At 57.4% G+C, this 115,343-nt stretch carries 99 protein-coding genes, 2 tRNA genes and 1 other RNA gene (1 of these 102 running past the window's edge); 42 read left to right on the top strand and 60 right to left on the bottom strand.

All coding sequences use genetic code 11. From position 1 onward, the window contains the following. Positions 1-120 precede the first annotated feature (120 nt). From msrQ to mrcB, 9 genes are all read right to left on the bottom strand, one after another. Positions 121-741 carry a protein-methionine-sulfoxide reductase heme-binding subunit MsrQ gene (gene msrQ, locus BFQ01_RS10870; RefSeq protein WP_065925288.1) on the bottom strand — a complete coding sequence of 207 codons (621 nt, stop codon included), beginning with the start codon at positions 739-741 and terminating at the stop codon, positions 121-123. Further along, positions 741-1,754: a protein-methionine-sulfoxide reductase catalytic subunit MsrP gene (gene msrP, locus BFQ01_RS10875; protein WP_065925289.1), complete on the bottom strand. Its 1,014-nt coding sequence runs from the start codon at positions 1,752-1,754 to the stop codon at positions 741-743. The genes msrQ and msrP overlap by 1 nt, the downstream gene beginning before the upstream one ends. A gap of 63 nt (positions 1,755-1,817) precedes the next feature. After that, entirely contained in the window at positions 1,818-2,675 is an 858-nt protein-coding gene (gene pssA / locus BFQ01_RS10880; RefSeq protein ID WP_027605398.1) for a CDP-diacylglycerol--serine O-phosphatidyltransferase, read from the bottom strand. A gap of 145 nt (positions 2,676-2,820) precedes the next feature. Beyond that, positions 2,821-3,837, bottom strand: coding sequence for a ketol-acid reductoisomerase (gene ilvC / locus BFQ01_RS10885; protein WP_003176099.1), 1,017 nt, complete (start codon positions 3,835-3,837; stop codon positions 2,821-2,823). Positions 3,838-3,884: 47 nt separating this feature from the next. Then, positions 3,885-4,376, bottom strand: coding sequence for an acetolactate synthase small subunit (gene ilvN, locus BFQ01_RS10890; RefSeq protein WP_003176102.1), 492 nt, complete (start codon positions 4,374-4,376; stop codon positions 3,885-3,887). Positions 4,377-4,378: 2 nt separating this feature from the next. Next, entirely contained in the window at positions 4,379-6,103 is a 1,725-nt protein-coding gene (locus BFQ01_RS10895) for an acetolactate synthase 3 large subunit (protein WP_065925350.1), read from the bottom strand. Between the two features lie 431 nt (positions 6,104-6,534). Then, positions 6,535-6,864, bottom strand: a complete 330-nt coding sequence (locus BFQ01_RS10900) for a YqcC family protein (RefSeq protein WP_065925290.1) — start codon at positions 6,862-6,864, stop codon at positions 6,535-6,537. After that, entirely contained in the window at positions 6,864-7,598 is a 735-nt protein-coding gene (locus tag BFQ01_RS10905; RefSeq protein ID WP_065925291.1) for a tetratricopeptide repeat protein, read from the bottom strand. The genes BFQ01_RS10900 and BFQ01_RS10905 overlap by 1 nt, the downstream gene beginning before the upstream one ends. Positions 7,599-7,614: 16 nt before the next feature. Next, positions 7,615-9,939 carry a penicillin-binding protein 1B gene (mrcB, locus tag BFQ01_RS10910; protein WP_065925292.1) on the bottom strand — a complete coding sequence of 775 codons (2,325 nt, stop codon included), beginning with the start codon at positions 9,937-9,939 and terminating at the stop codon, positions 7,615-7,617. 118 nt (positions 9,940-10,057) lie between these two features. On the opposite strand from mrcB, the gene BFQ01_RS10915 reads away from it, so the two are divergent. From BFQ01_RS10915 to BFQ01_RS10925, 3 genes are all read left to right on the top strand, one after another. Beyond that, positions 10,058-11,614 (top strand): bifunctional aminoglycoside phosphotransferase/ATP-binding protein, encoded by a 1,557-nt coding sequence (locus BFQ01_RS10915; RefSeq protein ID WP_065925293.1) that lies wholly within the window; start codon positions 10,058-10,060, stop codon positions 11,612-11,614. A gap of 92 nt (positions 11,615-11,706) precedes the next feature. Beyond that, a complete protein-coding gene (locus BFQ01_RS10920; protein ID WP_065925294.1) occupies positions 11,707-12,051 on the top strand; it encodes a pentapeptide repeat-containing protein in 345 nt (114 codons plus the stop codon). 202 nt (positions 12,052-12,253) lie between these two features. Further along, positions 12,254-12,526 carry a TfoX/Sxy family protein gene (locus BFQ01_RS10925; RefSeq protein ID WP_027605391.1) on the top strand — a complete coding sequence of 91 codons (273 nt, stop codon included), beginning with the start codon at positions 12,254-12,256 and terminating at the stop codon, positions 12,524-12,526. Positions 12,527-12,770: 244 nt separating this feature from the next. Here the strand turns inward: BFQ01_RS10925 and BFQ01_RS10930 are convergent, their stop codons facing one another. Genes BFQ01_RS10930 through BFQ01_RS10940 form a run of 3 tightly spaced genes read right to left on the bottom strand, consistent with a single transcriptional unit; the run spans position 12,771 to position 15,450 of the window. Then, a complete protein-coding gene (locus BFQ01_RS10930) occupies positions 12,771-13,538 on the bottom strand; it encodes a heme ABC transporter ATP-binding protein (protein ID WP_065925295.1) in 768 nt (255 codons plus the stop codon). Beyond that, positions 13,538-14,521, bottom strand: a complete 984-nt coding sequence (locus BFQ01_RS10935) for a FecCD family ABC transporter permease (protein WP_162844277.1) — start codon at positions 14,519-14,521, stop codon at positions 13,538-13,540. The genes BFQ01_RS10930 and BFQ01_RS10935 overlap by 1 nt, the downstream gene beginning before the upstream one ends. Before the next feature lie 50 nt (positions 14,522-14,571). Then, positions 14,572-15,450, bottom strand: coding sequence for a heme/hemin ABC transporter substrate-binding protein (locus BFQ01_RS10940; protein ID WP_065925297.1), 879 nt, complete (start codon positions 15,448-15,450; stop codon positions 14,572-14,574). A 157-nt stretch (positions 15,451-15,607) separates the two neighbouring features. On the opposite strand from BFQ01_RS10940, the gene BFQ01_RS10945 reads away from it, so the two are divergent. Continuing rightward, on the top strand, positions 15,608-15,925 hold the full coding sequence (locus BFQ01_RS10945) for a Rieske (2Fe-2S) protein (protein WP_065925298.1): 318 nt from the start codon (positions 15,608-15,610) through the stop codon (positions 15,923-15,925). On the opposite strand, the gene sfsA is transcribed toward BFQ01_RS10945, so the two are convergent. Beyond that, positions 15,922-16,632 carry a DNA/RNA nuclease SfsA gene (gene sfsA, locus BFQ01_RS10950; RefSeq protein WP_065925299.1) on the bottom strand — a complete coding sequence of 237 codons (711 nt, stop codon included), beginning with the start codon at positions 16,630-16,632 and terminating at the stop codon, positions 15,922-15,924. The two genes, BFQ01_RS10945 and sfsA, sit on opposite strands and share 4 nt — an antisense overlap. Next, a complete protein-coding gene (locus BFQ01_RS10955) occupies positions 16,632-17,804 on the bottom strand; it encodes a pyridoxal phosphate-dependent aminotransferase (protein ID WP_065925300.1) in 1,173 nt (390 codons plus the stop codon). The genes sfsA and BFQ01_RS10955 overlap by 1 nt, the downstream gene beginning before the upstream one ends. A 320-nt stretch (positions 17,805-18,124) precedes the next feature. Between BFQ01_RS10955 and dksA the strand changes: the two genes are divergently transcribed. The 14 genes from dksA to BFQ01_RS11020 all read left to right on the top strand — a co-directional run bounded on the left by dksA (position 18,125) and on the right by BFQ01_RS11020 (position 37,667). Beyond that, positions 18,125-18,559 (top strand): RNA polymerase-binding protein DksA, encoded by a 435-nt coding sequence (dksA, locus tag BFQ01_RS10960; RefSeq protein ID WP_005791430.1) that lies wholly within the window; start codon positions 18,125-18,127, stop codon positions 18,557-18,559. A gap of 83 nt (positions 18,560-18,642) precedes the next feature. After that, entirely contained in the window at positions 18,643-19,530 is an 888-nt protein-coding gene (gene gluQRS, locus BFQ01_RS10965; RefSeq protein WP_065925301.1) for a tRNA glutamyl-Q(34) synthetase GluQRS, read from the top strand. 176 nt (positions 19,531-19,706) lie between these two features. Further along, positions 19,707-19,883 carry a hypothetical protein gene (locus BFQ01_RS32240; protein ID WP_003176118.1) on the top strand — a complete coding sequence of 59 codons (177 nt, stop codon included), beginning with the start codon at positions 19,707-19,709 and terminating at the stop codon, positions 19,881-19,883. After that, positions 19,867-22,821, top strand: coding sequence for a sensor histidine kinase (locus tag BFQ01_RS10970; RefSeq protein WP_027605383.1), 2,955 nt, complete (start codon positions 19,867-19,869; stop codon positions 22,819-22,821). The genes BFQ01_RS32240 and BFQ01_RS10970 overlap by 17 nt, the downstream gene beginning before the upstream one ends. Positions 22,822-22,843: 22 nt before the next feature. Then, positions 22,844-24,283, top strand: coding sequence for a sigma-54-dependent transcriptional regulator (locus tag BFQ01_RS10975; protein ID WP_065925302.1), 1,440 nt, complete (start codon positions 22,844-22,846; stop codon positions 24,281-24,283). 696 nt (positions 24,284-24,979) lie between these two features. Further along, the gene (locus BFQ01_RS10980) at positions 24,980-26,383 is read left to right on the top strand and encodes a polynucleotide adenylyltransferase PcnB (protein ID WP_027605381.1); all 1,404 of its coding nucleotides are present in this window, start codon (positions 24,980-24,982) and stop codon (positions 26,381-26,383) included. Between the two features lie 2 nt (positions 26,384-26,385). Continuing rightward, positions 26,386-26,883 carry a 2-amino-4-hydroxy-6-hydroxymethyldihydropteridine diphosphokinase gene (gene folK, locus BFQ01_RS10985; protein WP_065925303.1) on the top strand — a complete coding sequence of 166 codons (498 nt, stop codon included), beginning with the start codon at positions 26,386-26,388 and terminating at the stop codon, positions 26,881-26,883. Between the two features lie 214 nt (positions 26,884-27,097). Further along, the gene (gene panB / locus BFQ01_RS10990) at positions 27,098-27,898 is read left to right on the top strand and encodes a 3-methyl-2-oxobutanoate hydroxymethyltransferase (RefSeq protein WP_065925304.1); all 801 of its coding nucleotides are present in this window, start codon (positions 27,098-27,100) and stop codon (positions 27,896-27,898) included. Then, positions 27,895-28,746, top strand: a complete 852-nt coding sequence (gene panC, locus BFQ01_RS10995; protein WP_065925305.1) for a pantoate--beta-alanine ligase — start codon at positions 27,895-27,897, stop codon at positions 28,744-28,746. Before panB ends, panC begins: the two co-directional genes overlap by 4 nt. Before the next feature lie 223 nt (positions 28,747-28,969). After that, entirely contained in the window at positions 28,970-30,634 is a 1,665-nt protein-coding gene (gene pgi / locus BFQ01_RS11000) for a glucose-6-phosphate isomerase (RefSeq protein WP_027605377.1), read from the top strand. A 105-nt stretch (positions 30,635-30,739) separates the two neighbouring features. Next, positions 30,740-32,677: an acetate--CoA ligase gene (gene acs / locus BFQ01_RS11005; RefSeq protein WP_065925306.1), complete on the top strand. Its 1,938-nt coding sequence runs from the start codon at positions 30,740-30,742 to the stop codon at positions 32,675-32,677. 15 nt (positions 32,678-32,692) lie between these two features. Further along, entirely contained in the window at positions 32,693-33,562 is an 870-nt protein-coding gene (locus BFQ01_RS11010) for an oxygenase MpaB family protein (RefSeq protein WP_065925307.1), read from the top strand. Positions 33,563-33,629: 67 nt separating this feature from the next. Continuing rightward, entirely contained in the window at positions 33,630-34,646 is a 1,017-nt protein-coding gene (locus BFQ01_RS11015; protein ID WP_065925308.1) for a class I SAM-dependent rRNA methyltransferase, read from the top strand. Positions 34,647-34,733: 87 nt separating this feature from the next. Continuing rightward, complete coding sequence (locus BFQ01_RS11020) at positions 34,734-37,667, top strand: DUF748 domain-containing protein (protein WP_065925309.1); 2,934 nt, start codon at positions 34,734-34,736, stop codon at positions 37,665-37,667. A 180-nt stretch (positions 37,668-37,847) separates the two neighbouring features. Here the strand turns inward: BFQ01_RS11020 and BFQ01_RS11025 are convergent, their stop codons facing one another. The 16 genes from BFQ01_RS11025 to rlmE form a co-directional block, all read right to left on the bottom strand. Continuing rightward, positions 37,848-38,468 (bottom strand): BON domain-containing protein, encoded by a 621-nt coding sequence (locus BFQ01_RS11025; protein WP_027605372.1) that lies wholly within the window; start codon positions 38,466-38,468, stop codon positions 37,848-37,850. Between the two features lie 293 nt (positions 38,469-38,761). Then, a complete protein-coding gene (gene pnp, locus BFQ01_RS11030) occupies positions 38,762-40,867 on the bottom strand; it encodes a polyribonucleotide nucleotidyltransferase (RefSeq protein ID WP_027605371.1) in 2,106 nt (701 codons plus the stop codon). A gap of 195 nt (positions 40,868-41,062) precedes the next feature. Further along, positions 41,063-41,332, bottom strand: a complete 270-nt coding sequence (gene rpsO, locus BFQ01_RS11035) for a 30S ribosomal protein S15 (protein WP_003176135.1) — start codon at positions 41,330-41,332, stop codon at positions 41,063-41,065. A gap of 115 nt (positions 41,333-41,447) precedes the next feature. Next, positions 41,448-42,365 carry a tRNA pseudouridine(55) synthase TruB gene (gene truB / locus BFQ01_RS11040; protein ID WP_027605370.1) on the bottom strand — a complete coding sequence of 306 codons (918 nt, stop codon included), beginning with the start codon at positions 42,363-42,365 and terminating at the stop codon, positions 41,448-41,450. A gap of 3 nt (positions 42,366-42,368) precedes the next feature. Continuing rightward, positions 42,369-42,764, bottom strand: a complete 396-nt coding sequence (gene rbfA, locus BFQ01_RS11045) for a 30S ribosome-binding factor RbfA (RefSeq protein WP_029298974.1) — start codon at positions 42,762-42,764, stop codon at positions 42,369-42,371. Between the two features lie 159 nt (positions 42,765-42,923). Next, the gene (gene infB / locus BFQ01_RS11050) at positions 42,924-45,446 is read right to left on the bottom strand and encodes a translation initiation factor IF-2 (protein ID WP_065925310.1); all 2,523 of its coding nucleotides are present in this window, start codon (positions 45,444-45,446) and stop codon (positions 42,924-42,926) included. A 27-nt stretch (positions 45,447-45,473) separates the two neighbouring features. Continuing rightward, positions 45,474-46,955 (bottom strand): transcription termination factor NusA, encoded by a 1,482-nt coding sequence (nusA, locus tag BFQ01_RS11055; RefSeq protein WP_003212187.1) that lies wholly within the window; start codon positions 46,953-46,955, stop codon positions 45,474-45,476. A 47-nt stretch (positions 46,956-47,002) separates the two neighbouring features. After that, the gene (gene rimP / locus BFQ01_RS11060; protein ID WP_003235029.1) at positions 47,003-47,461 is read right to left on the bottom strand and encodes a ribosome maturation factor RimP; all 459 of its coding nucleotides are present in this window, start codon (positions 47,459-47,461) and stop codon (positions 47,003-47,005) included. A gap of 140 nt (positions 47,462-47,601) precedes the next feature. Then, positions 47,602-47,678, bottom strand: a tRNA-Met gene (locus BFQ01_RS11065). Positions 47,679-47,774: 96 nt separating this feature from the next. After that, positions 47,775-47,860: transfer RNA gene (locus tag BFQ01_RS11070), tRNA-Leu, on the bottom strand. Between the two features lie 22 nt (positions 47,861-47,882). Beyond that, positions 47,883-48,266: a preprotein translocase subunit SecG gene (gene secG, locus BFQ01_RS31365; protein WP_010206600.1), complete on the bottom strand. Its 384-nt coding sequence runs from the start codon at positions 48,264-48,266 to the stop codon at positions 47,883-47,885. 4 nt (positions 48,267-48,270) lie between these two features. Then, a complete protein-coding gene (tpiA, locus tag BFQ01_RS11075; protein WP_015885920.1) occupies positions 48,271-49,026 on the bottom strand; it encodes a triose-phosphate isomerase in 756 nt (251 codons plus the stop codon). Between the two features lie 66 nt (positions 49,027-49,092). Continuing rightward, entirely contained in the window at positions 49,093-50,430 is a 1,338-nt protein-coding gene (glmM, locus tag BFQ01_RS11080) for a phosphoglucosamine mutase (protein ID WP_065925311.1), read from the bottom strand. A 16-nt stretch (positions 50,431-50,446) separates the two neighbouring features. Then, the gene (gene folP / locus BFQ01_RS11085; protein WP_027605366.1) at positions 50,447-51,298 is read right to left on the bottom strand and encodes a dihydropteroate synthase; all 852 of its coding nucleotides are present in this window, start codon (positions 51,296-51,298) and stop codon (positions 50,447-50,449) included. 8 nt (positions 51,299-51,306) lie between these two features. Continuing rightward, entirely contained in the window at positions 51,307-53,217 is a 1,911-nt protein-coding gene (gene ftsH, locus BFQ01_RS11090) for an ATP-dependent zinc metalloprotease FtsH (RefSeq protein WP_065925312.1), read from the bottom strand. A gap of 200 nt (positions 53,218-53,417) precedes the next feature. Beyond that, positions 53,418-54,068 carry a 23S rRNA (uridine(2552)-2'-O)-methyltransferase RlmE gene (gene rlmE / locus BFQ01_RS11095; RefSeq protein WP_065925313.1) on the bottom strand — a complete coding sequence of 217 codons (651 nt, stop codon included), beginning with the start codon at positions 54,066-54,068 and terminating at the stop codon, positions 53,418-53,420. 105 nt (positions 54,069-54,173) lie between these two features. Between rlmE and BFQ01_RS11100 the strand changes: the two genes are divergently transcribed. Continuing rightward, positions 54,174-54,482, top strand: a complete 309-nt coding sequence (locus tag BFQ01_RS11100) for a YhbY family RNA-binding protein (RefSeq protein ID WP_017139256.1) — start codon at positions 54,174-54,176, stop codon at positions 54,480-54,482. A gap of 9 nt (positions 54,483-54,491) precedes the next feature. On the opposite strand, the gene BFQ01_RS11105 is transcribed toward BFQ01_RS11100, so the two are convergent. The 8 genes from BFQ01_RS11105 to grpE all read right to left on the bottom strand — a co-directional run bounded on the left by BFQ01_RS11105 (position 54,492) and on the right by grpE (position 64,956). Further along, positions 54,492-54,896 carry a hypothetical protein gene (locus BFQ01_RS11105; RefSeq protein ID WP_027605364.1) on the bottom strand — a complete coding sequence of 135 codons (405 nt, stop codon included), beginning with the start codon at positions 54,894-54,896 and terminating at the stop codon, positions 54,492-54,494. A gap of 28 nt (positions 54,897-54,924) precedes the next feature. Continuing rightward, positions 54,925-55,401 (bottom strand): transcription elongation factor GreA, encoded by a 477-nt coding sequence (greA, locus tag BFQ01_RS11110; protein WP_053137809.1) that lies wholly within the window; start codon positions 55,399-55,401, stop codon positions 54,925-54,927. Next, on the bottom strand, positions 55,398-58,619 hold the full coding sequence (carB, locus tag BFQ01_RS11115; RefSeq protein WP_027605362.1) for a carbamoyl-phosphate synthase large subunit: 3,222 nt from the start codon (positions 58,617-58,619) through the stop codon (positions 55,398-55,400). Before carB ends, greA begins: the two co-directional genes overlap by 4 nt. Positions 58,620-58,723: 104 nt before the next feature. Next, positions 58,724-59,860: a glutamine-hydrolyzing carbamoyl-phosphate synthase small subunit gene (gene carA / locus BFQ01_RS11120; RefSeq protein ID WP_027605361.1), complete on the bottom strand. Its 1,137-nt coding sequence runs from the start codon at positions 59,858-59,860 to the stop codon at positions 58,724-58,726. Positions 59,861-60,119: 259 nt separating this feature from the next. Beyond that, a complete protein-coding gene (gene dapB / locus BFQ01_RS11125; protein WP_027605360.1) occupies positions 60,120-60,926 on the bottom strand; it encodes a 4-hydroxy-tetrahydrodipicolinate reductase in 807 nt (268 codons plus the stop codon). A gap of 10 nt (positions 60,927-60,936) precedes the next feature. Beyond that, entirely contained in the window at positions 60,937-62,061 is a 1,125-nt protein-coding gene (gene dnaJ, locus BFQ01_RS11130; protein ID WP_065925314.1) for a molecular chaperone DnaJ, read from the bottom strand. Between the two features lie 318 nt (positions 62,062-62,379). After that, a complete protein-coding gene (gene dnaK / locus BFQ01_RS11135; RefSeq protein ID WP_053137821.1) occupies positions 62,380-64,293 on the bottom strand; it encodes a molecular chaperone DnaK in 1,914 nt (637 codons plus the stop codon). 102 nt (positions 64,294-64,395) lie between these two features. Then, positions 64,396-64,956, bottom strand: coding sequence for a nucleotide exchange factor GrpE (gene grpE, locus BFQ01_RS11140; RefSeq protein ID WP_027605357.1), 561 nt, complete (start codon positions 64,954-64,956; stop codon positions 64,396-64,398). 254 nt (positions 64,957-65,210) lie between these two features. Here grpE and recN point away from each other — a divergent pair, with 254 nt between their 5' ends. After that, entirely contained in the window at positions 65,211-66,884 is a 1,674-nt protein-coding gene (gene recN, locus BFQ01_RS11145) for a DNA repair protein RecN (RefSeq protein WP_065925315.1), read from the top strand. Between the two features lie 85 nt (positions 66,885-66,969). Here recN and fur read toward each other — a convergent pair whose 3' ends face one another. Next, entirely contained in the window at positions 66,970-67,374 is a 405-nt protein-coding gene (gene fur, locus BFQ01_RS11150) for a ferric iron uptake transcriptional regulator (RefSeq protein ID WP_010562662.1), read from the bottom strand. Positions 67,375-67,472: 98 nt separating this feature from the next. Between fur and BFQ01_RS11155 the strand changes: the two genes are divergently transcribed. Beyond that, positions 67,473-68,000, top strand: coding sequence for an outer membrane protein assembly factor BamE (locus BFQ01_RS11155; RefSeq protein WP_065925316.1), 528 nt, complete (start codon positions 67,473-67,475; stop codon positions 67,998-68,000). Positions 68,001-68,062: 62 nt separating this feature from the next. Here BFQ01_RS11155 and BFQ01_RS11160 read toward each other — a convergent pair whose 3' ends face one another. Together BFQ01_RS11160 and BFQ01_RS11165 are read right to left on the bottom strand one after the other, a co-directional pair. Beyond that, positions 68,063-68,365, bottom strand: coding sequence for an RnfH family protein (locus BFQ01_RS11160; protein ID WP_065925317.1), 303 nt, complete (start codon positions 68,363-68,365; stop codon positions 68,063-68,065). After that, on the bottom strand, positions 68,358-68,792 hold the full coding sequence (locus BFQ01_RS11165) for a type II toxin-antitoxin system RatA family toxin (protein WP_027605353.1): 435 nt from the start codon (positions 68,790-68,792) through the stop codon (positions 68,358-68,360). The genes BFQ01_RS11160 and BFQ01_RS11165 overlap by 8 nt, the downstream gene beginning before the upstream one ends. A 168-nt stretch (positions 68,793-68,960) precedes the next feature. Here BFQ01_RS11165 and smpB point away from each other — a divergent pair, with 168 nt between their 5' ends. Next, entirely contained in the window at positions 68,961-69,443 is a 483-nt protein-coding gene (smpB, locus tag BFQ01_RS11170; RefSeq protein WP_014719962.1) for an SsrA-binding protein SmpB, read from the top strand. 35 nt (positions 69,444-69,478) lie between these two features. On the opposite strand, the gene BFQ01_RS11175 is transcribed toward smpB, so the two are convergent. Then, positions 69,479-70,246 carry an FCD domain-containing protein gene (locus tag BFQ01_RS11175; protein ID WP_027605352.1) on the bottom strand — a complete coding sequence of 256 codons (768 nt, stop codon included), beginning with the start codon at positions 70,244-70,246 and terminating at the stop codon, positions 69,479-69,481. A 261-nt stretch (positions 70,247-70,507) separates the two neighbouring features. Here BFQ01_RS11175 and BFQ01_RS11180 point away from each other — a divergent pair, with 261 nt between their 5' ends. From BFQ01_RS11180 to BFQ01_RS11200, 5 genes are all read left to right on the top strand, one after another. Next, positions 70,508-72,202, top strand: a complete 1,695-nt coding sequence (locus BFQ01_RS11180; protein WP_065925318.1) for a lactate permease LctP family transporter — start codon at positions 70,508-70,510, stop codon at positions 72,200-72,202. Between the two features lie 105 nt (positions 72,203-72,307). After that, positions 72,308-75,118, top strand: coding sequence for an FAD-binding and (Fe-S)-binding domain-containing protein (locus BFQ01_RS11185; RefSeq protein WP_065925319.1), 2,811 nt, complete (start codon positions 72,308-72,310; stop codon positions 75,116-75,118). A 137-nt stretch (positions 75,119-75,255) separates the two neighbouring features. Next, positions 75,256-75,534 carry a hypothetical protein gene (locus BFQ01_RS11190; protein ID WP_027605349.1) on the top strand — a complete coding sequence of 93 codons (279 nt, stop codon included), beginning with the start codon at positions 75,256-75,258 and terminating at the stop codon, positions 75,532-75,534. 93 nt (positions 75,535-75,627) lie between these two features. Beyond that, positions 75,628-76,024, top strand: a transfer-messenger RNA (tmRNA) gene (gene ssrA, locus BFQ01_RS11195). A gap of 187 nt (positions 76,025-76,211) precedes the next feature. After that, positions 76,212-77,477 carry an integrase domain-containing protein gene (locus BFQ01_RS11200; protein WP_065925320.1) on the top strand — a complete coding sequence of 422 codons (1,266 nt, stop codon included), beginning with the start codon at positions 76,212-76,214 and terminating at the stop codon, positions 77,475-77,477. Positions 77,478-77,641: 164 nt separating this feature from the next. Here BFQ01_RS11200 and BFQ01_RS11205 read toward each other — a convergent pair whose 3' ends face one another. The 5 genes from BFQ01_RS11205 to BFQ01_RS11225 form a co-directional block, all read right to left on the bottom strand. Then, the gene (locus BFQ01_RS11205) at positions 77,642-77,911 is read right to left on the bottom strand and encodes a hypothetical protein (RefSeq protein ID WP_065925321.1); all 270 of its coding nucleotides are present in this window, start codon (positions 77,909-77,911) and stop codon (positions 77,642-77,644) included. After that, positions 77,908-78,888 (bottom strand): integrase domain-containing protein, encoded by a 981-nt coding sequence (locus BFQ01_RS11210; protein ID WP_065925322.1) that lies wholly within the window; start codon positions 78,886-78,888, stop codon positions 77,908-77,910. The genes BFQ01_RS11205 and BFQ01_RS11210 overlap by 4 nt, the downstream gene beginning before the upstream one ends. After that, positions 78,872-79,225 carry a hypothetical protein gene (locus tag BFQ01_RS11215; protein WP_065925323.1) on the bottom strand — a complete coding sequence of 118 codons (354 nt, stop codon included), beginning with the start codon at positions 79,223-79,225 and terminating at the stop codon, positions 78,872-78,874. Before BFQ01_RS11215 ends, BFQ01_RS11210 begins: the two co-directional genes overlap by 17 nt. Further along, entirely contained in the window at positions 79,212-80,618 is a 1,407-nt protein-coding gene (locus BFQ01_RS11220) for a YfjI family protein (protein ID WP_065925351.1), read from the bottom strand. Before BFQ01_RS11220 ends, BFQ01_RS11215 begins: the two co-directional genes overlap by 14 nt. 1,065 nt (positions 80,619-81,683) lie before the next feature. Continuing rightward, positions 81,684-82,220: a LasR-specific antiactivator QslA gene (locus BFQ01_RS11225; RefSeq protein WP_065925324.1), complete on the bottom strand. Its 537-nt coding sequence runs from the start codon at positions 82,218-82,220 to the stop codon at positions 81,684-81,686. Between the two features lie 528 nt (positions 82,221-82,748). Here BFQ01_RS11225 and BFQ01_RS11230 point away from each other — a divergent pair. Then, complete coding sequence (locus BFQ01_RS11230) at positions 82,749-83,081, top strand: hypothetical protein (protein WP_065925352.1); 333 nt, start codon at positions 82,749-82,751, stop codon at positions 83,079-83,081. Positions 83,082-83,329: 248 nt separating this feature from the next. Here BFQ01_RS11230 and BFQ01_RS11235 read toward each other — a convergent pair whose 3' ends face one another. Further along, positions 83,330-85,120: a reverse transcriptase domain-containing protein gene (locus tag BFQ01_RS11235; RefSeq protein WP_083244870.1), complete on the bottom strand. Its 1,791-nt coding sequence runs from the start codon at positions 85,118-85,120 to the stop codon at positions 83,330-83,332. A 460-nt stretch (positions 85,121-85,580) separates the two neighbouring features. On the opposite strand from BFQ01_RS11235, the gene BFQ01_RS11240 reads away from it, so the two are divergent. Next, entirely contained in the window at positions 85,581-86,609 is a 1,029-nt protein-coding gene (locus BFQ01_RS11240; protein WP_065925325.1) for a DUF4238 domain-containing protein, read from the top strand. Between the two features lie 970 nt (positions 86,610-87,579). Here the strand turns inward: BFQ01_RS11240 and BFQ01_RS31380 are convergent. The 7 genes from BFQ01_RS31380 to BFQ01_RS11275 all read right to left on the bottom strand — a co-directional run bounded on the left by BFQ01_RS31380 (position 87,580) and on the right by BFQ01_RS11275 (position 93,273). Then, positions 87,580-88,914: an AAA family ATPase gene (locus tag BFQ01_RS31380; protein ID WP_256097727.1), complete on the bottom strand. Its 1,335-nt coding sequence runs from the start codon at positions 88,912-88,914 to the stop codon at positions 87,580-87,582. 353 nt (positions 88,915-89,267) lie between these two features. After that, positions 89,268-89,981: an arsenical resistance protein ArsH gene (arsH, locus tag BFQ01_RS11250; protein ID WP_065925327.1), complete on the bottom strand. Its 714-nt coding sequence runs from the start codon at positions 89,979-89,981 to the stop codon at positions 89,268-89,270. Between the two features lie 29 nt (positions 89,982-90,010). After that, complete coding sequence (locus BFQ01_RS11255; RefSeq protein ID WP_065925328.1) at positions 90,011-90,481, bottom strand: arsenate reductase ArsC; 471 nt, start codon at positions 90,479-90,481, stop codon at positions 90,011-90,013. Between the two features lie 15 nt (positions 90,482-90,496). Further along, positions 90,497-91,780 carry an arsenic transporter gene (locus BFQ01_RS11260; protein ID WP_065925329.1) on the bottom strand — a complete coding sequence of 428 codons (1,284 nt, stop codon included), beginning with the start codon at positions 91,778-91,780 and terminating at the stop codon, positions 90,497-90,499. Between the two features lie 27 nt (positions 91,781-91,807). Continuing rightward, positions 91,808-92,164: a metalloregulator ArsR/SmtB family transcription factor gene (locus BFQ01_RS11265; protein ID WP_047598137.1), complete on the bottom strand. Its 357-nt coding sequence runs from the start codon at positions 92,162-92,164 to the stop codon at positions 91,808-91,810. Continuing rightward, positions 92,161-92,583, bottom strand: a complete 423-nt coding sequence (locus BFQ01_RS11270) for an arsenate reductase ArsC (RefSeq protein ID WP_065925330.1) — start codon at positions 92,581-92,583, stop codon at positions 92,161-92,163. The genes BFQ01_RS11265 and BFQ01_RS11270 overlap by 4 nt, the downstream gene beginning before the upstream one ends. Before the next feature lie 192 nt (positions 92,584-92,775). Further along, positions 92,776-93,273 carry a MarR family winged helix-turn-helix transcriptional regulator gene (locus BFQ01_RS11275; RefSeq protein WP_054617134.1) on the bottom strand — a complete coding sequence of 166 codons (498 nt, stop codon included), beginning with the start codon at positions 93,271-93,273 and terminating at the stop codon, positions 92,776-92,778. Positions 93,274-93,469: 196 nt separating this feature from the next. Between BFQ01_RS11275 and arsQ the strand changes: the two genes are divergently transcribed. From arsQ to BFQ01_RS31390, 8 genes are all read left to right on the top strand, one after another. Then, positions 93,470-94,675 (top strand): arsinothricin export permease ArsQ, encoded by a 1,206-nt coding sequence (gene arsQ / locus BFQ01_RS11280; protein WP_065925331.1) that lies wholly within the window; start codon positions 93,470-93,472, stop codon positions 94,673-94,675. Positions 94,676-94,747: 72 nt separating this feature from the next. After that, positions 94,748-96,022, top strand: coding sequence for an arsinothricin biosynthesis radical SAM protein ArsL (gene arsL, locus BFQ01_RS11285; RefSeq protein WP_065925332.1), 1,275 nt, complete (start codon positions 94,748-94,750; stop codon positions 96,020-96,022). 11 nt (positions 96,023-96,033) lie between these two features. Further along, a complete protein-coding gene (locus tag BFQ01_RS11290) occupies positions 96,034-96,915 on the top strand; it encodes a methyltransferase type 11 (RefSeq protein ID WP_065925333.1) in 882 nt (293 codons plus the stop codon). A gap of 16 nt (positions 96,916-96,931) precedes the next feature. Further along, positions 96,932-97,981 (top strand): arsinothricin biosynthesis methyltransferase ArsM, encoded by a 1,050-nt coding sequence (gene arsM, locus BFQ01_RS11295; protein ID WP_065925334.1) that lies wholly within the window; start codon positions 96,932-96,934, stop codon positions 97,979-97,981. A 67-nt stretch (positions 97,982-98,048) separates the two neighbouring features. Then, complete coding sequence (locus tag BFQ01_RS11300) at positions 98,049-98,759, top strand: aquaporin (protein ID WP_065925335.1); 711 nt, start codon at positions 98,049-98,051, stop codon at positions 98,757-98,759. A gap of 138 nt (positions 98,760-98,897) precedes the next feature. Beyond that, positions 98,898-99,443 carry an arsinothricin resistance N-acetyltransferase ArsN1 family B gene (locus tag BFQ01_RS11305; RefSeq protein ID WP_065925336.1) on the top strand — a complete coding sequence of 182 codons (546 nt, stop codon included), beginning with the start codon at positions 98,898-98,900 and terminating at the stop codon, positions 99,441-99,443. Positions 99,444-99,686: 243 nt separating this feature from the next. Further along, on the top strand, positions 99,687-99,911 hold the full coding sequence (locus BFQ01_RS31385) for a DUF2188 domain-containing protein (protein WP_083244872.1): 225 nt from the start codon (positions 99,687-99,689) through the stop codon (positions 99,909-99,911). Between the two features lie 60 nt (positions 99,912-99,971). Continuing rightward, on the top strand, positions 99,972-100,313 hold the full coding sequence (locus tag BFQ01_RS31390; protein WP_003364707.1) for a hypothetical protein: 342 nt from the start codon (positions 99,972-99,974) through the stop codon (positions 100,311-100,313). Positions 100,314-100,380: 67 nt separating this feature from the next. Here BFQ01_RS31390 and BFQ01_RS11310 read toward each other — a convergent pair whose 3' ends face one another. Together BFQ01_RS11310 and BFQ01_RS11315 are read right to left on the bottom strand one after the other, a co-directional pair. Then, entirely contained in the window at positions 100,381-101,424 is a 1,044-nt protein-coding gene (locus BFQ01_RS11310; RefSeq protein ID WP_083244876.1) for a DUF4062 domain-containing protein, read from the bottom strand. 600 nt (positions 101,425-102,024) lie between these two features. After that, a complete protein-coding gene (locus tag BFQ01_RS11315) occupies positions 102,025-103,194 on the bottom strand; it encodes an MFS transporter (RefSeq protein ID WP_065925337.1) in 1,170 nt (389 codons plus the stop codon). A 688-nt stretch (positions 103,195-103,882) separates the two neighbouring features. Here BFQ01_RS11315 and BFQ01_RS11320 point away from each other — a divergent pair. The 4 genes from BFQ01_RS11320 (at position 103,883) to BFQ01_RS11335 (ending at position 109,889) form a co-directional block, all read left to right on the top strand. Then, positions 103,883-104,815, top strand: coding sequence for a chemotaxis protein CheV (locus BFQ01_RS11320; protein ID WP_065925338.1), 933 nt, complete (start codon positions 103,883-103,885; stop codon positions 104,813-104,815). A gap of 75 nt (positions 104,816-104,890) precedes the next feature. Further along, the gene (locus tag BFQ01_RS11325; protein ID WP_083244873.1) at positions 104,891-106,006 is read left to right on the top strand and encodes an HD-GYP domain-containing protein; all 1,116 of its coding nucleotides are present in this window, start codon (positions 104,891-104,893) and stop codon (positions 106,004-106,006) included. A 131-nt stretch (positions 106,007-106,137) separates the two neighbouring features. Beyond that, positions 106,138-108,300, top strand: coding sequence for a methyl-accepting chemotaxis protein (locus BFQ01_RS11330; protein ID WP_065925340.1), 2,163 nt, complete (start codon positions 106,138-106,140; stop codon positions 108,298-108,300). A 149-nt stretch (positions 108,301-108,449) separates the two neighbouring features. Next, complete coding sequence (locus BFQ01_RS11335) at positions 108,450-109,889, top strand: ArnT family glycosyltransferase (protein WP_065925341.1); 1,440 nt, start codon at positions 108,450-108,452, stop codon at positions 109,887-109,889. Positions 109,890-109,904: 15 nt separating this feature from the next. On the opposite strand, the gene BFQ01_RS11340 is transcribed toward BFQ01_RS11335, so the two are convergent. Next, positions 109,905-110,393, bottom strand: a complete 489-nt coding sequence (locus tag BFQ01_RS11340; protein ID WP_017253710.1) for a TIGR00645 family protein — start codon at positions 110,391-110,393, stop codon at positions 109,905-109,907. A 164-nt stretch (positions 110,394-110,557) separates the two neighbouring features. Here BFQ01_RS11340 and BFQ01_RS11345 point away from each other — a divergent pair, with 164 nt between their 5' ends. Beyond that, complete coding sequence (locus tag BFQ01_RS11345; RefSeq protein WP_083244874.1) at positions 110,558-112,381, top strand: hypothetical protein; 1,824 nt, start codon at positions 110,558-110,560, stop codon at positions 112,379-112,381. A gap of 6 nt (positions 112,382-112,387) precedes the next feature. On the opposite strand, the gene BFQ01_RS11350 is transcribed toward BFQ01_RS11345, so the two are convergent. After that, positions 112,388-112,705, bottom strand: coding sequence for a PA4575 family protein (locus tag BFQ01_RS11350; protein ID WP_027605329.1), 318 nt, complete (start codon positions 112,703-112,705; stop codon positions 112,388-112,390). A 298-nt stretch (positions 112,706-113,003) separates the two neighbouring features. Then, positions 113,004-115,343 carry the 3' portion of a Lon protease family protein gene (locus tag BFQ01_RS11355; protein ID WP_065925342.1) on the bottom strand. 99 nt of this gene lie beyond the right edge of the window, so 2,340 of the gene's 2,439 nt are visible here — the last part of the coding sequence; the start codon falls outside the window, past its right edge; its stop codon occupies positions 113,004-113,006.

Consider the following 115,343-nt stretch of genomic DNA (forward strand, 5'->3'; position numbering starts at 1 on the left):
AACTGAAGCAATCCGCTGCCTTATTCTGCATAACTCTTTGTTTACCAAGGAGTTTTACGTTTCGACTGCGCCGGAAGTGGGGCGAATTATAGACGTCTACAATCTGCGGTCAAGCGTTAATTACGCTTTTGTTGCAGTGGGTGCTTTTTTAGTAATAAGTCGGGGGATTCGGCGCGCCACTGGCGGTACACGCAGTACCAGAAGCAACGCACCTATAGAAGCATAGATAGCCCATTCCTTCAGATCAGCTCGCACGATCCACAGCATGTGCAACAGACCAAGCCCAAGAATCACATACACCAGCCGATGCAGCTTCTTCCAGCGACTACCCAGTCGGCGTTGGCTATAGCGATTAGAAGTCACCGCCAACACAAACAAAGACAAGAACCCCAGCGCCCCCACAATAATGTAGGGCCGCTTACGCAGCTCCACACCCAATTGCGACCAATCCAGCCCCAGGACAAACACACAGTAAGCCGCTAAATGCGCCACTACATAAGCAAAGCACCACAATCCAAGCTGCCGGCGCACCGCGATCCACCCCGCCCAACCGCTCAGTTTCTGCAGCGGCGTCATTCCAAGGGTAATCAGCAAGAGGATCAGGGTACCCAGGCCAAGCCGATCAACCAGCACCTTGCCCGGATCCGGCCCCAAGGCAAAACTCCATGCCTCATACAGCCATAATAACGGCCACACTGCCGCAGCTATAAAAACGCCAATGCGCCAGATGGGGTAACGCATCAGTAGTTCTTCCGCAGATCGAGGCCTGTATATAAAGAGGCGACCTCATCCGAGTAGCCATTGAACATCTGCGTCTCACGCACATTGGGACTGAACAGCCCACTTGGCAGACGACGCTCCCGCGCCTGGGTCCAGCGGGGATGATCCACCGTAGGGTTCACATTCGCATAGAAGCCATATTCATCCGCAGCGATACTCTGCCAAGTGGTTTTGGGCTGCTCGCTTACAAGACTGATACGCACGATGGATTTCACGCTCTTGAAACCGTACTTCCAAGGTACGACCAGACGTAACGGTGCACCGTTCTGATTGGGCAACTCGCGCCCATACATGCCAACGGCCAGAATCGCCAAAGGGTTCATCGCTTCATCCAGACGCAGCCCTTCTACATAAGGCCAGTCGATCAAGCCAAAACTCGAACGCTGCCCAGGCATGCTCTTGGCATCCTGGAGGGTTTCAAAGCGGATGTATTTGGCCTTGGAGGTCGGCTCAACCTGCTTGAGTAAGGCAGAGATCGGAAAACCCATCCACGGGATGACCATCGACCACGCCTCGACACAGCGTAAACGGTAGATCCGCTCTTCTAATTGATAGGGCTTCATGAAGTCTTCAAGGGCGTAACGCCCCGGCTTTGCGACCTCACCATCGATCACCACACTCCAGGGCTCGGTCTTGAGCGAGCCCGCATTTTTCGCAGGATCGCCCTTGTCTGTACCGAACTCGTAGAAGTTGTTGTAGTGGGTTGCGTCCTTGAACGGGGTGATGGGCTCATCCTTGACCGTCACCGCCTGCCATTTCGTTGCCGGCAATTTTTCGGCAAACCAATTGGGCGCCTTGCCAGGCTCAACATCGGGATAACGCGCGGCCTCGTCAGCACTGGCCCAACGCGGCAGGCTGCTGGCAGCAATGCTGGCAAGCGCACCACCGAGCAAGCTACGGCGAGAAAGGTAGAAGGATTCAGGCGTGACATCCGATTCTTGGCAATCGGACGCTTTGGGCAATTTGATTAACATGGCAACTCCGCAGCATTGGAGAACTGATGCACCAATAGACTGCGGAGTATGGGGGAAATTACATTAAGGCAACGTTTTGTCCCGACGCATATGCAGCAAGTACTGAATCGGCCCCGAAGCGGCGTAGACCAGGAAGGCCAATAGCAGGATCCGAGGAGGATCACTGAAGACCACCGCGAACACCAATACCACTGCCAGGATCGCCACGAAAGGCACACGCCCTTTGAGATCAAGCTCCTTGAAGCTGTTGTACTTGATGTTGCTGACCATCAGCATACCGGCCGCAGCAACCATCAACGCCACCAGGAACGACATTTTTGAACCCTGGATGCCGTAGTCACTGAACGCCCAGACGATACCCGCGACCACGCCCGCTGCCGCCGGACTGGCCAGACCAATGAAGTAACGCTTGTCAGCAGTACCCACCTGGGTATTGAAGCGCGCCAGACGCAACGCCGCACCCGCGACATAGATGAAGGCGACCATCCAACCAACCTTGCCCATGTCCCCCAGCGCCCAGGCGAAGGCCAGCAGTGCAGGCGCAACACCAAAGGCAACCATGTCCGATAGCGAGTCATACTCGGCACCGAAGGCGCTTTGGGTGTTGGTCATGCGCGCCACGCGACCATCAAGGCCGTCCAGCACCATGGCCACAAAGATTGCGATGGCAGCAAAGCCGAAATACTTGCTGGCGCTCGCCGCATCACCCGCCGCCAGGGCACTTTGGGCACTCATTGAGTTGATGATGGAATAGAACCCGGCAAACAGATTTGCCGTAGTGAACAGATTGGGCAGCAAATAGATGCCACGATGCCGGACCTTACGGCCTTCAGCGTCATGCCCTTCTTCGACATGTTCATCGATCGGTAGCAGGCTTTCGGCGTCAGAAGCCTGGCTTGGCTCTTCGGGACGTTCGCTCATGGACTTTACCTTGCAACGGTGTGAAAAAAATTCGACCAATACTTGCGGCGAGTGTTCGCCCGCAAACGATGCAGCTTTATACCAGAACCCGCCCCTCAAACGAAAAAACGCGGCCTAAGCCGCGTTTTCTGTTGATACGTACGACTTAGTTTTTGGCTTTGTCGACGATCTTGTTGGCACCGATCCACGGCATCATGGAGCGCAGTTGCTCGCCGATGACTTCGATACCGTGAGCAGCGTTGTTACGACGCTTGGCGGTCATCGAAGGGTAGCCGGTAGCACCTTCGCTGATGAACATTTTGGCGTACTCGCCGTCCTGAATACGTTTCAGGGCGTTGCGCATAGCTTGGCGGGACTCGGCGTTGATCACTTCCGGGCCAGTCACGTACTCGCCGTATTCGGCGTTGTTGGAGATCGAGTAGTTCATGTTGGCGATACCGCCTTCGTACATGAGGTCAACGATCAGCTTCAGTTCGTGCAGGCATTCGAAGTAGGCCATTTCCGGCGCGTAGCCAGCTTCAACCAGGGTTTCGAAACCGGCTTTAACCAGCTCAACGGTACCGCCGCACAGAACGGCCTGCTCGCCGAACAGGTCGGTTTCGGTCTCGTCCTTGAAGGTGGTTTCGATGATGCCGGTACGACCGCCACCTACGCCGGCAGCGTAAGACAGCGCAACGTTCTTGGCATTGCCCGAAGCATCCTGGTAGATCGCGATCAGGTCAGGGATACCACCGCCTTTGACGAACTCGGAGCGTACGGTGTGACCCGGCGCTTTTGGCGCGATCATGATCACGTCCAGGTCAGCGCGTGGCACAACCTGGTTGTAGTGAATCGCGAAGCCGTGGGAGAAGGCCAGGGTGGCGCCCTTCTTGATGTTCGGCTCGATTTCGTTCTTGTACAGGGCGGACTGGAACTCGTCCGGGGTCAGGATCATGACCAGGTCGGCAGCAGCAACAGCGGAAGCAACGTCAGTCACTTTCAGGCCGTGGGCTTCTGCCTTGGCAACAGTGGCAGAGCCTTTACGCAGGCCAACGGTCACGTCAACGCCGGAGTCTTTCAGGTTGCAAGCTTGCGCGTGACCCTGGGAGCCGTAGCCGATGATGGCGACTTTCTTGCCCTGGATGATCGACAGGTCACAATCTTTATCGTAATAAACTTTCATGAGGTTCCTCTATATATCCAGGCCGTAAGGCCATTCGCTAATTTGGGTTAGATGCTGAGTACTTTGTCGCCACGGGCAATCCCGGTGACACCACTGCGTACCGTTTCCAGAATCGAGGCCGTCCCGATCGACTGGATGAAGCTGTCCAGCTTGTCGCTCGTACCGGTCAGTTGAACGGTATAAACACTGGCGCTCACATCGACGATCTGCCCGCGATAAATATCGGTAGTGCGCTTGATCTCGGCACGTTGAGCACCCGTGGCCTTAACCTTAACCAGCATCAGCTCGCGCTCGATGTGGGCGCTTTCCGACAGGTCGACCAACTTGACCACTTCGATCAGCTTGTTGAGGTTCTTGGTGATCTGCTCGATCACCTCATCGTGGCCCACGGTGGTCAACGTCAGGCGCGACAGGGTCGGGTCTTCGGTCGGTGCCACGGTCAGGCTTTCGATGTTGTAGTTGCGTTGCGAAAACAGGCCGACAACACGAGACAGAGCGCCGGGTTCGTTCTCCAGAAGCAGGGAGATAATGTGCCGCATGATTAAGTACGCTCCGTCTTATTCAGCCACATATCGCGCATGGAGCCGTCTTTGATCTGCATCGGGTAGACGTGCTCGCTGGTATCCACTTGAATATCGAGGAACACCAGGCGGTCCTTCATGGCGAACGCCTCTTCCATCTTCGGCTTCAGATCTTTCAGATCAGTGATGCGAATGCCGACGTGGCCATAGGCTTCAACCAACTTGATGAAATCCGGAAGCGATTCCATGTAGGAATGGGAGTGACGGCTACCGTAGCTCATGTCCTGCCACTGACGAACCATACCCAGCACACCGTTGTTCAAGCACACGATTTTCACCGGAAGACCGTACTGCAGGCACGTCGACAGTTCCTGGATGTTCATCTGAATGCTGCCTTCACCGGTGACGCACGCGACGTCAGAGTCCGGGAAACTCAGTTTCACACCCATAGCTGCTGGGAAACCAAAGCCCATCGTGCCCAGGCCACCGGAGTTGATCCAGCGGTTAGGCTTGTCGAACTTGTAATACTGCGCGGCGAACATCTGGTGCTGGCCCACATCGGAGGTCACAAAGGCGTCGCCCTTGGTCACTTCGCAGAGGGTCTCGATCACGGTTTGTGGCTTGATGATGCTGCCGTCACCCTTGTCGTAAGGAAACAGGCCGCGGTCACCGCGCCATTCGTCGATCTGCTTCCACCAACTGGCAACGGATTCCTTGTTCGGCGTCTCACCGATGTCCTTGAGCGCAGCAACCATTTCGGTCAATACACTTTCAACAGGACCTACGATCGGCACGTCGGCCTTGATGGTCTTGGAGATGGACGCCGGGTCGATGTCGATATGGATGATCTTGGCATTCGGGCAGAACTTGCTCGCGCCATTGATCACGCGGTCATCGAAACGTGCGCCCACTGCCAGGATCACGTCGGCATGGTGCATGGTCAGGTTGGCGGTGTAGCTGCCGTGCATGCCCAGCATGCCCACGAACTGACGGTCCGTACCCGGGAATGCGCCGAGGCCCATCAGGGTGTTGGTGACCGGCAGGTTGAGCAGCTTGGCCAGTTCGGTCAGCGGTGCAGAACCGCCGCCCAGGATCACGCCACCACCCGAGTACAACACGGGACGCTTGGCCGCCAGGAGCATTTCTGCCGCCTTGCGGATTTGGCCCGAGTGCCCACGAACGGCCGGGCTATAGGAACGCAGCTTGGCTTTCTTCGGGAAAACGTATTCGAATTTTTCAGCCGGGTTGGTCATGTCTTTCGGGATATCGACCACGACAGGACCCGGGCGACCGGACTGCGCGAGGTAGAAGGCCTTTTTCATGACGTCCGGAATTTCCGAGGCATGCTTGATCATGAAGCTGTGTTTCACGATCGGCCGGGAGATACCGATCATGTCGGTTTCCTGGAACGCATCGGTCCCCACCATGGTGCTTGGCACCTGGCCGGAAATGATCACCATCGGGATGGAGTCCATATAAGCAGTCGCGATGCCAGTAATGGCATTGGTTGCGCCTGGACCGGACGTTACCAGTACCACACCGGCTTTACCGGTGGCACGGGCATAACCGTCAGCCATATGGGTCGCGGCCTGTTCGTGGCGAACCAGGATGTGGGTAACAGCCGGTTCCTTGAACAGTGCGTCGTAAACATGCAGCAGAGCACCACCTGGGTACCCGTAGATATAGTCGACGCCTTCGTCACGCAAAAAGCGGACGAGCATCTCACCGCCAGATAAAAGCTCCACGTTGTTCACCTCTAAAACGCCAGAATACCGTCCGTTTAAAACCGACGGGTCTTAATAGGTTTACTTCTCAACAGAGCATGAGCGACGGTGGTCGCCGACTACGTCAGCACTGACTGAGCAAGTATTGGGATCGTCCCAAGTGTTGCGGGCTTTTCCCACCCAGCGCGAGGTAACGCGTTGCGGGTGTAACAGGTCGGCGCGGATGTGCGCCTCATGATCTGCTGAGCGGGCCTGCTTCTGGCAGTCCCGATACAGCGGACTTTGGATTCTTCTGTTTCAGGCCTCTCAAGTCAAGCAATAATTGCGCTTTTTTCCAACTAAGCGCATGAGAACGTAGAAGAAAGGGCTTTGAGGAGGGATAAAACTCGCCTGAATGTCGTCAAGCGGTAGAAATGTGCGCAAGACTGCCGGAAAAACCGGCAGCCAGGCAATTAACGAGCGTCGACGATCAGTTGATCGAACTTTTTCAGCGCGTTACGTAAACCAAGACTCTCCTGAGGCCGATCGGCATAGACCATCTCGGCCATTTCGAGAATGCCTGACGCATTGGGCAACGGCAGGTCCTCTTCGAGAATCTGTTTCATGCGCACCAGAAAAATCCATTGCAACCACTGGTGGAAGTCCAGTGAGTCGACCGCAAACGGCTCGACGCTGCTGAGCGCCTCGGTGCTGGGGGACACTTCGTCCCACCAGCCCTGCACGCGCAATTCGCGCTCGATCAGCAATAACTGTTCGGCAATCGCTGGAAACCGAGCATCCATCAGAGGCTGACCTTGGCTTTTTGCCGAGCCTGGGCAGCGCCGGCGGCGTCACCTTGTGCCGCACGCGCATCGCCGATCAACGCCCACAGGCTGGCTTGCAGGTCGGGACGACCGTTGGCCAGCGTGAGACCACGACGAGCAAATTGTTCGGCCTGGGGCGCATCACCCTGGGCCATGCGTACCTGGGCAAGGCGATACAGCACTTGCGGCTCGCGCGGAGCAACACGTTGCGCACGCTCAAGGCTGGATGACGCACCATTCAAGTCACCACCCGCCTGCTGTTGCTGCGCGGTGGTCAGCAACGCCAGCACCGGGCCGTCCAATTGCTCGTCGGCTGACAAGCCGCCAGCGCTGGAGGACGATGGAATGCCGCTCGGCGTCGACGGCATGGTGTAGGTACCCTGGTTGATCGGCGCGGTCTGCATCGGCGCGGAATCGATCGGCCCGGAGGTGCTTGGCCCAGGCGTCCAAGGCTCGGCACTGATTGGCGCCGAGGTAGCTGCACCGCCGCCCGGCACCATCACGACCACACCCGAATCCTGCGGCACGGCCTGAGGCCTGGCCTGGGCCGGACGGTTGGTCACGGTTTGGCGGAAACCGCCATTGGCCGATATCCGGTCATTATTGGAGACAGCTGTACTCGAATCCACCACAGGAATAGAGCCGCGCTGCACGCTGGAGCAACCGCCGAGCAAAGCCAGAGCTGTAATAGCTGGAATCCACCACTTGTTCACTTGAAACCCTCTTTGCTTAATTCATCCAGCCCTTGACCCAATCCATCACCGATTCCGCATCTGCAGGGGCTCCGCCACCGCACGCAGCACCGGCTGGTGGTTCGCTGCCGCGAATATACGGCATCTGCACCGCGCCCGGACAGTTGGCATCGGAGCCCTGGCCGGTATGCGGATCAATCCAGGCCTGTACGATGTTATCCGGCTGCGGCATGTTCAGCGGCAGCGGGTCGGCCTTGCGCATGAAACTGGTCCAGACCTGCAATGCGCCAGTGGCGCCGGTGAATGGTGTCTTGCCATTGTCGTCACGGCCCAGCCACACCACGGCGAGCACATCCTGGCCGAAACCGGCGAACCAGCTGTCACGGGAGTCGTTACTGGTACCGGTCTTGCCCGCCAGTGTCAGGTTGGAAGGCAAGACTTTATAGACCGAGCTGCCGGTACCTTCACGCATCACACGCTGCATGGCGTTCTGGATCAGATAGATGGAGCCCGCATCGAAACGCTGCTGAATCTGGAAAGGATAGCGCTTGAGCGGCTCCCCCTCCGCCGTCAGTACACTGCGGATCCCGCGCATCGGGGTGTTGAAGCCACCGTTGGCGAGGGTCTGGTACATGGTCGCCACTTCAATCGGCGTCATGGCACCGGCACCCAGCAGAATCGACGGGAAAGCCGGGAATTCGCGGGTGATGCCCAGGCGCGCGAGTGTCTTGAGGACATTCGGCACGCCAACCTCCAAGCCGAGCCGGGACGTGGAAATGTTGTAGGAATGGGCCAAGCCCTGGTACAGGAACACCGTGCCGTGGGAGCGGCGATCAAAGTTCTGCGGCGTCCAGACCTGGCCGTCCCCTCCTTTGACCGACAGTGGATCATCCGACAGCCAGCTGGTGAGGGTGTATTTGCTCGGCTTTTCCAGCGCCGTCAGGTAGACCGCCGGCTTGACCAGCGAGCCGATCGGCCGCACGGCATCCAGTGCGCGGTTGAAACCGGCAAAGCTGGCCTGGCGGCTGCCGATCATGGCCTGGACTTCACCGGTTTCCGGGTTGGTCACCACCATGGCGGCTTCTACTTCGTCGGCGCCCTTACGGCCCGTCAGGCGCTTGAAGGTGTCGTTGACCGACGCTTCTGCCTTCATCTGCAGGATCGGGTCGAAACTGGTGAAGATCCGCAGGCCTTCTTCGGTCAAGTCTTCGTCGCGGTAGTCTTCACGCAACTGGCGCTTTACCAGATCGATAAAGCCTGGGAATGAACTGTCCGCCAACTTCCCGCGGGTTGTCACACCCAGTGGCATTTTCTTCGCCGCGGCCACTTGTTCCGCCGTGGCAACGCCTTGCTGTTCAAGCACATCGAGCACCAGGTTACGGCGCTCAAGCGCACGCTCCGGATTGCGACGCGGGTTGTAGTAGGAAGGCCCCTTGACCATGCCCACCAACAAGGCCACTTGATGCAGCTTCAACTCCGACAGCGGCTGACCGAAAAAGAACTGGCTGGCCAAACCGAAGCCGTGCACCGCGCGCTGACCATCCTGGCCGACGAATACCTCGTTGAGGTACGCCTCAAGGATCTCCTGCTTGCTGTAGTGCAGCTCGAGCAGCAACGCCATCATGGCTTCGGTGAGCTTACGGGTCAGGCTGCGCTCGTTGGTCAGGTAGAAGTTCTTCACCAACTGCTGGGTCAGCGTACTGCCGCCCTGGGTCATCCTACCTCCGGATGTATTCACCCAGACAGCACGGGCAATCGACTTCGGCGAAACGCCCCAGTGACTATAAAAGTCGCGGTCCTCTACAGCCACCAACGTTTCCAGTAGATACGGCGGCACCTGATCAAGCTTGATCAGGATGCGATCTTCAAGGTTCTTCGGGTAAATCCCGCCGATCATCAGCGGTTCCAGGCGTACCACCGGCAACTTCGAACCGTTAAGGGAGGACAGTTCGGCCACGTAGTCGCCGGAGAAGCGCACGCGCACAGGCTGGGCTTTCTCCAGGCCTTCATAGAACTGAAAGCCGCGGGTATTGAGGTCGACGGTGTTGCCGCTGACCGCAGCCGCCCCCGGACCATTGCTCACGGGTTCGCGTCGATAGCCCAGGGCGTCGAGTTCGGTGAGGAAGTCATCCTTGCTCAGCTTCTGGCCGGTGAACAGTTCCAGCGGGCGGGCGTACACCTTGGCCGGGATAGTCCAGCGCTTGCCGGAGAACTTCTCCTGGACCACAGCGTCGAGGTAGACCGCAAAGCCAGCGAGCACCACAAGGCCTACCAGGCCGAGCTTGAGCGCCCAGCCAAGCCATGGGCGCAGGCCGCGGGAAGGAGGTTTTTTACGGGAACGGGGAGATCGGGTTCGAGTCATGGCGGCGGATTATACGCACTTTATTGATGATCAACATGAGCCGGACAGCGGTTTGCACGACCGCCCGTAGCAGCCATAATGCGCGCCATGATTTCCCCCCGACTCTGAAGGATCGCCCGTGAGCCAGTCACTGATCGCAGCCCTGCAAAACCCGGCTTTGTACCCTCATCCGGTTGAAGCGTTCCAAGTCATCGAAACGCATATTTCATGGGTCATCTTGACCGGCCCCTACGCTTATAAATTGAAAAAACCGATGAACTTCGGGTTCCTGGACTTCACCGACCTGGAGAAACGCGGGCACTTCTGCAACGAAGAGCTGCGCCTCAACCAACGCCTGACAACGGATCTGTATCTGGAAGTGTTGCCGATTACCGGCACTGCCGAAGCCCCACAATTGGGCGGCGAAGGCCCGGTGATCGAATATGCCCTGAAGATGCGTCAGTTCCCGCAAAGCCAACTGCTCAGCACCCTGCAAGCCAATGGCGAATTGACCGCCACGCACATCGATGAAATGGCCAGGCAGATCGCACGCTTTCACCTCGCCGCACCAAAAGTGCCGCAGGACCACGCGGCCGGCACCCCCGATGAAGTGATGGCGCCGGTGCGGCAGAACTTCGACCAGATCCGCCCATTCCTCAGCGACAAGGCCGACCTGATTCAACTGGAAGCCCTGCAAGCCTGGGCCGAAAGCAGCTTCGAGCGCCTGAAACCGCTGCTGGCACAGCGCAAGCTCGACGGTTTCACCCGCGAGTGCCACGGTGACATCCACCTCGGCAACGCCACCTTGATTGACGGCAACGTGGTGATCTTCGACTGCATCGAGTTCAACGAGCCGTTTCGCTTCACCGATGTGTACGCCGACACCGCTTTCCTGGCCATGGACCTGGAAGACCGCGGCCTCAAGTCCCTGGCGCGACGCTTTATCAGCCAGTACCTGGAACTGACCGGTGACTATCAGGGCCTTGAAGTGCTGAACTTCTACAAAGCCTACCGCGCCCTGGTACGTGCCAAGGTGGCGCTGTTCAGCATGCCGAGCGAGGCAAGCCCGGTGCAGCGCGCCACGACCCTGCGCCAATACCGCAACTACGCCAACCTGGCAGAAAGCTACAGCACCATTCCATCGCGCTTCCTGGCAATTACCCATGGCGTCTCGGCAGTGGGCAAAAGCCACGTGGCCATGCGCCTGGTGGAAGCATTGGGCGCTGTACGCCTGCGCTCGGACGTGGAGCGCAAGCGCATGTTCGGCGAGCAGCAGGTGGAAAACACGCCCCAGGCCGGCATCTATGCATCCGACGCCAGCGCCAGGACCTACGCTCGCTTGAATGACATCGCGGATACCGTGCTGCGCGCCGGCTTCCCGGTAGTAGTGGATGCCACCTTCCTCAAACGCGAACAACGCGACGCCGCAGCCAAGGTGGCCGAAGCCACGGGGGCGCCGTTCCTGATCCTGGACTGCAACGCGCCACAGGCGGTTATCACCAGTTGGTTGGCGCAACGTCAGGCCGACAAAAACGATCCATCCGACGCGACCCTGAGCGTTATCGAAGAACAACAGGCCAACCGTGACCCACTGACCGCCGAAGAACTGTTGCTGAGTAAACGCGTCGAGACCAACCAAAGTGGAACCCTCGATGCGTTGGTCGCACAAATTCGCCAGCGCCTGCCAGGCCTGTAAGAAAAATTTCTTGGGCGTGTCGTCTACTTGGACGCACGCCCAAGAAATAGTGGCACTATAATGGCGTCATAAATCCAACAGGAGTCGTTTTCATGAGTCAGCCCAAGCTTCTAGATACACCGCTCTACGCACTCCTGCATAAAGACGATATTCGTGGCTTCAATCAGGCACGCCCGGCAGGCGGCATTATCGACATGCGCGGCGGCGACTTCCGTGGGCTGGACTTGCGCGACCTGAACGCCACCGGCGTGGACTTCACCGACGCGTATTTCCGCTCCGCCGACTTGCGCGGCCTGGATTTGCGCGACTGCTCAATGGAAGGCGCCAGCCTGGCCCATGCGCAGATTTCGGGCACCTACTTCCCGCCTGAATTGACTGCCGATGAGATCCTCATGTCGGTCAATTTCGGCACTCGCCTGCGCTACCGCACCAAGTAACATTCGATCCAAGCCCGACTACGCGCAACGCGTAGCGGGTGCTTCACGCCTGCCCAGCGTCAAAATCCCCGCGCCATTCTTATAAGCTTTTTGGCCGTTTCGGACCAAAGAACTACGCTTTTCCTACTGAGCGCTACACTGCTGTTCAGGCCTGCCTGGTCACGATACCCACCGCACCATTCGGCCGTCGCAAGGAGGCTTGATGAACGATGAGCTGCAACACCTGAAAAACCTTGGCAAGACGTCAGCGCAGTGGCTGCATGCGGTGGGCATCCACAGTGCATCCGACTTGCGTCGCCTGGGAGCGGTCGATGCGTATCGAGCCGTCAGGACTCGCGGGTTTCGCGCATCAAAAGTGTTGCTCTATGCGATCGAAGGGGCCCTGATGGACGTGCACTGGAATGACATTCCGGTCGAGCGTAAGGAGGCGTTGAACCGCCAGCTGGATGCCATTTCAGCGCGTCAGAAGAGCTAGGTCGTCGGCAAGGCCCAATGTTTACGCGCACTTCGAACGGACGTTTGAGGAAAACCGTAGATCCTTCAAAAACAACTGTTGACTCTCAAATGAGAATCGTTATGATTATCACAACTGGTCGCGAGATCAGCCGATAACTGAAAGACCATTGGTTCGGACTCTCAGATTATCTCCTCATCAGGCTAATCACGGTTATTTGACCCGGCTTTTGCCGGGTCTTTTTTTGCCTGTGAAAAAGCACGCCTCAGCGAGCAATGATTAACGGATGCCCACGCTCCGGGTGCGGCTGAACCAATACTTCCAAACCAAACACGGCCTTAAGCGGCTCGGGCCGCAGCACCTGCGCCGGTGTATCCAAGGCGTGGGGACGGCCCTGCTCCAGCAGCAAAATGCGATCACAGTAGCGCGCAGCCAGGTTCAGGTCATGGAGGATCACCAGCACCGCTGCACCACGATCGGCAAAGCGGCGGATCGCTTGCAGGGTCGTGTGCTGATGCAGGGGGTCCAGCATCGATGTCGGCTCATCCAGCAGCAATGTCTGCCCCGACTCACCTGGCCATAGTTGCGCCAGCACCCGCGCGAAGTGCACACGTTGACGCTCGCCGCCAGACAGCGCCAAGTAACTGCGACCTTTCAAGTGTGCGACGTCTGCCGCCAGCAAGGCTGCGTGGATAATTTCATCATCGCGCACACGCCCCGCCTGGTGGGGCAAACGGCCCATGCCGACCACCTCTTCGACACGGAACGCGAAGTCCAGGGTCGAGGTTTGTGGCAACACCGCCAGCCGCTGCGCGCGCTGCGGTCCGCTCCAGTCTTTCAACGCCTGCTGCCCCAACCACACCTCGCCCTGATCCGGATGCAACTCACCGCACAACGCCCCCAGCAACGTACTCTTACCCGCGCCATTGGGACCCAGCACACCGATCACTTCACCCGGCAGCAACTCCAGAGTGACGTCCGCCAGCACGACCTTGTGGCCACGCCGGATCTGCAGGTCTTCAACACGCAGCATCAGGCACGCCCCCGTAACAACAGGTAAAGAAAAAACGGCGCGCCAATAAACGCAGTCACGATACCAATCGGCAATTCAGCCGGTGCCAAGGCCAGTCGCGCAACCAAGTCGGCAAACAGCAACAAACTCGCGCCCGCCAATATCGACGCCGGCAGCAGCACGCGGTGATCAGGCCCGGCCAGCAACCTGACCAGATGCGGCACCACCAGCCCGACAAAACCAATCATGCCCGCCGCAGCCACCGCAGCACCTACACCTAATGCGGTACAGAACACCAACTCGCGCTTGAGCCCTTCAACATCAATTCCCAGGTGATTGGCTTCGGATTCACCGAGCAACAGCGCATTCAATGCCTTGGCCCGGCGCGGCAACCAGAGCGCCACACCGGCACTGACCAGCAATAAGGGCCATAACCGCGAATAGCTCGCGCCGTTGAGGCTGCCAAGGTTCCAGAACGTCAGGGTACGCAGGGTGGCGTCGTCCGCCAGGTAGGTGAACAGGCCCACCGCCGAGCTTGCCAGTGCAGTGAGGGCAATGCCGGCAAGCAGCATCGTCGCCACATTGGTCTGACCGTTACGACGCCCCAGTCGATAAACCAGCGCGGTCACGCCCAGCCCGCCTAGAAACGCGCACAGCGACAGCACATAAGGCCCGAATGCCTCCGGTAACCCACCAAAAAATGCACCGCCGACAATGGCGATTGCCGCCCCCAGTGCCGCCCCGCTGGAAACCCCGACCAACCCCGGATCGGCCAGCGGGTTACGAAACAACCCTTGCATGGCCACGCCGGACAATGCCAATACGCCGCCAACCGCCAAACCGAGCAACGTACGCGGCAAACGAATCTGCCCCAGGATCAACTCAGCCTGCTCCAGGCCGTGCGCCTCTATCGGCACGCCCATCAAGCGCAATGCCGCCTTGAGCGTATCCAGCAACGGTAAGCTTACCGGGCCCAACGCCAACGAGAGCCAGGTCGCCAACAGGCATAACAGCGCCAGGCCGATGAACAGCGTTTTCGGCTTAACCAGCATGGTCATGGGGCAGGTTTAGCCTGTGATGGGTAAAAACCGGCCGAGAGTTTCACCAGACTTTGCGGCAGGCGCGGTCCAAGCCCACCCACCAGCAAGGTCGGGTCAAGCTCGAACACGCGGCCACGCTTGGCCGCCGGCGTCGAAGCCAGGATCGGATTCTCCTTGAACAACGCCGCGCGCGCCGCGTCCCCCGTGAGGGCGCGGTCGGCAAATACCAGCATATCCGGGCTCAACCCCGCCAACGACTCCACCGAAAACGGCTTGTAACCGCTGTGCGTGGCCAGGTTACGCCCGCCGGCCTGCTGCAACACCCAATCGCCCGCCGTGTCCCTACCGGCAATCAGCGGCTTGCCGCCAGCATGACCGATCAGCAGCAACACGCCAGGTGCCTTCTGCGAGGCCCGTGCCTTGGCGACCCAGCTTTTCTGCTGATCAAGCGCCTGTTCATATGCGGTAAACAATTCACTGGCCTTGGCCTCATCTCCCAGCAACTTACCCAAGTGCTGAAGATTACCCTTCAAAGTCGGCAAATCCGGCTGCGCCGAGAACATTTCCACTTGGACGCCCGCACTGCGAATCTGCGCCAGCACCGGCGGCGGCCCCATCTCTTCAGTCCCCACCAGCACCTGTGGGCGCAGGCTGAGAATGCCTTCGGCCGACAATTGCCGCTGATAGCCGATACTTGGCAACGCCTTGAGCGATTCAGGATGCTGGCTGGTGGTGTCCACGCCAACCAACTTCGGCTCACCGCCCAACGCCGAGACCCATTCCGACAGCGCCCCACCGGCACTCACCCAGCGTTGTGGCAGTTCAGAGGCTTGCGCCCCATGGTTGACCAGCAGTCCGACAACAAGCGCAATAGCGCTGGCACTCAGGCGCATAACAGGGTTTCCTTCCAAAGGGCAGGGCCTTTCGAGCACTCATCGATGTGACAGATAACCCCTGCCGGACATCGAACTGAGCACCCAGTCAGCTAACGGGCGAAGCCGGCATTTGATAATTGTTTGCATTTGAACGTCAAGGCACTTAAGGATTGAAATGAAGTTTCTCTGCCCCTCGGACATGCTCGCGCCCAACAGCAGCCTCGGTTTTACGATGGATGGCACCCCGCTGCTGGCGGTACGCCGGGACGGCATCGCCTACTTCTATATCAACCGCTGCCCACATCGCGGCATTCCACTGGAGTGGCAACCCGACCGGTTCCTAGACGACAGCGCCAGCCTGATCCAGTGCGCCACCCATGGCGCGCTGTTCCTGATCGAAAGCGGCGAGTGCATTGCCGGCCCATGCGCAGGTAAAAGCCTCAAGGCCCTGCGCGGTCGCGAAGACGCGCAGGGCCTGTGGGTGGATCTCTAGTCGAGCAGCACGTCTAAACGACGGTCCACGCAAATCTCCTCGGACGTCACGCGCACCCCATACGCCAATACTTCCACCCCGGCGGCTTTAGCCTCTCGCAAGGCCGCACCATAGGCGGCATCGATTTCCAGCGCCGGGCGCACCGCGTCAATCCCCGAGAGGTTGACGCAATACAACTGCACCGCCCGTACCCCTTCACGCGCCAGATGCGCCAGTTCCCGCAGGTGCTTGGCGCCACGCTGGGTCACCGCATCGGGGAAAGCGGCAACCCGGGTGCCATCAAACCCCAGCGTGACACTTTTGACTTCCACATACGCCGCGCCGTCGGGATATTCGAGACGAAAGTCGATGCGGCTTTTCTCCTGGCCGTAAGGCACTTCCCGCTTCAACGCGGTGAAACCGTTGAGTTCAGTGATCACGCCAGCGCGCAACGCCTCCTCGACCAACGGATTGGCGCGTGCCGTGTTAACGCACGCCAAGCGGCCCTGGGGCGTTTCGGCAATTTCCCAGGTGCCGGGCAACTTGCGCTTGGGGTCATTGGAGCGACTGAACCAGACCTGCCCGCCTTCCACCATGCAATTGAGCATCGAACCGGTATTTGGGCAGTGAATAGTCAACAACTCGCCGGTAACGGTTTCGATATCGGTGAGAAAGCGCTTATAGCGGCGAATCAGCCGGCCTTCTTCGAGGGGAGGATAAAAACGCATCAGCCTTGCCAGCTCCGCAGGCCACGCTGGATTCGTTCCACCGCCTCCTGTAGTCGATCAAGGTTTTGCGTGTAGGCAAAGCGCACATGATGGCCCGCTTGATAGCGGCCAAAATCCAGACCGGGGGTAAAGGCGACATGCTCGGTTTCTAGGAAATGACGACAAAATGCGAAGGCATCTGTGCCGAACGCACTGATATCGGCATACAAATAGAACGCACCTTCCGGCTCTACGGCAATCCCGAAGCCCAACTCGCGCAAGGCGGGCAGCAGGAAATCGCGACGCCGGCCAAATTCGGCACGGCGCTCCTCCAAAATGCTCAGGGTCTGCGGGGTAAAACAGGCGAGCGCCGCATGTTGGGCCATGCTGGGCGCGCTGATATAAAGATTTTGCGCCAGTTTTTCCAGGTCGCCGACCGCAGCCGGCGGCGCCACCAGCCAGCCCAGGCGCCAACCGGTCATGCCGAAATACTTCGAAAAACTATTCAGGACGAAGGCCTCATCGTCGACCTCCAGCACGCTGGCGGCGTCAGTGCCGTAGGTCAGGCCGTGATAGATCTCATCCACCACCAGATGGCCGTTACGCGCCCTGATTGCGTCGGAAAGCCCGGCTAATTCATCACGCGTGAGGATCGTGCCGGTGGGATTCGCCGGGGAGGCAACCAACGCGCCCACGCTGTCCTGATCCCAGTGTTTGGCCACCAGGTCAGCGGTCAGTTGATAACGCACGTCAGGGCCTACCGGCACCAGTTGCGCGGCACATTCCACCAGGCGCAGGAAGTGCCGGTTACACGGGTAACCCGGGTCTGCCAGCAGCCAATGCTTGCCGGGGTCCACCAACAGACTGCTGGCCAGCAACAGTGCGCCGGAGCCCCCCGGGGTGATCAGGATGCGCTCGGGATCGACGTTCAATCCGTAGCGCTGCTGGTAGAAACCGCTAATGGCTTCACGCAATTCCGGCAGGCCACGGGCCGCGGTATAGCGGGTCTTGCCATTGGCCAACGCCGCCTGACCCGCCTTGATGATCGGCTCGGCCGTGGTGAAATCCGGCTCGCCGATCTCCAAGTGGATCACATCATGACCGGCCGCTTGCAGCTCATTGGCTCGCGCCAGCAACGCCATGACATGAAAAGGTTCGATGGCGCGACTGCGCGCACTGTAGGGCTGAGCCATTAGCCTTCCTTAACGGTGAGGACAAAATCAGGATTCTACCGAACCCTCGCGGTAAAACATGCTCTATTGCCTGCCTGGCCGTCCAAGATGAACCCGGCAAGCGCTTGCAAAACGACTAAAATCAACATTCGAGACGATGCATACCCAGCCACAGCGGGCTGCTGCAGTTGGCAAACCCTGCGTGACGGGCGTCGACAACCGGGAGTGGCGCACCCTGAATCTATCTGGTAAGTTCGCCCGCTTGCAGCCGCAGGGCCGGCAGGTGTCGGTGACGTTGCAATCCTGCGCAATGGATTAGAAGAGTGAGAGGCGGTCTATTCATGTCCACCCAAGCAAAGCAACAGAGCATCAGCGGCTTCCAACCCTACGTTGAATCGAAGGGTGAGGAATACATGGGCAAGCCCATGCGCGAGCACTTCTCCAAAATCCTGAAGCAGTGGAAGCAGGACTTGATGCAGGAAGTCGACCGCACGGTTGACCATATGAAGGATGAAGCGGCCAACTTCCCGGACCCGGCAGACCGTGCCAGCCAGGAAGAAGAGTTCGCCCTAGAACTGCGCGCCCGTGATCGCGAGCGCAAGCTGATCAAGAAAATCGACAAGACGTTGCAACTGATCGAAGACGAAGAATACGGCTGGTGCGAATCCTGCGGTGTCGAGATCGGTATCCGTCGCCTGGAAGCCCGTCCTACTGCGGACCTCTGCGTAGATTGCAAGACCTTGGCTGAAATCAAGGAAAAACAGGTCGGCAAGTGATCCAGCCGAGCTGAACGAATGGGGCGTGCGAACGCCCCATTTTTGTTTCTGGGATTTACCGATTTTCCAGTAGTATCCGACCCATGACTGCCTCTACCTATATCGGGCGTTTCGCCCCCACGCCCAGCGGCCATTTGCACTTCGGTTCCCTGGTCGCCGCCCTCGCCTCCTACCTCGATGCCCGCGCCAATCACGGCCGCTGGCTGATGCGCATGGAAGACCTCGACCCTCCCCGCGAAGAGCCCGGCGCCCAGGCGGCAATCCTGCATGCCCTGGAGAGCTACGGTTTTGAGTGGGATGGCGAACTGGTCCGACAAAGCGAGCGGCATGACGCCTACGCCAAGGTACTGAACGATATGTTCAACCACGGCCTGGCCTACGCCTGTACCTGTTCACGTAAACAATTGGAGCCCTACGACGGGATTTACCCAGGCCTGTGCCGAAATGCCGGTCACGACCAGCAGGACGCCGCCATCCGCCTGCGTGTTCCCGAGCTGGAGTACCACTTTACTGACCGCGCACAAGGAGAATTCCGACAACACCTGGGCCGTGACGTCGGCGACTTCGTCATCCGTCGCCGCGATGGCCTCTACGCCTATCAACTGGCCGTGGTGCTCGACGATGCCTGGCAAGGGGTTACCGATATCGTGCGCGGCGCCGATCTGCTCGACTCCACGCCACGCCAACTGTACCTGCAGGAGTTGCTGGGCCTGCGCCAGCCGCGCTATCTGCACGTACCGTTGATCGTCCAGCCGGACGGTAACAAGCTGGGCAAATCCTATCGTTCCCCGCCGCTGAATCCCGACCAGGCCACGCCGCTGCTATTGAGAGCCCTGCGCGCCCTTGGCCAGCAGCCTGGCGACGAACTGCTTCATGCCAGCCCACGGGAGTTGCTGGATTGGGGCATTGTGCACTGGGATGCCAGCAGGATCCCACGCACACTGACCCTGGCCGAAGCGCAATTACGCTGAAGGCGCTTGCAGCCTGCCAGCCATCCGTTACCATCGCGTAGGAGCGAGCTTGCTCGCGAAAAACTCCCAGGCAACACGTTTATCCAGGATGTACGCGTTTAGGTTAGCGCCCTTCGCGAGCAAGCTCGCTCCTACAGAAAACCGTTGCATTACCGCACTCTCAATCAAAGGCCAACATGTACATCTATCGATTGGTCCTGCTGCTGGTCGTCGGGATCTACCTGTTTTCCCCCGCCATCATGGATTGGTGGATCGACGCCACGGGCGCCTGGTATCGCCCCTATCTGCTGTGGCTGATCCTGATCGTCGTGACCTTCATCCTGCAGAGCCAAAAAGATGCCGATGAGCTTTAGCCTCACTCAGATGCTGCTGATCAGCGCCGCTTACCTGGCCGCGTTGTTCGGCGTCGCCTGGATCAGTGAGCGCGGAATGATTCCGCGGGCGATCATTCGCCATCCGTTGACCTACACCTTGTCCCTCGGCGTGTACGCCAGCGCCTGGGCGTTCTATGGCACCGTCGGCCTGGCCTATCAATACGGCTACGGCTTTCTCTCCAGCTACCTGGGGGTGTCAGGTGCATTCCTACTGGCACCGGTGCTGCTGTACCCGATCCTGAAAATTACTCGCACCTATCAGCTGTCGTCCCTGGCCGACCTGTTCGCCTTCCGCTTCCGCAGCACGTGGGCCGGGGCATTGACCACGGTATTCATGCTGATCGGCGTGCTGCCCTTGCTGGCCCTGCAGATCCAGGCGGTGGCCGACTCCATCAGCATCCTGACCCGCGAGCCGGTGCAACACCGGGTCGCCCTGGCGTTCTGTGCGCTGATCAGCCTGTTTACGATTTTCTTCGGCTCACGCCACATCGCCACCCGCGAGAAACACGAAGGGCTGGTATTTGCGATTGCGTTCGAATCGGTGATCAAGCTGATCGCCATCGGCGGCGTCGGCCTCTACGCGCTCTATGGCGTGTTCGACGGCCCGCAACAGCTGGAGCTGTGGCTGCTGCAAAACCAGACCGCCCTCGCCGCCCTGCACACGCCGCTGCAGGAAGGCCCATGGCGCACGCTGTTGCTGGTGTTCTTCGCCTCGGCGATCGTAATGCCGCACATGTACCACATGACCTTCACCGAGAACCTCAACCCGCGCTCGCTGGTCAGCGCCAGCTGGGGCTTGCCGCTGTTCCTGCTGTTGATGAGCCTTGCGGTGCCGCTGATCCTCTGGGCCGGCCTGAAACTGGGGGCTACCACCAACCCCGAGTATTTCACCCTGGGTATCGGTATCGCCGCCAATAGCCCGGCGTTGGCGCTGCTGGCGTATGTCGGCGGTTTGTCTGCTGCCAGCGGGCTGATTATCGTCACGACGCTGGCCCTTTCGGGCATGGCCCTCAATCACCTGGTGCTGCCGCTGTACCAGCCGCCCGCCGAAGGCAATATCTACCGCTGGCTGAAATGGACGCGCCGCGCACTCATCGTCGCGATCATCATGGCCGGCTACGGGTTCTACCTGTTGCTCGGCGCCGGGCAAGACCTGGCCAACCTGGGTATTGTCGCGTTTGTCGCCACCTTGCAGTTCCTGCCGGGAGTGCTATCGGTGCTGTACTGGCCGACCGCCAATCGCCGTGGGTTTATCGCCGGGCTGCTGGCCGGGATCCTGGTATGGATCGTCACCATGCTGCTGCCGTTGGTCGGCAACCTGCAGGGTTTCTACATTCCGCTGCTGAACATGATCTACGTGCTGGACGACACCAGTTGGCATATGGCGGCGATTGCCTCGCTGGCCGCCAACGTACTGATGTTCACCCTGATCTCGCTGTTCACCAATGCCAGCCCGGAAGAGACCAGCGCCGCCGAGGCGTGCGCGGTGGATAACGTGCGTCGCCCGCAGCGCCGCGAACTGCACGCGGCCTCGCCCCAGGAATTCGCCACGCAACTGGCCAAGCCCCTCGGTGCCAAGGCGGCTCAGAAGGAAGTCGAGCAGGCGCTGCGCGATCTGTACCTGCCCTTTGACGAGCGCCGCCCGTATGCGCTGCGTCGCCTGCGCGACCGCATCGAAGCCAACCTGTCCGGCCTGATGGGCCCCAGCGTGTCCCAGGACATGGTGGAAACCTTCCTGCCCTACAAGGCCGGCGGCGAAAACTACGTCACCGAAGACATCCATTTCATCGAAAGCCGGCTGGAGGATTACCACTCACGCCTCACCGGCCTGGCGGCCGAACTCGACGCCTTGCGCCGTTACCATCGCCAGACCCTGCAGGAACTGCCGATGGGCGTGTGTTCCCTAGCCAAGGATCAAGAGATCCTGATGTGGAACAAGGCCATGGAAGAACTCACCGGCATCGCCGCGCAACGGGTGGTGGGCTCGCGCCTGAATACCCTGGGCGATCCGTGGAAAGAACTGCTCCAGGGCTTTATCAACCTGCCCGACGAGCATTTGCACAAACAGCACCTGGCCCTCGACGGCCAGACCCGCTGGCTCAACCTGCACAAAGCCGCGATCGATGAACCGTTGGCCCCCGGTAACAGCGGCCTGGTTCTGCTGGTCGAAGACCTGACTGAAACCCAGATGCTCGAGGACAAGCTGGTGCACTCCGAGCGCCTGGCCAGCATTGGTCGCTTGGCGGCGGGTGTGGCCCACGAAATCGGCAACCCGATCACCGGTATCGCCTGCCTCGCGCAAAACCTGCGGGAAGAGCGTGAAGAAGACGGCGAAATCATCGAAATCAGCGGGCAAATCCTCGAACAGACCAAGCGCGTCTCGCGCATCGTGCAGTCGCTGATGAGCTTTGCCCATGCCGGCGGCCATCAGAATCTGGATGAGGCCGTATGCCTGGCCGAAGTGGCCCAGGATGCCATTGGGCTGCTCGCCTTGAACCGGCGCAATTTCGAAGTACAGTTCTTCAACTTGTGCGACCCCGACCATTGGGTCGACGGCGACTCACAACGCCTGGCCCAAGTGCTGATCAACCTGCTGTCCAACGCCCGTGACGCAACCCCGGCCGGTGGTGCGGTACGCGTCAAGACCGAGGCTTTCGAACATACCGTCGATCTGATCGTCGAAGATGAAGGCAGCGGTATTCCACAGAACATCATGGACCGATTGTTCGAACCCTTCTTCACCACCAAGGACCCGGGTGAAGGTACCGGTCTGGGCCTTGCACTGGTCTATTCCATCGTTGAAGAGCATTATGGACAAATCACCATCGACAGCCCGGCTGACACCGAAAGCCAACGCGGCACCCGTATTCGGGTGACCTTGCCGCGTCATGTCGAAGCGACGTCCGCTGTGAACTGAGACCGTCGAGAGAATTGAATCAATGCCGCACATTTTGATCGTCGAAGACGAAACCATTATCCGCTCTGCCTTGCGTCGCCTGCTTGAACGTAATCAATACCAGGTCAGCGAAGCCGGCTCGGTGCAGGAAGCACAAGAGCGTTTCAGCATCCCCACGTTCGACCTGATTGTCAGTGACCTGCGCCTGCCCGGCGCACCGGGCACCGAGCTGATCAAGCTTGGCCAGGGCACCCCGGTGCTGATCATGACCAGCTATGCCAGCCTGCGCTCGGCGGTTGATTCCATGAAAATGGGCGCGGTGGACTACATTGCCAAGCCGTTTGACCACGATGAAATGCTCCAGGCCGTGGCCCGCATCCTGCGCGACCGCCAGTCTGCCAGCAGCGCGCCTGCCGAACAGCGCCCCGCCGGCAAGGCCACCAACGGCGCCGACAAACCGGGAGTCGACAACAGCAACGGCGAAATCGGCATCATTGGCTCCTGCCCGCCGATGCAGGACCTGTACGGCAAGATCCGTAAGGTCGCGCCCACCGACTCCAATGTATTGATCCAGGGCGAGTCAGGCACCGGTAAAGAACTGGTGGCCCGCGCCCTGCACAACCTGTCCAAACGCGCCAAGGCGCCGATGATTTCGGTGAACTGTGCGGCGATCCCCGAATCCCTGATCGAGTCCGAACTGTTCGGCCACGAGAAAGGCGCGTTTACCGGCGCCAGCGCTGGGCGTGCGGGCCTGGTGGAAGCGGCGGACGGCGGGACGCTGTTTCTTGATGAAATCGGTGAGTTGCCGCTGGAGGCCCAGGCGCGACTGCTGCGTGTGCTGCAGGAAGGTGAGATTCGACGTGTAGGCTCGGTGCAATCGCAGAAGGTTGACGTACGCCTGATCGCGGCCACCCACCGCGACCTCAAGAGCCTGGCCAAGATCGGTCAGTTCCGTGAAGACTTGTATTACCGCCTGCACGTGATCGCGCTCAAATTGCCGGCCCTGCGTGAGCGCGGTGCCGACGTGAATGAGATCGCCAACGCATTCCTGCTGCGCCAGAGTGCACGCATCAACCGTACCGACCTGACGTTCGCGCCGGACGCCGAGCAGGCGATTCGGCATTACTCGTGGCCGGGTAACGTGCGGGAACTGGAGAATGCGGTCGAGCGTGCAGTGATCCTGTCGGAAAGCCCGGAAATTTCCGCCGAGCTGCTGGGTATCGATATTGAGCTCAGTGACTTGGAAGATGACGATTTCATTGGCCTGGCCCCGACACAGGGCGGCGCCAGCAATACCAGCCATGAGCCGACGGAAGATTTGTCACTGGAAGACTACTTCCAGCATTTCGTCCTTGAGCATCAGGACCACATGACCGAGACCGAGCTGGCACGCAAGCTGGGCGTGAGCCGCAAGTGCCTGTGGGAACGCCGCCAGCGCCTGGGCATTCCACGGCGCAAGACCGGGGTGGCCAGCGAAAGCTGAGGGTGCGCCTCCACAGGTAACACCCTCAGATGTGAAAAAACTGTTACCGGGGATATTTCGCGTAACAAAAGCCGGGGCTTACGGTAACGAAGCCCCGGCTTTTTTTTGCCCCTCAAAAACCAAAAAACACCTCAACCCCCCGGTTTTGCTGGGCGACGCAAAAGTTGGCACGCACCCTGCTATATGCTTAGTACAAAAACAATAACAAGCTTTGTACAAGACAATAAAAATAAGACGAATCGACTCACGCATAACAAAAACAACACGGCGGAGGCGCAGCTAACTGATTCTTTTGGAGAGGCGTTGCATTTGGGGCTTGCCCCGCAACCAGGCCGAGAACAACAAAAACTGCCCTAAGGCAGAGCCTGAACTGGTTGGATCGTAGATCAGCAACACAGCGACCAAAGCAATCCGTTTGCTCTTGACTCCCGATTGGGAGGGTCATGAAGGTGAAGCTTCATGGCGAGGGCGATCAACAAAAACAAGAAGCCCGAAATCAATAATAAAAATAGAGCACGCAACTACTTCTGGGGGAGCTTCGGCTCCCCTTGTAGTTTCCGGGATTTGACGATTTAAGGCTTATGGCGCAACGCCGAAGCTTGTTCCTACACCATCCCCTGACTAAATGCTAGAATCCCCGCCCATCATGCGGTCATTCTTCGTTATGGCCGAACATTCCTTCAAACAGTGCATCCCATGCTGAAGAAGTTGTTCCAGTCATTCCGTTCTCCCTTGCGTCGTACGCAACACAAACGCAGCACGCCTGAAGTGCTCAACAGCAGCCAGCATTCGTTGCAGCGCGCTCAATTCAGCCGTTATGCGGTGAATATCGTCGAACGGTTGCAGAACGCCGGTTACCAGGCCTACCTGGTGGGCGGTTGCGTACGCGACATGCTGCTCAATATCACGCCTAAGGATTTCGACGTCGCCACCAGTGCCACGCCTGAGCAAGTGCGTGCCGAGTTTCGCAATGCGCGAATCATCGGTCGCCGCTTCAAGCTGGTGCACATCCACTTTGGTCGCGAAATCATCGAGGTCGCGACCTTCCGTGCCGGCCACCCGCAAAACGATGAAGAGGAAGACACCAATCAGTCCTCCCGCAACGAGAGCGGGCGCATCCTGCGCGACAACGTCTATGGCACCCTGGAAGAAGACGCACAGCGCCGCGACTTCACCATCAATGCCCTCTATTACGACCCGGTCAGCGAACGCATCCTCGATTACGCCAATGGCGTACACGATATCCGCAATAACCTGATCCGCCTGATCGGCGACCCGACGCAGCGCTATCAGGAAGACCCGGTGCGCATGCTACGGGCCGTGCGCTTCGCCGCCAAGCTCAACTTCGGTATCGAGAAACACACCGCCGCACCGATACGCGAGCTGGCACCGATGCTGCGGGAAATCCCGTCCGCGCGTCTGTTCGAAGAAGTGCTCAAGCTGTTCCTCTCCGGCTACGCCGCCGACACCTTCGAAATGCTGGTCGACTTGCAGTTGTTCGACCCACTGTTTCCGGCCAGCGCCGAAGCACTGGAGTACAACCCGACTTATACCCACACGCTGATCAGCGAAGCCTTGATCAATACCGACCTGCGCATCAAGCAGAACAAACCGGTCACGCCGGCGTTCCTGTTTGCCGCCCTGTTGTGGCCGGCCCTGCCCAAGCGCGTACTGCGTCTGCAGGAACGTGGCATGCCGCCGATCCCGGCCATGCAGGAAGCCGCTCACGAGCTGATCGCCGAACAGTGCCAGCGCATTGCTATCCCGAAACGTTTCACGATGCCGATCCGCGAGATCTGGGACATGCAGGAACGCCTGCCCCGCCGCAGCGGCAAGCGTGCCGACCTGCTGCTGGACAACCCGCGCTTCCGTGCCGGCTACGACTTCCTGCTGCTGCGTGAAAGCGCCGGCGAGCAGACCGACGGCCTGGGCGAATGGTGGACCGACTACCAGGATGCCAATGACAGCCAACGCCGCGACATGATTCGCGACCTCGGCAGCAAGGGTGATGGCGAAGGCGCAGGGCCGAAGAAGCGTCGTCGCAGCGGCACCAAGCGCAAACGCAGTGCTGCCGATGCCTCGGGCGCTGCGGGCGAATAAACGTGGAACGCATCTACATCGGCATGGGCAGCAACCTGGCAGCCCCGGACCAGCAATTGCGCAGCGCTATCCAAGCGCTGGCGCAATTGCCAGACACTTGCGTCGCGGGTGTGTCCGCCTTTTACCAAAGTGACTCCCTGCTCCCGGGCCAGCCGCGCTACACCAACGCAGTTGCCGCCCTGGACAGCCGCCTTGCGCCACTTGACCTGCTGGACGCGCTGCAAGCCATCGAAAACGACCACGGCCGCGAGCGCCTGGAGCGTTGGGGCCCTCGCACCCTTGACCTGGACATTCTGCTGTTTGGCGATCGCCTGATCGACGAACCGCGCCTGAAGGTGCCCCACTATCAGATGCACCTGCGTGCATTTGTGTTGTATCCGCTGGCCGAACTGGCACCTGCCGCATTGCAATTGCCGGATGGCAAACCCCTCAGTGCCCTGCTTGACGCCTGCCCGTTTGTCGGCCTGGAACGGCTCCCGGTTGCTGAATCGCGTCAGTAACAGCGGTAACACCGCCATCGTAACAATGCGGTAACACATCCAATTGACTTCCCGTGTCCTCCTCACGACTATAGGCGTCCCGCTGCCGCCAACCCGGCAATGAAGGGCGCAATCCAGGCCTTATAAGCACTGCTCTCAAGACAGTGCGCCTGTATAAACGAAGACTCACGCGCGTTACTCGCTGTTTCCAAGCGCCTGAACGAGGACCCTTTTCATGCCAGACATTACCCTGACCACCTTGCAGAGCCTCAAGCTCAAAGGTGAAAAAATCACCATGCTCACCTGCTATGACGCCACCTTCGCCCACGCCAGTTGCCAGGCCGGGGTTGAAGTGTTGTTGGTAGGCGACTCCCTGGGCATGGTCCTTCAAGGGAATGACAGCACCCTGCCCGTCACCACCGATGAACTGGCCTACCACACCGCCAGCGTCAAGCGCGGGAACGACGGCGCATTCATCATCGCCGACCTGCCGTTCATGGATTACGCCACCGTCGAGCAGACCTTCCTGAACGCCGGCAAACTGATGCGTGCCGGTGCACACATGATCAAGGTAGAGGGCGCCGTATGGCTCGCCGAGTCGATTCGCCTGCTGGCTGAACGCGGCGTGCCGGTCTGTGCACATATGGGCCTGACACCACAGTCCGTGAACATCCTCGGCGGCTACAAGGTGCAAGGCCGCAACGAAGCCCAGGCGCGCCAGATGCGCGCCGATGCCATCGCCCTGGAGCAGGCGGGCGTCGCGATGATCCTGCTCGAATGCGTGCCCAGCGAACTCGCGGCAGAAATCACCCAGGCCGTTAAGGTGCCGGTGATCGGTATTGGCGCGGGCTCGGCCACCGACGGCCAGGTGCTGGTGCTGCACGACATGCTCGGCCTGTCGATTACCGGCCGCGTGCCAAAGTTCGTGAAGAACTTCATGACTGGCCAGGACAGCATCCACGCGGCATTGAGTGCCTACGTCGCCGAAGTCAAAGGCGTGACCTTCCCAGGCGCCGAACACGGATTCTCTGCATGAACACCGTAAAAACCGTACGCGAACTCAGAGCCGCCGTCGCCCACGCCCGCAAGGCCGGCAAACGCATCGGCTTCGTGCCCACCATGGGTAACCTGCACAGCGGACATGCCAGCCTGGTCAGCAAGGCTGTGCAGCAGGCGGACTTTGTCGTGGCGAGTATTTTCGTCAACCCACTGCAATTTGGCGCCGGCGAAGACCTGGACAAGTACCCTCGCACCCTGGCCGCCGATCAGGAAAAGCTCCTGCAGGCCGGCTGCAACCTGCTGTTCGCGCCAACCGTCGAGGAGATGTACCCCGGCGGCATGACCGGCCAGACCCGCGTCAGCGTCCCGCAATTGTCCGAAGGCTTGTGCGGCGCCAGCCGTCCCGGGCATTTCGAAGGCGTGGCGACCGTGGTCAGCAAATTGTTCAACATGGTCCAGCCGGACATGGCTGTATTTGGCCAGAAGGACTACCAGCAACTGGCCGTGATTCGTGCCATGGTCCATGACCTGAACATGCCGATCCAGATTATCGGCGAGCCCACCGTACGCGCCGATGATGGCCTGGCGCTGTCCTCGCGCAACGGTTTTCTCAGCGAAGAACAACGTGCGATCGCGCCGGTGCTGTACCGCAGCCTCAGCCAGATTGCCGCAGCCATCAAAAGCGGTGATCACGACTTCGCCAGGCTGCGTGCCGAACAGGTGCAGCAGATCGAGGCTGTCGGGTTGCGCCTGGATTACCTCGAAGTGCGCCAGGGCCTGAACCTGCGGGCCGCTACGGCGGAGGATCGGGATATTGTGATTCTGGTGGCGGCCTTTCTAGGCACGACCCGCCTTATCGACAACCTGCATCTGACCCTCGACTGACCCCTCTGAACACCCCGCCGATTGCCCTGATCGCTGTGCCGGTATAAAAAAGTACCGGCCACAGCGCAGACAAAGCCAAGACATATCGACACGCTAGGTTTAATGTAATCGCCCTGCGCTATGGTTAGCGCTGTCTGGAACCCAATCCTTGAGATAAGACTGGATGTTCCGGGCTTTGAAGTGTCCTAAAGGCAGTCCCCGTAATAAAAGGAAACCCGCAGCGATGGCGTACTACCGCACCCCTCATGACGTTACCGCTCTGCCCGCCTGGCAAGCGCTCAACCAACATCGCCAAGCCATGCAGGATTTCAGCATGCGCGAAGCGTTCAATGCCGATCCCCAGCGCTTTTCCCAGTTCACCTTGAGCAGCTGCGGACTTTTCCTCGATTACTCGAAAAACCTGATCACCGGCGAGACCCGCGACCTGCTGGTGGGCCTTGCCAACGAAGTGGGTCTTAAAGACGCAATCAACTCGCTGTATGCGGGCGAGCCGGTCAACTCCTCCGAAGGCCGCCCTGCCCTGCACACCGCCCTGCGTCGCCCGGTGGGCGACAAGCTGTCGGTCAATGGCGTGAACATCATGCCGGACGTGCACAAGGTGCTGAACCAGATCACCGACCTGGTCGGCCGCATCCACGACGGCCTGTGGCGTGGCTACACCGAGAAGCCGATCACCGACGTGGTGAACATCGGCATTGGCGGCTCGTTCCTCGGCCCGGAGCTGGTCTCTGAAGCGCTGTTGTCCTACGCCCACAAAGGCGTGCGCTGCCACTACCTGGCGAACATCGATGGCAGCGAATTCCATGAGCTGACCATGAAGCTGCGCGCCGAGACCACGCTGTTTATCGTCTCGTCGAAATCCTTCAACACCCTGGAAACCCTGAAAAACGCCCAGGCCGCCCGCGCCTGGTACCTGGCCCAGGGTGGCTCGGAAGCCGAGCTGTACCGCCACTTTATCGCCGTGTCGAGCAACAACGCGGCCGCCGTGGCCTTCGGTATCCGCGAAGAAAACATCTTCCCGATGTGGGACTGGGTGGGCGGCCGTTATTCGTTGTGGTCGGCCATCGGCCTGCCAATCGCCCTGGCCATCGGCATGTCCAACTTCAAGGAACTGCTGTCCGGTGCCTACACCATGGACCAGCATTTCCAGAACGCGCCGTTCGAACAGAACATGCCGGTGCTGCTGGGCCTGCTGGGCGTTTGGTACGGCAACTTCTGGGGTGCGCAGAGCCATGCGATCCTGCCGTACGACCACTACCTGCGTAACATCACCAAGCACTTGCAACAGCTGGACATGGAATCCAACGGCAAGAGCGTGCGCCAGGACGGCAAACCGGTGTCCACCGACACCGGCCCGGTGATCTGGGGTGGCGTCGGCTGCAACGGCCAACATGCTTATCACCAGTTGCTACACCAAGGCACCCAACTGATCCCGGCCGACTTCATCGTGCCGATCGTCAGCTTCAACCCGGTGTCCGACCACCATCAGTGGCTGTACGCCAACTGCCTGTCCCAAAGCCAGGCACTGATGCTCGGCAAGACCCGCAGCGAAGCCGAAGCCGAGCTGCGCGACAAGGGCATCCCGGAAGACGACGTGCAGAAGCTGGCACCGCACAAGGTGATCCCGGGCAACCGTCCGAGCAACACGCTCGTGGTTGAACGCATCAGCCCGCGTCGCCTGGGCGCCCTGGTTGCGATGTATGAACATAAAGTGTTCGTGCAAAGCGTGATCTGGGGCATCAACGCCTTCGACCAATGGGGCGTGGAGCTGGGCAAGGAGCTGGGCAAGGGCGTATACAATCGCCTCACCGGCGCCGAAGAAACCTTGGCCGAAGACGCTTCGACCCAGGGGCTTATCAACTACTTCCGCGGCCGTCACCGCGGCTGATGCAGGCACCGCAAGGCCAACGTCCGTTTGGACGTTGGCCTTGAACCCTCTCCATACAGGGTGCATCTTTATGACTTGTCGCAAAAACAAGAATAAGGATCGCTCATGTTCGATATCAGCACGTTTCCCACCGCCGATGCCGTCCGCCGGGCTGCGCAACTCAGTCAAGAGGACTACCAGCGCCTCTATCGCCAATCCATCGAACAGCCGGACACGTTCTGGGCCGAGCAGGCCAAGGGCTTTCTCGACTGGATAACACCGTGGCACACCGTCCAGCAGTCAGACATCCAGACCGGTGCCGCCCAATGGTTTGCCGGTGGCCAGTTGAACGTCAGCTACAACTGCATCGACCGTCACCTGGCGCAACGCGCCGATCAGCCGGCCTTCATCTGGGAAGGTGACGATCCTGCAAAATCTTCCAAAATCACCTACCGCCAACTGCACCAAAACGTCTGCCGCCTGGCCAATGTGCTGAAAAGCCGTGGCGTGAAAAAGGGCGACCGGGTGTGTATCTACATGCCGATGATCCCGGAAGCGGCCTACGCCATGCTGGCCTGCACGCGGATTGGCGCGGTGCACTCGGTGGTATTTGGCGGGTTCTCACCGGACGCCCTGCGCGACCGCATTCTGGACGCCGACTGCCGCACCGTGATCACAGCCGATGAAGGCGTGCGCGGTGGTAAGCCGGTGGCGTTGAAACAGAACGTCGACAAGGCCCTGGCCAGCTGCCCCGACGTCAGCACGGTGCTGGTGGTACAACGCACCGGCGCACCGGTGAGCTGGAGCGAAGGCCGCGACCTCAAGTATCAACAGGCCCTCGATGCAGCGAGCGACGATTGCCCTCCCGAACCGATGGACGCCGAAGCCCCGCTGTTTATCCTCTACACCTCCGGCAGCACCGGCAAGCCCAAGGGTGTGCTGCACACCACGGGCGGCTACCTGCTCCAGGCGGCAATGACCTTCAAGTACGTACTCGATTACCGCGACGGTGAGGTGTTCTGGTGCACCGCCGACGTGGGTTGGGTCACCGGCCATAGTTACATCGTGTACGGGCCGCTGGCCAATGGCGCGACCTCGCTGATGTTCGAAGGTGTGCCGAGCTACCCGGACAGTTCGCGCTTCTGGCAGGTCATCGATAAACACCAGGTGAATATCTTCTACACCGCTCCCACCGCCTTGCGCGCGTTGATGCGCGAGGGTCACGCCCCGCTGGAGACGACCTCCCGCGCCAGCCTGCGTCTGCTGGGCAGCGTGGGCGAACCGATCAACCCGGAAGCCTGGGACTGGTACTTCAACGCGGTGGGCGAACAGCGTTGCCCTATTGTCGATACCTGGTGGCAGACCGAGACCGGCGGCATCATGCTCAGCCCGCTGGTCAGCGCCCAGCGCATCAAACCAGGTTGCGCCACCCAGCCGATGTTTGGCGTGCAGCCCGTGCTGCTGGATGAACAAGGCAAGGTCATCAGCGGTGCCGGCAGCGGCGTACTGGCGATCAAGGCCAGCTGGCCGGGGCAGATTCGCAGCGTCTACGGCGACCCGCAGCGCATGGTCGACACCTATTTCAAACCCTACCCCGGTTACTATTTCACCGGTGACGGCGCGCGCCGCGATGAGGACGGCGACTACTGGATCACCGGGCGTATCGACGATGTGATCAACGTGTCCGGCCACCGTATCGGCACCGCCGAGGTAGAAAGTGCGTTGGTACTGCATGACCAGGTGGCCGAGGCTGCCGTGGTGGGCTACCCCCACGACGTCAAGGGCCAGGGCATCTACGCCTTTGTCACCCCCATGAATGGCGTCGAACCCAGCGAGGCGCTGAAAAAACACCTGCTGGAACTGGTCAGCAAGGAAATCGGCAGCTTTGCCAAGCCGGAACTGATCCAATGGGCACCGGCCTTGCCGAAAACCCGATCCGGCAAGATCATGCGCCGGATTTTGCGCAAGATCGCCTGCAACGAACTGGACAGCCTGGGTGATACCTCGACCCTGGCCGACCCCAGCGTCGTCGACGGCCTGATCGACAAACGCCTGAACCGCTAGGAAACCCGAGTCGCCATGGAATTTATCCGCAGCCGTATCGAAACCCAGTTGATGAGTCTCACCGGCTTGTCACTGGGCCAACTGGACCTGGAAAATCCCAAGGGCGATCCGGGCCTGTTCGGGCCGGACTCGGTCAGTTGGCAAGTCCATGGTGACTTCAGCAGCATGCTCATCGGCGGCATCAGCGCCTTGATGCTGCAAGCCTTGCACCCATTGGCCCTGGCCGGCGTGTGGGACCATTCGAATTTTCGCCAGGACATGCTTGGGCGCCTGCGCCGTACCTCGCAGTTTATTTCCGGTACCACGTTCGGCGCGCGCAAAGACGCCGACTGGCTGATCGAAAAAGTGCGCACCATTCACCTGCAGGTGGTGGGCCATGCCCCGGACGGGAGGCCTTACGCGGCCAGCGATCCAGCGCTGCTGACCTGGGTGCATGTGGCGGAGGTGAGCAACTTTCTTGCTGCCCACTTGCGCTATCGCAACCCGCACCTCTGCGGCCGTGATCAGGACCGTTACTACAGCGAGATCGCCGTCGTCGCAGAACGGCTCGGCGCGCAGGATGTGCCGCATTCACGCCAGGAAATTTCCGATTACCTTGAGAATATCCGCCCGCAATTGCTGTGCGACGAGCGCAGCCGCGAAGTGCTGCGCCTGTTGCTGAACGCGCCCTCCCCCAGCCTGTTGGCCAAGCCTTTTGGTGCCTTGATGATGCAAGCCGGGATCGACCTGCTGCCGGACTGGGCCAGCACCCTGCTCGATCAGCACCAGGGCCCGCTGCAACGCCGGATGATCCGCGCCGGGGTCAAGCGCAGCGCGCCGTTGTTGCGCTGGGCGATGCGCAATGGTTCGGTGCAGCGTGCACACCGGCGGATGGGGTTGATGTAGGCAACGCGCCATAGCTGCTAAACTCCGCGCCCTCATTACCCCCATTTACCTAAGCAAGGCGCGCTCCATGTCTCCCTTGAATCAGGCGCTGCGCGCCGCCCTCGATCATCGCCAGGATCTGATCAGCGAACTGCACGCCCAGGGCACCGATTGCTATCGGCTGTTCCATGGCAGCCAGGAAGGCGCCGGCGGCCTGACCATCGACCGCTACGGCCCGCAGTTACTGGTGCAAAGCTTCCATCAGTCGCTGGAAACCGCCGACCTGCTGGAGCTGCACCAACTGGTCAACCAGCACATGGGCCTGGAGTTGCTGCTGGTCTACAACGACCGCTCCCGCGGCAACTCGCGGGTCGATCGCGAAGATTCGGTATACCGCGCCGAACCTGCCGCGCTGGAAGACCTGGTCGGCCACGAATGGGGCCTCAATTACCGTGTCCGTGGGCGCCACGCCGGCCAGGACCCACTGCTGTTCCTCGACCTGCGCAATACCCGCGGCTGGGTCAAGGGCCACAGCGCCGGCAAAAGCGTACTGAACCTGTTTGCCTACACCTGTGGGATGGGCCTGAGCGCCGCTGCCGGGGGTGCGCGCGAGGTATGCAACCTGGACTTCGCCGAGGGCAACCTGGCGGTGGGGCGTGAAAACGGCCAGCTCAATCCACAGCTTCCTACCATGGAGTTCGTACAATCGGACTACTTCCCGGCGATTCGCCAACTGGCCGGGCTGCCGATCACCCAGCGTCGCGGGCAAAAACTGCCGAGCTATCCGCGCCTGGAGCAGCGTCAATATGACCTGGTGTTGCTCGACCCGCCGGCCTGGGCCAAGAGTGCCTTCGGTACCGTTGACCTGTTGCGTGACTACCAGAGCCTGCTCAAGCCGGCACTGCTCGCTACAGCCGACAATGGCGTGCTGATCTGCTGTAACAACCTGGCAAAAGTCAGCATGGAGGATTGGCGTGAACAGGTGCTGCGTTGTGCGCAAAAGGCTGGGCGTCCGGTGCGAGACTGGAAAATCATGACGCCCGGCGCGGACTTTCCCTCACAAGATCAACAGCCACCGCTGAAGACTCTGATACTTCAACTGTAAGCAGCATCCTAAAGGCCCGGTTCTTCGGAACCGAAAACCCGTGCCATACTCCAAGGCACTCCTGTTTGACATAGATGGCGCCGCCCCATGCCCAAAGGATTGATTCGCGCCGCTGGCGCCTTGTTGACTGCCCTCGCGTTGTACAGCTTGCTGGGCTTTCTGATTTTGCCTGGCATCGCCCTTCGCATTGCCAACCAACAGTTGGCCAATTACGCCACAGTGCCGGCACACATCGAACGGATCGAACTTAACCCGTTCAGCCTGGAAGTAACGGTATGGGGCTTGAAGATCGGCGAGCCCGGTAAGGAACAGGTAGGTTTCGAACGGCTTTACGCCAATCTGCAGGCCGATAGCCTGTGGACCCGCGCCCTGCACCTGGCGGATGTGCAACTGGACAAGCCCAGGACCGAGTTGTTGTTCGACAAGTCAGGCCAGCTGAATCTGGCGCAGTTGTTCAAGCTGCCACCGAGCGAGCCGACCCCGGCAGACCCTGACGCCAAGCCGTTCCCGCTGCGTGTCGACAGCATCAAGCTGGCTGGCGGTTATTTGCATTTCCAAGACCTGCGTCCCAGCGAACCCATCGAATTCCTCTACGACACCCTCGACTTCGAACTGAAGAATCTCAGCACCCTGCCGGAAGACAATGCGGACATGACCTTGGTCGCCGCCGGCCCTGAAGGCGGGCAGATCGACTGGAAAGGCAACTTCAGCCTGGTGCCGATCACGTCCGAAGGTACGCTCAAAGTCACCGGCGGCAAGATGAAAGCCTGGTGGCCTTATGTGCGTGACGCCTTACCCCTGGTACTTGAAGACGGCGTGCTCAACTTCAGTACCGAATACAGGTTCAGCCTGGCCAAAGAGACCGAGCTGAACCTGACCAACACCGCCGCCAGCATCGCACCGTTCGCGATCAAGGCCCCGGATGGCCGGCCGTTGGTGCGCCTGGAGCGTTTGGACGTCAGCGAGACCACGGTGGACCTGGCCAAGCAGCAGGTGGTGGTGGGCAAGATCCGCAGCAATAAACTCGAGACCTGGGCGGCTCGTGAAGCGGATGGGCAACTGGACTGGCAAAAACTGTTCGCCGGCCAGCCGAACAAACCGGCCAAGGCGCCGGAGCCTGCGACTGCACCCGCCACGGCCGACTCGCCAAAGCCTGCGCCCGTCGCCCCAAGCAAGCCCTGGCAAGTGCTGCTCAAGGATGTACAGCTGCGCAACTACCAAGTGCACTTGGCCGACCGTCAGGCCAAACCTGCGGTGGCGCTGGAGCTCGGCCCGTTGAACGTCGACGTGCAGAACTTCGACAGCCTCAACCAGAGCCCCTTTACCCTGAAGGTCGACACCGGCCTGGGCAAGCAGGGCAAGATCCAGGCAACCGGCACGGTTAACCTCAACCCGGTCAGCGCCAAGTTGAAGGTCAATACCAAGGACATCGACCTGCGGGTCGCCCAGTCCTATATCAGCCCGTTTATCCGCCTGGAACTGCGCAGTGGCATGCTTGGCAGCGACCTCGACGTGAACCTGAAAAGCACCGATCCCCTGGCGCTGCAGATCACCGGCCGAGCGCAGGTTGACCAGTTGCATACCCTCGACACCCTCAAGACCCGCGACTTCCTCAAGTGGCAGCGCCTGGTGCTCGAAGGCGTGAACTACCAACACGGCGACAGCCTGTCGATCGACAAGGTCAACCTGCTGCAGCCCTATGCGCGGTTCATGATCAACGATGACCGCACCACCAACGTCGACGACTTGCTGATCCCGCAGCCGGCTGACAGTGGCGCCAAATCGTCAGCCAAACCTGCCGCGAGCAAAGACAAGCCGCTGGGTATCCATATCGGGCAGATTGCGATCAACGACGGTTCGGCCAACTTCGCCGACTTCAGCCTCACCCCCAACTTCGCCACTGCGATCCAACAGCTCAATGGGCAGATCGGCACCATCGACAGTCGCCAGGCCAAGCCGGCGAGCGTTGACATCAAGGGCAAGGTGGACCGTTATGCACCGGTGACCATCAAAGGCAGCGTGAACCCGTTTGACCCGATGGCGGCGCTGGACATCGCCACCAGCTTCAAACGTGTCGAGCTGACCACCCTGACGCCTTACTCGGGCAAGTTCGCCGGTTTCCGCATCCGCAAGGGCCGCCTCAACCTTGACCTGCATTACGTGATCACCAAGGGCCAGTTGAAGGCTGAGAACAAAGTGGTGGTCGAGCAATTGCAACTGGGCGAAAAAGTCGACAGCGCCGATGCCGTGGACTTGCCGATTCGTCTGGCAATCGCCTTGCTCAAGGACAGCGACGGCAAGATCTCCATCGAACTGCCCGTATCCGGTGACCTGAATAACCCGCAATTCAGCGTGATGCCCATTGTGTGGCAAACCCTGCGCAATCTGGTGGTGCGGGCGGCCACTGCGCCGTTCAAGTTTATTGGCGGATTGGTCACCGGAGGCGGAGCGGAGGACTTGGGTAGCGTGTCGTTCGCGGCAGGCTCCAGCGAGTTGAACAAAGACGCCGAAGGCGCTCTCAACACCTTGGCCAAAGCCTTGAAAGAACGCCCTGCCCTACGCCTGGAAATCGAAGGCACGGCCGCAGCCAGCAGCGACGGCCCATTCCTGGCGGCCCAGCGGCTGGAGCGGGAATACCAATACAACTACTACAAAATGCTGCAGCGCCGTGGCGAGAAAGTCCCGGCCCAGGCGTCCTTGCTGGAAGTCCCTGAGAGCGAAAAAGCCCCCTTGCTCGAAGGTATTTACCGCACCCGCTTGAAACAGCAGCCTCCGGCAGAATGGAAGGACCTGAGCAGCAGTGACCGCTCGACCAAGTTGAAAGAGGGCGTGATCAAGTTCTGGAGTGGCAGTGACGTGCTGCTGCGCCAGTTGGGCCAGGACCGTGCAAGCACGATCAAGGACTACCTGGTGGATAAAGCCCAGCTGGAGGACGACCGGGTTTACTTCATTGACGCGCAACTGGGCCAGGCAGAGAAAGACGGTCGAGTGATAACGCCGATGCACCTGGATGCCGAGTAGGCGTCCACGGCAAGCCGCTACCGCATTACTTTCCCGCCCCAATAGAACAGGCCCCGACACAGAAGTGCCGAGGCCTGTAATGACCACATCCGTGTGGTCGGTCGCATGAAACTTAGAGGTGCATTGAGTGGATATCTAACTCACGCGCCGCCGCCGCTAGTTCAGACGAGTGCTTGAGCGTTACTCTGCTTTCAGGCCATCGGCCGATACAGCTTTAACGCCTTTGATTTTCTTGGTGATGTTCACCGCGGTCGTTTTCTGTGCCTCGGTCACAGCGACCGAAGAGGACAGGGAAACTACACCCTTGTTGGTTTCGACTTTAATGTCGGTGCCAGGAATGCCTTTCTCGGTGACCAGGTCAGCTTTGACTTTGGTGGTGATCCAGGTGTCGGAGGTTGCGCCTTTGGCGTCAGCTGCTGCACCTTTGGTTTTGTCGATGTTGTCTGCCTTGGTAGCGCCGCCAGCCAACAGGCCGTCAGCCGAAACTGCGGTTACACCTTTGATTTTCTTGGTGATCGCTACGGCAGTTTCTTTCTGCGCGTCCGAAATGGCTACGGTCGAAGACAGGGAAACCACACCTTTGTTGGTCTCAACCTTGATGTCCGAACCAGGAATGCCTTTTTCGGTCAGCAGATCGGATTTAACTTTGGTAGTGATCCAAGTATCCGAAACGCTTTCTTTTGCCTTGGTGGCTTCACCGGCCGCCAGGGTCATTGGAGCTTGGGAAGTCTGGGCAAAGGCCACGTTAGCACCCATGGCCAGGGTCAGAGCGGTAGCAGTAGCGAGAGCGAACTTCTTCATACGAGTAACTCCTGTTTTATTAAAAGTCTGCAGTGTGTGAACCTTGATGCTGCAGCGTTAACAGGGTTATTGCAGGCAGTGTGCCAAGTCTCTAGCGCAGATTAAATCCTTAAAAATCATATAGTTATCAAAATAGCCGAATTTCGGAATCGTGCAACTTGCATGAACCTGATCGTGCCTGCGTGCAAGTTGCGGCTTTTGCGATTTACTAAGCGTCTGATTTTTCGGCATTTTCCTTCAGGCGTAAAAAAAGGACTCCGAAGAGTCCTTTTTTCAGCGTGAGCCTGGGGTAATTAAACGCCCGAAGCCTTGGCTGCTGCTACGTCCTTGATGGACAGCTTGATACGGCCGCGGTTGTCCACGTCCAGTACCAGCACTTCCACTTCCTGGCCTTCTTTCAGAATGTCGGTGACTTTCTCAACGCGAGCGTCGCTCAGCATGGAGATGTGAACCAGACCGTCTTTGCCTGGCAGGATGTTGACGAATGCGCCGAAGTCGACGATGCGCTCAACCTTACCGACGTAGATCTTGCCGATCTCGGCTTCAGCGGTGATGCCCAGGACGCGTTGACGCGCAGCTTCTGCAGCTTCCTTGGTTTCGCCGAAGATCTTGATCGAGCCGTCGTCTTCGATGTCGATCGAAGCCTTGGTCTCTTCACAGATCGCACGAATGGTCGCGCCGCCTTTACCGATAACATCACGGATTTTGTCGGTGTCGATTTTCATCGCGATCATGGTCGGAGCATTTTCCGACAGTTCGGTACGGGACTGACCAATGATCTGGTTCATCTGACCGAGGATGTTCAGGCGCGCTTCCAGGGCTTGGCCCAGGGCGATTTCCATGATCTCTTCGGTGATGCCCTTGATCTTGATGTCCATCTGCAGCGCGGTAACACCTTTGGCGGTACCGGCTACTTTGAAGTCCATGTCGCCCAGGTGGTCTTCGTCACCCAGGATGTCGGTCAGGATGGCGAACTTCTCGCCTTCCTTAACCAGGCCCATGGCGATACCGGCAACCGGCGCCTTCATCGGCACACCCGCGTCCATCAGCGCCAGGGAAGCACCGCAGACCGAAGCCATGGAGCTGGAGCCGTTGGACTCGGTGATTTCCGACACCACACGGATGGTGTACGGGAACACGTCAGCAGCAGGCAGCATGGCCTGGACCGAACGACGGGCCAGACGGCCGTGACCGATTTCGCGACGACCAGCACCGCCCATGCGACCACACTCGCCCACCGAGAACGGCGGGAAGTTGTAGTGCAGCATGAACGGGTCTTTTTTCTCGCCTTCCAGGGTGTCCAGCAGCTGTGCGTCACGGGCAGTACCCAGGGTCGCAACGACCAGTGCCTGGGTTTCACCACGGGTGAACAGTGCAGAACCGTGAGTCTTCGGCAGAACACCGACTTCGATGTTCAGCGGACGAACGGTGCGTGTGTCGCGGCCATCGATACGAGGCTTGCCGTTAACGATGTTTTCGCGAACGGTGCGGTATTCGATTTCACCGAAGGCTGCTTTGACTTCGCTGGAAGAAGGCTGGCCTTCTTCGCCGGACAGCTTGGCAACAACCTGGTCCTTCAGCTCACCCAGGCGAGCGTAACGGTCGGCCTTGACGGTGATGGTGTAGGCATCGGAGATCGCAGTGCCGAACTCGGAGCGGATAGCGCCCAGCAGTTCGGTGGCTTCGGCTTGCGGAGCCCAGGCCCAGGTCGGCTTGGCAGCTTCGGCAGCCAGTTCTTTAACAGCGTTGATCACAACCTGGAACTCGTCGTGAGCAAACAGTACTGCACCCAGCATCTGGTCTTCGGTCAGCTCTTTGGCTTCCGATTCAACCATCAATACGGCTTCCGACGTACCGGCAACGACCATATCCAGGCTCGATGCTTTCAGTTGCTCGTAAGTCGGGTTCAGCAGGTAACCGGTGCTTTCGTGGAAAGCAACGCGGGCTGCGCCGATCGGGCCATCGAAAGGAATACCGGAGATGGCCAGGGCAGCCGAAGTACCGATCATCGCAGCGACGTCAGGATCGGTTTTCTTGCTGGTGGAAACGACGGTGCAGACAACCTGCACTTCGTTCATGAAGCCTTCTGGGAACAGCGGACGGATCGGACGGTCGATCAGTCGGGAAGTCAGGGTTTCTTTCTCGGAAGGACGGCCTTCGCGCTTGAAGAAACCGCCAGGGATCTTACCGGCAGCGTAAGTCTTTTCCTGGTAGTGAACGGAAAGAGGGAAGAAGCCTTTGCTTGGGTCGGCGTGCTTGGCGCCAACAACGGTCACCAATACGGTAACGTCGTCATCAACGGTAACCAGCACTGCGCCGGAGGCTTGACGGGCGATACGGCCTGTCTCGAGGGTAACGGTCGACTGACCGAACTGGAATTTTTTGATAACCGGGTTCACGGTGTCCTACCTTCTTTGTGGCTCTTGGGGAACTTGTCTTCTTGCGAAATTCTTGGGCAATGTCGGGAATCGGCCCAACCCTTGTCCAGGGGTAAAACGTGTATCCAGATAAAACTTGAGGCTGGGAGCCTACCATGGGCCAGCGGGAATCCCACTGACACACGGCAGACAACCAACCTCTAGCGCAATCGCTGATTAGCGACGCAGACCCAGGCGACCGATCAGAGCCTGATAACGACCCAGATCCTTGCCTTTCAGGTAGTCCAGCAGCTTACGGCGCTGGTTTACCATGCGGATCAGACCACGACGGGAGTGGTGATCTTTACCGTTGGCCTTGAAGTGACCTTGCAGCTTGTTGATGTTGTGGGTCAGCAGTGCAACTTGCACTTCTGGCGAACCAGTGTCACCAACAGCTTGCTGGTAGTCAGCTACGATTTGTGCTTTTTCTTGAACGTCGAGAGCCATGAGGCAATCCTTTTTTCAGGAAACCACCCAAAGGGCAGTTTCAACAGGCCAGGGACAAATCCCTGTATCTAAAAATGAGTGTTGACCGTGCCTGTTAACAGCCACACTCGTTCGGTCATTCTGACCGAATCAGTCGACGTGGCGCGATGCGCCCGTCTTCGCTCACTTCACCGATACCGATAAAGCGACCGTTATGATCCTGTACCCGCACCATGCCGAACTTCGGGGCATCCGGGGCGCGTACCGGCTGGCCGTTAAGCCAGTAGAACGCGCTGTGTTCCGAAAAGTGCAGCAATGGCCAATCCAGCAAACCGCTGTCCGATGGCATCAGGAAGCGATCAACTGCTTCGTTGCCACCTTCGGCGTGTACCGCCTCCAACTCTTCCAGCGTGACCGTCTGGGCCAGGCTGAAAGGTCCGGCCTGGGTGCGTCGCAGTTCAGCTACATACGCGCCGCAACCGAGCTGTTCACCAATATCTTCCACCAGGGTACGGATATAAGTGCCTTTGCTGCAGTCTACGGCCAAGCGTGCGGTGTCACCTTCACAGGCGAGCAATTCCAAGCGCGCAATAGTAACAGAACGCGGTTCGCGCTCCACTACTTCGCCCGCACGTGCCAGCTTGTAAAGGGGCTGCCCATCACGCTTTAGAGCCGAGTACATCGGCGGTATCTGACTGATTTGCCCACGAAAAGCAGGTAAAGCAGCTTCGATATCAGCACGACCAACGGTCACGTCGCGAACCTGCAAAACATCACCTTCGGCATCTGCCGTGGTGGTGGTCTTGCCCAGTTGCATCAGGGTTTCGTAACCCTTGTCGGAATCGAGCAGGTATTGCGAGAACTTGGTGGCCTCGCCAAAGCACAACGGCAGTACGCCAGTAGCCAAGGGATCAAGGCTGCCGGTGTGTCCGGCCTTCTCGGCATTGAGCAGCCAGCGGACCTTCTGCAACGCGGCATTGGAGGTAAAGCCAATGGGTTTGTCGAGCAGGATGATGCCGCTGACGTTACGACGGATACGTTTGACCTGAGCCACCGCTTACTCCTTGGCGTCTTCAGGTGTGGATGGGTGCTGATTGTCTTCAGCCACGGCGCGCTCGATCAGGGCCGACAGGTGCGCACCACGCACGACGCTTTCGTCGTAGTGGAAGTGCAACTGGGGCACGCTGCGCAGCTTCATTTCACGGGCCAACTGCATGCGCAGGAAACCTGCCGCCGAGTTGAGCACCTTGATGCTTTGCGCGATCTCTTCGCTGTTGTCCTGGCCCATCACGGTGATGAAGATCTTCGCGTGACCCACGTCACGGCTCACTTCTACAGCGGTGATGGTGACCAGGCCAACACGCGGGTCTTTGACTTCGCGACGGATCAGTTGGGCCAGCTCACGCTGCATCTGATCGCCGATACGTTGGGTACGGCTGTATTCTTTTGCCATGTCTTGTTACCTGTTACTGCCACACGGTGAAACCCGTGGGGTCTGAAAGCGGCAAACGCCCGGCCTGACAAAAGCCAGACCGGGCGTTGCGTTTAGAGTCCGGACGCTGCGCGGGGCATTTGCATGCCCACACGCGGCGTGGCTCCTGAAGTGCGCGAGTTAGAGGCTGCGAGCAACCTGAACCTTCTCGTAGACTTCGATCTTGTCGCCAGCCTTGACGTCGTTGTAGCTCTTGACGCCAATACCGCATTCCATGCCGGCACGCACTTCGGAAGCGTCATCCTTGAAGCGGCGCAGGGATTCCAGCTCGCCTTCGAAGATAACGATGTCTTCACGCAGTACACGAATTGGACGGTTACGGTACACGGTACCTTCGATAACCATGCAACCGGCGATCGCACCGAATTTCGGCGAGCGGAACACGTCACGAACCTCGGCGACACCCAGGATGTTCTCCCGGACGTCACTGCCAAGCATGCCGGTGAGGGCCTTCTTGACGTCTTCGATGATGTCGTAGATGACGTTGTAGTAACGCATGTCCAGGCCTTCCTGCTCGACGATCTTGCGAGCGCCAGCATCGGCACGCACGTTGAAGCCGAACAGTACAGCGTTGGAAGCCAGTGCCAGGTTGGCGTCGGACTCGGTAATACCACCGACACCGCCACCCACAACACGCACTTGCACTTCGTCGTTACCCAGGCCGTTCAAGGCGCCGTTCAACGCTTCGAGGGAACCACGGACGTCAGATTTGAGGACGATATTAAGCGTCTTCTTCTCTGCCTGGCCCATGTTCTCGAAGATGTTTTCCAGCTTGCCGGCGTGAGCACGGGCCAGCTTGACTTCGCGGAACTTGCCTTGACGGAACAGAGCCACTTCACGGGCTTTCTTCTCGTCCGACAGCACGCTCATCTCGTCGCCAGCGTCCGGGGTACCGTCCAGGCCGAGGATCTCGACAGGGATGGATGGACCCGCTTCCTTGATTGGCTTGCCGTTCTCGTCGAGCATGGCACGTACACGGCCATAGTTCGAACCGACCAGCACCATGTCGCCTTGGCGCAGGGTACCGTCTTGAACCAGAACGGTAGCAACCGGGCCACGACCCTTGTCGAGACGCGATTCAACCACAACACCACGACCCGGGGCCGATGGCGTTGCTTTGAGTTCCAGGACTTCGGCTTGCAGCAGGACCGCTTCGAGCAGTTCGTCTACGCCAGTACCGACTTTCGCCGAAACCGAAACGAACGGCGTATCACCGCCCCACTCCTCGGAAGTCACACCGTGAACCGACAGTTCGCTACGGATGCGATCGAGATCGGCGCCCGGCTTGTCGATTTTGTTCACGGCAACAACCAGTGGAACACCAGCGGCCTTGGCGTGCTGGACAGCTTCAATGGTCTGCGGCATTACGCCGTCGTCCGCTGCAACTACCAGGATCACGATGTCGGTCGCCTTGGCACCACGGGCACGCATTGCGGTAAACGCGGCGTGACCTGGGGTGTCAAGGAAGGTGACCATGCCGCGCTCGGTTTCAACGTGGTATGCACCGATGTGCTGGGTGATACCACCGGCTTCGCCGGCAGCTACCTTGGCACGACGGATGTAGTCGAGCAGCGAGGTCTTACCGTGGTCAACGTGGCCCATTACGGTCACGACTGGTGCACGGGAGAAGGTCTCGCCTTCAAACTTCAGGGACTCGGCCAGGGAGTCTTCCAGGGCGGTGTCGCTGACCAGGGTCACTTTGTGGCCCAGTTCTTCGGCTACCAGTTGAGCAGTTTCCTGATCAAGCACCTGGTTGATGGTCGCTGGAGTACCCAGTTTGAACATGAACTTGATGATTTCAGCAGCCTTGACCGACATCTGATTGGCCAGATCGCCAACCGTGATGGTCTCGCCGATCTGCACATCACGCACGACAGGGCCGGTTGGGCTCTGGAAACCGTGGGCGTTGCGTTTCTTCAGCTTGGCCTTGCCGCGACCACCACGACGGAAGCCATCGCTTTCTTCGTCGGTAGTGCGTGGCGCAACGCGCGGAGCAGGCGCTTTCTCTTTGACCGAGGCACGATGCGGAGCGTTTTTACGCTCGCCATCGCCACCACCACTGCGACGATTGTTATCGTCGGCACGTGGTTTGTCCGGACGACGAGGTTCGTCGCGCTTGCGAGCGTCAGCAGCAGGTGCTGGAGCAGCGGCAACCGGAGCGGCCTCACGCACAGTTTCAACAGGCGCGCTAGGTGCAGCGACTGCGTCAGTAGCGGATTGCGCAGCAGCAGGCTGGCTACGCGCTTCTTCTTCGGCGCGACGCTTGGCTTCTTCTTCAGCCTTCTGGCGTGCAGCATTTTCTACTGCGCGACGTTCGTCCATCTCGCGTTTGCGCTCGGCTTCGATTTCTTCCGGGCTGCGCTGTACGAAGACTTTCTTCTTACGCACTTCAACGCTGATGCTCTTGCTACCAGCCACCCGCAGGGTGCTGGTTGTTTTGCGCTGCAATGTAATCTTGCGCGGTTCTTCCACTTTCGCCTTGTGGCTGCTTTTCAAGTGAGTCAGCAACGATTGCTTCTCACTGTCGCTCACATGTTCCTCGGCGGCGGTGTGCGGCAGACCTGCCTCACGCATCTGCTGCAACAGGCGCTCTACCGGTGTTTTGACCTCATCGGCCAGTTGTTTCACCGTGACTTGCGTCATGCACTTCTCTCCTCAGGCCGCGCCTAATTACTCGAACCAATGGGCTCGGGCGGCCATGATCAACTTGCCGGCACGATCATCGTCAATGCCGTCGATGTCGAGCAGATCGTCAATAGACTGCTCGGCCAGGTCTTCGCGGGTAATTACGCCGCGCACCGCCAGTTCCATCGCCAAATCCTTGTCCATACCCTCAAGCGAGAGCAGGTCTTCGGCCGGATGGGCGTCTGCCAGCTTTTCCTCAGTAGCGATGGCTTTAGTCAACAAACGATCCTTGGCCCGAGCGCGAAGCTCGTTGACGGTGTCTTCGTCAAAGCCGTCGATGTTGAGCATTTCTTCCAACGGTACGTAGGCAATCTCTTCCAGGCTGGTGAAGCCTTCATCTACCAGCACCTGCGCCAGGTCTTCGTCGACTTCCAACTCGTCGATGAAGTTGCGCAGGATGTCACCGGTTTCAGCTTGCTGCTTAGCCTGGATGTCCGATTCGGTCATCACGTTCAGTGTCCAGCCGGTCAACTGGCTGGCCAGACGCACGTTCTGACCACCACGACCAATGGCCTGGGCCAGATTGTCTGCGCCAACGGCGATGTCCATTGCATGGGCATCCTCGTCAACGATAATTGCCGCCACTTCAGCCGGCGACATGGCGTTGATCACGAACTGCGCCGGGTTGTCGTCCCAGAGGACGATGTCCACACGCTCACCACCCAATTCGCCCGACACTGCCTGGACGCGCGAACCGCGCATACCAATGCAAGCGCCTTGCGGGTCGATGCGTTTGTCCTTGGAGCGGACCGCGATCTTGGCACGCGAACCCGGGTCGCGGGACGCAGCCATGACTTCGATCAGGCCTTCGGCAATTTCCGGCACCTCGATACGGAACAGCTCAATCAGCATTTCCGGCGCAGTGCGCGACAGGATCAACTGAGGGCCACGGTTCTCGGTGCGGATTTCCTTGAGCAGCGCACGCAAACGCACGCCAACACGGAAGGTTTCGCGAGAGATGATGTCTTCGCGGGCCAGCAACGCTTCAGCGTTGTTGCCCAGGTCGACGATCACATTGTCGCGGGTAACTTTTTTCACGGTGCCGGAGATGATTTCACCCAGGCGCTCGCGATAGGCATCAACGACTTGAGCGCGCTCGGCTTCGCGAACCTTCTGCACAATGACCTGCTTGGCGGTCTGTGCAGCAATGCGGCCGAACTCGATGGACTCGATCTTTTCTTCAACGACATCACCGACCTGGGCGCCTGGGTGCGTTTCAGCAACCTTGCTTGGCCAGGTTTCGATGGCCGGATCATCAAGATCGGCTTCTTCGACGACCGTCCAGCGACGGAAAGTCTCATAGGCACCGGTGTGGCGGTTGATTTCCACACGCAGATCAACTTCGTCTTCAAAACGCTTTTTGGTAGCAGTGGCCAGGGCCAGCTCCAGCGCTTCAAAAATCACGTTTGCCGGTACGCCCTTTTCATTGGATACCGACTCAACAACCAGCAGTACTTCTTTGCTCATCGTACGCCTCGCCTTTCGCAAGCCATTGGATCCGCGGGATCCGCGTCTCAGTCAAAACTGGGAATAATGTTGGCCTTGTCGATCATATCGATCGGCAACAGGAACTCATGGTCTTCTACCTGCACCACGACATCCTGTTCTTCTACACCGCGCAGAAGGCCCTGAAAGTTGCGACGCCCTTCGAACGGGGATCGCAGCTTGATCTTCACTTGTTCACCGGCAAATTTTGCAAACTGATCAATAGTGAACAGTGGGCGTTCCATGCCTGGCGAGGAAACTTCGAGGGTGTATTCAACGGAGATAGGATCTTCAACATCCAGAACACCGCTGATCTGACGGCTGACAATGGCACAATCGTCCACCAGCACGCCGCCCTCTTTATCGATATAAACGCGCAACATTGAGTGGCGACCTTGAGCCGAAAACTCAATACCCCAGCATTCATAGCCTAGGGCCACGACCACCGGGGCCAACAAGGCCTGCAACTCTTCTAGCTTGCTCGACACCTGAACCCCCTCGTGCATGTATGTGCATGCTGTGCAAAATAAAAAAATGGGCGAAACGCCCATCCTTGAAACGCCGTCGAACAGCGGCGTTGAAAGTGTCCAGCTAACAAAAAGCCCCTTAAAAGGGGCTCCGCTAAAACTGGTTGCGGGGGCCGGATTTGAACCGACGACCTTCGGGTTATGAGCCCGACGAGCTACCAGACTGCTCCACCCCGCGACAAAGCTGGGGCGGAAGTATACGACCGATCCCTTACAGGGTCAATGTAACCTTCCACCTACAAGAAAGCCCGCAACAGCGGGCTCTCCTGATAATTGGTACCGAGAAGGGGACTCGAACCCCTACACCCTATGGGCACAACCACCTCAAGGTTGCGTGTCTACCAATTCCACCACCTCGGCAATACAGCGCTTACAACCCTTCTTACTTCTGCTCTTGAGCTGGAGGTACGTCAGTCGCTGGAGTAGCCGACTTTTGCTCTTGAAGCACCGGGACATCATCAGAAGCCGGTTTTGCTTTTGGCACTTCCAACACTGCTGGGTTTGGCAAACCTACTTGAGTCAGCACATGAGCTTTCTCTTTAGCAAAGTAACCTAACCCTAAGCTGGTTATGAAGAAACCGGCGGCAAGTATAGCAGTAAACTTACTAAGAAAGGTAGAGGAACCTTGGCTTCCGAACACAGTATTTGAAGCACCTGCACCGAAAGACGCACCAGCATCCGCACCTTTACCCTGTTGCAACAAAACCAGGGCAACTACGCCCAAGGCAGCCAACAGATGAAAAACGACTACGACTGTTTCCAGCATTTTTTCAGTTTCCCGCGGCGCGACAAATCGCACCGAACTCATCTGCATTCAGGGAAGCTCCACCAATGAGCCCCCCATCGATATCCGGCATGCCGAACAGTTCGACCGCATTGGCCGCCTTCACGCTGCCGCCGTATAGAAGCCGCACACCTTGTGCGACTTCAGAATTCTCTGCCGCTAACTGAGCACGGATGGCTGCGTGCACATCCTGCGCCTGTTGCGGTGTAGCAGTCAGCCCGGTGCCAATGGCCCAGACCGGCTCGTAAGCAATTACCGCCTTTGCGAACGCACCAACACCCAGCTCCTCGATGATGCTGCCAAGCTGACGCGAGACAACCTCAAGAGTCTTGCCCGATTCACGCTGCTCAAGGGTCTCCCCAATACACAACACCGGAATCAAGCCACAAGCCTGCGCTGCTGCGAACTTGCGATTGAGTGTCCCATCACGCTCGCCCATCATCTGACGGCGCTCGGAGTGCCCGACAAGCACATAGGAACAACCCGCATCAACCAGCTGACTCGGTGCAATCTCACCGGTCAACGCACCTTGCATGGCTTCCACCGCGGAGTTCTGCGCGCCTACCTGAATCGACTTACCTTTCAAGCCATCCACCACTTGGGTGATATGCAAGCAAGGCGGGAACACCGCGATATCAACACCGCTAGGCAAGGCCAAGTGACGAAGGCCATTGATCAGCTCAGCGACACTGGCGCGGGTACCGTGCATCTTCCAGTTACCAGCTACCATAGTGCGACGCATGCTGTACCTCGTCGGTCAAAGTGGGCGCAGATGTTACCCAACCACATCATCACTGGCAAGCCGAATTCAGGCGCAAACTTCAGTTACCAGTTTTGCCAGGTCCTCGGCATGACCGCGAACCTGTATTTCGTCGTCACCTTCGACCATGACGCGCACCAAAGGCTCTGTGCCGGACTTGCGTAGCAATACCCGTCCACGACCAGCCATTGCCAGGGTCGCGCGCTCGCAAGCCTCTTTGACAGCAGGGTGCTCGATCGGGTTTTCCCCACCTGCGAAACGCACGTTCAGCAATACTTGCGGGCATTTGCGCAAAGCCTGACGCGCCTGGGCCAGGCTCTCTTCGCGGCGACGCAAAGCCAATAGCACCTGCAACGCCGCAATAATCGCGTCACCGGTGGTGGTGTGCTGGAAGCACACCACGTGCCCGGAGTTCTCACCACCTACCTGCCAGTTACGCTCCAGCAGCTCGGCGATCACATACCGGTCACCGACGTTGGCGCGAACAAAAGGAATACCCAGGTCTGCCAACGCCAGCTCAAGCCCCAGGTTGCTCATCAGCGTACCGACGACACCGCCTTGCAGCTTGTTACGCTCATGCAGGTCGCGGGCAATGATGAACAACAGATCATCGCCATCGACCACGGCACCCGTGTGGTCGACCATCAGCACACGGTCGCCGTCACCGTCGAAGGCAATCCCGAGGTCGGCATGCTCGGCCAGGACAGCGGCTTGCAACTGCTCCATATGGGTGGAGCCGCAGTTTTCGTTGATGTTCAATCCGTTGGGCTGAGCCGACAGCACTGTCACGTCTGCGCCCAACTCCTTGAATACGCTTGGCGCGACTTTGTAGGTCGCACCATGGGCGCAGTCGACAACAATCTTCAGGCCGGCAAAATTGGTGCTGGTTGGCACACTGCTCTTGCAGAACTCGATATAACGACCGGACGCGTCATTGATACGTGACACCTTGCCCAGCTTGCTGGACTCGACCACGGTCATCGGCGTATCCAACAATTCTTCGATCATCAGCTCAATCTCATCCGGCAACTTGGTGCCCTGGCCGGAGAAGAACTTGATGCCGTTGTCGTCGTGTGGATTGTGCGAAGCACTGATCACAATACCGGCCTCAGCGTGAAAGGTACGCGTCAGGTATGCAATCGCGGGCGTCGGCATTGGCCCCAGCAACATCACATCGGCGCCTGCGGCGGATAAGCCGGCCTCAAGCGCTGATTCAAACATGTACCCCGAAATCCGGGTGTCCTTGCCCACCAGGATGCGACACGCCCCCATGCTGCGGAACGCCATACCCGCCGCCCATCCAAGCTTGAGCATGAAATCAGGAGTAATCGGAAACTCGCCGACCCGACCACGGATACCGTCGGTGCCAAAGTATTTTTTAGTCATAAGTGCTCCATCATTCTTATTCGGCTGATTCCACAGCTGCAATCATGCGTACCACATCCACGGTCTCAGCAACGTCATGCACACGCAAGATGCGCGCACCCTTGGTCACCGCGAGCGCCGCCAGTGCAAGACCGCCGTACAACCGCTCACCCACCGGACGGCTCAATGCCAGCCCTATCATGCTCTTGCGCGAAACACCGACCAACAGGGGCCGACCAAGGGCATGCAAGGACTCCATGTGTTTGAACAAACTCAAATTGTGTTGCAGGGTCTTGGCGAAACCAAACCCCGGATCAAGGATGATCCTTTCCGGCGCAATACCTACCGCGACGCACTGGGCAACGCGCTCGGAGAGAAAACCACTCACTTCACCAACCAGGTCATCATAGTGCGGGCTGTCCTGCATATTGCCGGGCTCACCCAGCATATGCATCAAACACACCGGCAAACCGGTAGCTGCGGCTGCATCCAGGGCACCGTCGCGCCGTAGGGACCGCACATCGTTGATCAAGCCGGCACCTAATCGCGCAGTCTCACGCATCACGGCCGGGGTGGAGGTATCAACCGAAATGATCACATCCAACTCTCGAGCGATGCGCTCGACAATCGGCGCCACGCGCTCCAACTCCTCCAAAGGAGAAACTGCGCGAGCACCAGGCCGAGTCGATTCACCGCCCACATCAATCAAGGTCGCGCCAGCCGCCACCATAGCTTCTGCGTGGCGCAATGCAGCATCAAGCTGGCTGAAGCGGCCACCATCGGAAAAGGAGTCAGGGGTTACATTAAGAATGCCCATGACATGCGTATGGGCCAAATCAAGAACCCGGTTGCCGCAAGGCAACCGGGGGGAGGACGGAGCAAAAGTCATTTCAAACCTTAATGGTCAGCTGCCGGGCCACCGATTGGGGTTTCAGGACGTTCGCTCTGAACCACTGGCGGGGTGCCCGAAGTACCCGAACCACCTTCCCAATCACGAGGCTCACGAGGCGCCCGACCGGCCATAATGTCGTCGATCTGGTCTGCATCGATGGTCTCGTACTTCATCAATGCATCAGCCATTGCATCAAGCTTGTCGCGATTATCGGTAAGGATCTGCTTGGCCGTGCCATAGCACTGGTCAATGATACTGCGCACCTCAGAATCGATCAGCTTGGCTGTCTCACCAGAGAAACTGGCGTTTTGACCACCGCCGCCACGCCCCAGGAATACTTCACCTTCTTCCTCGGCGTACATCAAAGGACCGAGTTTTTCCGACAAGCCCCACTTGGTCACCATGTTCCGCGCAATCTGGCTGGCGCGCATGATGTCGTTGGAAGCCCCAGTGGTCACGCCGTCAAAGCCCAAGGTCATTTCTTCAGCAATTCGACCGCCGTACAGCGAACAGATCTGGCTGATCAGCGCACGCTTGGAGAGGCTATAACGATCCTCTTCCGGCAGGAACATGGTGACACCCAACGCACGACCACGAGGAATGATCGACACTTTGTAGACCGGGTCATGCTCAGGAACGACGCGCCCCACAATGGCGTGACCCGCTTCGTGATAAGCAGTGTTCTGCTTCTCTTTTTCGGACATGACCATGGATTTGCGCTCAGCGCCCATCATGATCTTGTCTTTCGCCAGCTCGAACTCTTTCATTTCAACGATGCGCTTGCCGGTACGGGCTGCAAACAGCGAAGCCTCGTTCACCAGGTTAGCCAGGTCAGCACCCGAGAACCCCGGGGTACCACGGGCAATCACAGCCGGTGCAACGTCGTCGCCCATTGGCACTTTGCGCATGTGCACTTTCAGGATTTGTTCGCGCCCACGGATGTCCGGCAGGCCAACCACCACCTGGCGGTCAAAGCGGCCTGGACGCAACAGCGCAGGATCGAGCACGTCCGGACGGTTGGTTGCCGCGATGACGATGATGCCGTCATTCATCTCGAAACCATCCATCTCGACCAGCAACTGGTTGAGGGTTTGCTCACGCTCATCATGACCACCGCCCATGCCAGCACCACGATGGCGACCAACGGCGTCGATTTCATCGATGAAGATGATGCATGGCGCATGCTTCTTGGCCTGTTCGAACATGTCGCGAACGCGGCTCGCACCGACACCGACGAACATTTCAACAAAGTCAGAACCGGAAATGGTGAAGAACGGTACCTTGGCTTCGCCGGCAATGGCCTTGGCCAGCAAGGTTTTACCGGTACCTGGAGGGCCGACCATCAGCACGCCGCGAGGAATACGGCCACCCAGGCGCTGGAATTTGCCTGGATCGCGCAAGAACTCAACCAACTCGCCGACTTCTTCCTTGGCTTCGTCGCAACCCGCTACGTCAGCCAGGGTGGTCTTCACCTGATCTTCAGAGAGCAGGCGCGCCTTGCTCTTGCCGAAGCTCATCGGCCCGCCCTTGCCTCCCGCACCGCCTTGCATCTGGCGCATGAAGAACATGAACACGGCAATGATCACCAGGATCGGGAAGCTTGCCACCAGGAGTTGAGTCCAGATGCTCTGCTGCTCAGGCTGCTTGCCTTCGACAACCACGTGGTTATCCACCAGGTCGCCGATCAGACCGTTGTCCTGAATTGCCGGACGAATGGTCTTGAAGCTATCGCCATCGTTGCGTTTGCCGGTGATCACGTAGCCATCAACCGCTACGCGCTCGACCTTGCCATCCTTAACTTGCTGGATGAAGTCGGAATAGTTGAGGGTCTGCGGCTCGTTAGGGCTGGAGAAGTTGTTCATCACCGTCACGAGGACAGCCGCGATGATCAACCACAGGATCAGATTCTTTGCCATATCGTTCAATTAACTACCCTCTGAAGCAAGCTCCGCTACTGGCGCGCGCTTCGCATGATATTCACCGGCCTAACTTACTACATTACCTACAACTCTGGCAGGCGCCGTCTGTAACCCTTTGTGAAACTTTGACTACACAATATTCGTAAAGCTTCGTGACGAAAGCGATATAAAAAAACCTATCGCCCTCCTCGAATTCCTCAAAAACGCTCTTCACTCGCCGCGCCTTCGACGCCACGGAAGCCGCGGCACAGCAGGTATTGCTCCCTGGACCGGTCCCGGGAAGAGTCTGGTTTACGCGTCTGCACCTTGTCGAACAACTTGCGGATGTTCTTGTGGTACTCGTCGAAACCCTCTCCCTGGAACACCTTCACCAGGAAATCGCCACCGGGACGCAACACCCGACCCGCCAAATCCAGCGCCAATTCGCAAAGGAACATGGCTCGTGGCATATCGACGGCCGGTAACCCACTCATATTGGGGGCCATGTCGGAAATCACAAGGTCTACCTGCGAATTTCCCACAGCCTCAAGGATCTGGGCGAGCACTGTGTCCTGGGTAAAGTCTCCATGAACAAAGGTCACGTCCGGGATGCTGTCCATTTCCAGAATGTCGGAAGCAATCAGGCGACCTTGACCACCAATCAGACGACTGGTCACCTGGGACCAGCCACCGGGGGCCGCGCCAAGATCGATGACGCTCATGCCTGGATGAATCAACTTGTCCTTGTCCTGGATCTCCAACAGCTTGTAGCTGGCCCGGGAACGATAGCCATCCTTTTGCGCCTTTTTGACGTAAGGATCGTTGAAATGCTCTTGCAGCCACTTAAGGCTAGTTTTGGAACGGGCCACGGGCCACCTCGAAAATAAAACGGGTCGTGATTAACTGGGCGGTCCCGGACTCGCTCGGGTAAACTGGCCGCCGCTTTTTACAAGATCAGACGCAGGGGTCAGATTATGCCGCTCACTCAAGAGCAGAAGAAACAGTACAAATCCATTGGCCACCATCTGAAACCAGTTCTGATTGTGGCAGACAACGGTTTGACTGAAGGTGTGTTAGCCGAACTTGAACGCGCACTGGGCGATCACGAACTGATCAAGATCAAGGTCAACATCCTTGACCGCGAAGCACGCCTGGCCGCCATTGCAGAACTGTGCAAGGTTGGCAAGGCGGACCTGGTTCAGGTCATCGGCAAGATGGCGCTGCTGTATCGCAAGAACTTCAGCGTCAACAAGCAACTGTCGAACGTACACCGCTTCAAGTAATACAAAGGGTCACGGGCGTGCTTCGCGCGCCCCGCCACTCCATCCCGGAGCAGGCTGTATAACCAGCACCAGGCCGGAGAACCCTAGCACAAGATAGCTGAATAGCTGCCAGCGCAACGCTTCCGGCAGCCAGACATGCACAATGCAATACATTGCACACGCATACAGCGCCATCAACAGCAGTTGGCCGCGAATATCCCGCCACAGACTCTCCAAGCCTTCAGCCTTGACCAGCACCAACGCCTGAAGCGCTACGCACGCCGCCGCGAAACCCACCAGCAGCGCACTCAGTAATCCATCGATTTCATCGATCAGCAACGGAGCCAGGCCAATCACGCCCAGCACCGGCAATACACCAAGATGTAACAACCATAGGCCGCCCACCCAAAGCATCTGGGCAAGCTGCCAAAGCATGGCGCCCGCACGAAGCGGGCGCCGCCTTTCAGATGTGACGAACTTCAACAATCTCGTACTCGATCACACCGCCTGGCGTTTTGACAGACACCACATCCCCCTCTTCCTTGGCGATCAAGGCACGGGCCAGTGGTGAGCCGACGGAGATCTTGCCGAGCTTGAAGTCAGCCTCGTCCTCTCCCACGATGTGGTAGACCACGCTCTCGTCAGTCTCGACGTTGGCGATCTCCACGGTGGTGCCGAAAATCACCTTGCCCGTGTGCGGAATAGTCGTGACGTCGATGATCACCGCATTCTGCATACGGCCTTCGATGTCACGGATCCGCGCCTCGACCATACCCTGCTGCTCACGAGCAGCGTGGTATTCGGCGTTTTCCTTCAAGTCACCCAGCTCGCGGGCCGTACCGATGTCCTGGCTCAGCTTTGGACGTACGACCTTGGTCAGATGGGCGTGCTCCTCTTCCAGGGCCTTGGCGCCCTGGACGGTCATTGGGTATTTGATCATGCCTTCAATCCTGCGTGTAGATCCTGCAAGCGACGCACGGTCTTTTCCGGACCGAACTTGAGCGCTTCGCAGATAGCTTCGCCAGCAGCAATAGTGGTGGTGCAGTAGATCTTGTGCTGCAAGGCATTACGGCGAATGGAGTAGGAATCCGCGATCGACTGGCGACCTTCGGTGGTATTGATGATCAGCGTGACTTCATCATTCTTGATCATGTCGACCACATGCGGACGGCCTTCCGTCACCTTGTTCACGCGGCGCACTTTCAAGCCGGCCGCTTCGATCAGCTTGGCGGTCCCGGCAGTTGCCACGATTTCAAAACCCAAGTTGATCAGATCACGGGCCACGCCTGCAACCAGCGGCTTGTCATCATCACGCACACTGATAAACGCAGTACCGCCGGTCGGCAGCACTTCGCTGGCGCCCATCTGGGCCTTGGCGAACGCTTCACCGAAGGTGTCGCCCACGCCCATCACTTCACCGGTGGACTTCATCTCCGGGCCCAGGATCGGGTCCACACCAGGGAATTTGGCAAATGGGAACACTGCCTCTTTCACACTGTAGAAGTTCGGAATGATTTCCTTGGTGAAGCCAATTTCCTTCAGGGTCTTACCAGCCATCACACGCGCAGCGATCATGGCCAGGGACACGCCGATGCACTTGGAAACGAACGGCACGGTACGCGAAGCACGCGGGTTGACTTCAATGACGTAGATGTCTTCGCCCTGCAGCGCCAACTGTACGTTCATCAGGCCGACAACACCCAACTCCAAGGCCATTTTCTTGACCTGCTCGCGCATCTCATCCTGGATATGTGCAGGCAACGAGTACGGCGGCAGCGAGCACGCGGAGTCACCGGAGTGAACGCCCGCCTGCTCGATGTGCTGCATGATCGCGCCGATGACCACGTCGGTACCGTCGCAAACTGCATCCACGTCCATTTCGATGGCGCAGTTGAGGAAGTGGTCCAGAAGCACCGGGCTGTCGTTGGACACTTTTACCGCATCACGCAGGTAACGCTTGAGCTCTTCTTCTTCGTAGACGATTTCCATGGCTCGGCCGCCCAGTACGTAGGACGGACGCACCACCAGCGGGTAGCCGATCTTGCTGGCTGCACGGATGGCCTCGTCTTCGCTGCGCACGGTAGCGTTTGGCGGCTGGCGCAGGTTCAGGCGCTCAACCATTTGCTGGAAGCGCTCACGGTCTTCGGCACGGTCGATGGCGTCTGGGCTGGTGCCGATGATTGGCACGCCGGCAGCCTCAAGGGCACGCGCCAGTTTCAGCGGGGTTTGGCCGCCGTACTGGACGATCACACCTTTTGGTTTCTCGACACGACAGATTTCCAACACGTCTTCCAACGTTACCGGCTCGAAGTACAGACGGTCTGAAGTGTCGTAGTCAGTGGAAACAGTTTCCGGGTTGCAGTTGACCATGATGGTCTCGTACCCGTCTTCGCGCAGTGCGAGGGCGGCGTGTACGCAGCAATAGTCGAATTCGATACCCTGGCCGATACGGTTCGGACCACCGCCCAGGATGATAATCTTGTCGCGGCCCGACGGCGCGGCCTCGCACTCTTCCTCGTAGGTGGAGTACAGGTACGCAGTGTCGGTGGCGAACTCGGCGGCACAGGTGTCAACGCGCTTGTAGACCGGGAAGATCTCCAGCTTGTGGCGATGCGTGCGCAGGTTTTTCTCGGTCACACCCAGCAGCTTGGCCAGGCGCTGGTCGGAGAAGCCTTTGCGCTTGAGGCGGAACATCATGTCGCGGTCGATGCTGGCCAGACCCAGGGTCTTGACCTTCTCCTCTTCCTTGATCAGATCTTCGATCTGCACCAGGAACCACGGATCGATCATGTTCATGCCAAAGATGTCTTCGACAGTCATGCCGGCGCGGAAGGCATCAGCCACATACCAGATACGCTCGGCGCCCGGTACGGTCAGCTCACGCTTGAGGATGCTCATGCTTTCCGGATTGCTCAGGTCAAGCTTCTCGTCCAGGCCGCAAACGCCCACTTCCAGGCCACGCAGGGCTTTCTGCAAGGACTCCTGGAAGGTCCGGCCGATAGCCATGACCTCACCCACCGACTTCATCTGGGTGGTCAGGCGCGCGTCGGCCTTGGCGAACTTCTCGAAGGCAAAGCGTGGCAGCTTGGTCACGACATAGTCGATGGACGGCTCGAAGGACGCCGGCGTAGCGCCGCCCGTGATTTCGTTTTGCAGTTCGTCCAGGGTGTAACCGATAGCCAGCTTGGCGGCGATACGCGCAATCGGGAAACCGGTCGCTTTCGATGCCAGCGCCGAAGAACGCGATACACGCGGGTTCATCTCGATCACGACCATGCGGCCGGTGTCCGGGCAGATGCCGAACTGAACGTTGGAACCACCGGTTTCAACGCCGATCTCACGCAATACCGCCAAAGAGGCGTTACGCATGATCTGGTATTCCTTGTCCGTCAGGGTCTGCGCCGGAGCAACGGTGATCGAGTCACCGGTGTGCACACCCATCGGGTCGAAGTTTTCGATGGAGCAGACGATGATGCAATTGTCCTTTTTGTCGCGGACAACCTCCATCTCATACTCTTTCCAGCCAATCAGGGATTCGTCGATCAGCAGCTCTTTGGTCGGAGACAGGTCCAGGCCACGGGCGCAGATTTCTTCGAACTCTTCACGGTTGTAGGCAATGCCACCACCGGTGCCGCCCATGGTGAAGGACGGACGGATAATGCACGGGAAGCCCAGCTTTTCGAGAACTGCGTTGGCCTCCTCCATGCTGTGGGCGATACCGGAGCGCGGGCAGTCAAGGCCGATGGACTTCATGGCCTTGTCGAAGCGCGAACGGTCTTCAGCCTTGTCGATGGTGTCGGCGTTGGCGCCGATCATCTCTACGCCGAATTTTTCCAGGACGCCTTCGCGCTCCAGGTCCAGGGCGCAGTTCAATGCAGTCTGGCCGCCCATGGTCGGCAGCAGTGCGTCCGGACGCTCTTTCTCGATGATCTTGGCAACCGTCTGCCACTTGATCGGCTCGATGTAGGTAGCGTCGGCCATGTCCGGATCGGTCATGATGGTGGCCGGGTTGGAGTTCACCAGGATGACGCGGTAACCCTCTTCGCGCAGGGCTTTACAGGCCTGGGCGCCGGAGTAGTCGAATTCGCAGGCCTGGCCGATAACGATCGGGCCAGCGCCGAGAATCAGGATGCTTTTTATGTCTGTACGTTTTGGCATGGGTTTGTCACTCAAATCCGCAGGTCAGTCGGCAAGCCGTCTTGAACAATCTTCGAAGAGCCTGCAGGGGCCACCAAGGTAGGGGCCGCCCGCAGGCCGCTCAGTCAGCGTCGCTTGGCCATCTCATTGATGAAACGGTCGAACAGCGGTGCTACGTCGTTCGGGCCCGGGCTTGCTTCAGGGTGGCCCTGGAAGCTGAACGCGCTCTTGTCAGTACGCTCGATACCCTGCAGGGAACCGTCGAACAACGACTTGTGAATCGCGCGGACATTGCTCGGCAAGGTCGCTTCATCCACCGCAAAACCGTGGTTCTGGCTGGTGATCATCACAACGCCGGTGTCCAGGTCCTGCACAGGGTGGTTGGCGCCGTGATGACCATGACCCATTTTCAGGGTCTTGGCACCGGAGGCCAGCGCCAGCAGCTGGTGACCGAGGCAGATGCCAAATACCGGAATCTCGGTTTCCAGCACTTCCTTGATGGCCTGGATGGCGTAGTCACAAGGCTCCGGATCACCCGGGCCGTTGGACAGGAACACGCCGTCAGGTTGCAGGGCCAGCACGTCGCTGGCAGGCGTTTGCGCCGGCACCACGGTCACGCGGCACCCACGCTCGACCAGCATACGCAGGATGTTGTACTTGACGCCGTAGTCGTATGCGACCACGTGATACGGCAGGTCAGCCGCTTCGATAGTCTCGTGGCTGTCGGTCTTCAAGTCCCAGACAGTGGAGCGCCACTCGTACTGCTCCTTGGTGCTGACGACTTTCGCCAGGTCCATGCCTTTCAGGCCTGGGAAGCCTTGCGCTGCAGCAATCGCCGCTGCTTCGGAAATATTGTCACCGACCATGATGCAGCCATTCTGCGAGCCCTTTTCACGCAGGATGCGCGTCAGGCGGCGCGTATCGATACCGGCGATCGCCACAACGTTGTTGGCTTTCAGGTAATCGGACAGCGACATCGTGTTACGCCAGTTGCTCGCAACCAGTGGCAGATCACGAATGACCAGACCCGCCGACCAGACACGATCAGACTCAACGTCTTCCGGCGTAGTACCGGTGTTGCCGATGTGCGGATAGGTCAGGGTAACGATCTGTTGGGCGTAGGAAGGATCGGTAAGGATTTCCTGATAGCCGGTCATGGCGGTGTTAAACACCACCTCTCCAACGGTTTGACCGTCGGCTCCAATGGCTTCGCCGCGAAAAATGCTGCCATCAGCAAGGGCGAGTATGGCTGGCTTAGTCAAGAAGACCTCCCGTAAATAAAGCCTGAAAGGGCGATCGCAGGTTGTAAAAAAGCGGAGTGACGTATGGACACGTCACCCCGCTTCTTCACTGAATTATTCTGCGCGCTTTTAGTGGACACACTAAAGCTGTAGCTTACAGAAAAAGGCTTTTTTGGTCCACCGCTAATGAGCCTTAAAGGCAGGAGAATGCGACGGGACGTCGCTTAGCGGGTAAAAACGGGGCCTTAGGGTAATCCCGAGGCCCGGTTTTAGCTACTGCTTAGTGCAGATCCAACACATCGCGCATATCGTACAGACCAGCCTCGCGACCTTCCAACCAGAGCGCAGCACGCACCGCGCCCTTGGCGAATGTCATGCGGCTCGAAGCCTTGTGGGTAATTTCCAGGCGCTCACCCTCGGTAGCAAACAATACCGTGTGGTCGCCCACCACATCACCGCCACGGACGGTCGCAAAACCAATGGTGTCACGCGCACGCGCACCGGTATGCCCTTCGCGACCGTAAACCGCCACCTTGGACAGATCACGCCCCAGCGCATCAGCAATAGCCTCACCCATGCGCAGCGCGGTACCCGACGGCGCATCGATCTTGTGACGGTGATGCGTCTCGATAATCTCGATATCCGCCTCATCCCCCAACACCCGCGCCGCCATGTCCAGCAACTTGAGCGACAGGTTCACGCCGACACTGAAGTTGGCAGCGAAGACGACGGGAATATCCTTGCCCGCCTCCTCCAACAACTGCTTCTGCTGCGCAGTCAAACCCGTGGTACCAATCACCATCGCCTTGCCCGCCTTGCGGCAGAACGCGAGGTTTTTCAGCATCACCTCCGGCAGGGTGAAGTCGATCAGCACATCGAATTCGTCAGCCACCTGCTCCAGGCTGCCTGACAATGAGACACCGATACGCCCCAGCGAAGCCAACTCACCCGCATCCGCACCGATCAACGTGCTACCGGGACGAACAATCGCCGCGGTCAGCCCAGAGGCCGGGGAGCGCTGCTGCACCGCCTCGACCAGCGTCTTGCCCATGCGCCCGGCAGCGCCCATTACGGCTATACGTCGCATACTCACTTCCTTACAGGTCGCCGAAGAAGCGCTTCACGCCTTCGAAAAAGCCAGTGGTTTTCGGCGAATGCGTGTCATCGCCCTCCAGCGAACTGCGGAATTCCTCAAGCAATTCACGCTGACGGCGCCCCAGATTGACCGGAGTCTCCACGGCCACACGACACATCAAGTCGCCAGCACCACCACCGCGCACCGGCGCTACGCCCTTGCCACGAATACGGAACTGCTTGCCGGTCTGCGTACCTTCAGGGATCTTGAGCTTGACCCGACCGTCCAGGGTCGGAATCTCCAATTCGCCACCCAGGGCTGCATCGACAAAACTGATCGGCACTTCACAGAACAGGTGCTTGCCGTCGCGTTGGAAGATCGAGTGCTCGCGCACATTGATCACCACGTACAGGTCGCCCGTCGGACCGCCCTGGGTACCGGCCTCACCCTCACCCGACAGACGAATACGGTCTCCGGTATCCACACCCGCCGGCACTTTTACCGCCAGGGTCTTGTACTCTTCGACGCGACCTTCGCCGTGGCAGGAATCGCACGGATCGGAAATGATCTTGCCCTGCCCATGGCAACGCGGACAGGTCTGCTGCACCGAGAAGAAACCCTGCTGCATACGCACCTGGCCGATACCGCCGCACGTCGGGCAAGTAATCGGCGCGGAGCCTTTCTTGGCACCCGAACCATCACACGGCTTGCAGTTAACCAGCGTCGGCACGCGGATATTAACGCTGGTGCCACGCACGGCTTCTTCCAGATTCAACTCCAGGGTGTAGCGCAAGTCGCTGCCACGCTGGGCACCGCCACGCTGACCACCACGGCCACCGCCGAAGAAGTCACTGAATACATCGCCGAAAATATCGGAGAAGTTCTGACCGCCAAAACCGGCACCGCCGCCACCCATGCTCGGATCGACACCGGCATGTCCATACTGGTCGTAGGCCGCACGCTTGTTGGGATCAGACAAACATTCGTAGGCCTCGTTGGCCTCTTTGAACATATCTTCGGATTCTTTGCTATCCGGATTACGGTCCGGGTGGTGCTTCATTGCCAGGCGACGGTAAGCCTTTTTCAGGTCCGCCTCGCTGGAGCCGCGCTCCACACCCAATACTTCGTAATAGTCACGCTTTGCCATAAGTCTTTGCACTCTTAAGGACGTTCAGCCAGACCCTCCTGAGCCTGGCTAAACTCGTTGAGCCCCAATACAGGCCCGGACCCAACTCACGTCAATTCAACGATCCTGGTCATTACTACTTTTTAGCCAGGGACCCGGCCAAAAACGCGGTATTTATTGCTCGGAAAGCAGGAGCATCCCCGATCACACCGCCAACATCCGAACGCTGTCGCATGCTGTAAAAATTCACATACCCCAGACACGCCAACGCGGGAGCAAGCTCCCGCGCGGCGACATCCTACCAGCCACCGCTTGATAGCGGTCAACCGGGCGACCAACTTACTTCTTGTCTGTAACTTCTTCGAACTCGGCATCGACAACATCGTCTTTAGCTTCAGGCTCTGCCTTTTGAGCAGCACCGTCAGCTGGCTGAGCCTGTTCGGCGTACATTTTTTGAGCCACTGGCGCGGAGACTTTCGACAATTCTTCAACCTTGGCTTCAATGGCAGCCTTGTCGTCGCCTTTGACAGCGGCTTCCAGGGCAACTACAGCAGCTTCGATCGCAGCCTTCTCTTCAGCGGTCACTTTCTCGCCAGCATCAGCGATCATTTTGCGTGTCGAGTGAACCAGTGCGTCGCCCTGGTTGCGGGCACCTGCCAGCTCTTCGAACTTCTTGTCAGCTTCAGCATTGGTTTCAGCATCACGGATCATCTGTTGAATTTCTTCATCAGAAAGACCGGAGTTGGCCTTGATGGTGATCTTCTGCTCTTTGCCGGTAGCCTTGTCTTTCGCACCTACGTGCAGAATGCCGTTGGCGTCGATATCAAAGGTCACTTCGATTTGTGGCACGCCACGTGGTGCTGGTGGAATCTCAGCCAGGTCGAACTTGCCCAGGGACTTGTTCTGAGCAGCCTGCTTACGCTCACCTTGCAGCACGTGAATGGTCACAGCACCCTGGTTATCATCAGCCGTCGAGAACACCTGGGATTTCTTGGTAGGAATCGTGGTGTTTTTCTCGATCAGCGCAGTCATCACGCCACCCATGGTTTCGATACCCAGGGTCAGCGGGCTTACGTCCAGCAGCAACACGTCTTTCACGTCACCGGCCAATACCGCGCCCTGGATGGCAGCACCCATGGCGACCGCTTCGTCCGGGTTCACATCTTTACGTGCTTCTTTGCCGAAGAACTCGGTAACCAACTTCTGAACCAGTGGCATACGGGTCTGACCGCCTACCAGGATCACGTCGTTGATCGCACCAACATCAATACCGGAGTCTTTCAGCGCAATGCGGCATGGCTCGATGGTGCGTTGAACCAGGTCTTCGACCAGCGCTTCCAACTTGGCGCGAGAGATCTTCACGTTCAAGTGCTTAGGACCGGTGGCGTCTGCAGTGATGTACGGCAGGTTAACGTCGGTCGACTGAGCGGAAGACAGCTCGATCTTGGCTTTCTCAGCAGCTTCTTTCAGGCGCTGCATCGCCAGCGGGTCACCCTTGAGGTTCATGCCGCTTTCTTTCTTGAATTCGTCAACGAGGTAGTCGATCAGACGAATGTCAAAGTCCTCACCACCCAGGAAGGTGTCACCGTTGGTGGCCAACACTTCGAACTGGTGCTCGCCGTCTACTTCAGCGATCTCGATCACGGAAACGTCGAACGTACCGCCACCCAGGTCATAAACGATCACGGTGTGATCGCCCTTGGCCTTGTCCATACCGTAAGCCAGAGCAGCTGCGGTCGGTTCGTTGATGATACGTTTTACATCCAGGCCCGCGATGCGGCCGGCGTCTTTGGTCGCCTGGCGCTGGCTGTCGTTGAAATAGGCTGGAACGGTGATCACCGCCTCAGTCACTGTCTCACCCAGGTAATCTTCGGCAGTCTTCTTCATCTTCTTCAAGATTTCAGCCGAGATTTGCGGTGGCGACATTTTCTGGCCATTTACTTCAACCCAGGCGTCACCGTTGTCAGCCTTGGCGATCTTGTAAGGGACCATTTTGATGTCTTTCTGTACGACTTCTTCGTCGAACTTACGACCGATCAGGCGCTTCACCGCGTACAGGGTGTTATGCGGGTTGGTCACAGCCTGGCGCTTGGCCGACTGGCCAACCAGGATTTCACCATCGTTGGCGTAAGCGATGATCGACGGCGTGGTACGCGCGCCTTCGGCGTTTTCGATTACTTTTGCAACGCCGTTTTCCAACACGGAGACGCAGGAGTTGGTGGTCCCCAGGTCAATACCGATAATTTTGCCCATGATTTACTCTCCCGAAACTTGAATTTGGTTGCCGCAGCAGTGGTGGCTAACTGCGGTAGCACTTAAACGCTTGACTTATAAATGGGGGCCTTGCGGCGGATTTCAAGCCTGCTCATCAATAGAAGGTGCAACGGGTGCAGGAGCCTTGCTCACTACCACCATTGCAGGGCGCAACAGGCGACCGTTGAGCTGATAGCCCTTCTGGAACACTTTCAACACACTGTTGGGTTCGAGGTCGTGGCTTTCTTGCATGGCCATGGCCTGGTGAAGCTCAGCGCTGAACGGTTCGCCGCCTTGCGGATCAATGGCTTCCAGCTGATAACGCTTCAGGGTGTCCTGAAACATTTTCAGGGTCAGTTCGATCCCTTCGCGCATCGGGCGGATGTTTTCGTCATCCGGGTTGGACAACTCTAGGCCACGCTCCAGGCTGTCAATAATTGGCAGCAGGTCGCCCGCGAACTTCTCCAGCCCGAACTTGTGAGCTTTTTCTACGTCCTGCTCGGCACGGCGGCGGACGTTCTGCAGATCGGCGGCAACACGCAAAGACTGATCCTGCGCAGCGGCCAACTGCTCTTCGAGCACTTGCACACGAGTTGCCAGTTCATCACCGACAGCCGAATTGGCGTCCGGAGTTTGCGTATCCTGCGTCTGTTCGTCAGCCATAGATTTCTCCTTTCAAAATCATGCGCGAACTCAACTCGCGCTTCTGTTCCGGTATATGGGGCCACAATTTCCAGGTTCAAGGGTGCAGGCTCTACCAAAAGTCTTTCGCCTGCCCCAGATCAACTTCGCCCCGATCATTCTCCTTTGCACTAAAAAAGCCGGGCGACCGAGCAAATTGAGCTAAGCATCAGGATTGTCAGCCCAGAACAAAACACTGTATAAATAACCAGACCTAAAGCCTGGGAGCGGCCGTCATGCTCGTGCACCTGTCTGTACACAACTACGCCATCGTTGAACATCTGGATCTCGAACTGGATCGCGGGATGAGCGTAATCACAGGCGAAACCGGCGCCGGCAAGTCGATCATGCTCGACGCCCTGGGCCTGACCCTGGGCGACCGCGCCGACAGTGGCGTGGTGCGCCCCGGCGCGGATAAGGCCGACATTCTGGCCACCTTCGACCTCGCGGACATCCCCGAAGCCGAAGCCTGGCTGGTCGAGCGCGACCTTAATAACGACGGTCCGTGCATCCTGCGCCGAGTCATCACCGCCGAGGGCCGCTCGCGCGGCTATATCAATGGAACCCCCTGCCCCCTTGGCGACCTGAAGGCCCTGGGTGAACTGCTGATCGACATCCATAGCCAGCATGAACACCAATCCCTGCTCAAAACCGACACCCACCGCCGCCTGCTTGACGAGTACGCTGGCGCCACCGACCTTGCCCGACAGGTACAACTGGCCGCCCAGCGCTGGCGCCAGACCCGACAGGAGCTGGAGCGACTGTCCAATTCCGGTGACGAGCAACGCGCTCGCCATCAATTGCTCAGCTATCAGCTTGAAGAGCTGGAAAGCCTGGGTCTTGGCGAAACCGAGCTGGAACAACTGGAACAGGAACACAAGAACCTCACCAACGCCGAAACCCTGCTGTCTATCTGCCGCCAGGTAGTGGAGCAATGCAGCGAGAGCGATTCCGGCAATGTGCTCAATGCGCTCACGGCCAGCCTCAACCGACTGTCCAGTGTTAACAGCGCCTCAAGCTCACTGAATGAAGCCACCACCCTGCTGACCAGTGCGCAAATCCAGGTAGAAGAAGCCGTCGGCGAACTCAATCGCTTTCTTGACCATTTCGACGCCGACCCGGCGCGGCTGCAGGAAATAGAAGAGCGCCTGGACACCATCTATACGCTGGCGCGCAAACATCGAATCCAGCCCACCGAAGTGGCAACCATGCAGCAGAAGCTGCTGGATGAAATCGAGACCCTGAACGCGAATGACGAATCCATTGAGCGACTGGGCCAAGAGCTCGGCTCTTTTGCCCGCCACTATCAGGAGAAGGCCCGCGAGCTGAGCGATCTGCGCCAACAGGCCGCCACCAGCCTGGCTGGCGCCGTCGAGCAGGAAATTCAGCGCCTGGGCATGCCGGGCGGGCGCTTTACCATCGAGTTGCGCACCAACGCCAGCAATGAACTGCAGCCCTACGGCCTGGAGCAGGTAGAACTACTGGTCAGCGCCAACCCCGGGCAACCGCTCAAGGCACTGGCAAAGGTGGCGTCTGGTGGTGAGCTGTCGCGAATCAGCCTGGCGATCCAAGTGATTACCGCGCAAACCTCACGGGTACCGACACTGGTGTTCGATGAAGTAGACGTAGGTATCGGTGGCCCCACGGCGGAAATTGTGGGTCAGTTACTGCGCCGCCTGGGGGATCGCGGCCAGGTGCTGACCGTTACTCACTTGCCACAAGTGGCGGCTCAAGGACATCAGCACTTGTTTGTGCACAAGGTGAGAGACAGCGAAGCGACACACACAGCGGTATCCAAGCTGAACAAGTCGGAGCGCGTGGAAGAAGTGGCGCGGATGCTCGGAGGGATCGACCTGACCAAAGAATCTTTGGCACACGCGAAGAAAATGGTCGTAGCCGCCAAGGCCTGAGCCGAGCTTTTCCTTCTTATAGAAAGCACGAAGGCGACCCCAGGGTCGCCTTCGATCGTTTCGCAGAGCAATTCTGCGTCGCTTTTTACTTTTTCTTACGGATGTACAACACAAGATTGTGGTCGACCAAATCGAAACCATGCTCCTCAGCAATTTCGTGCTGGAGCTTTTCGATTGCCGGGCTGGTGAACTCGATAACCTCATTGGTATCCAGGTCAACCATGTGGTCGTGATGACCACCGTCAGCCAATTCGAACACTGCATGACCGCCGTCGAAATTATGACGAACCACCAGCCCTGCGGCTTCAAACTGGGTCAGTACACGGTAAACCGTGGCCAGGCCGACGTCCTCGTTAGACTCCATCAGCGCCTTGTAAACATCCTCGGCACTCATGTGGCGCTGCTCAGCAGAATCGAGCATTTGTAGAATCTTGACTCGTGGCAGAGTCACTTTAAGACCGGCTTTGCGTAGTTCGCTATTTTCAACCATGGTTAGCTTTCTCGCGGATGCTGCTTCGCAGCTTCTCTTAATACGGGTATGATCGGCGTTTACGTTGTCCCAGCCAAGATAGTGGAAGTCGCCCACCGATGCAAAACACCAAGCTCTTGCTAACCAGTTTCACCTTTGTGGGACTGCTCGCACTCGCCGGTTGTTCATTCCCCGGGGTTTACAAAATCGACATCCAGCAGGGCAATGTCGTCACGCAGGACATGATAGACCAGTTACGCCCGGGAATGACCCGACGGCAAGTACGGTTTATTATGGGCAACCCCCTGCTGACCGACACTTTCCACGCCGATCGCTGGGATTATCTCTATAGCCTGCAGCCTGGTGGCGGTGAACGCCAACAGGAGCGTGTCAGCGTCATTTTCAATGGCAATGACCAGCTTGTCAGCCTGTCGGGTGACTTCATGCCAGGCGTAAGCCGTGATCAAGCGCTGCTCGGCAACGATAACGGCACCAACGTGACTGCACCTGTGCAGGAAAGCGAGAAGCCGAAGTCCGAAATACCAGCCAAGCCAGGCTCCTTGCTCGACAAGATCCAGAAAGACGTCGACGGGGTCGAAACGGTCCCTGTCCCGACGCCTCAGCCTCTGGACACCAGCCCGCAGTAACATTGCGGCGCATATAAAAAGCCCGGCATGCCGGGCTTTTTGTTGCCTGTCATTCAACCAGCTTATGGATGCTGCCGCTTCGCCAACGCCGCCCTGGCGGCACGCAGCCTGCGCACTTCTTTAGGGTCCACAAGCAAGGGCCGATAGATTTCAATGCGATCGCCCGATTGCACGGGACGCACCTCAGCATCCGTGACGACCTTACCGAATACCCCCAAGGGGCAAGCAGCCAGATCCAGTTCAGGAAACTGCATAGCCATCCCTGACAACTGCACTGCTGCACGCAGACTGGTTCCCGAAGCCACCGTCAGCGCCAGCAGAACCTGGCGATCCTCGGCGGCATAAACCACCTCGATCTCAACCATGCAATTGCTTGGCTCGCTGGCAGAATGCATCCACCAGGGTATTGGCCGCCTGATTGAACAACGGCCCCAATGTGGCCCGCACAATCGGCCCAGCGTAATCAAACGACAAATCCAGGCTGATCTTGCAGGCCTTGTCGGTAAGCGCCTTGAAAACCCATACACCATGCAGCTGGGTAAACGGCCCTTCCTGCAAATTCATTTCAATGGACTTGCCCGGCACCAGCGCATTCCGCGTAACAAAGTGCTGACTGAGCCCGCCTTTCGCCACCCCAACACTGGCAACCATATGTTCATCACTGCTTTCCAGCACCTCGGCAGTTGAGCACCAAGGCAGGAATTCCGGGTAACGCGCCACGTCGTTGACCAGGTCATAGAGCGCCTGCGCCGGATAGGGCAACAGGGCCGAACGTTGAATATGCGTCGTCATGTGTGCGTGATTTCCACAGCTGAGCGGCAAACATCGCGAAACAACAGTCCGATCCGCGAAAGAAAAAAACCAAAGAACTGCCGGTATTGTCCGGGATTCGACCAACACGCTCAAGCACGCAGGTTGACCGTAGCCGACACGCTCGCAACTCCCTATAATGCCGCCCCTATGGCTAAACAAAAGAAACACCCCACAGGGACCATCGCGCAAAATAAAAAAGCGCGACACGATTACTTCATCGAACATCGGTTCGAGGCTGGTCTGGTCCTGGCCGGCTGGGAAGTAAAGAGTCTGCGTGCCAGCAAGTTGCAACTGGTCGACAGCTACGTATTGCTCAAGGATGGCGAGGCATGGCTGCTTGGCAGTCATATCACCCCGCTGACAACCGCGAGCACCCACGTGATTGCCGACCCGGTGCGCACGCGCAAACTATTGCTCAATGCCCGCGAACTGGAAAAGCTCGCCGCAGCCGTACAGCAGAAAGGCTATGCCTGTGTCTGCCTGTCCTGGTATTGGAGCAAGCACCTGGTCAAGTGCGAGATCGCACTGGGCAAGGGCAAGAAGGAATACGATAAGCGTGATACTGAGCGCGAACGCGATTCCAACCGCGAACTGCATCGCGCGGTGCGCAACAAAGGCAAGGAAGAATAATCCTTGTAACGATGTAGCCTCGGGACTTCCCCCGGCTACATCCCCTTGCGCCGCTCCGCCCGCGCCACGCGCTGAACCTCCTGACGTACTTCCTCCAACACTTCCTGCACGTACTCCAGGTGACGTGTCGAGACTTCTCGCGCGTGTTCTGCCCGGCCCTCGATAATCGCCATGTACAGCTCCCGGTGCTGACTGATCAGCATGTCGCGCGTCTCCGTACGTTGCTGATACATGCCGCCAATATTGGTCACCACGTTACGCTTGAGCAGGTCGAACAAGCCGCGAATGGTGTGCAGCAACACCGCGTTATGGCTGGCCTCCGCAATGGCCAGGTGAAACTGTGCATCCGCAGCCCCCTCCTCGACCCGGCTCACGTCATCAACGCGGGCATAGCAATCCTGCAACGTCTCGAATGCAGCGGTCAGCCGCTCACGGTCGACCTCAGTCGCTCGCAATGCTGCGTAATAAGCACAGGACGCTTCAAGGGTCTGGCGAAACTCCAGCAGGTCACGCTGGGCCTCAGGATTGTTTTCCAGCAGATGCAGCAGCGGATCGCTGAACGTCGAGCCCAGTGACTCGGCAACATAATTGCCCCCTCCCTGACGGCTCACCAACAAGCCCTTGGCCGCCAGCTTCTGAATCGCCTCCCGCAACGACGGACGCGACACACCAAACTGTTCAGCCAAAGCGCGCTCGGCCGGCAAGCGTTCACCCGACTTCAACGTGCCCTCAAGGATCATCCCCTCAAGCTGCTCGACAATATCGTCAGACAAACGGCGCTGACGCACCTGATCAAACCCCATAACTCACTCCCCACCATCCCGACCACTCGCCGGGGCCTCTATTCTGGCCTATCGCCGCCCTTCCAGCACCTATCAGAACCGCTTCGATTCACCCGATCAAACCACCTCGCCTGCCGGGCTACGACCAAAGTTTCGCGAGCGGCAAATTGACACATCCCGCGAAGACTTTTAACCTAGCCTCCAGCGATTGTAAATTGGTATTACCAATTATCCAAGTCGACTATGAAGTGCCTGACCAACAACAATTAGGGGCCACCCCATATGCAAACCTGGCAACAGCTCTACAGCCCGCTCGGCAGCCTCGGCCTGTCCGCACTGGCCGCCGTTATTCCGATCGTGTTTTTCTTCCTGGCTCTGGCCGTGTTTCGCCTCAAAGGCCACGTGGCCGGCAGCATCACGCTGGCGTTGTCGATACTGGTAGCGATCTTTGCCTTCCACATGCCAGTGGACATGGCGCTGGCCGCCGCTGGCTACGGTTTTGCCTATGGCCTGTGGCCTATTGCCTGGATCATTGTCGCGGCGGTGTTTCTCTACAAACTCACCGTCAAGAGCGGCCAGTTCGAGATCATCCGCAGCTCTGTCCTGTCGATCACCGATGACCAGCGCCTGCAGGTGCTGTTGATCGGCTTCTGCTTCGGCGCATTCCTGGAAGGTGCTGCCGGTTTCGGCGCCCCCGTGGCGATTACCGCCGCACTGCTGGTAGGCCTGGGCTTCAATCCGCTGTACGCGGCCGGCCTGTGCCTGATTGCCAACACCGCACCCGTCGCCTTTGGCGCCTTGGGAATTCCGATCATCGTTGCCGGGCAAGTGACCGGAATCGATGCATTCAAGATCGGCGCCATGACTGGCCGCCAACTGCCGCTGCTGTCGCTGTTCGTGCCGTTCTGGCTGGTCTTCATGATGGACGGCCTGCGCGGCGTTCGCGAAACCTGGCCGGCTGCGCTGGTCGCGGGCCTGAGCTTTGCCATCACCCAATACTTCACGTCCAACTTCATCGGCCCGGAACTGCCGGATATCACCTCGGCCCTGGCCAGCCTGATCTCTCTGACCCTGTTCCTGAAAGTATGGCAACCCAAACGCACTGCGGGCGCGCAGATTGCCGGTGCCACTTCCGACACAGCGATTACCGCCAGCGCCGGCGGCTTCGGCCTGCCGCGCAGCACCGTCGCCTCACCTTACAGCCTGGGGCAGATCTTCAAGGCGTGGTCACCGTTCCTGATCCTCACCGTGCTGGTCACCATCTGGACCCTCAAACCGTTCAAGGCGATGTTCGCCGCAGGCGGCTCGATGTACAGCTGGGTATTCAACTTCGCGATCCCGCACCTGGATCAAATGGTGATCAAGGTTGCACCCATCGTGACCAACCCGACTGCGATCCCAGCGATATTCAAGCTGGACCCGATTTCAGCGACCGGTACCGCTATTTTCTTCTCGGCACTGATCTCGATGCTAGTCCTGAAGATCAATATCAAGATTGGTCTTACCACTTTAAAAGAGACCTTCTACGAGTTGCGGTGGCCGATCCTGTCTATCGGCATGGTGCTGGCATTCGCCTTTGTCACCAATTACTCCGGCATGTCTTCGACCATGGCGCTGGTATTGGCTGGCACTGGTGCAGCCTTCCCGTTCTTCTCGCCGTTCCTAGGCTGGCTGGGGGTTTTCCTGACAGGCTCCGACACATCGTCCAACGCCCTGTTCAGCTCGTTGCAAGCCACCACGGCGCACCAGATCGGCGTCAACGACACGCTTCTGGTCGCTGCAAACACCAGCGGCGGCGTGACCGGCAAAATGATTTCGCCGCAATCGATCGCCGTGGCTTGCGCCGCTACCGGACTGGTGGGTAAAGAATCCGACCTGTTCCGCTTCACCCTCAAGCACAGCCTGTTCTTCGCCACGATCGTCGGGCTGATCACCCTGGCCCAGGCTTACTGGTTTACCGGCATGCTGGTGCACTAAAGCCGTAGCAATAGGGTCATAACCGACGCCAGGCTATAACTTCGGCGTCGGCTTTGCGCAATCGTGTCAATACGGCGCCCGGGGGGTGCTGATCCTGGAGGACCAATGAGTCTGCCTGCCGCTTTCCTTGCTGACGTCGCACAGCTGATCCCACAAGATCGACGTTTCGACGATCCACTTTCCACCCTCGCATTCGGCACCGACGCCAGCTTTTACCGATTGGTCCCACAACTGGTGATCCGCGTCGAATCGGAAGACGAAGTGGTGGCGCTGCTGCAACTGGCCCAGCGTGAACGTGTGCCGGTAACCTTCCGCGCAGCCGGCACCAGCCTGTCCGGACAAGCGATAAGCGACTCGGTACTGATCGTACTGGGGGACAATTGGAACGGCCGTGAGATTCGCGGGCAAGGCACTCAGATCCGCCTGCAACCCGGCGTGATCGGCGCACAGGCCAACGCCTGGCTGGCGCCATTCGGGCGCAAGATCGGCCCAGACCCGGCGTCGATCAATGCCTGCAAGATCGGCGGAATCGTCGCCAACAACGCCAGTGGCATGTGCTGCGGTACGGCGCAGAACACCTACCACACCCTGGCCGGAATTCGTCTGGTCCTGGCCGATGGCAGCCGCCTCGATACAGAAGACGCAAGCAGCGTTACGGCGTTTCGTGAACAGCACGGCGCACTGCTCGAGCGCCTGGCCACACTCGGCCGTGAAACGCGGGCAAACGCTGAATTGGCAGCAAAAATCCGCCACAAATACCGTCTGAAAAATACCACCGGCCTGTCACTCAACGCCCTGGTGGATTTTGATGAACCACTGGATATCCTCAGCCATTTATTGGTGGGCTCCGAGGGAACCCTAGGGTTTATCAGCGCAGTCACCTACGACACCGTGATCGACCACCCGAACAAGGCGTCGGCGTTGATCGTATTTCCGGATGTGGAGACCTGCTGCAACGCAGTCACCATCCTGAAAACCCAACCGGTGTCGGCTGTCGAGTTGCTGGACCGACGCAGCATGCGCTCGGTGCAGAACAAACCGGGCATGCCCGCATTCGTACAGCACTTGTCAGAAAGTGCCTGCGCCCTGCTGATTGAATCCCGCGCCGCATCGCCCTCATTGCTGCATGAACAATTGGCGCTGATCATGGCGTCGCTGGCCGGTTTCCCGGTGGAGAAACAGGTCGACTTCACCGAAGACCCTGTGGAAAACGCCCGCCTGTGGGCCATCCGCAAGGACACCTTCCCCGCCGTAGGTGCTGTACGCAAAACCGGCACCACGGTGATCATCGAAGACGTCACCTTCCCGGTCGAGCAACTGGCCATTGGCGTGAACCGCTTGATCGAACTGTTCGACAAACATCACTACGACGAAGCCATCCTTTTCGGACATGCCCTGGAAGGCAATCTGCACTTTGTGTTCACCCAAGGCTTCAACAGCGCGGAAGAAGTCACACGCTATCAAGCGTTCATGGATGACGTCGCGAAATTGGTGGCCGTGGAGTTCGGCGGCTCGCTGAAAGCCGAACACGGCACCGGCCGCAATATGGCACCGTTCGTGGAGCTGGAATGGGGCAGCGACGCCTATCAATTGATGTGGCAACTCAAACGCCTGCTCGATCCCAACGGCATTCTCAACCCGGACGTGGTGCTCAGCGAAGATCCGCAGATTCACCTCAAGCACCTCAAGCCGCTGCCTGCGGCCGACGAGCTTGTGGATAAGTGCATTGAGTGCGGTTTCTGTGAACCGGTATGCCCATCGAAGGGCCTGACGTTGAGCCCGCGCCAGCGCATCGTGATCTGGCGAGATATACAGGCGAAAAAACGCGCCGGCGTCGACACCACCGAATTGGAAGCGGCCTACCACTACCAGGGCATCGACACGTGCGCCGCCACCGGCCTATGCGCCCAACGCTGTCCGGTAGGAATCAATACCGGCGACCTGGTGAAAAAACTGCGAAGCCGTGACGCCGACCGTACGAAAACCGCCGAATGGCTGGCCACCCATTTCGCCACGGCACTGCAAGGTGCACGCTTTACCCTGCATGTAGCCAATGGTGCACGCATGCTGCTGGGAGCGCCTCGCCTGGCGAAGCTGTCGGCCACCATGACCAAGTTGTCCAAGGGACAGATTCCGCAGTGGACCAACGCCATGCCACAACCGGAAAAAGCCATTCGTTTCAGCCCGGCGGTGACGGATGAGCGGCCACGGGTGGTCTACCTGGCGGCCTGCGTCTCACGCGCCATGGGCCCGGCGGCCGGTGATAAAGAGCAGATGTCTTTGTACGAAAAAACCCAGGGCCTGCTGGAAAAAGCCGGTTACCAGGTCGTGTTTCCCGACAACCAGGACAACCTGTGCTGCGGCCAGCCTTTCGCTTCCAAAGGCTACGCCGAACAGGCAGAACACAAACGCCAGGAACTGATCGGCGCCCTGCTCCATGCCAGCCGCGGCGGCCTGGACCCGATCTATTGCGACACCAGCCCCTGCACCCTGCGCCTGGTGCAAGACCTCGGCGAAACGCGCCTGGACCTTTACGACCCCGTACGTTTCATCCGCACGCACCTGATGGACCGTCTCGATTTCACCCCCCAGGAAGCGCCGATCGCCGTACACGTCACCTGCAGCACCCAACACCTGGGAGAAAGCCAGGCCCTGATCGACCTCGCCCGCCGCTGTGCCAAAACCGTGGTGATCCCGGAAGGCATTCACTGCTGCGGGTTTGCCGGCGACAAAGGTTTCACCACGCCGGAACTCAACGCCCACTCGCTGCGCTCCCTCAAGGATGCAGTGCAGTATTGCAGTGAAGGCATCTCCACCAGCCGCACCTGCGAGATCGGCCTGAGCCAGCATGGCGGCATCGACTATCACGGATTGGTGTACCTCGTGGATCGCGTGACCCAGGCCCGCGCCCATTAATCCCGCAAAAAAACAGAACCCCTGCGCGCTGGCGTAGTCATCTGCATAGGCCTCGACGCACGAGGCCCATCAGTGATGTCGCTGGCAGCCCATGAACGCCAGCAGCGTCGAGCCTTTTTTGCGCAAGGAGATACCCTATGAAGCGTTCCGCTCTTGCTGGCTTGTTCATTACCGCTGCGATGTTGGCCTCCCCTGCTTTCGCTGCTGGCGAGCCCGACCTGTGCAAGATCAACCTGGACAAAATCAACAACGGTAAAGCGCTGCTCGCCACCGACACCAGTGGCAAAAGCGGCGAAATCGACACAGCCGTCTCCCAGGCCAAGGCTGCCCACGCCGCCGGTGACGACAAGAAGTGCATCGAAATCACCTCCAAGGCCCTGCAAGACCTGCAGAACCTGGACAAAGGCGGTCAATAAGCGCAGGGCCAACCTTCGGGTTGGCCTTCCGTGACCGTTTGGCGTACACTGCACAGGCTTGTCACTCACTATGAAACAACGAGTTACAAGCACGGGGCCGTTTAGGATTCGACGCCGGTCGCGAAACTTTAGGTGCATGCCGAGTTGGTAACAGAACTCGTAAATCCACTGTTGCAACTACTTATAGTTGCCAATGACGAAAACTACGGCCAGGAATTCGCTATCGCTGCGTAAGCAGCCTTAGACCTGAGCTTCTGGTACCTTCGGGTCCAGCAATCACCAGGGGATGTCTGTAAACCCAAAGTGATTGTCATATAGAACAGAATCGCCGTGCAGTACGTTGTGGACGAAGCGGCTAAAACTTACACAACTCGCCCAAAGCACCCTGCCCTTCGGGTCGCTGAGGGTTAACTTAATAGAAACGGCTACGCATGTAGTACCGACAGCGGAGTACTGGCGGACGGGGGTTCAAATCCCCCCGGCTCCACCACTTCATCATCTAAAGACGTCCACGGACGTCTTTTTTTGTGTCTAAAATCCAGCAAATACAGGGTCTTGGCGGCCATTACGGTCTTTGTAGCATCTTGGAGTTCCAGAAGTTTTGGTATTCCAAACGGTATTCCAGCCCTTCCGGTGCTAATCTTTGGAATACCAAATCAGTGTCTGAGGGAAATCTCATGACTGCTCAAACTCTCCGCCTCTCCGATCGACAGCTCAAGGGAGTCAAACCCGCGCCCAAGGATTACGTCCTCACCGACGGGGACGGTTTGCAACTCCGTGTACGCAGCAACGGCTCTCTGCTGTGGAATTTCAATTACCGTGAACCGGTGACTAAGAACCGAATTAACATGGGCTTGGGTACCTACCCAGAGCTTTCGTTGGCGAACGCCCGAAAGATGGCAGTGCAAGCACGCGAGCTGCTCGCCCAAGGCATCGATCCGAAAGTGCAGCGCGATACGCTAAATGAGGCCAAGCGCGCAGAAACGGAACACACTTTCGAGAACGTAGCCACTGCCTGGTTCGAGCTTAAGAAAGACTCGGTCACGCCGGCCTACGCCGAGGATATTTGGCGGTCGCTCACGCTGCATGTGTTCCCCGATTTGAAGACGACGCCACTCGCGAAAATCACCGCGCCGATGGTGATCGAGCTGCTTCGTCCAATCGAAGCGAAAGGCAGCCTGGAGACAGTTAAGCGCCTTAGTCAGCGCCTTAACGAGATCATGACCTACGGCGTGAACTCCGGTCTGATCTTCGCCAACCCGCTGAGTGGCATCCGGGCGGTATTCAAGAAACCCAAGAAAGAAAACATGGCCGCGCTCCCGCCCGAAGAGCTACCCGAGCTCATGCTGGAACTCGCAAACGCCAGTATCAAACGCACTACCCGCTGCCTTATCGAATGGCAGTTGCATACCATGACTCGCCCTGCTGAAGCGGCGACTACTCGCTGGGCAGACCTCGATTTCGAAAGGCGTGTCTGGACCATTCCTCCGGAGCGGATGAAAAAGCGACGCCCACACAGCATCCCGCTAAGCGATCAAGCCATGGCATTGCTGGAAATACTCAAATCCCATAGCGGTCATCGAGAGTATGTTTTCCCGGCAGACCGAAACCCACGTACTCACGCCAATAGCCAGACAGCCAACATGGCGTTGAAGCGCATGGGCTTTCAGGACCGCTTGGTCAGCCACGGCATGCGCTCAATGGCCAGCACAATCCTGAACGAGCATGGGTGGGATTCGGAACTAATCGAAGTCGCGTTGGCGCATGTCGATAAAGACGAGGTTCGAAGCGCCTACAACCGGGCGGATTATATCGAACGCCGGCGTCCGATGATGGCTTGGTGGAGTGAGCATATCCAGAAGGCGGCCACCGGCAGCCTGTCGGCAGCCGCGATCAAAAACACCAGAGACCTCAACGTCGTACCGATACTCGGAGTATCCTGAGGCCGGTAGCACCAGCGAAAAACCGTGTAAACGCGTAGTACAGCATGGCGACGGACTTTACGACTACCCCCAAATCTCTGGTACGCCTGCGCTCCTTAGTCAAAGCCCCTGAGTATGGGAAGGCTCCGCATTCCCATACTCAGGGGCTCACGCTTAAAGGTCTATCAGGCAACCACGATTTTTGCCTTTCTACGGCGGATCAACCCTGCTGTTAACTCGTAGTAGTAGATGGTAGCTGGCGCTGAGCATCGCAAATAGTGCTCCAGAAACCATCTCACGTGCTTTTCTCTCCAGGACCAGGGAGTCGCGCAACCCCAGCGCTCACGAATCACCTTGTGCATCCTTTCTGCTTGCCTGATGTGCCGCTGCCGCGTGGCATGCGCACCTTTGAGCAAGGGGCGCAGAAACAATGCCATGTCGAACTCGGACTTCATCGCCGACCTCCGATGTAGGCGCTGACCACATCGATGCGGTTATGTCCCAACTCGTGGCTGATCTGCTTACGGGCTCGCTGATCGAGTGCTCGATCCTCTTGATGAACACGACCACCATTAACGGGTGCAGGAAAGCCAGTCAGTTGCTCATAGCGATCACAGGCGTAAGCCGCTCGCAGCTCATGAAAGCCTTTCAATCCATGCTCATGCATGATGTCCCGCGCCGGTCGTACGATTGTCTGTAAGAAATCTTTGTAGCTTTCATCAGGTGTTAACAGATTCCGACTGCCCTTGGGTGAGGCCTCGCTGGCCCTGTCGAGGGCGCCACGAACTTGATCCGTGGCCGCAATCCAACGCGGTGCCGATGCGCCTGATCGACCGCCTTTGGTGCCGTCCTGGATATTGATCTTGCCCAGTTGCCGAGCCTCACGTTGCAGCCGGGGCAAGTCCGCCAAGATCGCTTCACGCAGGCGCATGCCGGTCTCCCGAGCGAGGAGCAAGATGGCACTCACCCTCAGTTGCTGTCGCTCTGACAGCGCTTGCGCAATCAGCCTGACCTGCACACGGTCTTGGCCTTGTGGTGCCTGACTACGCACGCTTGAGCGCTGCATACCCAGCGCCTTGCTCGGACTCGGGATTTTGATGTATTGATCACCGCGCAGCGCAGCCATCGTTCGGTTCACGCTAGACAGTCGGTTCTGTGCGGTGGCGATGCCGACGTTGCCCTGATCAACCTGCTGCCTAATATAGGCGGCGTACCGCATGAGGATCTCGCGGTCGATCTGTCGCGCATCATTGAGCCTGGGCCCTTCCTCGGATCGACACCAACGCACGAAGGCCTGCCAGCGATCACTATGGGCTTTGACGGTAGCAAAATGGCCGTCGCCAAACAGGTCTTTCAGTGCTTGCGGTCCGGCATAGCTGAGCTGGCGACCGAAGCCGAAATTGCGCCCCGCTCGCTTACCGAGGCGAGCCATTTTTCTGTTCCTGATCGACTGCAGCAAGCTCATGTAGAAGGGCGTGCCAGTGTGCACTCACAATAGCGAACTGGGCCCAATCAGTTGGACGGAAACACAGCGTGTTGTCGGTGACGTAAAGATGCGCACCCTCCTCTTTCAGCCATTGAATAATGGCTGTCGTAGAGGCGATAGCTTTATGGGTGGTGGCGACACCGGCGACAGCGGCGACAACCCTTGTCCTGCTTGGCTTTGAACGTGGCGACAAAGTGGCGACAGTAGCGGCGACAAATCGCGCTTTCGGCTCCTTTTGGCGCTGAGCCAGATGGTTGCGTAGCGCTTCATCAATATTGAACATGGCGCACCTCGAAGGTGTGGCCGTCAGTGATGAGCCACTGATGATCAATCAATTCGACCAACAGCTTGGCGGTATGACGACTGCTCTTACGGGCAAAGCGGGGACCGTTGCGATTCAATTCACGAACACTGAAACGCTTCCAATCTTTGACCTGTAGCCATCGCAGCAACCGGTCAGCCTCCTCTTTTACTCGACACACTGGCTCCTGCTCAGTCAGGCGCTGGATCTCGGTGAGGTAGTAGCCAACTAAGGCAGAGGCCCGTTGGATATGGTCGACCTCCACGACGCTGCTCTCCTCCACAACTGCAAGAATGCCCGCGATGCGCAGAAGGTTATCGGCAGCCTTTGATCCGCTGGGCCGCACGCTGGCCAGCTCGCCAAACTCCCCCAACTGAGCTTCGATAGCATCATGCAAATCAATCCAGCGACGACGCGCCAGCGGACTGAGGCTCAGCTTCGACAGCTGCAAGGCTCCATCATCGGAAAGTGACCAGGGCTGATGAAACAAGGCCGAAAGGCGCTGATGATAGCGCTTGAGGGCGGCGTCTCTGGACAAGTCGACAGCCTGGTAGCTACGTTGCCCGGCTAGACTGGTGGGCCAGGTCATCAAACAGCGACCGAGAATGCCTTGCCCCTGCAGCAACGGGTCACTGAGTAAATGCATGGCTAGATACGGTTGCAGCATCAGGTGCAGGCTTAAGCGTCGATCGTAAGCTCGCAAGCTTTCACCCACCATGGACCGCGCGCGATCTATCGGGCTGCCGTCCCAGAGTGACGACAAGGTCGTAACCGCTTTCAAACGGTTATCTCGACTCATGGTGGTGCTGCCGAGGAATTGTCCCCCTTCATCGCAGAACAACCCCATGCTCGGCAGGTCATAGCAGAGCCCTTTGATCAGCGCTTCAATAGTTGGGTCCGTGGTAATCAGCCTCGGTGCAGAGGGCTCCGCTTCGAGCGGTACGCCGTTCGCGGAGTCGGAATCGGCAGGGTTGATACGCTGCATCTGGCGCTGTGCGGCGCGGTACCGGGCAAGCTGTTCGCGGTAGCGCTGCCACTGCTCACGCTCCCATTGGCGTGCTGGCAGCAATGCAGATCGGTCTGCTGCCGTTTTACGATCCCCTGACGCGGCCACCGTAATCAGGTACAGCGACAGAGGGTAATTTCTCCCGTCGAGCTGTAAACCCGCATGGCCTTGTGTGGCCAGTGCCGAGGCAGCCAACACCGATTGCGCAGCCAGCGCCTGGGGCACGCCGATGACCTCGGCCATGCGCTCCACCGCAGGCCCAAGAACCCCACCCAGTGCCTGCACCGGATAAGGCTGAGCTAGGGGATTCGACTCAATCAACGGTCGAGGTGGTGGTGGTAGTTCAAGCTTCGGATCTAACTGCTGCATGGTCCTCTCCTCGTTCATTGCTGGTTGTCCTCACGTAGTCCCGCCACGGTTGTTGAGTGTTATCAGGGATCAAGGCCCCTGCGGCCTGTGAGGTGCTCACTGACGCGGAACGAACGGCTCCTTACAACCGGGAGCGAGGGCATAACCCCATGAATCTGGCCTCCTTAGTCGCATCCGAAGATGCGGGCGGGTAGAGGCTGTGCCGACTGACGAGTTCGGCACCTGGAGATCCGGAGTAGGAGAAGGCAACGACATGGACACCTGGGGCATGCCTGACTGTCAGTCAGATGCAGCCTTTCCATTGGCTGCGGCACCGGTGCCTGTGTCGTTGCAGATGGCGACGAGTCGGATTTGTCAGGTCGATTGTCACGAGGAGAGTTGCGGCAATGCCCTGCACGACGTGGCTTGCAGCAGTGGTACGAGCGCCCGTCTCTTTCCAGGAGAAAGAGACGGGCGCGATCTGGCGCAGCGAAGTGTGCCAAGAGGTGAGGTTGCTGCAATGCAGCGAGGTAGGTCCATCGTCTGCCGCAGTAGGCAGATTAGTCGAGTAGGCATCCATCACTCTTGGGGAGTGACCGCGCGAGCCGCCGGACGCTAATCGCACTTGGGGAAAAACCACCACGCAAGTGGCGTAGCCTTAAAGGTTCTGGCTACCTGGGCTGGTGCTGTCAACGACAGCGATCCGTGCGCCAATTGTTATACCCACTCGAAAAGGCGGTCAAGCGGCACCCCAATGTGCTGAGAAAGTGGCGACTGTCGCCACTTCTGTCGCCATGCTCCAGACCACGTTCTACGTGGGTTGTCGCCGGCGTCGCCGCTGTCGCCACACCTACATCCATGCCCAAAGAAAAGATTCGGACACACACTGAATAAAGTTGCGCTCGATAGAAATCGCGGGGAATTACTGATGGTGAAAGCAGGCGTGGTGTGAATTAAATTTGAGCATGGAGGGTGAAAGGCGGCGGCTTCGAGAAAAAGCGAGTGAACCCTCCGATCAGCGCGATCAAAGATCACTTGATCGGAGGGTCTGGCGGGAAAAGCAAATCTCAAACGTCAATTACAGACTCAGGCATCAAAGCGGGTTGATTGGGAAGTGACGGCCTCGCGTCGCATGATCAGCGTCTGCTGCAAGCGCAGCAAAAAACCGGCTTCAAATGCCTCTTGTGGATCACCTGGACGATGACGTTTTCGGTTCTGAGACAGCGCCCACCATAACGGTAATGATGAGCCCTCAAGCCAAATCTCTGCGCAACGAACTCCCTCCTTGATTGCCGGAGCGAACTCATCGCCCCACGGGGTTTGGATCGCGGGAGCCCCTTCAACTGACGGGACAGAGACATATTCATGGATCTGTTGATGGACACTTTGAGCTGGGATGCCAGTCAGATTCCGAAACGCCCTGTCGTACAACACCGCGGCGTCATCCAGCAACTCTACTGCCAGCTCAACGTCTTGCGGAAAATGAAGCAGAACACTCTGGGCTCCGTTAAGCCGGAGAGTGGCAGCCTGCCGTAGTTTTATCGCTGCATCTTCAGGGGTAAGCGATGAAGTATCGATGCTGTTGGGTTTGGGAAGACCGATGAGAAGCGAAAGATCAAACATCGCGGAATCCTCCGAGATAGTTTGCAGCTTGAACCATCTGGCCGGGGTGGCGCACGGGCTTAAAAGGGGGACATGCCATTTTCCTTATCTCCTTGGTTTGATTAAGGAACGCCATCCACCGTTGCGACACGAATGGGTGGCACACCGTACAGGGGTCGCAAACCGGAAACCAAGGAACCCGGCCAGGCCGAAGCCTGCCCTGCACGGTGCGCCATAGAAAAGCAGCAGCTAGCACTTGAAGTGCTGACTGTGCGATATGGCACATACCGCGCCTTGGTTTCGATACAGGTTGCGACACCCGGTCGCGGGATTGACCGCGACAGGACAAAGCGTAAATGTGAAGCAGCGACAATACAAGCATGAGTGTCAATAAGCGCCACACTCATACGAAAGCTCAGGATAGAAACTAATGTTCTTCGCCGTTTAGTGGCTATGGTAGGTATGTATCAAGAAGAGCTTATCATTTCCGAAGCCGGCCACACTGCTACAATCGGAAACGCTATAGATGATCCCCTCTCGATAAATGGTATGACTACAGAGCTGACGGAAGAAGAAATGCGTCGGGCGCTATTCGGTGAGCCAGAGGCCCCTGCATCAGTAATCGCCACCCACGAGCAACACACTGCGCCGGAAATCGTAATCGCGGAGCCGACAGAGGTAGTGAAGAAAAAGAAACTATCAAAAACCTTTACTCCCAGATTGAAAGTCACACTGAGGGTGGGGAATGAGTTCGAAGGCAAGATGCACGAAATCGTACATGAGGCCGATACCCTGAGTTCCCTAGTTGCGGAGCAAGAAGCGACAAAGATAGCCAAGAAAAAATTCAGGTTTGTGGAAGTTATTTCGGTCAAGTCGATGTAAGCGGCCCACCCGGCCGACCAACTCGTGTGAAGTGAGGCCTTAACTTCGATTACGGTAGCCATTCGCAGGCTTCAAACCTAGAGGTCAATCCAACGTTTCAAGGCATAACTGAACACCAGCCATCCCCTGCAGACCTCGGTCACGACGGGCAAAAACCGGCCAATAGCTGCCTTTCGCTAAGACTGCAAAAGGCTAAGAACAGTCTATAATTATGTCAGTTTTGGAATTGCAGAACAGTCAACACCGCCCTACTCCTGCAGCCGAGCCGTTACTCGCTCAATTCTCTGATGATGAATCTCAGTGAAAACTCCGTCGCGACTACGTTTTGGTAAAGCCTTAAGAAGGCAGCCCCCTAATAAATCATGTAATTTTTTATAAAAAACAAAATCTTTTCTAATAATGAATGTATTTAAACTTTCCAATGGAATGAATCCAAATAGCGCTGATTCGATATTGTTTTTAGCTCCCCTTGCTGCAACGCCAATGACCTCCATGGAGTCGTTGAAGAAGGGGCCGCCACTATTCCCTTCAAAGAGAGTAAAGTCTACTAGCCAAAGATCTAGATCAACTTGTCTACGACGCTGAGTTGTATGCCCTCTAGCAATATAGTGTGCGGCTCCATCTCTATGCCTAGGAAAGCCAATTGATAGAACTGACTCCATCGGTCGGATTATTGATCTCTCGGCTCTCCGTAGAGAAGGGATGCTACGAAATTCCGCGTTTGGATGAAATATAGCCAAGTCTGCTTTTTTATCAGAAAGGATAAGTTCTGCGGTGTACTCTTTCTCTTCGTTAGCTCGTTGGAATGAAATCATATGAGGCGCCATGGATTTTGATACGCCGCGTACAACGTGTTCGTTGGTAACGATTCCAACTCCATCCAGCAGGAATGCGGTTCCCTGGCTGTCATCGGTCATATTATTAACTACGAATATCGAGTTCCCCAAAACTTCTTCAGGAGTCTTTTTGAACTCTGGGTTTGCTTTGCCGATAGCGACGGTAAAGTCGTAGGCTAGCCGGCGATAAACCTTGTCTCCACGCCCGCGGATCATTTGAATGTAATTAAGACGGCCTTTCACAACCTTGATGAAAAAATCGCCCGCATTATCTTTTGTTCTAATGATCTGCCGTGGCTGTAAGGGATGGCTTTCTCCCTTCAAAAGCTCCAAGTATTTAGCTTCTGCCAACTCACATCCATGTCGCTTGAGAGCATTAATCATTGAGCTTGTAAGGCGAACGAATTCTCTAGTAACGTTCGGCCTCTCATTCACGATAAGGCCGGTCACCATTTGGCGTTGAGATCGATGTTGGAGTCGTGTTTTTTCAGGATTAATCATGAAGCCATTGGATTTGATGATTTCCTCCAATTCTCGCCCTGGGATAGCCCTACGATCTTCAGAAACCTCGATTATATCTTTTGGTAGGTATTTTAACGGAGTAGTAAAAGAAAAAGTTATATCATCTGCATAGCGTGTGAAATGGCATTTTCCTGTTTTCGCTACAGCTTGAAGCTGCGCATCAAGTTTGCGGCAGATCATGTTGGATATTAATGGAGAGGTTGGCGATCCTTGCGCTAGCCGACCATCACTACAACAGATATGTGCAATCACGGTTGCTACGTTCCGTGGTGCATTGAACGGTTGGGCCATGAATAAATTTCGTACCCGGCCAAAGTGAATACTTCCAAAGAAATCTTTTAAGTCGATATTGAATACGTACTTTTTCCCCGAATGGATTTGAGCATTGGTTTTGATGCTTCGACCTTCAACAAATCCATGGGTGGAGGATTTTGGTGTGTAAAATTTTTCGAGATGTTCTAAGAGCTCGCGCTGAAGTCTCTTCAATACGCGCTTAGGAGCCACGATAGCCCGCGGCGTACCATTTCTCTTAGGGATGGAAAAACTTACATAGTGACTTGAGTTCTTTTTGTACAAAAAACTGAGCAGTTTCTTTTGGTCAACTTTTAGAAGCCGGCACAAGTTGTCAAGGTCGCTGAATCCTGGACGAAATAAATTTTTAAAAATCTCTTCGATATTCATGGTGATAACCGGGTCTCGGGGTCATTTTCTCTTTTACACATCGCCAACGTTAACAACATCGTTAAGCGCGAATAGGCAAAGCTACCCTTGCATTGGCCACCGCATATAGTCAGTGGAAAGTTAAATCGTACCCCGAGCCCGGAGGCAAATTGATATCATATGGCAATAGCGTAGTCAAGGCGGTTTTACAGCTAGCTAAAACGTTCATACTGTTGGACACAACCTAATGGTGACCTCATGGTGACCTTTAGGAAAATGAACTGCCGTTTGTGAACTGCTCGCACTAACTAGTGCACCTGTTCCCGCCACTGCCCATTCTGGGCAGCTAACGCTATGCTTCTGTCGCTTTCTACGAGTTCTCGTTCACACTGGAGTGGTTCATTTGGCATCGGACATCGGATATCTGACACACCCTGAATAGGGCTGTCTCCTGACAGATTAATGAGGATGAAGCGCCACGATGGAAGGCATCAAAAAAGAAAACCACTATGTACCGCAGGCCTACCTGAGGCAATGGGTGATCAATGGCAAAATTCTCACTTACAGGCTCCTAGTGCCGCATGAGAAGTGCGAGCATTGGAAGCCTCATTCCCCCAAAGGTATTGCTAAACACCAGCACCTTTATACCTATTTCTCGGGCTCTAAAGACAGCGATGAGATTGAGCGCTGGCTTGATCGTGAATTTGAGCGGCCTGCATCGGTGTCGATAGCAAAGGTAGTTAATGAGACTCAATTGAGTGTCAAGGATTGGAACAATTTGTTCCGCTTCGCCGTAGCGCAATCGATTAGGACGCCTACAGGCATGCAGAGCTTCATGAAGCGCCAGAACGAAACGCTTGAGGCTTTTTTGTCTGAGTCGATGGAGGGATCGGTTGCCAAAGTTGAAGCAGCTTTGGCTTCTGGTATCAAACTTGAGCCCGCATCAGCTGTAGACCCGTACAGCAAGCTGCCCCTTAAGCTCCATCGCGTGAAAAATCAGGATGGCTCAGTAGGTATCGAAGCACGGGTACTGAATGGGCGGAAGTTTTGGATTTGGCAACTCGAACACATCCTCAAAAACACAATCCATCGTATGCCAACTCATCGATGGACCATCCTGCACGCCCCCACTGGAGTCACTTGGCCAACAACAGATAATCCGTTCACAAGGCTGGGAGTGGGGGCGAACGGAGAGCTGAGCCTTGAAGGCGGCTGGGGGGTACAAGGAACAAGACTTTTCCTTCCTCTTAGCCCCAAGCACCTCCTATTCGCTTGTGTCGGCCAGCGCCCCCCTCCACGAGGCAGTACGGTAAGCCTCTCCGACGCGGCATTTTTTCGTACGATGATCATCAATGGCGCCAGCCGCTACATATTTGCGACGGATACACAGGATATCGTTGAGTTCAGGCCACGCACCGTCTCACGTGAGCTATTTGATGCAGAGGCTAAGCTGTGGGCGGATTGGCATGCAAGCCAATCAGAAGAGGAAGCACAGTACCCCAACCTTTAACCTATTTTGCCCCCGAGGCGGTTGATAGCGGGGAGTGAGTTGCCGTGTATGGTCGCGGAATTACCCTTCGCTAATGGCAGCTATGGGTTGTGGATTGCGGCCCTTCGTGAGAGGCAGCAATTGGCCGGTTGCTGCCTGTAGTAAAGGGCTGAAATCGGCCAGGAGCGGTCATCGGGAGCGTCTGAAAAAAACGAAACCGATCTTGTCGGTGTCCGCTAAGGTCTGCATAAAAGGAAAGTCCTCTCCGGGGTACGAATGATAGAGTTGATCTCGTATGGATGCAGGCAAGAGGAAAGAGCAGTTAAATATTGCATATGCGCACGCGCCCTAAGATGGGCCAATTGACTGCGATCAGTCCTCTGGAAAGGTTAGCAATAATCAAGGATGCTCAGGAGCAATGCCGTTTTCAAAGAAACGTTCAGATTGTTCTGCCAAGTTCACATCCTCAACTAGTTCTTCGCAACGCCCAAATTTTCTATAGAAACGATTCAAGTTACAGATGTAAATTGTGTAGCCTCCCTTATCTGAGCATTCTACGTAAAGGCGATTGAACTTAGCGATGTGCTCTTCATATGAGTCGAAATGAGGGTGAACAATTCTGAATAATGCGGAATTTTTAGGGTAATTGACTCTGTTTGCTGTTAATACTGGCTTTACTAAGGCCTCTCGATTGGACTTAAACTCATTACAGTCTGGGCATACTACACACATGTTTTGAGGTTCAAACATGAAATCAAGGTATTGTGATTTTGGAGCAATATGTTCAATTTGCGCTCCAAATGTTGAGTATGATGAGATCGGCCCTAAACAGTAAGCGCACGTAAGTCGCTGAGCATTTCGATAATGCTCTCGGATTTCTCGTCGCACGGGTAGGAGTTCATTATCCCCCCAGCTTGTGTGCGAGTAGCCAGGAGAGGTTTTTTTCTGTTCAACGATCACTGACGATGTAGCACTAAGCGTTATTGGATATTTAATTAGCGGCATAGTGTTCACACAGCATAGCAACGGATATGATTAACTCCTTCACGGGATCGCTCTCTTCGAGCTGCTCTTTGAATTGTAAAAGCCGCGATAACTCCGCCTGCGAGGATGCTGTTACTTCTTTGCTGTGCTTTACTTTTGCCAGAAGGTTGAAAGCAAGGCGAGAAATGTATTCATTCATAATGCCAGGAGCATCAAATAGTTCTGCTAGTTGGAAATCAGCTGATTTATCATGGAACTCTTCTGCATCGTAAAGCTCGCCGCGAGACAGGGAAGCAATGTAGCAGCCGTGCCCACGTAATCTTGCTATTATTTGAGGTGAGTGAGTGGCAATGATGAACTGGCAGTTTTGATAGCTGGCAAAGGACGAGGTGAGCAGCTCCATGAACTCCTCTTGCCACCTCGGATGAAGGCTTATCTCCGGCTCGTCAATAAGAATTAGCGAGTTATCATCGATATGCCCCGCAATACCCAAAATCAGGACCAGCAAGCATTGTTCGCCCGAACTAGCTTTTTTTAGAGATAGTGGGCCGAAACCAAACTTCTCCAATGTGAAGTCCATCAGGCGCATCAGCCCTACTTCAAGAAGTACCAAGACAGCTAGTATTATGGATCTGCCGGCCTGAAACTCACCAAAGGTTAAAGTTGATCTGGAAAAGTCAGCCCTTAGTTCAATTGCCTTTCTTGTAGTCAAGATCTTATTGACTGTAACCATCGCATCTAGGACTTCAAGTAGTCGGCCATAATGTAGATTTTCCAGAAGCTCGAAATATCGCTCATCGACTTCAATTGAATGTTCACGCTCTAGTCGTCTAAGTTCAATTGCGAGGCTAGTTCCCTCAACTCTAGATGTATCGTAGGCTTCCCGGCTGCCCCTTAGATATCCTGGCTTCAAAATAAAATCAGCAACAGGTCGAAAATTTAACGAATCGAAGACTGCCGTGAGATTATGAGTTCCATCTTCTGAAGATAGTTTCTCCAGTAGTCCTTTTGCAGCAGACGAAATTAAAGATACGGAATTTGAACTCTGATAAATACCTTCACTTCGCATTCCAACGTACCGGTAGTTTGCCTTCGCAGTATTATTGGATCGATTTCGCGGGCTAGGAAATTTGTCAAAGGGGCTAGTAGATACCGCGATAACCTTAGAATAGTCTTCGGTAACGATGCCAATCTGCGCTATGGAAGATAAGAGTCGGCTTTTTCCAATTCCATTTTTACCGACTAAGACTGTATACCAGTTATTAACTCCTGGTGACACGTTCTCAGGAGTAAGTCGCACAAGTTTTTGGTCAAAATCAATGTTTATCAATCGTGAAGCCATCTGAAACCACTCCTTGTCTATTTGACCTGTGTCCAATGTTAACGGCGCGTCCATCCTCAGTCACTACTTCTTGGAATGAAGGCCTTGTTTTCCACTTATCACAGTCTAAGCGCCTTAGGTTTCATAGGCGCGTCCGAAAGACAGCTTGTGGCCGGGTTCTGCCATTCAGCACCTTCAGCCTCCTATCAAGCGTAACCTGTATCCCGAGAGCGGCAGGGAGATCCCCCCCTAATCAAAGATGAGAAGCAAGGGCGTAAAATCGATTACAAGCGCCAGGCCAGAGCGTGGATATCTCGTGGAGGTACCCGAGCCGACAATCGGCAACCACTCGTATTGGTGACCAGCTGCATAACTCAAATGGAGCGCTGATTAACCCGTTTGGACAGCTCTTCAGCCGACTCTTTGCGTTCCGAGTAACGGTCTACCAAGTAGTCCTGACGGTCACGCAATAGCAGGGTGAACTTCATCAGTTCCTCCATCACGTCGACCAGGCGATCGTAGTAAGACGAAGGCTTCATACGTCCAACCTCGTCGAACTCGGTAAACGCTTTGGGCACTGAAGACTGATTGGGGATTGTCACCATACGCATCCAGCGACCCAGGACTCGCAACTGATTCACGACGTTGAAAGACTGAGAACCGCCACAAACCTGCATGACTGCCAAGGTTTTACCTTGGGTCGGACGTACCGCGCCCATCGCCAATGGCACCCAGTCGATCTGAGATTTAAAGACGGCACTCATCGATCCATGACGTTCCGGAGAACACCACACCTGCCCTTCCGACCACTGCATTAGCTCGCGGAGTTCCGCGACTTTCGGATGGGTATCCGGAGCATCATCAGGCAGCGGTAATCCTGATGGGTTGAAGATTCGCGTCTCCGCACCGAAGTGCTCCAGTAATCGCGCAGCCTCCTGAGTAACCAACCGACTGAACGAGCGCTCGCGGGTCGACCCGTAGATCAGAAGGATGCGCGGTTTATGCGTGGACGGCTCACGAGGAGTGAGTCGCTCCATGCTTGGGACGTCGATGAGATCTGCTTCGATGTTTGGAAAATGGTCTTTCATAGTAACTCCTGGCTCCAGCCACACACGGCCTACAACGTGCCGATGCGGGCTAGCTCAGTTTTAAGGTCTTCTGTGCTCAACGTAGCGATAGGCAACGAAATGAAGGCGTTGACGCGCTCCTGGATTTTGCTCAGGGTTTGCTGGAATGCCGCCTCGATTTTCGCTTCAGATCCCGTAGCTTCGGATGGATCAGCCAACCCCCAGTGAGCCTTGAGCGCCGGGCCAAAGAAAATCGGGCACGCTTCGCCGGCCGCACGATCACAGACGGTGATGACGATGTCTGGAGGCGCCCCCTCAAAGGCATCGGACGCTTTACTGCTAAGGCCTTCAGTAGGGATGCCTGCAGCTTTGAGTGTTCGAATCGCTCGCGTGTTTACCTGGCCACTTGGGAAGCTTCCGGAACTGATGGCTTCCATGCCTTCAGGAGCAAGGTGATTGAACACTGCCTCGGACAAGATGCTCCGGCAGCTATTGTGGGTGCACATGAACAGGACTTTCATCGTGATCTCCTTGAATCAAAAGCTGAGGCGCAAAGCCAAGGCGCTCAGGGTGGCAATGAGGATTGGAAGCGTGAGCACTACACCCGTCTTGAAGTAGTAGCCCCAACTGATGGTGATGCCTTTCTTGGCCAGCACGTGTAGCCAGAGCAGAGTGGCTAGACTGCCGATAGGAGTGATTTTCGGACCCAGGTCACAGCCAATGATGTTCGCGTAAACCATGGCTTGATGAACTACGCCAGTCGCTTCTGTTGCATGGATCGAGAGCGCGCCGATGAGCACTGTTGGCATGTTGTTCATGATCGAAGAAAGCACGGCAGTCAGGAGCCCTGTCCCCAGCGATGCTCCCCAAATGCCATATCCCGCGAAGACGTTGAGCAATTGAGCGATGTGGTCAGTCAGTCCGGCGTTCTTCAAGCCATACACCACCAGGTACATGCCCAGCGAGAAGATCACGACTTGCCACGGGGCGCCCTTGAGCACTTTGCTGGTGTTGATGGCATGGCCTTTGGCGGCGATGACGTAGAGCACCAATGCGCAGGCGGCGGCAATGGCACTGATAGGGATACCCAGTGGCTCGACAACGAAGAAGCCGACCAGCAACGCGAGCAACACCCACCATCCAGCCACGAACGTTGCGCGATCTCGAATCGCATCCTCAGGGGAATGGAGCTGTGCTAGGTCATAAGTCTTGGGTAAGTCTTTTCGGAAAAACCACAGGAGCATCCCCAGCGTTGCGACGATGCTGACCAGGTTGACCGGCACCATGATTGCCGCGTACTCGCTGAAGCCGATGTTGAAGTAATCGGCCGAGACGATATTCACAAGATTGGAAACCACCAGCGGCAAACTCGCCGTGTCGGCAATGAATCCTGCGGCCATCACAAATGCCAGAGTCGCTGCGGGAGAAAAGCGCAGGGCCAGCAACATGGCGATCACGATGGGAGTAAGGATCAGCGCTGCACCGTCATTGGCGAACAGTGCTGACACAGCTGCTCCCAACAAGATGATGAAAGCAAACAACTTGCGGCTGCTGCCACCTCCCCAGCGAGCGACATGCAAGGCTGCCCACTCGAAGAAACCAGCCTCGTCGAGCAGCAGGCTGATGATGATCACAGCGATGAACGTCGCCGTGGCGTTCCAAACGATACTCCATACCACGGGAATATCGCCGAGGCTGACCACGCCGCTCAACAATGCCAATGCGGCACCTAACGAAGCACTCCAGCCGACACCCAGCCCTTTGGGCTGCCAGATAACCAGAACAATTGTGACAATGAAAATAAGTAGCGCAATCAGCATGGGAGCAGCTCGTTTCGAAAAGTTGGATCAGCCGCACACGGTCTGATTGACTGGGCGATCATTCATTTCACAGAGCCGCTTGGTTTCTGTGTCCAGCCACTGCTGGTTGGCATCAACGACACCCTTAAGCACTTCGGTGACCCAGGTCGGCAGTTCGGGATGGAGTCGGTAGTAAACCCATTGGCCTTGGCGCCGATCCGCCAGTAACCCGGAGGATCTCAGCAGTGCGAGATGTCGAGATATTTTTGGTTGGCTTTGCTCAAGAGCGGCCGTCAGTTCGCATACACAGAGTTCTCCCTCGCGGGCGATGAGTAGCGTTATTTTGGTTCGAGTGTCATCTGCCAGGCTTTTGAACAAAACGGTAGGAGTGATTGGCTCGTTCATGAGGCCTCCAAGTGTTTGGTTTTCACCAATACAAATAATTTGATGCGTTCGTGGATATCGTGAAGGGCGTGTTTGAAGGCGTCCGGGTGGGAGCTGCTCACTGGATCCTCAAAGTCCCAGGCAAGCACTTCACCTGCCTTGGGCATCGCCAGACATTCACGCGCAGATTTGTCGCAGAGGGTGATCACGTAGTCGAAATGCTCGTCACGAAACTCTTCGACGGACTTGCTATGTAGGCCTTGGGCGTTAATTCCGACGTGAGCCAGTTCGGCAATGGTTCGAGGATCAACGTCAGTCGGTTCGGTACCTGCACTGAACGCTTCGAAACGCGCGTCGCTGTGTCTAAGCAGTGCTTCAGCCAGCTGAGATCGAGCGGAGTTAGCAACGCAGATAAAAAGCACTTTGATGGGGGTGCTCATGAACACACCTCACGCATATGGGAAATCGAATATACGATAATTCGAATATACGGTAAAGCGAATGTATCAGGAGACGCGCGCACTACCCTTCTGCGATTTTCACGAGAACCGCAGATTGGTTATTTCACCCGGAAACGGAACCGGGCAAGAGTCGTTGAAAATCAGGGGAGGCGGCAGCTGCTTACCGCAACGTCAGCAGCATTTGCTTGGCAAATACTCGTCACGGCTAAGGTCTTTCAGACCGCAGCGTTTTTCGGTGGCTTTAGCGAAGCGACGAAGCATTTCGATCGCCCCGTCACGTGCTTCTTTCGACAAATCGCAGGCCAAGTTGCGAGCTTCACCCACCAGATCCGACCGAATACTTTCATAAATGGCCGTGCCTTCTGGCGTCACCGTGATCGCCAGGGCGCGGCCGTCAGTTGCGTCGGGCACACGGCGAACCAGCCCTTGTTTGGCAAGCGAATCGACCAGCCGACTGGCGTTGCTCTTATCGAGAAAAAGCTCGCTGGCCAACGATTGAACGCGAACCGGCCCTGCCTTAATCACATGCTCAAGTGCGTAGCATTGAGTGACGGATAAGCCCTCGCAGCAGCTGCGATCTCTGTCACGAAACTGGTACACGCGAACCAAATGACTCAGCGCTTCATAGAGCTGTTCGGCATCCTGGTCGATCTGATCATTCGTTGGCATAGCACTCGGCTCGCAATTCCGGGAAAACGCTAATACCACCTTAGCAGTCGTAGCGACACTTTTTTTTGGGCATAAGGGCCAGCGAAATTGTTCCAAGATATTAGTTGCGACTCGCAACGTATTTTGCGATTGTGAATTGGAGATGAGGCTTGTAGGTCTCTGAGAGGCGGTTCTGGAAACGCTTGGAGGTACATGGATGTTGGTAGAAGCGCTTAGGACGAAAACAGGCTCCCGGTTACGGAACCTATGGAGCAGCTTTTCCATTCCTCTCCCTGTCGCAATGCTGCTGACTGCAATTCTGATCCCCATTCTTGCCGGGGCTAGCAGCGGTGAAGTGTTCCAGTCGCTGAGCAAAGGATTCGGAAACAACCTCGGCTATTTCGCCATCGTCATCCTAAGCGCGTTTTTCATTGCTGGCTGGATCTCGACGCAGGGAAGCGCTTCCTTCGGAAAGTTCGGTATATCACTGTCACCTTTGCTCGGTGCCGGCATGGTCTGTCCCGATACCGCCTACGCCTCTCTTGCTCCCATCGCAGGACAGCACAGAAAGTACATTGCGATCGGATGCTACTCGGGGTTCAAGCTTTTGATGCCCGCAGGCCCGCTGATCATTGGGATCGGGTTGGAGGCAAATACTCATGATCCGAAATTTCTGTATTTAGGGCTGCTGCTTACGGTCGTTACCTGGGTGGCCGGGACGATCTGGACTTACTGGACGACACGCTCAGATTTTTCATCCCCAAGCGATTTTACTGACTCCGCCGCGCCTCAGGACTCGGTTATCAAAGTAATTCTGCCTCTGGCTGTATTTTTCGTGCTCCTGATCGCCGGGTACACCATCCCAAAGAATCAACACTCCGTAATCGAGTTCTTCACTACGCCCGCCGGTGCGCTGATTGCCACATCGTTATTAATCGCGATTAGCTGCAAACCTGGTGAGGTTCAAGATTTACTGTCCAAAGCGATGCGCAGAACCAGCTCGTTACTGTTCACCATAGGTTGTGCATCCGCGTTGGGCCAAGCCCTCGGTATGGTGCTTCCGAAAGATCTGATTCAGCAGGCATTCAGCGCGTCGGGCAGCACCACGCATATTTTGGTTGGGGTGTTCCTGCTGGCAGCGGTATTCAAAACACTAAATGGTTCTTCGCTTGCGACCTTTGCTGCCATCCCACCTGTTCTCTCGCCAATCTTGGCGTCGAGCGGAGTGGATTTGATGAGCGTCACGTTCGCCGTATGCCTGGGATCCTTCGTCGCCATTCTCCCTAACGACAGCTATTACTGGTTGGTCAAAACCGACGCCTTTCCCGAATACAGCACCGGCAGGTACATGCGCCTAGTGACCGCCGGCTCAGTTCTACAAGCATTGATAGGCTTGGCAGTCCTTCTGCTGATCTCGCTTTAACTTCGAATTCCTACAAAACCATCAGTGACTCCAGTCACCGAATCGTCGTGCCTGAGCTCAAGGAGAAAGAGAATGAAGTACCTGGTCGCCAGTACATTCGAAGGGGGGTATCAACCGCTCAACGCGATATCTGCAACCACAGCTCTACTCGATGCAGATATCGACGCGCAGCTGATCGATATCTACGTTGAGGGGCTTTCCCTGGAGAGATTCAGCGACGCAGATTTGGTCTTCATCTGCGTACCGCTTTTTGACTCTCTGACTGCGGGAACGCAGCTAGCCAAGCAGCTTAAAGAAGCGAAGCCCTCCCAGAAAATTTGCTTCTTCGGTCAATACGCGACCATCAATGCAAAAAGCCTGGCCTCTAAGTACGGTGACTACGCGATCGCAGGCGAGTGGGAAAAACCCATTGTCAGCTTGGCTAAACACCTGAGTGGCGAGCAGGGACGAGATCTGCGCGGAGTCATCGATCGTACTCGCGGCCTTTCCAGTGAAATCGTAGTACCTCAGTTGATCCGTGACGGGTTCCGCCTGCCACGCAGGGACTTGGCACCGCCTCTACACAAATACCCGCAACCTCAACTGGAAAAGTTGCTCGGCGAAAAGAAAGTCGTAGGTGGGGTCGAAGGGTCGCGCGGATGTCACCACAAGTGCTCCTACTGCTCTGTGTATGCGGCCTACGACGGCAAGGTACTTTTGGTCTCCGACGATCTTGTTGAGCGTGACGTTGCGAACCTCGTCGCGCAGGGAATGACTCACCTTACCTTTACGGATGCCGACTTTTTCAATGCCAAGAAGCATGGTTTGAAAATTATCCGAACCCTGCATTCGCAGTTCCCTGACCTCACGTACGACTTCACCACTCGCGTGGATCATATTCTGGAGAACAAAGACGCCATCAAGGAAATGGGGCAGCTCGGGCTTGCCTTCATCACCACCGCGTTGGAGTTCCCCAAGCAGGAAGTTCTCGACCAAGTCTTCAAGGAAATGAACGTACCCATGATCGAGGAGGCCTTGGCATTCCTGAAAGAGGCCGGCGTCAAGGTTAACCCGACCTTCATCACGTTCAACCCTTGGGTGAGCCTTGAGGACATGGCCGAGCTACACGATTTCATTGCTCGCAACGAGCTGGAGAACATCGTCGACCCCATCCAGTTTGAGACTCGGCTGCATCTCTACAAGGGCTCACCGTTGCTCAACAACGACACGGTGAAGGAACTGCAGTTGGAGGAGCACGAGTTTCATTTCGACTGGCAGCATTCGGACTCCCGTCTGGACAAGCTCTTTATGGACTCGGTCACACCACCGGAAGAAGGTGTGTTCAAACGTTGCTGCCTGAAATGCTAAGGAGATAACAGATGTCGTCACTTACTTTGTTGCAGGCGGCTCTCAGGCTGGCCAACCAAACTGAAGGCCTCCAAGTGCCCGGCCATATTGCCTGGCGCGCGCATAACGAGGCATTGAACAAGTCGCTGAAGGATGGCAAAGACACTCTTTTCATCTGCTCCGCTAGCCGCAATGACGAACTCACAGCCCAGTTTGGGCAGGCTGATGGCGTAACGTTCAGTTCGAGTGCGATCGGAGCCGATCCCGCTGCGGCCGCGTTCGCGAACATTTACTGGGAAGGGTTCAATGCTGAGCCCGAATTTGGCCGAATCGCGCAATCGCTCTACGAGCGACTGCAACGTCATGGTCGACTGGTATTCCCGGCGATTCTGTCTGATGAGGAAGCCGTCTCGCTCAGGGCCTTCACAGTTGAGGGGTTGGAGTGCAGCAACGCGCTGACAGAGTCTGCTATTGCCGAGAAGCTTTGCGAAACGGGTTTTCATGGCATCACTTATGAGCTGGCATCCGAAGTGCCTGTCTCCATTCAGGATGGCATTGAGTTCCGACTCTTCACCGTGAGCGCATACAAAGGTAAGGCCGGCGTGTGCCTCGACCAGGGGCATGCCGTTATCTACAAAGGCCCCTGGAAGCATACGGTCGACGATGACGGCCATACATACCAGCGCGGCGTCCGTACAGCGGTGTGTGAGAAGACCTTCAATCTGCTGATGTCAGCGCCTTATCAAGACCAATTCATCCCCGTGCGTTGCTATGTCGAGCCAGCCTTGGACAAGAGCGGCTTCTTCGACTGCAACACGCCTTCAATCCGGGATCCCAAGGTCACCAAAGGGCTTGTGCCCATCGCAGGCTCTGCCGAGGAATCGTGCTGCGCTGATGGTACTTCGTGCTGCTAAACGGGAGATGTGAGTAATGACTTCTGCAATTGAAAACACAATCATCGCTGACTACACCGAGGCGTTGAGCAACGGCAACGTTGTCCTTGAATCGCAACTGACTGAAAGTTGCTGCAGCGACGCCTACGGTGCCCAGTACCTGAAGAAAATTCCAAAGCGAATCATCGAAGCTAACTTCGGGTGCGGTAATCCGACCAAGTATGTGCGCGAAGGTGATGTCGTCTTGGACTTGGGGTCAGGGGCCGGTCTGAATTGCTATGTAGCTGCCCAAATCGCCGGCAGTAAGGGTGCTGTCTTTGGTATCGACATCAACCCGAGCATGTTGCAGATCGCTCGCGAAGAGGCGAATGCGTTTCAGAAGGCAACAGATAGCGCACCTTTGCGTTTCTACAAGGCCTCCGCGAGCAACTTGAAAATCGATCAGGAGCTGGCCGAGGAACGCCTGCGTACGGAGCCTTGTGCTGATTGGGCATCGTGGAAAAACTTCGAGCAGTTCATCAGCGATAGCTCTCAGTCCAAGCCTCTTATCGACAGCCAGTCTGTCGATCTGGTGATCTCGAACTGCGTGATCAATCTGGTTGGTGAAACCGAAAAGCAGAATGTTTTCGCCGAAATTTATCGGGTACTGAAACCAGGTGGCCGTTTTGCAATTTCCGACAACGTCTCAGATATCGCCATCCCTGACGAATTGAAGCGAGACACCAAGCTATGGTCGGCCTGCTACTCAGGCGTGCTTCAAGAACAGGAGTTTTACAAGCAGCTTCAGGAAGTCGGTCTCACGGGAATTAAAATTGAGGCCCGGAACGACGCCTCAACCAAGCGAATTGGCAATGTCCGGTTCTACTCCGTCACTGTCACTGGTACCAAGCCTGAAGTTCAGACTGGGGAGTCTGTGACGGTGATTTACCGAGGGCCTGGGCTTGAACTCACCGGCGATAGCGGCAGGGTTTACAAGCGCGGTGTGCCCACGGACTTGACCTCACAGGATGCCTACCTTTCCGCAGACGATGCACTGTATGTCGTGGAAGGAAGTCAGCCCGTTAAGCCCAAGTCCTGCTGCTCGTAACAGCATCTGCGGCTACGAGTCGGCTAGTAGCCGCTACCCCTCAAATCTCTCCTCATGGACCTATCCAATGAGTACTTCACGGAAAATCTTGGTTGAGTTTCTCGGTACAGCAGTTCTGCTATGCACCGTAGTTGGGTCTGGAATCATGGGTCAGCGCCTGGCAAACGGTAACGATGCGCTAGCGCTTCTTGCCAATGCACTGGCAACAGGCGCGAGCTTGTATGTGCTGATCGTGTGCTTCTCCACTTTTTCCGGTGCACATTTCAACCCGGTGGTGTCCGTAGTCGCCTATTTGCGCGGGGGGCTGAGCAGTAAGCAAGTGGGCCCATACGTGGCGGCTCAAACGACGGGTGCACTCTTCGGGGTATTTGCTGCACACTTCATGTTCGAGCTACCTGTGGTCGAGTTCTCCCATCATATTCGCACAGGGCCGTCGCAATGGTTCAGTGAGTACCTGGCAACGTCGGGATTGGTGCTGACCATTCTGCTATGCGATAAATATCACAAAGCAAAAGTGCCTCAGGTGGTCGCCGCGTATGTTGTTGCAGCTTACTGGTTCACGTCCTCCACGAGCTTTGCGAATCCAGCGGTGACGATCGCTCGCGGGTTCACTGATACGTTCTCGGGGATACGGATATCAGACGTAGCGCCGTTCATCATTGCGCAGTTTTTTGGTGGGCTAACAGCGCTGTTCCTGGCGAAGGTTCTCGGTTGTAAAGAGGTCGTCGTGGATATCCCGCAGCCTGGTCTACACGAGCAAAAGTTCCCAATTCAGTGAACGGTGCTCTCTGCGGCTCGTGGATGCGGTGAGCCCGCTGGAGGCGAAGATCACGGTTTTATCGCGACACTTTAAAGGGCTGGCCTTAGGTGGCTCAGCTCTTCAAATGCGGTTCTTTAAGGGGCAGCAAGGAAAGACATGAATTATAAAGTGAGGGTTGCTACACCCGCTGATGCCTCTGCCATCCAGGCTATCTATGCACCAATGGTTTTGGAAACCGTCATCTCGTTTGAGCTGGCGCCACCGACTGTCGACGAGATGGCAGCACGAATAGCCGCAACACTGCCGACGTATCCCTATTTGGTAGCCGAGGTGGAAGGCAACGTTGTTGGATACGCTTATGCAAGCCAGCATCGAGCCAGGGAAGCTTATCGTTGGTCGGTAGATGTCACCGTCTATATCGATCCAGCCGTACACCGAATAGGGATTGGCCGCACGCTTTATCAGCGGCTTTTACCACTCCTTGAAAAACAGGGATTTCATGCGGCCTATGCAGGTATCGCCTTACCCAACGCCGGAAGCATAGGTATCCACGAAGCGCTCGGGTTCACCCATATTGGCACTTACCCTGAGGTCGGGTTCAAGCACGGCCAATGGCATAGCGTGGGTTATTGGCGCAAACCACTGTGTGCTGCGACACCGCCAAAGGAGATCACACCGTTCAGCGAAGTGCAGTGCAAGTAGAAACGCAGGATGCCGACGGCTGTCGCCAACACAAAGGTCATTAAGACTTTTAGAGAGGAGCAGCCGCGTCGCGAACCGGCGAGGCACTTCTGCTTCTGCACGTAAGCTTGAGCAAGACAGGCCGATTGCCTGAGACAAAGCACAACATACATGCGCTCCCAGTCGATCTATCACTACATGTTGTATTTGTCCGTTTCGATGCTACCTTCTACTAAGCAGGCAACTCACTAGTAGAGGTGTTCCATGGCAGGCAAAAATCAGCACGTCGTGAAACGTGATGAAGGCTGGGCGGTTCGGGGCGAGGGCAATACTAAAGACACCTCCCACCATCGAACTCAAAAGGAAGCTGCTGACGCGGCTCGTCAGATAGCTCAAAACCAAAAAAGCGAAGTGCTAATCCACGGCCGGGACAACCTGATCCGTGAACGTGACTCCTATGGCAACGACCCCCGTCCTCCCAAGGGCTGATTACGACCTCACAGCGCCTCCGGAAGGAGGCGCATCCTGGGCTTCAATAAGGTATTCGGTATGAAGATCGTAACGGTGGTTCACGTGCACCTGAATCGAATCGGCTCTACCCGTGGCGGGTTTGGAAGTCATAAGCGACTAACCACCTATGCAGAAGCATCAGATGCAGAAATCGAAACCCTTCGAGATCTAGTGATTTCGATTGCCGAACAAAATGGTGAGGCACCTGGGTCTCTGAACGACCTTCGCCATGAACGTCAAAGCGGCCACCCTCCCCAGGTTAAGGTCTTCAACATTCATGCGCCCAGCACTTCATTCAGCGAGCCCTATGCATATTGCGAAGCCTTTCCAGCGCTCAAGGCTGACAACCGGATCTTCAAGCTAGAAGAACTGCCAAGCTGAGACACGAAGGGGTCGAGTGGTTCATTGTTGCTTATCCCCCTTCCGCCTGCTGGCCACGCTCAATTCTTTAGGAAAGCTTGCGTCCGATTCGGAACAAAGCGTCTTCCAGCCACTGGTTGAAAACGCCCTGTGACGCTGGAATCAGCAGTTTTCTTTCCTCAATGTTTTTCTCACTGCGGTGCGGCATGGACATCGACGATGCAGGGGTGCTTGGCGGCTCTGCGTAGACTTGGTGAGAAATTCCGTAGATCCCCAACTGGAACCAGCCTCCCTTACCTCTGCTAATCAAACTAAAAGCTTCTTCCGCAAAGCGTTTTAGCCGGCTGGGCGAGATGTAATAGGAGGCAAAATATTCGCCGCCCTTTCCTGGGGCTGCCAGAGAAATAGAGAGCCAGCTCATCCCATTATCGTGATGCCGCCAAGAGGCCTCCTCCGCATCTAGGCCGGTGATGTCTCCCTCGTTAAATGACTTGTAACCACCCTTGATAGAAACCAAGCCCGCCTGAGAAAGCTTGAGGAAGAATTCATCATGCTGGGTGTGCATGGAACGCAACGTACCCGAGAGAATGGGCTGCGGCAGAAACACGAGCTCTAGGCGATCTTCACGAGGCCGGCTATTCCAATTTCGGCCGTTGCTACGATTCTGCAGGTGCTGAACGAACTCCTGTTCGGAAATGGCACTGCGACTGGCTGCAAGTTGGCTTAGCCCCTGGATGATTTTGTCTGAGAGATCGCGATCACCTGTGAAGGTGGAACGGAAAAGGCCATCGACGTAATCGGAAACCTCCCAGTGAAAGCGCTTTTGATCATCCTCGACTGGAATCTCTTCCAGAAAAGCCAGGATGGGTTTATTGGCAGCTTTGGCGCGATGGAACTCCTGCTGAGTGACGGACTCACCTGTGTTGGTTTTGAAGCCGAAGTCCGCGCCAAGAATCAGCACCACTACGTCGGCCTGGTCAACCTCAGTCATACATGCGACTTCAGAGGAATAGGGCCTTGCACCAAAATCCTCACACATCACGGGGGTGTGCCCCAACAGAGAAACTGCTTTTTTGGCGGCCGCACGATAGTGCTCAAAATTACGTACTACAGAGCTGATAAACACGTTCATAGCAGTCCCCATCATAAATAGGTCCCATCCGTTTCGCCTCATCATAGCGGCCGCTTTACTCGAAGTGACAGCTGCTGAAAAAAACTAGTCGCTGAATAGTCCCCGATTTCGTAGAGACTGGCTGCTTTTGGCCGGGTTCTGCCGTTCACCACCTTCAGCCTCCTATCAAGCGCAACCTGTATCCCGAGAGCGGCAGGAAGATCCTCCCAAATCAAAGATGAGAAGCAAAGGCGTAAAATCGATTACAAGCGCCAGGCCAGAGCGTGGATATCTCGTAGGGGTATTCCAATTGGTATTCCAATCAAAACTAAAAAATAAATATATCCTAAATAATCAATGGGATAGGATGCAAATTCAGATTACCCCGGCCCACGGACGTCTTTTTTATGCCTGAAATCCAGCAAACACAAAGTTTTGATGACCGCATTGCGCTTTCTAGCGCTTTTTGAGTTCCAGACGCTTTGGTATCCAATGGTATTCCCGGCTGCCCAGCACCAGTCTTGGGAAAGCCCCCCTGCCCTTGTGAAGACGACGTTCTCCGAATTTATCTCCAGCAGAGGCGCAACCGGGATACAGCGCTAAACAAGGTACAGACGCAATTCACTCTGATGCAGGAACTCTGCGCAACATCAACATTGCAATAAAAACCGCACCGACTACCCCCACCGAGATCATCAGCCCATGCTCGCTGACATAGGACACTGTGGCGCCCGTGGCAATGGGACCCAATACGCTACCCAAGGTGTAGAACATCGCAATCGCCGTCATGGCGGTGGACATTTGATGTTCGCCCACTCGGTCTCCCGCCTCGATCACTGCCAGGGTGTTCATGCCGCCAATGGCGCCCCCCCAGAGGAACACGGTAATCGTCGCCAACCAAGGGAGCGGCTGGCTGAACGGAATAGCCAGGGTGCCTAGCAACAGTATCAAGCCGCAGACTAATTGACCGACCTTGTAGGAACTGCGGTCGGCCATCCAGCCGACCGGCAGTTGCAGGAGGGTGCCGCCAATTCCGAACGTCGATATCAGCAGGGTGGCGGCGGTCAACAGATAACCAGCCGAGAGGCTGTAGCCTGCAAGGAACGATACGGATGAGGTTTCCGAAAAGCCTGCGATAAACGCGCCACACAGCGCCGTGGGGATGACGCTGAATAACTTGCCATGGCGTTTTTCCGCCGGTGTTTGCGGTCGCGTATCGTAGCCCTTGAGGGTTAAGGCCAGCGCGCCGGATAACAACACGATCACGGCACAGGCGTAGTAAGGCGCGGTACTCCCGACTCCGAATACCACCAACAGCAGCGGGCCAACAGCAATACCCAGGCCCATCAAGGTCTCATGTATGCCGATCGCCCGGCCGCGCTCGTCTTTCGAGGCGACCGCGAGGATCCACGTATCGCAGGCAATCCAGCGCAGGATCAAGCCAATACCGAGTACGAAGTTCAGCGAAAAAATCAGTACCAAATGGGTAGTCAAGGTCATACCGATCAGCGCGGCAATCGTCAGCGCTGCGCTGAGGATATTCGTCTTGACGAGCCCCAAATGGGCCAGCAAGCGCGGAACCCATTTGTAGAGCAGCAGGATCGCCAACCACGAGGCACTGACAATCACCCCGATCTTTGCCGGCTCGACCCCATGCTGATCCAGCGAAAGCGATAGCAGCGGAGTGACGGTACCTATCTGCACGATCTGTGACAGGGCCGAGAGCGTGTTTATCTTGGTGAGCGCAAACCAGCGTTGTTTGTCGGTGTACTCAATACCGGTATTTTCCATTCGTGACCGACCTTGGCTAGACAGCGCTAAAGTGTTCGAACAACCACGGGCAGAGCTCACCTTCGGGCTTGTGGAACAGCGCACTGATGGTGTCCAGAGGCGTCCAGTCGGCCTGGATGCCTTAGAGACTTTCGAGGAAGGGTAGAGCAATTTCCAGCACCCGACGATGATCCATCTGTTCCGGCTCGACTATCCCGCGGTGAAGCATGTATTACGCACCGCCCCCCCGAGCCCCTGCTGATTCAAGCAAGCGAAACCCTCGCCTCACTCAACGCCATGACCACCGACCTGGCCTTCGAGCTCGAAGGTGCCAACCGTCACAAGCTACTGGCCACCTAACAATTGATCGTGCCAAGTGAACTGATGGTCGAACGAGTGCTGGTACTCACCCAAGACGCGCGCGCATTCCAGTAACAAGAAAGGCCGAGTCGCATTCAGCGTCTCGGCCTTTTGTTGTCATACATCCACCCTGCTATTTTCCAATCTTAATCATTATCAACTCCCAATCCAGCAAGTTAGCCAACTAACTATTTTAAAACATCCGCCTGAATAGCTAATCATCCGCGCCGATATTGCTTTAACGATAAACCCGTCGATTATTTTTATTTCACATATATTTTACATTCCCCCACATATGCTAATGTCATTAAGACATCAACGCTGTTCCAACCAGAATCAAGGGGTGTGTATGGCAGGTGTAATGGCATCCGTTAACAGCCGTACACAACTGGTCGGCCAGAACAGGCTGGAATTACTGCTATTCCGCTTCAACGACCAACAGCTGTACGGGATCAACGTCTTTAAAGTTCGGGAAGTTATCCGCTGCCCCAAGTTATCTCTACTACCAAAGTCTAATAACAACATTTGTGGCGTTGCCAATATACGCGGCGCTTGCATTCCCATTCTAGACCTCGCGATGGCAACAGGACTGCCCGGGATCACGGATAAAGAAAGCGCCTTTATTATACTTACGGAGTACAACAACCGCGTTCAGGGTTTTCTGGTGTATGCGGTTGAACACATCGTCAATTTGAACTGGGAAGACATTCATCCGCCCCCCAAGGGCAGCGGCGACAACAATTACCTGACGGCCGTTACCCGTGCCCATGATCGTCTGGTCGAAATCATCGACGTGGAAAAGGTGCTGACGGAAATCTCGCCCTCGTCCGAGGAAATATCCGTCGGCGTGGTGGATGAAGCCGTCACCCAACAGGCCAGGCATCTGCGTGTGCTGACCGTGGACGACTCGATGGTGGCGCGTAAACAGGTGACCCGCTGCCTGGAGACGGTAGGCGTCGAGGTGGTCGCCTTGAACGATGGGCGCCAGGCGCTGGATTACCTTCGGGCCATGCTCGAGGAGGGGCGCAACCCGCACGAGGAGTTCCTGATGATGATTTCAGACATCGAAATGCCGGAAATGGACGGTTACACCCTGACCGCCGAAATCCGCGGCGACCCGCGCATGGCCAAGTTGCATATCGTACTGCACACCTCCCTGTCGGGCGGTTTCAACCAGGCCATGGTCAAGAAAGTCGGGGCCGATGACTTCCTGGCGAAGTTTCGCCCGGATGACCTGGCAGGCCGCGTAGTCGCGCGTATCAAGGCCGCGAGCCCGATCTGAAAGGTAAGACAACACTGCTCAAGCCAGGGAGGCTGATGAGACACGTATAAGAAGAACATCAACAGAGGGCATACCATGTTGAAGTGCAATGAACTTAATCTGCAGTCACCTGACGGCGAGGCAAAGCCCTTCTGGCGGGACGGTGCACCCTCAGAGGGGCCGTGCGCCCTGGGCTGCGGCACCCAGCCTGCCACCCAGGCCCCGACAGCTGCGCCAGCCGTTCCCGTCGTCCCCAGATCCATGCAAGACGAGTTGGTCGCCGCACAGGAAATCTGTAGCCGCGCCAAGACCGCCGTTGTCGAAATGTTCGGCCATGCCCGCATGGGCCGGGCCCTGGAGCTTGAAGACGTCAGTGCACTGGTGGACGACATTTCGAGCTCGATCGCCCGCCATCCCAACGCCTTTATCAGCCTGGCACGCCTTAAAAGCATCGACGACTACACCTACATGCATTCGGTCGCCGTGTGTGCGTTGATGATTGCCCTGGGCAATCAATTGGGCCTGTCCTCCGCACTGATTCGTCGGGTCGGGATGGCCGGGTTGCTGCACGACATCGGCAAAATGGCCATACCAGGTGCCATCCTCAACAAGCCTGGCCGGTTGAGCAGTGACGAATTGCAGTTGGTGCGCACCCATCCACGGGAGGGGGAGAAAACCCTGCTGGCGGCCTCGCAGATGTGCGAAATGGTCGTGGATGTGTGCCTGCATCACCACGAAAAGTTCGACGGTAGCGGCTACCCCCATCAGTTGGCGGGTGACCAGATCAGCCTGGTGGCCCGGATGGCGGCGGTATGCGATGTCTACGATGCAATCACCTCGGACCGTTCCTACAACCAGGGCTGGGACCCCGCCGTCGCCATCCAGCAAATGTCCACATGGGACGGACACTTTGATGACGAAGTATTTCGTGCATTTTTGAAGTCCGTGGGTATTTACCCGGTCGGTTCTATTGTTCAATTGAAAAGTGGCAGTATCGGTGTCGTCATAGAGCAACATCCCGACTCTTTATTGATGCCAAAAATCAAAGTGTTTTTCCTGCCCGTTCTAAATATCTATGTAACGCCGAAAATAATAGACCTGAGTGATCCCGCACAATCCGATCGAATTGTCGCGAGAGTACCGCCCCAGCGTTACGGTTTTAAAAACACCGAGCATTTATGGCTCGATGAAGAGATGCCAAAAGAGCATTAAGCAAACTCAGCGCTGTACCGCATGCATATGCCTAAGCAGCCAATGATAGAACACTATGCCTTGCGCCAAGAAAGTACCGGAATGTCGACATTCGATGATGTTGGCAACTATTAGCATGGGCAGGAAACATCATGAAATTCAACTCATTGCAGACTCGAATCTGTTTCACCGCCGGGCTCTGCCTGTTTATCTCTTGCGCGAGCCTGGTGTTATATGGCCTGTATTCCTCGAATGCCAACCAGGCTTTTGTGGGTGCTGAAGTTTCAACCCTGATTGAAAGCGCCACCATCCGCGAAGTGCAAAACCTGGCTGAGTCGCGTGCCAATGCCATCCAGGCAAAACTGCAGAACGCCTTGGACTCGGCACGCACAATGGCCAATACCCTGGGAGCGAGTAAAAGTGCCCAGAGCCCGCTGAGCCTGGGCCGCGAGCAGATCAATACGATGCTGCTCAGCGTGCTCAAGGACAACCCCGACTTCAACGGCACGTATTCATGCTGGGAGCCGGACGCGCTGGACGGCCAGGACCAATCCTTTCGTATCAATGAAGGCGGTAACAACCCGTTGACGGGCCGCTTCACACCTTACTGGACACGCAGTTCAGACGGCCATATCGCCGTGCAACCGCTGGTTGAGTACGATTCCGATGCCCGCCACCCCAATGGTGTGCTGAAGGGCGGCTGGTATTCCGGCCCGCGGGACACCCAGAAAGAAAGCGTGCTGGACCCACTTCCCTACGTGGTGCAAGGCAAAAATGTGTGGTTGACCACGCTGTCGGTACCTATCACCGCCAATGGCAAGTTCTACGGCGTGGTCGGTGCAGACTTCGACATTTCGTTTATCCAGAAACTCAGCGAGCAAATGTCCGCCGACCTGTATGGCGGCAAAGGCTCCGTGTCGATCCTGAGCAATCAAGGGTTGGTGGTGGCCGACAGTAAACGCCCGGAACTCATTGGCCAGTCATTGAAAGCGTTGTTGCCCGGCTCTTGGGAGAACGTGTTGAGCAATGTACAGAAGGGTCAGGGAGACAGCCGGTTCAACCCGGATTCCCAGGAAATCGAAGTGCAGATGCCGATCAACCTGGGCCGCACCGGCAAGCCCTGGGCGATCGTGATCCATCTGCCCAAGGCGGTGGTCATGAGCCAGGCCATTGCCCTGGAGCAGGAACTGCAGTCACGCGGCGTCAAGAGCAGCATCTGGCAGGTCTCGGTCGGCGTGGGTATCTCCTTGCTGGCATTGCTGGCGCTGTGGTTCGCCACGGCGAAAATCGTCGGTCCGATTCGTGAAGCCGCCGCCCTGGCCGCCAACATCAGCCTGGGTGATTTCTCGCGTCGGCTGGTGCAAAAATCTGAAGATGAAGTGGGCCAGTTGTCCTTTGCCTTGAACGATATGTCGGAAAGCCTGCAACGCCAGGTGCGCGTGGCCGAGCGAATTTCCGAAGGGGACCTGGATCTGGAAGTGCGCCTGTCCTCGCCCAATGACACCCTGGGCAAGTCGTTGGAAAAAATGGTCGGCAACCTGAACACCTTGATTTCCCAGGTGCTGACCAGCGCCACGCAAATCACCGGCAGTTCCGCGCAGGTCACCGAGTTGAGCCAGTCGCTGTCCGACGGCGCGTCCAATTCTGCCTCGTCCATCACTGAAATCAGTGCGGTGATGACCCAGATGGCAGCGCAAACCACCGACAACGCCGCCAATGCGAAAAAGGCCGACGAGCAATCCCAGGCTTCCCGCGCCGACGCCGGGGAAAGTGACAAGTTGATGAGTGAATTGATCGCCGCCATGGCGGAGATCGACAACTCGGGCAAAGACATCACGGCCATTATCACCACCATCGACAACATCGCCGCTCAAACCAATCTGCTGGCGCTGAACGCGGCCATCGAGGCCGCCCGTGCCGGCGAACTGGGCCGTGGCTTTGCGGTGGTCGCCGATGAGGTCAGGAGCCTCGCCGCCCGCAGCGCCGAAGCCGCCCAGCAAACCGCCGCGCTGATTGCAGATTCCTCGACCAAGACCCAGCGCGGCATGATCATCGCCGGCCGCACAGCCGACTCGTTGAGAAATATCGTTACCGGCACCAGCACGGTGTCCAGCCTGGTGTCGTTGATCTACCAAGCCTCCAGTGAACAGGCTTCCGGCCTGCAGCAGGCGAGCATCGGCCTGGAGCAGATCGACGAAGTCACCCAGCAGAATCAGGTCAACTCCCAACAATGCGCGGTGGCGGCCAAGAACCTGTCGGAACGGGCCAGTTCCATGCAACAGGGCCTGAGCCGCTTCAAAGTCAAAGCCTCGTAATGCCTCACGCGAAGCCAGGGGGAACATCAACCTCCTGGCCCAGCGATATAAACCCACTCCCATTCATGAAATATTAAGAATCGCCTCCCTATACTCACCGATTGCGAGCCGTTCCCCCGAACGGCCTTCTGCCTCGGTAGCCAGACTCCATGACGCGCCCCGCTCCCCTGCTGCTCCTGCTTGCTGCTCTGTTGTTCTTCTTTGCCCTGGGTAACCACGAACTGCAAGGCTCCACCGAGGCCCGTGTCGCGGGGATCGCCATGGCCATGCACCTGGACAATGACTGGGTCGTGCCGCAACTGTTTCGTGAACCCTTCCTGGAAAAACCGCCCCTGAGCCTGTGGCTGGACGCCGGAGCGATTCGCCTGTTCGGCGGCACGCCTGGGGCGGTCCGCCTGGCCTCGGCATTTGCCGGTCTGTTCAGCGTGATGCTGTTCTATGCCATGCTGCGCCGGTTCGGGCGCCCGAAAACATTGGCCCTCAGTGCGGCGCTGATCCTGGCGACCATGGCCAGCTACTGGAGCAATGTGCGTGGCGTGGGGGAAGACTCACTGCTCAGCCTCGGCGTGACCACCGCGCTGCTGGCGTTCTACCAGGCGATGCGGCCTGAGTCCGAGCGCCAAGGCTCGACGACCTGGGCCTGGGCGCTGTTTACCGCCGGCATGGTGATCGCCACCTTGAGCAAAGGCGTACTGGGCCTGGCGATGCCGGGCATCGTGATTTTCGTGTACCTGGCCAGCACCAGCCTGATGGACAAGCGCCTGCGCCTCGCCGACTGGCTCAAGCCGGCGCTGTTCACCCTGTTGGCATTGGTGCCGCTGGTGATCTGGTTGTGCTTCCTGTTCCAGCGCGGCGGGATGCAGGCCGTGGGCGAAGTACTGTGGACCAACAGCGTCGGGCGCTTCAGCGGCTCGTTCGTAGAGGCCGGGCATTACGAGCCGTTCTACTACTACATCGCCAAGCTGCCCGAGGCCTTCCTGCCGTGGAACATCCTGGTGTACCTGGGCCTGTGGCACTTCCGGAAAAGCCTGGTGCGTAACCGCTACCGCCTGTTTTTCAGCGTATGGCTGGTGGCGCAATTCACCCTGCTGACGCTGGCCTCAAGCAAGCGCACGGTTTACTTGATGGCCCTGACACCGGCCGCCGCCGTACTGGCCGCCGAATACGCCCGGGTGTTGCTGGAATGGCTCAAGGACCACAAGCCGGCGCTGTACCGCTACCACCGGCATGTGATCGGCGGCGTCTTCAGCCTGCTCATCGCCTGCTATCTGGTGACCGCATTCTGGTTCGCGCCAAAAGCTGACGCGCGCCAGTCATTCGTACCGGTGATCAGTCAGGTCCAGGCACTGCAGGCGCAAGGCAAGGAAGTCGCGCTGTTCCAGCCCAACGAGCGGATCGCGGGGGCCGGCGTGTTCTATATGAAGAGTTACCTGAGGATCCTGCAGACGGAACCCGAACTGCACAGCTACCTTGCGGCCCAGCCCGGCAACGTTGCGCTGCTGGACCATACCAACGACTTGACCACCAAGGTCACGGTGATCAAGGAGATGGCCATCAACCGCCAGCCCTACTACTTCATCGAGCAGTAAGGCCAGCGCGGGGCATCAGTGCTTGGTGACCTTGTCCAGGTAACCCATGGCGAACGCCGAGATCACGAAGGTCATGTGAATGATCACGTACCACATCAGGTGTTGCGGATCGACGTTCTTGGCGTCCATGAAGATGCGCAGCAAGTGGATGGAGGAAATCGCCACGATGGAGGCCGCCACTTTCATCTTCAGCGACGAAGAGTCCATGGTGCCCAGCCAGTTGAGCTTTTCCTTGTTTTCATCGATGTCCAGCTGCGAGACAAAGTTCTCGTAGCCGGAAATCATCACCATCACCAGCAAGCCGCCGACCAGGGCCATGTCGATCAACGACAGCAGCACCAGGATCAGCTCGGACTCGGCCATCGAGAACACGCTCGGCAGCAGGTGAATCACTTCCTGGAAGAATTTCAACGCCAGCGCCAGCAACCCGAGGGACAGGCCGAAATAGATAGGCGCCAGCAGCCAGCGCGAGGCGTACATAGCATTTTCGATAAAGCGTTCCATTGGATCTCACACAGCATGGCTAGAAATGGCGGCGAGTATACCAGCCGCTATAAGACACCTGTAACCACGAGAAAACTGACCTGGGCGGCATCTGTAAGAGAATTTTTCTGCTAGTGTCGAGCCCAATAACTCGGCTCGATGACGTCGGACAGGAAAAAACTCAGATGATGGATGTGCGATCCCCTTTGGCCAGCGTTGGCCTGTGCGCCGCCTTGTTGCTGGCCGGCGGCTGTTCCCCAAGCGATGAGCAGAAACAGGCCACCCTCGAAGAGAAAACCGCGAAGTTCGAGCAGTCCCTCGACAGCATCCAGGATCCGAAACTGCGCGACGCCATTGCCGACCTCGGCGGCTCGCTGCTGCTGCTGGAACGGGCGCGGGTCAAGCTCGCCACCAAGCCCATCGAGGCCGAATACGGCGAGGACACCCTCGCGCTGCTCAAGCACTACCCCACGCCGCAAGGGCTGGTGGACACCTACATCAATGGCTTGTTCGTACTGCGCAAAGCCTCACATTCCGACTACCTGACCGATCTGCAGCCGGTCTTCCCATTCAACTTCAATGTGCCGGACCAGTTCCCCTTCCCCCACAGCCTGGAATGGCAGTCCGTCACCTTGAGCAACAACAAGGTCGTGCCGTTCCAGCCGGAATGGTCCGAAACCGATCCCGGTATCCAGTTGAGCCCCAGCAGCTCCAACCTGACCAACCCGGATGACCTGACGGTCACCTACCCGTTTATCGATGGCATCGAGACGGAAAACAAAAGCCAGCCGCAACCCGTTCGCCTCAAAGGCGCAGTGGAAGTGATCGCACCGGGCAAAGTGCTGACCTTCGACTTGTCGAAAAAGGACGTGGGCCACAAACGCACCGAAGGCAATATCACCGTCAACCTGCTGCTCCTGGAAAAGAACTACGCCGAAATCGAACTGACCAACAGCCAACCACTGGCACCTGAGGTGGGTGACGAATCGCCTAACCCCTTGCTGGTACAGGCGCGGGACAGCACCGGGCAATTCCTCACACGCTCGGGTTCGATCAACGAAAGCAGCGCACAAGTCGAGTTCTACCAGAAGCAGTTGGCCGAGATGCAAAAACAGAAGGCCTGGTCCGATGGGTTTGAAAAGCAACTGGTCGATGAGCAGAAAGCCTTCGAACACAAGCAGAGCAGCCATTACGCCAAGGTCTATTTCAATGGCCTGATCGACACCCTGCAGATCAATGTGCTGGATTTCTCCACGGCCACGGTCACCCGCAAGGACCTCGACCTGCCGGTCCTGCGCTTCGACAAGAACAGCCTGGAAAAAACCGTACAAGCCTTGCCCATGCCGGTCACCGTGTACGACGACGGCGCCGCCAGCTGGCTCAAGGACGCCTCGTTGACCGAGGAACAACTGAAGAACAGCGTCACCATCAGCCAGTCCGTCGAAGACGCCAGCGCCGCCCATATCGTGTTCGACCACCCATTCACCTTCAATGACGACTTGGTGGGCAGCGAGCGCAACAGCAGCGAATCACCGGTGACGTTCTTCACTGCCGATGAGAAAGGTGAACGCGGCGAGCCCATCGAATTGCCGACCGAGGCGTATGAATTGAACCCGGCCCGCGGCACCCTCACCTACGACCTCAACCTGTTCCCGGAAAACCCGGCGTTTGTGGTGGGTTCGATCCCGCTGTTCCTGGCGACTATCGAGAAAGGCGACATCGATGCGGCCAAGCTGCCCAAGGGGTTGTCGCTCAAAGACAACGCACTGATCGTCGACCAAAAGGAGTTCCCGGCCGACAGCTGGCGCTTCTATGCCAAGGACGCCAGCGGCAACTACCTCAAGGAAATCCTCGGCGTCAGCCATCGCGCCGAGGAATACGGCACGGCCTTGTTTGACGTGCATTACTTCTACGGCCAGCCGACGGCACTGGAAAGCTACCAGCGCACCGACCTGAGTACCGTGCAATACGGCTTTGAGGTCAAGCTGGACAAACCCGAGAGCAAATAACCGCGCCTACAGCGCCAGTTGCTCATGGCTGCCATTGAGCTGCCGCAGATGGGCCTGCATGTGCAGGCACCAGATCTGCGGGTCACCCGCCAGCTCATAGCCGTGCAGGGTCAGGCTGTCGACGATCGATTGCAGCATGCTTTCTGCCACGAAGGGCCCATGAAACGGGCCCTGGGACTTGATTGTGGAAGGCTGCTCACCCGTCATTCCGGCGGCAAACAACAAGGTCCACATTCCGTTATCCCCCGCGAGCGGGCGAACGGAGCATTCGATTCGGGTAACCAGGCCGAAGCACTGGCGGGTAAGGCAAAGGTTGCGCGGCATGGCGGCGACCCTCGGTAGATCGGTGTTCAGCCTCAACCTATGGCGAGGCTGTTTCTATCCAGCGACTCCTGTGGATATCCCTACGCTCAGAATAGAATAAAACCACGACAAACCAAGGCTGTAGGGACCAACGGGCGTTGGCCCCTCAGAAGGACGTCAATTTAGTGACGCAACCAGATCCAAATGTGGGAGGGGGCTTGCTCCCGATGCAGTGTGCCAGTCGACATCTACATGACTGACCTATCGCAATCGGGAGCAAGCCCCCTCCCACATGTTTGATCCGGCCTGGCCTCAGAACTCAGGTGGGCTTGGCTTCGGCCAGCGCCTGCTGCGCCAGCTCCTTCTCCGCTTCCTTCAGGTCTTCCTCGCTGATCATCTCGGCAATCGCGCGCAAGCGCTCGACCACGCGGGCATTGACCGTGCCTTCCGGGAACTGCCCCTCGGCGTCCGGCTCACCGGCATCCTCGCCCACCAGAAGGCTCAATGCCTCGTCGGCCTGCCGCACCGCATAGATGTGGAATTGCCCGGCGCGCACGGCCTGCAACACCTTCTCATCCAGCATCAACGTGGCCACGTTGGCCTGGGGAATAATCGCCCCTTGCTCGCCGGTCAGACCGCGGGCTTCGCACAGGCGGAAGAAGCCTTCGATCTTCTCGTTGACCCCGCCCACGGCCTGCACTTCACCAAACTGGTTGATCGAACCGGTGATCGCAAAGCACTGCTTGAGCGGCGTCTTCGACAAGGCCGAGATCAACGTGCAGGCCTCGCCCAGGGACGCGCTGTCACCGTCCACGTAACCGTAGGACTGTTCCAGCGCGATACTCGCCGAGATCGCCAGCGGAAATTCCTGGGCATAGCGGCTGCCCAGGTAACCGGTGAGAATCATCACGCCTTTGGAGTGAATCGGCTGCCCGAGGTTAACTTCACGCTCGATGTCGACGATTCCGCTGCCGCCCGGGTACACCGTGGCGGAAATCCGCGCCGGCACACCGAACGCCGAGTCACCGACCTCCAGCACGGTCAGCCCGTTGCACTTGCCGACCGCCGCGCCGGCGGTGTCGATCAGGATCACCCCGGCGAGCATATCGTCGAGAATCCGCGCCGACACACGCCCGGTGCGCGTGGCCTTGGCCTTCAGCGCACGCTCGATATGGCCGGCATCGGTCATCTCATCGCCCGCCAGATGCCGGATAAAGTCCGCTTCGCTGACCAGCTGGAACAAATCCCCAATACGCGCCGACAAACGGCCCTGGTGCTCCGCCAGCCGTGCGCTGTAGGTGGCCAGCCGCGCCACCGCGTCCGAAGTCAGCGGCGCCATGCCTTCTTCCGAAGTGCGGGTCTTGAGCAACTGGGCGAACTGCTCCAGGCTCTCGTCCACCATCGGAATATCTTCGTCGAAATCCACCAGCACCCGGAACATCTCCTGGAAGTCCGGATCGGCGTCCTGCAGCGCGTAATACAACTGGCGCGAACCGATGATGATGACCTTGACCTGCAATGGGATCATCTGCGGGTTAAGGGTCACGGTGGCCAGGCGGCCCAGTTCGCCCAGGGGCGATTCCATCTTCAGCTTGCGCGACTGCAAGGAACGCTTGAGGGCGTCCCACACAAACGGCTCGCTGAGCATCTTCTCGGCTTCAAGAATCAGGAACCCGCCGTTGGCACGGTGCAAAGCGCCCGGGCGCAACTGGCGATAGGTGGTGTACAGCGCGCCCTGGTCGGTGCTGTATTCGATACGGCCGAACAGGTTGTCGTAGGTCGGGTGCGGTTCAAACACCACCGGCGCGCCACCGTTGACCGGATGGCCCACCACCAGGCTCGGGCAGTATTGCTCTTCGAGCAGCTTGCGGGCCTGGGCGTCGGTCTTGGCGTCGTCCACCAGTTGCTCGACCACGGTTTTCAGCAGGTACACCTGCATGGCCTGCAGGTAACCGCAGACACCGGCGTTCTCCGCGTACTTTTCCGACAGCGGTGCGAGCAAAGGCTGCAAGGCCAGGGTGATGGTTTCTTCGTTGAACTGGCGCAGTTGATTATTGGACTCGCGCTTCCACTGGGGCAGGCTGGCCAACTCCTCGTTGAGGCGTTCTTCCAGCTCGGAAATATCCGTGTGGAAACGCTCGCGATCCACTTCCGGCAGCTGGGAGAACTCGGCCTCATCCAGGGCCTTGCCGTCGAGCATCGGGGTGAAGGCGATGTTGGAACTGTCGCGGTACAGCGCCACGTCCTTTTCCAGGGCCAGGCGCTCGATCACGTCCAGGGCCTTGTCATAGCGCTGGTTGAAAGCGCGGTCGATGGCACTCTTGCGCTGTTGATAAGTCGGGTGTTCGAACACCGCCGGGAAGGTCGCGACGAGGTTGTCGACCAGGCCATTGATATCGGCAATGAACGCCGCCGCACCGCCGCCTGGCAATTCCAGGGCGCGGGGTTCGCGAGGCTCGTCAAAATTATTCACATAGACCCAGTCCGCCGGGGTCTGCAGGCGCTTGCCCTCGGCTTTCAGGTAGCGTTTGACGAACGAAAAGCGGCCGGTACCCGGCTCGCCCATGACAAATACGTTGTAGCCGGGGCGCGGCATGGCCACGCCGAACTGCAACGCTTCAACCGCACGTTCCTGGCCAAGCACACCGCGAAAGGGCTC

Source organism: Pseudomonas sp. 8 R 14 (assembly GCF_900005955.1).
Classification (GTDB): Bacteria; Pseudomonadota; Gammaproteobacteria; order Pseudomonadales; family Pseudomonadaceae; genus Aquipseudomonas; species Aquipseudomonas marginalis.

Excerpts from the sequence above, each read along its gene's own strand:
- msrQ (WP_065925288.1), bottom strand. The coding sequence starts at position 741 with ATGCGTTACCCCATCTGGCGCATTGGCGTTTTTATAGCTGCGGCAGTG.
- msrP (WP_065925289.1), bottom strand. The coding sequence starts at position 1,754 with ATGTTAATCAAATTGCCCAAAGCGTCCGATTGCCAAGAATCGGATGTC.
- pssA (WP_027605398.1), bottom strand. The coding sequence starts at position 2,675 with ATGAGCGAACGTCCCGAAGAGCCAAGCCAGGCTTCTGACGCCGAAAGC.
- ilvC (WP_003176099.1), bottom strand. The coding sequence starts at position 3,837 with ATGAAAGTTTATTACGATAAAGATTGTGACCTGTCGATCATCCAGGGC.
- ilvN (WP_003176102.1), bottom strand. The coding sequence starts at position 4,376 with ATGCGGCACATTATCTCCCTGCTTCTGGAGAACGAACCCGGCGCTCTG.
- BFQ01_RS10900 (WP_065925290.1), bottom strand. The coding sequence starts at position 6,864 with ATGGATGCTCGGTTTCCAGCGATTGCCGAACAGTTATTGCTGATCGAG.
- mrcB (WP_065925292.1), bottom strand. The coding sequence starts at position 9,939 with ATGACTCGAACCCGATCTCCCCGTTCCCGTAAAAAACCTCCTTCCCGC.
- BFQ01_RS10920 (WP_065925294.1), top strand. The coding sequence starts at position 11,707 with ATGAGTCAGCCCAAGCTTCTAGATACACCGCTCTACGCACTCCTGCAT.
- BFQ01_RS10925 (WP_027605391.1), top strand. The coding sequence starts at position 12,254 with ATGAACGATGAGCTGCAACACCTGAAAAACCTTGGCAAGACGTCAGCG.
- BFQ01_RS10930 (WP_065925295.1), bottom strand. The coding sequence starts at position 13,538 with ATGCTGCGTGTTGAAGACCTGCAGATCCGGCGTGGCCACAAGGTCGTG.
- BFQ01_RS10940 (WP_065925297.1), bottom strand. The coding sequence starts at position 15,450 with ATGCGCCTGAGTGCCAGCGCTATTGCGCTTGTTGTCGGACTGCTGGTC.
- BFQ01_RS10945 (WP_065925298.1), top strand. The coding sequence starts at position 15,608 with ATGAAGTTTCTCTGCCCCTCGGACATGCTCGCGCCCAACAGCAGCCTC.
- sfsA (WP_065925299.1), bottom strand. The coding sequence starts at position 16,632 with ATGCGTTTTTATCCTCCCCTCGAAGAAGGCCGGCTGATTCGCCGCTAT.
- BFQ01_RS10955 (WP_065925300.1), bottom strand. The coding sequence starts at position 17,804 with ATGGCTCAGCCCTACAGTGCGCGCAGTCGCGCCATCGAACCTTTTCAT.
- dksA (WP_005791430.1), top strand. The coding sequence starts at position 18,125 with ATGTCCACCCAAGCAAAGCAACAGAGCATCAGCGGCTTCCAACCCTAC.
- gluQRS (WP_065925301.1), top strand. The coding sequence starts at position 18,643 with ATGACTGCCTCTACCTATATCGGGCGTTTCGCCCCCACGCCCAGCGGC.
- BFQ01_RS32240 (WP_003176118.1), top strand. The coding sequence starts at position 19,707 with ATGTACATCTATCGATTGGTCCTGCTGCTGGTCGTCGGGATCTACCTG.
- BFQ01_RS10970 (WP_027605383.1), top strand. The coding sequence starts at position 19,867 with ATGCCGATGAGCTTTAGCCTCACTCAGATGCTGCTGATCAGCGCCGCT.
- BFQ01_RS10975 (WP_065925302.1), top strand. The coding sequence starts at position 22,844 with ATGCCGCACATTTTGATCGTCGAAGACGAAACCATTATCCGCTCTGCC.
- BFQ01_RS10980 (WP_027605381.1), top strand. The coding sequence starts at position 24,980 with ATGCTGAAGAAGTTGTTCCAGTCATTCCGTTCTCCCTTGCGTCGTACG.
- panB (WP_065925304.1), top strand. The coding sequence starts at position 27,098 with ATGCCAGACATTACCCTGACCACCTTGCAGAGCCTCAAGCTCAAAGGT.
- panC (WP_065925305.1), top strand. The coding sequence starts at position 27,895 with ATGAACACCGTAAAAACCGTACGCGAACTCAGAGCCGCCGTCGCCCAC.
- pgi (WP_027605377.1), top strand. The coding sequence starts at position 28,970 with ATGGCGTACTACCGCACCCCTCATGACGTTACCGCTCTGCCCGCCTGG.
- acs (WP_065925306.1), top strand. The coding sequence starts at position 30,740 with ATGTTCGATATCAGCACGTTTCCCACCGCCGATGCCGTCCGCCGGGCT.
- BFQ01_RS11010 (WP_065925307.1), top strand. The coding sequence starts at position 32,693 with ATGGAATTTATCCGCAGCCGTATCGAAACCCAGTTGATGAGTCTCACC.
- BFQ01_RS11015 (WP_065925308.1), top strand. The coding sequence starts at position 33,630 with ATGTCTCCCTTGAATCAGGCGCTGCGCGCCGCCCTCGATCATCGCCAG.
- BFQ01_RS11020 (WP_065925309.1), top strand. The coding sequence starts at position 34,734 with ATGCCCAAAGGATTGATTCGCGCCGCTGGCGCCTTGTTGACTGCCCTC.
- BFQ01_RS11025 (WP_027605372.1), bottom strand. The coding sequence starts at position 38,468 with ATGAAGAAGTTCGCTCTCGCTACTGCTACCGCTCTGACCCTGGCCATG.
- rpsO (WP_003176135.1), bottom strand. The coding sequence starts at position 41,332 with ATGGCTCTCGACGTTCAAGAAAAAGCACAAATCGTAGCTGACTACCAG.
- rbfA (WP_029298974.1), bottom strand. The coding sequence starts at position 42,764 with ATGGCAAAAGAATACAGCCGTACCCAACGTATCGGCGATCAGATGCAG.
- infB (WP_065925310.1), bottom strand. The coding sequence starts at position 45,446 with ATGACGCAAGTCACGGTGAAACAACTGGCCGATGAGGTCAAAACACCG.
- nusA (WP_003212187.1), bottom strand. The coding sequence starts at position 46,955 with ATGAGCAAAGAAGTACTGCTGGTTGTTGAGTCGGTATCCAATGAAAAG.
- secG (WP_010206600.1), bottom strand. The coding sequence starts at position 48,266 with ATGCTGGAAACAGTCGTAGTCGTTTTTCATCTGTTGGCTGCCTTGGGC.
- tpiA (WP_015885920.1), bottom strand. The coding sequence starts at position 49,026 with ATGCGTCGCACTATGGTAGCTGGTAACTGGAAGATGCACGGTACCCGC.
- glmM (WP_065925311.1), bottom strand. The coding sequence starts at position 50,430 with ATGACTAAAAAATACTTTGGCACCGACGGTATCCGTGGTCGGGTCGGC.
- folP (WP_027605366.1), bottom strand. The coding sequence starts at position 51,298 with ATGACTTTTGCTCCGTCCTCCCCCCGGTTGCCTTGCGGCAACCGGGTT.
- ftsH (WP_065925312.1), bottom strand. The coding sequence starts at position 53,217 with ATGGCAAAGAATCTGATCCTGTGGTTGATCATCGCGGCTGTCCTCGTG.
- BFQ01_RS11100 (WP_017139256.1), top strand. The coding sequence starts at position 54,174 with ATGCCGCTCACTCAAGAGCAGAAGAAACAGTACAAATCCATTGGCCAC.
- BFQ01_RS11105 (WP_027605364.1), bottom strand. The coding sequence starts at position 54,896 with ATGCTTTGGCAGCTTGCCCAGATGCTTTGGGTGGGCGGCCTATGGTTG.
- greA (WP_053137809.1), bottom strand. The coding sequence starts at position 55,401 with ATGATCAAATACCCAATGACCGTCCAGGGCGCCAAGGCCCTGGAAGAG.
- carB (WP_027605362.1), bottom strand. The coding sequence starts at position 58,619 with ATGCCAAAACGTACAGACATAAAAAGCATCCTGATTCTCGGCGCTGGC.
- dapB (WP_027605360.1), bottom strand. The coding sequence starts at position 60,926 with ATGCGACGTATAGCCGTAATGGGCGCTGCCGGGCGCATGGGCAAGACG.
- dnaJ (WP_065925314.1), bottom strand. The coding sequence starts at position 62,061 with ATGGCAAAGCGTGACTATTACGAAGTATTGGGTGTGGAGCGCGGCTCC.
- dnaK (WP_053137821.1), bottom strand. The coding sequence starts at position 64,293 with ATGGGCAAAATTATCGGTATTGACCTGGGGACCACCAACTCCTGCGTC.
- grpE (WP_027605357.1), bottom strand. The coding sequence starts at position 64,956 with ATGGCTGACGAACAGACGCAGGATACGCAAACTCCGGACGCCAATTCG.
- recN (WP_065925315.1), top strand. The coding sequence starts at position 65,211 with ATGCTCGTGCACCTGTCTGTACACAACTACGCCATCGTTGAACATCTG.
- fur (WP_010562662.1), bottom strand. The coding sequence starts at position 67,374 with ATGGTTGAAAATAGCGAACTACGCAAAGCCGGTCTTAAAGTGACTCTG.
- BFQ01_RS11155 (WP_065925316.1), top strand. The coding sequence starts at position 67,473 with ATGCAAAACACCAAGCTCTTGCTAACCAGTTTCACCTTTGTGGGACTG.
- BFQ01_RS11160 (WP_065925317.1), bottom strand. The coding sequence starts at position 68,365 with ATGGTTGAGATCGAGGTGGTTTATGCCGCCGAGGATCGCCAGGTTCTG.
- BFQ01_RS11165 (WP_027605353.1), bottom strand. The coding sequence starts at position 68,792 with ATGACGACGCATATTCAACGTTCGGCCCTGTTGCCCTATCCGGCGCAG.
- smpB (WP_014719962.1), top strand. The coding sequence starts at position 68,961 with ATGGCTAAACAAAAGAAACACCCCACAGGGACCATCGCGCAAAATAAA.
- BFQ01_RS11175 (WP_027605352.1), bottom strand. The coding sequence starts at position 70,246 with ATGGGGTTTGATCAGGTGCGTCAGCGCCGTTTGTCTGACGATATTGTC.
- BFQ01_RS11180 (WP_065925318.1), top strand. The coding sequence starts at position 70,508 with ATGCAAACCTGGCAACAGCTCTACAGCCCGCTCGGCAGCCTCGGCCTG.
- BFQ01_RS11185 (WP_065925319.1), top strand. The coding sequence starts at position 72,308 with ATGAGTCTGCCTGCCGCTTTCCTTGCTGACGTCGCACAGCTGATCCCA.
- BFQ01_RS11190 (WP_027605349.1), top strand. The coding sequence starts at position 75,256 with ATGAAGCGTTCCGCTCTTGCTGGCTTGTTCATTACCGCTGCGATGTTG.
- BFQ01_RS11200 (WP_065925320.1), top strand. The coding sequence starts at position 76,212 with ATGACTGCTCAAACTCTCCGCCTCTCCGATCGACAGCTCAAGGGAGTC.
- BFQ01_RS11205 (WP_065925321.1), bottom strand. The coding sequence starts at position 77,911 with ATGAAGTCCGAGTTCGACATGGCATTGTTTCTGCGCCCCTTGCTCAAA.
- BFQ01_RS11210 (WP_065925322.1), bottom strand. The coding sequence starts at position 78,888 with ATGGCTCGCCTCGGTAAGCGAGCGGGGCGCAATTTCGGCTTCGGTCGC.
- BFQ01_RS11215 (WP_065925323.1), bottom strand. The coding sequence starts at position 79,225 with ATGTTCAATATTGATGAAGCGCTACGCAACCATCTGGCTCAGCGCCAA.
- BFQ01_RS11220 (WP_065925351.1), bottom strand. The coding sequence starts at position 80,618 with ATGCAGCAGTTAGATCCGAAGCTTGAACTACCACCACCACCTCGACCG.
- BFQ01_RS11225 (WP_065925324.1), bottom strand. The coding sequence starts at position 82,220 with ATGTTTGATCTTTCGCTTCTCATCGGTCTTCCCAAACCCAACAGCATC.
- BFQ01_RS11230 (WP_065925352.1), top strand. The coding sequence starts at position 82,749 with ATGACTACAGAGCTGACGGAAGAAGAAATGCGTCGGGCGCTATTCGGT.
- BFQ01_RS11235 (WP_083244870.1), bottom strand. The coding sequence starts at position 85,120 with ATGAATATCGAAGAGATTTTTAAAAATTTATTTCGTCCAGGATTCAGC.
- BFQ01_RS11240 (WP_065925325.1), top strand. The coding sequence starts at position 85,581 with ATGGAAGGCATCAAAAAAGAAAACCACTATGTACCGCAGGCCTACCTG.
- BFQ01_RS31380 (WP_256097727.1), bottom strand. The coding sequence starts at position 88,914 with ATGGCTTCACGATTGATAAACATTGATTTTGACCAAAAACTTGTGCGA.
- arsH (WP_065925327.1), bottom strand. The coding sequence starts at position 89,981 with ATGAAAGACCATTTTCCAAACATCGAAGCAGATCTCATCGACGTCCCA.
- BFQ01_RS11255 (WP_065925328.1), bottom strand. The coding sequence starts at position 90,481 with ATGAAAGTCCTGTTCATGTGCACCCACAATAGCTGCCGGAGCATCTTG.
- BFQ01_RS11260 (WP_065925329.1), bottom strand. The coding sequence starts at position 91,780 with ATGCTGATTGCGCTACTTATTTTCATTGTCACAATTGTTCTGGTTATC.
- BFQ01_RS11265 (WP_047598137.1), bottom strand. The coding sequence starts at position 92,164 with ATGAACGAGCCAATCACTCCTACCGTTTTGTTCAAAAGCCTGGCAGAT.
- BFQ01_RS11270 (WP_065925330.1), bottom strand. The coding sequence starts at position 92,583 with ATGAGCACCCCCATCAAAGTGCTTTTTATCTGCGTTGCTAACTCCGCT.
- BFQ01_RS11275 (WP_054617134.1), bottom strand. The coding sequence starts at position 93,273 with ATGCCAACGAATGATCAGATCGACCAGGATGCCGAACAGCTCTATGAA.
- arsQ (WP_065925331.1), top strand. The coding sequence starts at position 93,470 with ATGTTGGTAGAAGCGCTTAGGACGAAAACAGGCTCCCGGTTACGGAAC.
- arsL (WP_065925332.1), top strand. The coding sequence starts at position 94,748 with ATGAAGTACCTGGTCGCCAGTACATTCGAAGGGGGGTATCAACCGCTC.
- BFQ01_RS11290 (WP_065925333.1), top strand. The coding sequence starts at position 96,034 with ATGTCGTCACTTACTTTGTTGCAGGCGGCTCTCAGGCTGGCCAACCAA.
- arsM (WP_065925334.1), top strand. The coding sequence starts at position 96,932 with ATGACTTCTGCAATTGAAAACACAATCATCGCTGACTACACCGAGGCG.
- BFQ01_RS11300 (WP_065925335.1), top strand. The coding sequence starts at position 98,049 with ATGAGTACTTCACGGAAAATCTTGGTTGAGTTTCTCGGTACAGCAGTT.
- BFQ01_RS11305 (WP_065925336.1), top strand. The coding sequence starts at position 98,898 with ATGAATTATAAAGTGAGGGTTGCTACACCCGCTGATGCCTCTGCCATC.
- BFQ01_RS31385 (WP_083244872.1), top strand. The coding sequence starts at position 99,687 with ATGGCAGGCAAAAATCAGCACGTCGTGAAACGTGATGAAGGCTGGGCG.
- BFQ01_RS31390 (WP_003364707.1), top strand. The coding sequence starts at position 99,972 with ATGAAGATCGTAACGGTGGTTCACGTGCACCTGAATCGAATCGGCTCT.
- BFQ01_RS11310 (WP_083244876.1), bottom strand. The coding sequence starts at position 101,424 with ATGAACGTGTTTATCAGCTCTGTAGTACGTAATTTTGAGCACTATCGT.
- BFQ01_RS11315 (WP_065925337.1), bottom strand. The coding sequence starts at position 103,194 with ATGGAAAATACCGGTATTGAGTACACCGACAAACAACGCTGGTTTGCG.
- BFQ01_RS11320 (WP_065925338.1), top strand. The coding sequence starts at position 103,883 with ATGGCAGGTGTAATGGCATCCGTTAACAGCCGTACACAACTGGTCGGC.
- BFQ01_RS11325 (WP_083244873.1), top strand. The coding sequence starts at position 104,891 with ATGTTGAAGTGCAATGAACTTAATCTGCAGTCACCTGACGGCGAGGCA.
- BFQ01_RS11330 (WP_065925340.1), top strand. The coding sequence starts at position 106,138 with ATGAAATTCAACTCATTGCAGACTCGAATCTGTTTCACCGCCGGGCTC.
- BFQ01_RS11335 (WP_065925341.1), top strand. The coding sequence starts at position 108,450 with ATGACGCGCCCCGCTCCCCTGCTGCTCCTGCTTGCTGCTCTGTTGTTC.
- BFQ01_RS11340 (WP_017253710.1), bottom strand. The coding sequence starts at position 110,393 with ATGGAACGCTTTATCGAAAATGCTATGTACGCCTCGCGCTGGCTGCTG.
- BFQ01_RS11345 (WP_083244874.1), top strand. The coding sequence starts at position 110,558 with ATGATGGATGTGCGATCCCCTTTGGCCAGCGTTGGCCTGTGCGCCGCC.
- BFQ01_RS11350 (WP_027605329.1), bottom strand. The coding sequence starts at position 112,705 with ATGCCGCGCAACCTTTGCCTTACCCGCCAGTGCTTCGGCCTGGTTACC.